Source organism: Pedococcus sp. 2YAF34 (assembly GCF_052114585.1).
Taxonomy (GTDB): Bacteria; Actinomycetota; Actinomycetes; order Actinomycetales; family Dermatophilaceae; genus Pedococcus.
Genome location: NZ_JBFRFA010000007.1, coordinates 55822 through 146348 on the forward strand (window position 1 = coordinate 55822; position 90527 = coordinate 146348).

At 72.1% G+C, this 90527-nt stretch carries 90 protein-coding genes, 2 tRNA genes, 1 pseudogene and 1 riboswitch (1 of these 94 running past the window's edge); of the genes and pseudogenes, 43 read left to right on the forward strand and 50 right to left on the reverse strand.

What is annotated here, in order from left to right:
• The 3 genes from AB4Z02_RS05835 to AB4Z02_RS05845 form a co-directional block, all read right to left on the reverse strand.
• Positions 1 to 282 carry the 5' portion of a MerR family transcriptional regulator gene (locus tag AB4Z02_RS05835; protein ID WP_441969987.1) on the reverse strand. Its footprint begins 117 nt before the window's first position, so 282 of the gene's 399 nt are visible here — the first part of the coding sequence; its start codon is at positions 280 to 282; its stop codon lies off the left edge, out of view.
• A gap of 306 nt (positions 283 to 588) precedes the next feature.
• On the reverse strand, positions 589 to 1377 hold the full coding sequence (locus AB4Z02_RS05840; RefSeq protein ID WP_441969988.1) for an ABC transporter permease subunit: 789 nt from the start codon (positions 1375 to 1377) through the stop codon (positions 589 to 591).
• Positions 1367 to 2302 carry an ABC transporter ATP-binding protein gene (locus AB4Z02_RS05845; RefSeq protein WP_441969989.1) on the reverse strand — a complete coding sequence of 312 codons (936 nt, stop codon included), beginning with the start codon at positions 2300 to 2302 and terminating at the stop codon, positions 1367 to 1369. Before AB4Z02_RS05845 ends, AB4Z02_RS05840 begins: the two co-directional genes overlap by 11 nt.
• A 215-nt stretch (positions 2303 to 2517) precedes the next feature.
• On the opposite strand from AB4Z02_RS05845, the gene AB4Z02_RS05850 reads away from it, so the two are divergent.
• Positions 2518 to 2766: a hypothetical protein gene (locus AB4Z02_RS05850; protein ID WP_441969990.1), complete on the forward strand. Its 249-nt coding sequence runs from the start codon at positions 2518 to 2520 to the stop codon at positions 2764 to 2766.
• Positions 2767 to 2853: 87 nt separating this feature from the next.
• On the opposite strand, the gene AB4Z02_RS05855 is transcribed toward AB4Z02_RS05850, so the two are convergent.
• From AB4Z02_RS05855 to AB4Z02_RS05870, 4 genes are all read right to left on the reverse strand, one after another.
• Entirely contained in the window at positions 2854 to 3333 is a 480-nt protein-coding gene (locus AB4Z02_RS05855) for a MarR family winged helix-turn-helix transcriptional regulator (protein WP_056881903.1), read from the reverse strand.
• An 89-nt stretch (positions 3334 to 3422) separates the two neighbouring features.
• Entirely contained in the window at positions 3423 to 4055 is a 633-nt protein-coding gene (locus tag AB4Z02_RS05860; RefSeq protein ID WP_441969991.1) for a GerMN domain-containing protein, read from the reverse strand.
• Positions 4052 to 5449 carry a sensor histidine kinase gene (locus AB4Z02_RS05865; protein WP_056881905.1) on the reverse strand — a complete coding sequence of 466 codons (1398 nt, stop codon included), beginning with the start codon at positions 5447 to 5449 and terminating at the stop codon, positions 4052 to 4054. Before AB4Z02_RS05865 ends, AB4Z02_RS05860 begins: the two co-directional genes overlap by 4 nt.
• Positions 5449 to 6153 (reverse strand): response regulator transcription factor, encoded by a 705-nt coding sequence (locus AB4Z02_RS05870; RefSeq protein WP_056882060.1) that lies wholly within the window; start codon positions 6151 to 6153, stop codon positions 5449 to 5451. The genes AB4Z02_RS05865 and AB4Z02_RS05870 overlap by 1 nt, the downstream gene beginning before the upstream one ends.
• A 140-nt stretch (positions 6154 to 6293) precedes the next feature.
• Between AB4Z02_RS05870 and AB4Z02_RS05875 the strand changes: the two genes are divergently transcribed.
• The 6 genes from AB4Z02_RS05875 to AB4Z02_RS05900 all read left to right on the forward strand — a co-directional run bounded on the left by AB4Z02_RS05875 (position 6294) and on the right by AB4Z02_RS05900 (position 11041).
• Positions 6294 to 6599, forward strand: a complete 306-nt coding sequence (locus AB4Z02_RS05875) for an STAS domain-containing protein (RefSeq protein WP_056881906.1) — start codon at positions 6294 to 6296, stop codon at positions 6597 to 6599.
• Positions 6596 to 7114 carry a hypothetical protein gene (locus AB4Z02_RS05880; RefSeq protein WP_441969992.1) on the forward strand — a complete coding sequence of 173 codons (519 nt, stop codon included), beginning with the start codon at positions 6596 to 6598 and terminating at the stop codon, positions 7112 to 7114. Before AB4Z02_RS05875 ends, AB4Z02_RS05880 begins: the two co-directional genes overlap by 4 nt.
• Positions 7111 to 7290 (forward strand): hypothetical protein, encoded by a 180-nt coding sequence (locus AB4Z02_RS05885; protein WP_056881908.1) that lies wholly within the window; start codon positions 7111 to 7113, stop codon positions 7288 to 7290. The genes AB4Z02_RS05880 and AB4Z02_RS05885 overlap by 4 nt, the downstream gene beginning before the upstream one ends.
• Before the next feature lie 171 nt (positions 7291 to 7461).
• Entirely contained in the window at positions 7462 to 9234 is a 1773-nt protein-coding gene (locus AB4Z02_RS05890; protein ID WP_441969993.1) for a chloride channel protein, read from the forward strand.
• A complete protein-coding gene (locus AB4Z02_RS05895) occupies positions 9231 to 10217 on the forward strand; it encodes a cytochrome c oxidase assembly protein (protein ID WP_441969994.1) in 987 nt (328 codons plus the stop codon). Before AB4Z02_RS05890 ends, AB4Z02_RS05895 begins: the two co-directional genes overlap by 4 nt.
• Complete coding sequence (locus tag AB4Z02_RS05900; protein ID WP_441969995.1) at positions 10214 to 11041, forward strand: SCO family protein; 828 nt, start codon at positions 10214 to 10216, stop codon at positions 11039 to 11041. Before AB4Z02_RS05895 ends, AB4Z02_RS05900 begins: the two co-directional genes overlap by 4 nt.
• Positions 11042 to 11936: 895 nt before the next feature.
• Here the strand turns inward: AB4Z02_RS05900 and AB4Z02_RS05905 are convergent.
• Entirely contained in the window at positions 11937 to 13040 is a 1104-nt protein-coding gene (locus AB4Z02_RS05905; RefSeq protein ID WP_441969996.1) for a YeiH family protein, read from the reverse strand.
• Between the two features lie 113 nt (positions 13041 to 13153).
• Here AB4Z02_RS05905 and AB4Z02_RS05910 point away from each other — a divergent pair, with 113 nt between their 5' ends.
• Positions 13154 to 14059: a LysR substrate-binding domain-containing protein gene (locus tag AB4Z02_RS05910; RefSeq protein WP_441969997.1), complete on the forward strand. Its 906-nt coding sequence runs from the start codon at positions 13154 to 13156 to the stop codon at positions 14057 to 14059.
• 680 nt (positions 14060 to 14739) lie between these two features.
• A complete protein-coding gene (locus tag AB4Z02_RS05915; protein ID WP_441969998.1) occupies positions 14740 to 15771 on the forward strand; it encodes a tyrosine-type recombinase/integrase in 1032 nt (343 codons plus the stop codon).
• A 61-nt stretch (positions 15772 to 15832) separates the two neighbouring features.
• On the opposite strand, the gene AB4Z02_RS05920 is transcribed toward AB4Z02_RS05915, so the two are convergent.
• From AB4Z02_RS05920 to AB4Z02_RS05930, 3 genes are all read right to left on the reverse strand, one after another.
• Positions 15833 to 15905: transfer RNA gene (locus AB4Z02_RS05920), tRNA-Ala, on the reverse strand.
• 78 nt (positions 15906 to 15983) lie between these two features.
• Positions 15984 to 16793 carry a zf-HC2 domain-containing protein gene (locus AB4Z02_RS05925; protein WP_441969999.1) on the reverse strand — a complete coding sequence of 270 codons (810 nt, stop codon included), beginning with the start codon at positions 16791 to 16793 and terminating at the stop codon, positions 15984 to 15986.
• A complete protein-coding gene (locus AB4Z02_RS05930; RefSeq protein WP_441970000.1) occupies positions 16790 to 17302 on the reverse strand; it encodes a sigma-70 family RNA polymerase sigma factor in 513 nt (170 codons plus the stop codon). The genes AB4Z02_RS05925 and AB4Z02_RS05930 overlap by 4 nt, the downstream gene beginning before the upstream one ends.
• A gap of 161 nt (positions 17303 to 17463) precedes the next feature.
• On the opposite strand from AB4Z02_RS05930, the gene AB4Z02_RS05935 reads away from it, so the two are divergent.
• A complete protein-coding gene (locus AB4Z02_RS05935) occupies positions 17464 to 18009 on the forward strand; it encodes a COG4315 family predicted lipoprotein (RefSeq protein WP_441970001.1) in 546 nt (181 codons plus the stop codon).
• Between the two features lie 9 nt (positions 18010 to 18018).
• On the forward strand, positions 18019 to 18456 hold the full coding sequence (locus AB4Z02_RS05940; protein ID WP_441970002.1) for a DUF2231 domain-containing protein: 438 nt from the start codon (positions 18019 to 18021) through the stop codon (positions 18454 to 18456).
• 46 nt (positions 18457 to 18502) lie between these two features.
• On the opposite strand, the gene AB4Z02_RS05945 is transcribed toward AB4Z02_RS05940, so the two are convergent.
• From AB4Z02_RS05945 to galU, 6 genes are all read right to left on the reverse strand, one after another.
• The gene (locus AB4Z02_RS05945; RefSeq protein ID WP_441970003.1) at positions 18503 to 19615 is read right to left on the reverse strand and encodes a hypothetical protein; all 1113 of its coding nucleotides are present in this window, start codon (positions 19613 to 19615) and stop codon (positions 18503 to 18505) included.
• A 10-nt stretch (positions 19616 to 19625) separates the two neighbouring features.
• Positions 19626 to 20288, reverse strand: a complete 663-nt coding sequence (locus tag AB4Z02_RS05950; RefSeq protein WP_441970004.1) for a GNAT family N-acetyltransferase — start codon at positions 20286 to 20288, stop codon at positions 19626 to 19628.
• Positions 20288 to 20764 (reverse strand): MogA/MoaB family molybdenum cofactor biosynthesis protein, encoded by a 477-nt coding sequence (locus tag AB4Z02_RS05955; RefSeq protein WP_441970005.1) that lies wholly within the window; start codon positions 20762 to 20764, stop codon positions 20288 to 20290. The genes AB4Z02_RS05950 and AB4Z02_RS05955 overlap by 1 nt, the downstream gene beginning before the upstream one ends.
• Entirely contained in the window at positions 20761 to 21192 is a 432-nt protein-coding gene (gene moaC / locus AB4Z02_RS05960) for a cyclic pyranopterin monophosphate synthase MoaC (RefSeq protein WP_441970054.1), read from the reverse strand. The genes AB4Z02_RS05955 and moaC overlap by 4 nt, the downstream gene beginning before the upstream one ends.
• Positions 21193 to 21260: 68 nt before the next feature.
• The gene (glp, locus tag AB4Z02_RS05965; protein ID WP_441970006.1) at positions 21261 to 22481 is read right to left on the reverse strand and encodes a molybdotransferase-like divisome protein Glp; all 1221 of its coding nucleotides are present in this window, start codon (positions 22479 to 22481) and stop codon (positions 21261 to 21263) included.
• The gene (gene galU, locus AB4Z02_RS05970) at positions 22478 to 23434 is read right to left on the reverse strand and encodes a UTP--glucose-1-phosphate uridylyltransferase GalU (protein ID WP_441970007.1); all 957 of its coding nucleotides are present in this window, start codon (positions 23432 to 23434) and stop codon (positions 22478 to 22480) included. The genes glp and galU overlap by 4 nt, the downstream gene beginning before the upstream one ends.
• Positions 23435 to 23497: 63 nt before the next feature.
• Here galU and AB4Z02_RS05975 point away from each other — a divergent pair, with 63 nt between their 5' ends.
• Positions 23498 to 24103, forward strand: coding sequence for a 5-formyltetrahydrofolate cyclo-ligase (locus AB4Z02_RS05975; RefSeq protein WP_441970008.1), 606 nt, complete (start codon positions 23498 to 23500; stop codon positions 24101 to 24103).
• Here AB4Z02_RS05975 and AB4Z02_RS05980 read toward each other — a convergent pair.
• The gene (locus AB4Z02_RS05980; protein ID WP_441970009.1) at positions 24072 to 26759 is read right to left on the reverse strand and encodes a penicillin acylase family protein; all 2688 of its coding nucleotides are present in this window, start codon (positions 26757 to 26759) and stop codon (positions 24072 to 24074) included. The two genes, AB4Z02_RS05975 and AB4Z02_RS05980, sit on opposite strands and share 32 nt — an antisense overlap.
• A 47-nt stretch (positions 26760 to 26806) precedes the next feature.
• Here AB4Z02_RS05980 and AB4Z02_RS05985 point away from each other — a divergent pair, with 47 nt between their 5' ends.
• The 5 genes from AB4Z02_RS05985 (at position 26807) to mscL (ending at position 31233) form a co-directional block, all read left to right on the forward strand.
• Entirely contained in the window at positions 26807 to 28543 is a 1737-nt protein-coding gene (locus AB4Z02_RS05985) for a potassium/proton antiporter (protein WP_441970010.1), read from the forward strand.
• Positions 28544 to 28670: 127 nt separating this feature from the next.
• Entirely contained in the window at positions 28671 to 29024 is a 354-nt protein-coding gene (locus AB4Z02_RS05990) for an FmdB family zinc ribbon protein (protein WP_056881926.1), read from the forward strand.
• 159 nt (positions 29025 to 29183) lie between these two features.
• Positions 29184 to 30020 carry an S-methyl-5'-thioadenosine phosphorylase gene (locus tag AB4Z02_RS05995; protein ID WP_056881927.1) on the forward strand — a complete coding sequence of 279 codons (837 nt, stop codon included), beginning with the start codon at positions 29184 to 29186 and terminating at the stop codon, positions 30018 to 30020.
• 35 nt (positions 30021 to 30055) lie between these two features.
• Complete coding sequence (locus tag AB4Z02_RS06000) at positions 30056 to 30763, forward strand: SAF domain-containing protein (RefSeq protein ID WP_441970011.1); 708 nt, start codon at positions 30056 to 30058, stop codon at positions 30761 to 30763.
• Between the two features lie 104 nt (positions 30764 to 30867).
• Entirely contained in the window at positions 30868 to 31233 is a 366-nt protein-coding gene (gene mscL / locus AB4Z02_RS06005; protein ID WP_056881929.1) for a large conductance mechanosensitive channel protein MscL, read from the forward strand.
• A gap of 79 nt (positions 31234 to 31312) precedes the next feature.
• Here mscL and AB4Z02_RS06010 read toward each other — a convergent pair whose 3' ends face one another.
• The 4 genes from AB4Z02_RS06010 to AB4Z02_RS06025 all read right to left on the reverse strand — a co-directional run bounded on the left by AB4Z02_RS06010 (position 31313) and on the right by AB4Z02_RS06025 (position 38849).
• A complete protein-coding gene (locus AB4Z02_RS06010) occupies positions 31313 to 35518 on the reverse strand; it encodes an AAA domain-containing protein (protein WP_441970012.1) in 4206 nt (1401 codons plus the stop codon).
• A 9-nt stretch (positions 35519 to 35527) separates the two neighbouring features.
• Positions 35528 to 36874 (reverse strand): MFS transporter, encoded by a 1347-nt coding sequence (locus tag AB4Z02_RS06015; RefSeq protein ID WP_441970013.1) that lies wholly within the window; start codon positions 36872 to 36874, stop codon positions 35528 to 35530.
• A 60-nt stretch (positions 36875 to 36934) separates the two neighbouring features.
• Positions 36935 to 37693: a matrixin family metalloprotease gene (locus AB4Z02_RS06020; protein WP_441970014.1), complete on the reverse strand. Its 759-nt coding sequence runs from the start codon at positions 37691 to 37693 to the stop codon at positions 36935 to 36937.
• 256 nt (positions 37694 to 37949) lie between these two features.
• Positions 37950 to 38849, reverse strand: a complete 900-nt coding sequence (locus AB4Z02_RS06025) for a universal stress protein (RefSeq protein ID WP_441970015.1) — start codon at positions 38847 to 38849, stop codon at positions 37950 to 37952.
• A gap of 328 nt (positions 38850 to 39177) precedes the next feature.
• On the opposite strand from AB4Z02_RS06025, the gene AB4Z02_RS06030 reads away from it, so the two are divergent.
• From AB4Z02_RS06030 to AB4Z02_RS06040, 3 genes are all read left to right on the forward strand, one after another.
• Positions 39178 to 41100, forward strand: coding sequence for a carbohydrate-binding protein (locus tag AB4Z02_RS06030; RefSeq protein ID WP_441970016.1), 1923 nt, complete (start codon positions 39178 to 39180; stop codon positions 41098 to 41100).
• The gene (locus AB4Z02_RS06035) at positions 41097 to 42296 is read left to right on the forward strand and encodes an ROK family protein (RefSeq protein ID WP_441970017.1); all 1200 of its coding nucleotides are present in this window, start codon (positions 41097 to 41099) and stop codon (positions 42294 to 42296) included. Before AB4Z02_RS06030 ends, AB4Z02_RS06035 begins: the two co-directional genes overlap by 4 nt.
• A gap of 192 nt (positions 42297 to 42488) precedes the next feature.
• Positions 42489 to 42564, forward strand: a tRNA-Arg gene (locus AB4Z02_RS06040).
• Positions 42565 to 42708: 144 nt separating this feature from the next.
• On the opposite strand, the gene AB4Z02_RS06045 is transcribed toward AB4Z02_RS06040, so the two are convergent.
• A complete protein-coding gene (locus AB4Z02_RS06045) occupies positions 42709 to 42858 on the reverse strand; it encodes a hypothetical protein (protein WP_441970018.1) in 150 nt (49 codons plus the stop codon).
• Positions 42859 to 42942: 84 nt separating this feature from the next.
• Here AB4Z02_RS06045 and AB4Z02_RS06050 point away from each other — a divergent pair, with 84 nt between their 5' ends.
• The 3 genes from AB4Z02_RS06050 (at position 42943) to AB4Z02_RS06060 (ending at position 45647) form a co-directional block, all read left to right on the forward strand.
• Positions 42943 to 43275, forward strand: a complete 333-nt coding sequence (locus AB4Z02_RS06050; RefSeq protein WP_441970019.1) for a DUF3140 domain-containing protein — start codon at positions 42943 to 42945, stop codon at positions 43273 to 43275.
• Between the two features lie 11 nt (positions 43276 to 43286).
• Entirely contained in the window at positions 43287 to 44120 is an 834-nt protein-coding gene (locus AB4Z02_RS06055) for a YdcF family protein (protein WP_441970020.1), read from the forward strand.
• A gap of 132 nt (positions 44121 to 44252) precedes the next feature.
• Positions 44253 to 45647 (forward strand): multicopper oxidase domain-containing protein, encoded by a 1395-nt coding sequence (locus AB4Z02_RS06060; protein WP_441970021.1) that lies wholly within the window; start codon positions 44253 to 44255, stop codon positions 45645 to 45647.
• A 6-nt stretch (positions 45648 to 45653) separates the two neighbouring features.
• Here AB4Z02_RS06060 and AB4Z02_RS06065 read toward each other — a convergent pair whose 3' ends face one another.
• Together AB4Z02_RS06065 and AB4Z02_RS06070 are read right to left on the reverse strand one after the other, a co-directional pair.
• Positions 45654 to 46289, reverse strand: coding sequence for a hypothetical protein (locus AB4Z02_RS06065; protein ID WP_441970022.1), 636 nt, complete (start codon positions 46287 to 46289; stop codon positions 45654 to 45656).
• Positions 46290 to 46337: 48 nt separating this feature from the next.
• The gene (locus AB4Z02_RS06070; RefSeq protein WP_056881942.1) at positions 46338 to 46538 is read right to left on the reverse strand and encodes a hypothetical protein; all 201 of its coding nucleotides are present in this window, start codon (positions 46536 to 46538) and stop codon (positions 46338 to 46340) included.
• Positions 46539 to 46611: 73 nt separating this feature from the next.
• On the opposite strand from AB4Z02_RS06070, the gene AB4Z02_RS06075 reads away from it, so the two are divergent.
• Positions 46612 to 47106, forward strand: coding sequence for a MarR family winged helix-turn-helix transcriptional regulator (locus AB4Z02_RS06075; RefSeq protein ID WP_056881943.1), 495 nt, complete (start codon positions 46612 to 46614; stop codon positions 47104 to 47106).
• Complete coding sequence (locus AB4Z02_RS06080) at positions 47103 to 47975, forward strand: alpha/beta fold hydrolase (RefSeq protein ID WP_441970023.1); 873 nt, start codon at positions 47103 to 47105, stop codon at positions 47973 to 47975. The genes AB4Z02_RS06075 and AB4Z02_RS06080 overlap by 4 nt, the downstream gene beginning before the upstream one ends.
• 6 nt (positions 47976 to 47981) lie before the next feature.
• Here AB4Z02_RS06080 and AB4Z02_RS06085 read toward each other — a convergent pair whose 3' ends face one another.
• Entirely contained in the window at positions 47982 to 48209 is a 228-nt protein-coding gene (locus AB4Z02_RS06085; protein WP_441970024.1) for a hypothetical protein, read from the reverse strand.
• Between the two features lie 80 nt (positions 48210 to 48289).
• Between AB4Z02_RS06085 and AB4Z02_RS06090 the strand changes: the two genes are divergently transcribed.
• The 3 genes from AB4Z02_RS06090 (at position 48290) to AB4Z02_RS06100 (ending at position 51795) form a co-directional block, all read left to right on the forward strand.
• The gene (locus tag AB4Z02_RS06090) at positions 48290 to 48832 is read left to right on the forward strand and encodes a hypothetical protein (RefSeq protein ID WP_441970025.1); all 543 of its coding nucleotides are present in this window, start codon (positions 48290 to 48292) and stop codon (positions 48830 to 48832) included.
• Positions 48833 to 49011: 179 nt separating this feature from the next.
• Complete coding sequence (locus AB4Z02_RS06095; RefSeq protein ID WP_441970026.1) at positions 49012 to 50064, forward strand: TolB family protein; 1053 nt, start codon at positions 49012 to 49014, stop codon at positions 50062 to 50064.
• Between the two features lie 15 nt (positions 50065 to 50079).
• Positions 50080 to 51795, forward strand: a complete 1716-nt coding sequence (locus tag AB4Z02_RS06100) for a glycoside hydrolase family 13 protein (RefSeq protein ID WP_441970027.1) — start codon at positions 50080 to 50082, stop codon at positions 51793 to 51795.
• 33 nt (positions 51796 to 51828) lie between these two features.
• Here the strand turns inward: AB4Z02_RS06100 and AB4Z02_RS06105 are convergent, their stop codons facing one another.
• The 10 genes from AB4Z02_RS06105 to AB4Z02_RS06150 are packed head-to-tail and all read right to left on the reverse strand — an operon-like array spanning position 51829 to position 62520.
• Complete coding sequence (locus AB4Z02_RS06105; RefSeq protein ID WP_441970028.1) at positions 51829 to 52941, reverse strand: GNAT family N-acetyltransferase; 1113 nt, start codon at positions 52939 to 52941, stop codon at positions 51829 to 51831.
• Complete coding sequence (locus tag AB4Z02_RS06110; RefSeq protein WP_441970029.1) at positions 52934 to 54004, reverse strand: sugar phosphate nucleotidyltransferase; 1071 nt, start codon at positions 54002 to 54004, stop codon at positions 52934 to 52936. The genes AB4Z02_RS06105 and AB4Z02_RS06110 overlap by 8 nt, the downstream gene beginning before the upstream one ends.
• The gene (locus tag AB4Z02_RS06115) at positions 54004 to 55434 is read right to left on the reverse strand and encodes an MFS transporter (protein WP_441970030.1); all 1431 of its coding nucleotides are present in this window, start codon (positions 55432 to 55434) and stop codon (positions 54004 to 54006) included. Before AB4Z02_RS06115 ends, AB4Z02_RS06110 begins: the two co-directional genes overlap by 1 nt.
• The gene (locus tag AB4Z02_RS06120) at positions 55431 to 57059 is read right to left on the reverse strand and encodes an AMP-binding protein (protein ID WP_441970031.1); all 1629 of its coding nucleotides are present in this window, start codon (positions 57057 to 57059) and stop codon (positions 55431 to 55433) included. Before AB4Z02_RS06120 ends, AB4Z02_RS06115 begins: the two co-directional genes overlap by 4 nt.
• A complete protein-coding gene (locus AB4Z02_RS06125; protein ID WP_441970032.1) occupies positions 57052 to 57288 on the reverse strand; it encodes a phosphopantetheine-binding protein in 237 nt (78 codons plus the stop codon). The genes AB4Z02_RS06120 and AB4Z02_RS06125 overlap by 8 nt, the downstream gene beginning before the upstream one ends.
• Complete coding sequence (locus tag AB4Z02_RS06130; RefSeq protein ID WP_441970033.1) at positions 57285 to 58721, reverse strand: ATP-grasp domain-containing protein; 1437 nt, start codon at positions 58719 to 58721, stop codon at positions 57285 to 57287. Before AB4Z02_RS06130 ends, AB4Z02_RS06125 begins: the two co-directional genes overlap by 4 nt.
• Positions 58718 to 59995, reverse strand: coding sequence for a condensation domain-containing protein (locus tag AB4Z02_RS06135; protein ID WP_441970034.1), 1278 nt, complete (start codon positions 59993 to 59995; stop codon positions 58718 to 58720). The genes AB4Z02_RS06130 and AB4Z02_RS06135 overlap by 4 nt, the downstream gene beginning before the upstream one ends.
• Positions 59988 to 60731, reverse strand: a complete 744-nt coding sequence (locus AB4Z02_RS06140) for an aldo/keto reductase (protein ID WP_441970035.1) — start codon at positions 60729 to 60731, stop codon at positions 59988 to 59990. The genes AB4Z02_RS06135 and AB4Z02_RS06140 overlap by 8 nt, the downstream gene beginning before the upstream one ends.
• On the reverse strand, positions 60728 to 61363 hold the full coding sequence (locus AB4Z02_RS06145; protein ID WP_441970036.1) for a hypothetical protein: 636 nt from the start codon (positions 61361 to 61363) through the stop codon (positions 60728 to 60730). The genes AB4Z02_RS06140 and AB4Z02_RS06145 overlap by 4 nt, the downstream gene beginning before the upstream one ends.
• Complete coding sequence (locus AB4Z02_RS06150; protein WP_441970037.1) at positions 61360 to 62520, reverse strand: NAD(P)/FAD-dependent oxidoreductase; 1161 nt, start codon at positions 62518 to 62520, stop codon at positions 61360 to 61362. Before AB4Z02_RS06150 ends, AB4Z02_RS06145 begins: the two co-directional genes overlap by 4 nt.
• A gap of 233 nt (positions 62521 to 62753) precedes the next feature.
• On the opposite strand from AB4Z02_RS06150, the gene AB4Z02_RS06155 reads away from it, so the two are divergent.
• Positions 62754 to 63200, forward strand: a complete 447-nt coding sequence (locus AB4Z02_RS06155) for a PLDc N-terminal domain-containing protein (protein WP_441970038.1) — start codon at positions 62754 to 62756, stop codon at positions 63198 to 63200.
• A 19-nt stretch (positions 63201 to 63219) separates the two neighbouring features.
• On the opposite strand, the gene AB4Z02_RS06160 is transcribed toward AB4Z02_RS06155, so the two are convergent.
• On the reverse strand, positions 63220 to 64044 hold the full coding sequence (locus AB4Z02_RS06160) for a DUF1028 domain-containing protein (RefSeq protein WP_441970039.1): 825 nt from the start codon (positions 64042 to 64044) through the stop codon (positions 63220 to 63222).
• A gap of 81 nt (positions 64045 to 64125) precedes the next feature.
• Between AB4Z02_RS06160 and AB4Z02_RS06165 the strand changes: the two genes are divergently transcribed.
• On the forward strand, positions 64126 to 65223 hold the full coding sequence (locus AB4Z02_RS06165; RefSeq protein WP_441970040.1) for a calcium:proton antiporter: 1098 nt from the start codon (positions 64126 to 64128) through the stop codon (positions 65221 to 65223).
• Positions 65224 to 65266: 43 nt separating this feature from the next.
• On the opposite strand, the gene AB4Z02_RS06170 is transcribed toward AB4Z02_RS06165, so the two are convergent.
• The 4 genes from AB4Z02_RS06170 to AB4Z02_RS06185 form a co-directional block, all read right to left on the reverse strand.
• Positions 65267 to 65959, reverse strand: coding sequence for a DsbA family oxidoreductase (locus AB4Z02_RS06170; protein ID WP_441970041.1), 693 nt, complete (start codon positions 65957 to 65959; stop codon positions 65267 to 65269).
• A 160-nt stretch (positions 65960 to 66119) separates the two neighbouring features.
• Complete coding sequence (locus tag AB4Z02_RS06175) at positions 66120 to 66818, reverse strand: C40 family peptidase (protein WP_441970042.1); 699 nt, start codon at positions 66816 to 66818, stop codon at positions 66120 to 66122.
• Positions 66819 to 66871: 53 nt separating this feature from the next.
• Positions 66872 to 67067, reverse strand: a riboswitch (cyclic di-AMP (ydaO/yuaA leader).
• Between the two features lie 199 nt (positions 67068 to 67266).
• Positions 67267 to 67965: a metal-dependent transcriptional regulator gene (locus AB4Z02_RS06180; protein ID WP_056881953.1), complete on the reverse strand. Its 699-nt coding sequence runs from the start codon at positions 67963 to 67965 to the stop codon at positions 67267 to 67269.
• A 25-nt stretch (positions 67966 to 67990) separates the two neighbouring features.
• Positions 67991 to 69283: an MFS transporter gene (locus tag AB4Z02_RS06185; protein ID WP_441970043.1), complete on the reverse strand. Its 1293-nt coding sequence runs from the start codon at positions 69281 to 69283 to the stop codon at positions 67991 to 67993.
• Here AB4Z02_RS06185 and AB4Z02_RS06190 point away from each other — a divergent pair.
• From AB4Z02_RS06190 to AB4Z02_RS06210, 5 genes and pseudogenes are all read left to right on the forward strand, one after another.
• Positions 69282 to 70022: a hypothetical protein gene (locus AB4Z02_RS06190; RefSeq protein WP_441970044.1), complete on the forward strand. Its 741-nt coding sequence runs from the start codon at positions 69282 to 69284 to the stop codon at positions 70020 to 70022. The two genes, AB4Z02_RS06185 and AB4Z02_RS06190, sit on opposite strands and share 2 nt — an antisense overlap.
• On the forward strand, positions 70019 to 70849 hold the full coding sequence (locus AB4Z02_RS06195) for an SDR family NAD(P)-dependent oxidoreductase (protein ID WP_441970045.1): 831 nt from the start codon (positions 70019 to 70021) through the stop codon (positions 70847 to 70849). Before AB4Z02_RS06190 ends, AB4Z02_RS06195 begins: the two co-directional genes overlap by 4 nt.
• Positions 70850 to 70951: 102 nt before the next feature.
• Positions 70952 to 71590 (forward strand): malonic semialdehyde reductase, encoded by a 639-nt coding sequence (locus tag AB4Z02_RS06200; RefSeq protein ID WP_441970046.1) that lies wholly within the window; start codon positions 70952 to 70954, stop codon positions 71588 to 71590.
• 356 nt (positions 71591 to 71946) lie between these two features.
• Entirely contained in the window at positions 71947 to 72639 is a 693-nt protein-coding gene (locus AB4Z02_RS06205; protein WP_441970047.1) for a DUF4232 domain-containing protein, read from the forward strand.
• Positions 72640 to 72826: 187 nt separating this feature from the next.
• A pseudogene (locus AB4Z02_RS06210) lies at positions 72827 to 73591 on the forward strand (IS481 family transposase); the annotation flags it as partial.
• Here AB4Z02_RS06210 and eda read toward each other — a convergent pair.
• The 3 genes from eda to pdxH all read right to left on the reverse strand — a co-directional run bounded on the left by eda (position 73544) and on the right by pdxH (position 76899).
• Positions 73544 to 74164, reverse strand: a complete 621-nt coding sequence (gene eda / locus AB4Z02_RS06215) for a bifunctional 4-hydroxy-2-oxoglutarate aldolase/2-dehydro-3-deoxy-phosphogluconate aldolase (protein ID WP_441970048.1) — start codon at positions 74162 to 74164, stop codon at positions 73544 to 73546. The pseudogene AB4Z02_RS06210 and the gene eda overlap by 48 nt on opposite strands.
• Complete coding sequence (gene edd, locus AB4Z02_RS06220) at positions 74161 to 76041, reverse strand: phosphogluconate dehydratase (protein ID WP_441970049.1); 1881 nt, start codon at positions 76039 to 76041, stop codon at positions 74161 to 74163. The genes eda and edd overlap by 4 nt, the downstream gene beginning before the upstream one ends.
• 177 nt (positions 76042 to 76218) lie before the next feature.
• Positions 76219 to 76899: a pyridoxamine 5'-phosphate oxidase gene (pdxH, locus tag AB4Z02_RS06225; RefSeq protein ID WP_441970050.1), complete on the reverse strand. Its 681-nt coding sequence runs from the start codon at positions 76897 to 76899 to the stop codon at positions 76219 to 76221.
• Between the two features lie 47 nt (positions 76900 to 76946).
• Here pdxH and AB4Z02_RS06230 point away from each other — a divergent pair, with 47 nt between their 5' ends.
• Positions 76947 to 77342, forward strand: coding sequence for a hypothetical protein (locus AB4Z02_RS06230; RefSeq protein ID WP_056881960.1), 396 nt, complete (start codon positions 76947 to 76949; stop codon positions 77340 to 77342).
• Between the two features lies 1 nt (position 77343).
• Positions 77344 to 78249: an oxygenase MpaB family protein gene (locus tag AB4Z02_RS06235; RefSeq protein WP_082589872.1), complete on the forward strand. Its 906-nt coding sequence runs from the start codon at positions 77344 to 77346 to the stop codon at positions 78247 to 78249.
• A 6-nt stretch (positions 78250 to 78255) separates the two neighbouring features.
• On the opposite strand, the gene AB4Z02_RS06240 is transcribed toward AB4Z02_RS06235, so the two are convergent.
• Entirely contained in the window at positions 78256 to 79533 is a 1278-nt protein-coding gene (locus tag AB4Z02_RS06240; RefSeq protein ID WP_235531279.1) for an MFS transporter, read from the reverse strand.
• 43 nt (positions 79534 to 79576) lie between these two features.
• Here AB4Z02_RS06240 and AB4Z02_RS06245 point away from each other — a divergent pair, with 43 nt between their 5' ends.
• A complete protein-coding gene (locus tag AB4Z02_RS06245) occupies positions 79577 to 80443 on the forward strand; it encodes an NYN domain-containing protein (protein WP_056881962.1) in 867 nt (288 codons plus the stop codon).
• Between the two features lie 6 nt (positions 80444 to 80449).
• On the opposite strand, the gene AB4Z02_RS06250 is transcribed toward AB4Z02_RS06245, so the two are convergent.
• Positions 80450 to 81031, reverse strand: coding sequence for a pentapeptide repeat-containing protein (locus tag AB4Z02_RS06250; RefSeq protein ID WP_200949157.1), 582 nt, complete (start codon positions 81029 to 81031; stop codon positions 80450 to 80452).
• A 117-nt stretch (positions 81032 to 81148) separates the two neighbouring features.
• Between AB4Z02_RS06250 and AB4Z02_RS06255 the strand changes: the two genes are divergently transcribed.
• The 4 genes from AB4Z02_RS06255 (at position 81149) to AB4Z02_RS06270 (ending at position 86175) form a co-directional block, all read left to right on the forward strand.
• Entirely contained in the window at positions 81149 to 82246 is a 1098-nt protein-coding gene (locus tag AB4Z02_RS06255; protein ID WP_441970051.1) for a citrate synthase 2, read from the forward strand.
• A gap of 193 nt (positions 82247 to 82439) precedes the next feature.
• Positions 82440 to 83432 (forward strand): type IV toxin-antitoxin system AbiEi family antitoxin domain-containing protein, encoded by a 993-nt coding sequence (locus tag AB4Z02_RS06260; protein WP_056881964.1) that lies wholly within the window; start codon positions 82440 to 82442, stop codon positions 83430 to 83432.
• Positions 83433 to 83675: 243 nt separating this feature from the next.
• Positions 83676 to 84797 (forward strand): phosphoserine transaminase, encoded by a 1122-nt coding sequence (gene serC / locus AB4Z02_RS06265; protein WP_056881965.1) that lies wholly within the window; start codon positions 83676 to 83678, stop codon positions 84795 to 84797.
• A 103-nt stretch (positions 84798 to 84900) separates the two neighbouring features.
• Positions 84901 to 86175, forward strand: coding sequence for a lytic transglycosylase domain-containing protein (locus AB4Z02_RS06270; protein ID WP_441970052.1), 1275 nt, complete (start codon positions 84901 to 84903; stop codon positions 86173 to 86175).
• Positions 86176 to 86230: 55 nt separating this feature from the next.
• Here AB4Z02_RS06270 and AB4Z02_RS06275 read toward each other — a convergent pair whose 3' ends face one another.
• From AB4Z02_RS06275 to AB4Z02_RS06290, 4 genes are all read right to left on the reverse strand, one after another.
• Entirely contained in the window at positions 86231 to 86476 is a 246-nt protein-coding gene (locus AB4Z02_RS06275) for a hypothetical protein (protein ID WP_056881967.1), read from the reverse strand.
• Positions 86477 to 86659: 183 nt separating this feature from the next.
• Entirely contained in the window at positions 86660 to 87955 is a 1296-nt protein-coding gene (locus AB4Z02_RS06280; RefSeq protein ID WP_056881968.1) for an MFS transporter, read from the reverse strand.
• On the reverse strand, positions 87952 to 88422 hold the full coding sequence (locus AB4Z02_RS06285) for a MarR family winged helix-turn-helix transcriptional regulator (protein ID WP_056881969.1): 471 nt from the start codon (positions 88420 to 88422) through the stop codon (positions 87952 to 87954). The genes AB4Z02_RS06280 and AB4Z02_RS06285 overlap by 4 nt, the downstream gene beginning before the upstream one ends.
• Positions 88423 to 88567: 145 nt before the next feature.
• A complete protein-coding gene (locus AB4Z02_RS06290; RefSeq protein WP_082589874.1) occupies positions 88568 to 90091 on the reverse strand; it encodes an NCS2 family permease in 1524 nt (507 codons plus the stop codon).
• Positions 90092 to 90145: 54 nt separating this feature from the next.
• Between AB4Z02_RS06290 and AB4Z02_RS06295 the strand changes: the two genes are divergently transcribed.
• A complete protein-coding gene (locus AB4Z02_RS06295; RefSeq protein ID WP_441970053.1) occupies positions 90146 to 90460 on the forward strand; it encodes a DUF2530 domain-containing protein in 315 nt (104 codons plus the stop codon).
• The last annotated feature ends 67 nt before the right edge of the window (positions 90461 to 90527 follow it).

Consider the following 90527-nt stretch of genomic DNA (forward strand, 5'->3'; position numbering starts at 1 on the left):
GGAAGCGCGGGTCCTGGCCGACAGCCTCGGACCGGCCAGGCGCTCCCTGACCTCGATCAGGTCGCGCATCTCCTCGAGGGTGAAGTCGAGCGGCTTCATCAGCTTGATGAGCAGCAGCCGCGCCACGGCGTCCTCGGAGTAGAGGCGGAAGCCTCCGGTGCTGCGCTCGGCCTCGGGCAGGAGGCCGACCTCCTCGTAGTGGCGGATCGTGCGCAGGCTGAGCCCGGTCCGGGCCGCGACGTCGCCGATCTGCAGGCGGTGCCCGGCGGGTGCGTGGGTCATCAATCTCTTTCGACGAGGGACTGCAGGAAGCGGGAGCAGGACCGTCGCGCACTCACCGGCGTAGGGCGCGACGAGGCCGTGCGCCGCTCAAGACTCTACCCTCACGTGAGGGTAGAGTCGAAATGATGTCCCTAGCGGCCTTGGACCGCGTCGGTCTGGGGTCCCTCGGGGAACGGGTAGGGCGTTGGGCTCCGGTGACAAGACCGTTTCACGCTTCGTCCACATCCTGTGCCCCTTGGGGTTGCCTTTGGACCAGGACGCCCCGTGGTGGCCGCGGCCACCGGCCGCGATGTGACCCGTCCGGGCCTAGCGCAGGTCGAGCCGGTCGAAGCTCCAGACAGCGACTCCGGCGATGACGGCGATGGTGAGGACGAGCGCCGCGAGGGACGTCAGCGACAGACCGTTCTCGACCTGGTTCTGGCCGACCGACCAGTACAGCGGTGAGAACAGGCGCAAGCGGTCCACCCAGGCGACGGTGCCGGCCAGGGAGCTGATGACATACGAGGCAGCTGCGGCCGCTGAGGCGACGCCGATGGCGGCCCCCCGGTTGTTGGTGAGGCACCCGATGGCAAGGGCCAGGCATCCGAAGAGAAAGGCGGTCAGTGCGACGCCGAGCGTGACCCCGGCAAGTCCCGGCCACGGAGGCTGGAGCTGGTAGAAGCGGCCGACGAGGTCGGCTGCAAGGGTCGTCAGGGCCACTGGCGTCGACAGCACGCCCAGGGCCAACAGCTTCTGGCCCAAGAGCGTGCGTCGGCTCAATGGCAGGGCGGCCAGCAGGCCGAGGCGTTCATCGTCGTTCTCCCCCGCCACGGCTGCCGCTCCATAGCCGATCGTGAGCAGCAGTGCAGACAGGGGGACGATGTTGGCGTAGAGGTTTGCGTTCAACCACCCGGCGGGAGAGGTCAAGGACCCGGAGACGCCGAAGAGGGCAGCAAGCGTGGGGTTGCCTCGCATCAGCTGGTCAAGTGACGTGTCATGCCTGAACGACGGGTAGAGCACGACGATCAGCAGGGCGTAGGCACCGGTTCCGAGCGCGTACGCCCACAGACCGCGCCTTCGCAGCCGCAGGTCCAACCGGGTCAGGTCAATTCGCATGGGTCATCCGTCCCATCGGCCCGTCCTCGTAGAACGAACGGAAGATGGCATCCAGTGAGACCGGTCGGGCGGTCAGGTCGACCACGCCGAGGGGCGCTGCTGCATGCAGGAGCGCGCCGAGCTGGCCGGTGACCTCGAGCCGCACCCTCGTGGCGGTCACGTCGAGGGCGCGAACACCCGGCACGGCCAGCACGGACGAGGGGTCCGTGGGTCCCGCGAAGTGCAGCTCGACCAGGCGTGGTGCTCGTGTGCGCAGGCTGTCCACCGTGTCGACGCCGACCAGCTCGCCCGCGCGGATGATCGCGACCCGGTCCACCACACGGTCCACCTCGTCCAGGTCGTGCGACGAGAGGAACACGGTCGCGCCCTCGCAGACCCGTTCATGGACCAGCTGCTCGAACTCGTCCTGGAGCAGCGGGTCCAGTCCGGAGCTGGGCTCGTCCAGGACCAGCAGGTCCGGCCGGTGCATGAAGGCCAGCACGAGACCGATCTTCTGCCGGTTCCCCTTGGAGAGAGAACGGATGGGACCGTCGAGCTCCACCTTCAACCGCCCCACCAGCCGGTCGATCTCCCGTGGTTCCACACCACCTCGGACGCGCGCCACGCGCCCGATGAGCTCCCGGCCACTGAGCGAGGGGAACAAGGCGAGCTCACCGGGCAGGTAGCCGATACGACGTCGCACCACCACATCCAGACGCGGGTCAGACCCGAACACCTCGACCACCCCCGCCGTGGGCAGCAGCAGTCCCATCAACAGCCGGATCGTCGTGGACTTACCTGCCCCGTTCGGACCCAGGAATCCCAGCACCTCCCCCGGCAGCACCCGCAGCGTCACGTCCCGGATGCCTCGTCGCCTGCCGTACCGCTTGGTCAGCCCGTGCAGGCCGACGGCCGCCTCGGAGTCCGACCCGGGGTGTACCCGCATAGCCAAACGCCCCCAACCATATCGTTGCCTTAATCAAGCATTGCACAACGCAACGGTTTTTCCCAGTAGCCAGAGCTAGCCAGATGACACATGAATGCAAAGTCTCCGACCGCCCGATCTTCATGAGGGGCGGCGAGGGTGGAGTCGAGGGCGGAGCCCACAGTCGTGCGTCCGCCCTCACCACTGTTCGTCGGAAACGACAGGAGGCTCATCGGATGTCGTACGGAAACATCGTCCAGCTGAAGCCCAACCACCGCCTCGCACCAGACACCGCGCACGCGGTTGTCGCCGCACAGCTCCGCGGCGAGTCGAGGGCTCGGGAGGACCGACCGGACGTCGAGGTGGCGGCCATCGCCCGTGAGATCGAGAGCCTCGGGCTGGTCCCGGACCAGGACGAGCTGCGACGTCGGTATGCCGCTCCTTCCGGGCTGCCGGAGGCACTCGCCACCCGGCTGACCGAGTGACCCAGAGGACCGACTGAACCCGGGGAACCAAGCGACCCGGCTCTGGGGACCGCAGGGGGTCCTCGGAGCCGGGTCATCCGGTGTGGGTCACCAGCCCCACACGGTTGCGGCGTCGAGGGCGGCTGCGGGCTCGTCCGCGGCGGCGGCGAACGCCGTCAGCGCCCTGACGAGCTGCCGCGCCTCGGCGCGGGGCATCGTCTCGGCGATCGCCCGGATCTCCGAGCGCCGTTGCGCGGTGACCTCGTCGACGACCTGGACCCCGCGGGCGGTCAGGTCGATGACCACCTCCCGCCGGTCCTGGTCGTTCTCGCGGCGGGTCACGAGGTCAGCGGCGATGAGGCGATCGACGGTCCGCAAGGCGGTGGAGGGGCTCACCCCCAACCGCTCCGCCAAGAGGTTGAGGCGAGTCTCACCGTGCCCACGCAGCACCACGAGCACCCGGAACTGCGTCACCGTCACGGACTCGTCGAGGTGGGCCAAGGACCGCGCGGAGACCCCCACCAGCACCCGGGACGCGGTGAGCAGCGCGGTGACGAGGTCGTCAACCTCTGATTCGTCGGCAAACACTCAACATTCTCCCCATGTGTTCGGCACCTCGTGGTCCCAGGCGGCCATCAAGCTGGTCATCCCGAATCTTTGCACGATGCAATCCACCGTCACTTCGGCGGCGGCTCGGACTCGGACGTCGCGGTGGGGGCGCCGCCTCTCGTCAGGGGCGTGTACGCACTGGCTCCCACGGGCGCACCGGTGAGGGCGCCCCCCGGGAGCGGCAGCTCGACGGGTTCGCCGTTCCGCGTGACCAGGACCTGGTCGACACCCGGCACGGACGTGACGGTGAGGACGACCTGGGCCACGGCCAGCGGGACGCGGGACGCGGAAGGGACCTGGTCGCCCGGGGCGAGGTCGATGGTGGCCACTCCTGCGGCGATCCCGCTGAGCCGGATGGACGTCCCTGGCCCCAGGGCGGTCGACAGACCGGCTGCACGTTCGCCTTCCGAGGGACCATCGGCCAGCTGCGCAAGGACGTCGGTCACCGCGACCGCGGGGTCCGTGGTCCGGTCGTTACGGGACTTCACCGGGACGAGGACCTGCTCCCGCACGAGGTACACGTAGGGCCGGGACGTGACGTGCGCATCCGTAGTGGCGGGCGCCTCCTCCGACGGGCTCGTCAGGTCATAGGGCACCTGCGTGATCGTGACGGGCACCGTGTGGTCAGGCGCTCCGCATCCCGTGAGCAGGAGGACCGCCGACACGGCCCCCAGGCGCAGCCATGAGGTCCTCGAGCTCACGACGCCTCCTCCTCACGATCGTCGACCCCACCCGGGGGGCCCTCCTCGGCGAGAGGCAGACGCATCACGAAGCGCGCCCCTCCCTGGGGCGACTCGGTACAGCTGACGTCGCCCCCGTGGGAGCGCAACGTCTCCGACACGAGGCTGAGCCCGAGGCCCGAGCCCGGCCTGGCGGCTCGTGAGCCGGTCCGTGCGAACCGTTCGAAGATGCGCAGCCGGTCCTCCTTGTGGACACCAGGGCCGGCGTCGTCGACCACCACGACAGCCCACGCGTCCTGCCGACCGACCTCGACGTTCACGACCCCGTCGCCATGGAGGTCGGCGTTGTCCAAGAGGTTGGTCACGGCCCGGAGCATCGCGGCCTTGTCCACATCCACGCGTGGGGGCACCGCCGCCCGTGCCCGCAGCAGCTCGACCGGGCGGTGGGTGTGGACCAAGGTGTTGCGCACCAGCTCGACGAGGTCGACACGTCCTCGCTGCCCCTCGCCGACCCCGGCCTCCAAGCGGCCCAGGGCGAGCAGCTGCTCCAGTGCACGGCCGAGGCGGTCGACCTCACGACGCAACAGGTGCACCGACTGCGTCCGGTGCTGCTCGTCCGGGGCACGCTCCAGCACGTCCACCGTCGTCGTCATCGCCGTGAGCGGCGACCGCAGCTCGTGCGCCACGTCCGCCGCGAACCTCGCGTCACGGTCCAGCCGTTCCTGCAGCGCCTCGACCATCGCGTTGAACGAACCCACGATGACGCTGAGGTCTGGGTCACGGGTGGGCTGGAGACGGGCGCGTGTGTCTCCACCCGCGATCCGGGCCGACGCGGTGGCGATCCCGTCGAGCGGGGCGACGACTCGGCGAGCCGCCTCACGCCCGATCGCGGCGCCCCCGACCGCGGTGAGCAGCGCGAAGCCCACCAGCGCCAGTCGGAGGGTGTCCAGAGTGGACGAGAGCTCCCTGGCGGTGGACACCTCGAACACCTCTGCCCCGACGGCCGTCAGCGGTGTCCCGACCGCGATGACGGGCTCGCCGTCGAGGCGGGACCACGCGCTGGAGGCCGCCCCGGACGCCACCACGTCCCGCAGCTGCGCCGGGACCACGTCTCGGTCGACGCCCAGGGAAGAGGAGTACCACTGTCCACCACGGTGCAGCACGAGCACCGCTCCGGCGGGTGGCGAGGTCGACGCGAGGACGTCGTCGACCTCGGCACCCGAGGTGAGCAGCCCTTCTCGGACGAAGGAGGCGTCGACGAATGCCTGTCGTGCCGCGGTGTGCGCGCGCTGGACCAGCAGGTAGTGGCGTGCGGTCAGGTAGGTGCCCAGCGCCAGGGTGGTGGAGACCGCCAGGGCGAGGGCAGCGAAGACGAGGGTGATCCGTGTTCGCAGTCCGAGGGGCTGTCGCGCCATCACGCACGCCGGTCGAACCGGTACCCGAGGCCGCGGACGGTCACCAGCAGCCGCGGACTGCCGGGCTCACGTTCGATCTTGGTCCGCAGCCTGCGGATGTGGACGTCCACGATCCGCTCGTCGCCGAAGTAGTCGCGCTCCCACACCCGGTCCAGCAGCACCTGACGGCTCAGCACCCGCCCAGAGGGCTGGTTCAGCTCGCAGAGCAGGCGGAACTCGGTGGTGGTCAGGTGGATCTCCTCCTCCCCCCGTCGCACGATGCCGGCGGACCACTCCAGGACCAGTGGTCCGTCCGTGCCGTCGAGCACGACGGACTCGGACTCGGCCGACCTCGTCATGGCCGGCGGGCGCCGGCGGAGGGCACGCAGCCGCGCGGAGACCTCCTTGACCTGGAACGGCTTGGTCACGTAGTCGTCGGCTCCCGACTCCAGGGCGGCGACGATGTCGTGGGTGTCGGCGCGGGCACTGACCACGATGATGGGCACGTCGCTGCGTTGCCGCACCTCGCGCACGAAGCTGAACCCGTCCATCTCGCCGAGCATGAGGTCGACGAGCATGAGGTCCACCGACAAGCGCGGCAGCTCCGCCAGGGCGTCCTCGGCCAGACCGAAGGGGATCGTCCGATACCCCTCTGCCTCCAGGGCCAGGCACAGTGAGCTGCGAATCCCCTCGTCGTCCTCGAGCACGAGCAGGGTGGTGGCCATCACCCGCATTCTGCCAGTGCGACCTCCCGCACGTCGGGTGCCCGTGCGCGCGAAGGGCATTCGTCATGCAACCGCAAAGTGGCGGCACCGGCGTCCGTCACATGGCTGGGCCACTCTCGAGTGATGCTCGAGGAGGTGCCATGACCGCGATCGACGAGTCCGCCACGTACGCCCGCTCCACCACGCTGAGGGAGGCTTCACTGACCCAGGACCTCCTGGGACTGCGCTCGACCGTCGCCGACGTGCTGCTGTCCCACGCAGGCCGGGTGGTCGTCGACGTCTCGGACCTCGACCGCCCTTCCTCGAGCGCTGTTGCGGCCCTGCTGTGGGCCAAGCGCAGCTGTGCCCGCGCCGGGGTGGAGTTCGAGGTGCGAGGAGCGCGGACCTCCAACCGAGATGTGCTGCGCCGGTGCGGCCTGCGACTGGGCGACGGTGGGCGGCAATGACGATCCACGTGGCCGGCCCGACCCTCGTGCGGTCGAGCTCCGGCACTGGCGACTGGACCGTGTGGGCCGTCGAGCAGCGGGCTGGGGTCGCCCGGGTGGAACGGCGACCGGACCTCATCGAGGTCGTCGTGGCCGACGCCCCGGCAGGCGACGGCAGTGAGGCCGGGTTCACCGCCGTCGCCTGCACCGCCGAGGGCGAAGCGATGGTGCTCAGGCAGGCGGCACCGCCTGCGCTCCTGGTCGGCGCCTCGAGCTGCCGGACTGCGCCAGCAGACCCTGGGGGTCGCGAGCTCGTCGCGATGGGGCCGGACGAGCTGCTGCTCCTGCTGTCCGCCTCAGCGCTCGAAGCACGACCCGCCGTGCTGTCACAGAACCTTCAGTCACCCGCGCACCTGCTCGACCTGGACCCTGCCCGACTCCTGGCGGAGCTGTTCACTGACGTGCCGTACGGCGCGGGCGCCGTGCTCCGCCGCTGCGCCCCCACCCCAACCGAACTCGAGGAGCCCACCCGATGAACGCATTCAGGTCCGCCTTGGCCAACGAGGTCTCGCAGGCGCGGGCATCCCTGCTCCGCGCACGCGAGCGCCACGACGAAGCTGCCATGACCGACGCCGTGGAGCGCCTCCACGACCTCGACGAGATCAGCGCCCGGGTCAGGGACGGCCTCACCCTGGTCACCGCGCCGGACTGACGGGGTCGGGCACGCAGGCCGACCTCCCTCCCACGCAGGGACCGCGGCCACGGTGCCGCGGTTTGTGTTGGAGCGGGCAAGTATTGCATCATGCAATTCATGCCTTGGAGTCCTGAGCCGTCCTCGCCCCTGCCCGCGACCAGGGTCGGCGCTCCTCGCAGGCTCGCGGGGATGACGGGGAGCCGCGTCGGTGCCGCGCTGCGTACGTCCAGTGCCGGCCTGCTCGCCCTGTCACTCGCCGTCGGAGCCGTGGCGGCAGGCTTCGCGGTCCTCTTTCGGTGGCTCATCCGCACGTTCACGCTCCTGTTCTCGGGGCACGCGGACTACGCCGGCGCTGCTGGCGCCGCCCACCCGGGGCTACCCGGGCTGGGGCGGTGGTTCGTGGTCGCTGCGCCGGTCGCCGCGGGCCTGCTGTACGGCCCCCTGGTGCACTTCTTCGCCCGCGAGGCACGGGGCCACGGCGTGCCCGAGGTGATGTACGCCGTGTCGCACCGCGGTGGTCGGATCGCCCCCCAGGTGGCCGGGGTCAAGGCGCTGGCGTCGGCCCTGTGCATCGGTGGTGGCGGCTCGGTGGGACGCGAGGGTCCGATCGTGCAGATCGGGTCCGCACTGGGTTCGACCGTCGGACGCGTCCTGCGCGTGCCCGAGGTCCGGCTGCGGGTCCTGGTGGCGTGCGGGGCAGCCGCCGGGATCGCCGCCACGTTCAACGCTCCGCTGGCCGGGGTCTTCTTCGCGATGGAGCTGATCCTCGCGGACTTCACCGCCCAGGCGTTCGGCATGGTCGTCCTCTCCTCGGTCGCCGCCAGCGTCATCGGCCGGGCCGTGCTCGGCGACACTCCCTTCCTGCAGCTCCCGGCCTTCACCGTGAAGCACCCCACGGAGTACCTCCTCTTCGCCCTGCTGGGCCTGGTCGCCGGGGGCGCCGGGGTCCTCTTCACCAAGGTGCTCTACGCCATCGAGGACCTGTGCGACAGGGTCTGGCGTGGCCCTGAGTGGCTGCGTCCGGCGGTCGGCGGGATCGTCCTCGGACTGCTCCTGCTGGTGCTGCCGCAGATGTACGGCGTCGGCTACCCAGTCCTGGGCGCCGCGGTCGGCGGCAGGTACACGGTCGCCTTCCTGCTCCTCCTCCTGCTGGGGAAGATGGTCGCCACCAGCCTGACCATCGGGATCGGCGGTTCCGGCGGGGTCTTCGCGCCCAGCCTGTTCATCGGGGCCATGCTCGGCGCCGGGTTCGGCGAGGCTGCCCACGTGCTCGCCCCGGGCATCGCCGGACCGGTCGGCGCCTACGGCCTCATCGGCATGGGAGCGGTCTTCGCCGGCGCGGCACGCGCGCCGATCACGGCCGTGATCATCATGTTCGAGCTGACCGGCGAGTACACCATCATCCTGCCTCTCATGGCCGCCATCGTGCTGGCCACGGGCGTCAGCCACCTCATCTCCCCCGACACCATCTACACCCTCAAGCTGCGGCGCCGCGGGGTGGCGCTCGGCCGTCCCGAGGCCATCGCCCCGAGCCAGCCCAGCCTGCAGGTGCGCGACGTGATGGACCCGGTACCGCAGCCGGTGTCGGAGGACGCAGCACTGGTCGACGTCACCACGGCGCTGGCCGCCAGCCGGTTCGGCGTCCTCCCCGTCCTGGCCCAGAACGGCGACTACCTGGGCGTGGTCACGGCCCGTGGCGTCTCGGACGCCCTGGCAGACGGCCGACACGACGCCGCGGCGGCCTCGCTGGCGACCGAGGTCCCCACCGTCATCCGTGACAGCGACACCTTGGCAGCCGCCGCGGACGCACTGTCCCGCGACGACACCAACGCGTTGCCGGTGGTCACCGCCGAGGGGGCCGTCGTGGGCTGGCTCGACTACCGTGCCCTGTTCAACGCGCGACGTGTCGCGGCACAGGATGGCTCCCGGGCACAGCCGTCGAGTGCCGTGCAGCGACCGTGACCGCGGGACAGGGCGGCTCCCTGATGTGGATGCCGATGCATCCGCCGGAGCTCGGCCGCCTCCTGGCCTGGCACCCGCAACCACTCCCCGTCATACCGCTGCTGTGCCTGCTCGCCTGGCTCCTCTACTCCGTGGGAGCAGCGCGCCTGCGACGACTCGGGCACGCGTGGCCCGTCGGACGGTGGCTCAGCTTCACCGTCGGGCTCCTGACGGTCGTCGCCGTCACGGCCACCGCCGTCAACGGTTATGCCATGCGGCTCTTCAGCGTGCACATGGTGCAGCACATGGTGCTCAGCATGCTGTCACCGCTCTTGCTGCTCATGGGAGCACCCGTCACGTTGTGCCTGCGGGCCCTGCCCGCCCAGGGCGCCGGGGCGCAGGTCCGGCGCGGCGTCGTCCGTTGCCTGCACAGTCGGGTCCTGTCCGTGGCGGCGAGGCCCGTGGTGACGCTGCCCCTGTTCATCGGCAGCCTCTACGGGCTCTACTTCACGCCGGTGTTCGACGCGGCCATGCGGACGTGGTGGGGCCACGACCTGATGCTGGGGCACTTCCTGGCCGTCGGCCTCCTGCTGTTCTGGCCGATCATGGCCATCGACCCCAGCCCGCGGGCAACGACCCCGGTGCTGCGGATGCTGGAGCTGTTCGTGGCCATGCCGTTCCATGCGTTCTTCGGTGTGATCGTCATGACGAGCACGACCCTCCTCGTGCGGACGTTCGCGACCAGCCCGGCACGTTGGGGCACGGCCCCGGTGACCGACCAGCAGCTCGGCGGCGGCATCGCGTGGGCGTTCAGCGAGATCCCCACCCTGCTCGTCGTGGCGGCACTGTTCGTGCAGTGGTCTCGCGCCAGCGACCGGGAGGCGCGCCGCGCGGACCGGGCCGCAGACCGCGACGACGCGGTCCTGACCGCATACAACGCCTGGCTGGCGCAGCTGGCCCGCGACCACACCACTCGTACACCGGGAGGGGGCACACCCCCATGACGACGAGCACGACCGCGGTGCGAGGCACCGCCCGCACCGCCGCACGCCGCGTGGCTCGCAGCCGGCGGCTCGCAGCGGCACTGACCCTGGCGGCCACCGTGCCGCTGCTCGCGTGCTGCTCCAGCGCCGACACGTCCCGGCCGAGCACGGACGCGGCTCCCCCCTCGGGCACGGTCGTGGACGAGCCGGTGCCCGACTCGATCGCGAACCTGCCCCTGGTCGACCAGCACGGCCACCGCTTCACCCTCGCCTCCCTGCGCGGCAAGACCGTGGTGCTGGGTGACTTCCTCACGCTCTGCCAGGAGGTCTGCCCGCTGACCAGCGTCAACCTCCGTGACGTCGCACGGGCCGTCAGGCGTCACGGGCTGTCCGGTGACGTCGAGGTCGTCGAGGCGACCGTCGACCCGGCGCGCGACACCGTGCCTCGGCTGGCGGCGTACGAGAAGCTGTTCGGCGCCGAGGAGGACTGGACCCTGGCCACCGGCGACCACCGCGCGCTCGACAGGCTCTGGGCGTTCCTCGGCGTCGACCAGCAGAAGGCGGCAGAGGACGTCTCGCCTGCCCCGACAGACTGGTGGACCGGCGCCCCGCTGACGTACGACGTGCACCACCAGGACGTCGTCTACGTCATCGACGCAGAGGGTCACGCGAGGTGGGTGGACGACGGCACCCCCGACACGATGGGCGAGCAGCCGTCGGAACCGATGCTGCGGTTCCTCAATGACGAGGGCAGGCACAACCTCGCGTCCCCGACCGAACCCACCTGGACGGTCGAGGACGTCGAGCGGGCGGTGGCCTACGTCTCCGGGAAGTCCCTGGACTGAACGCAGGCCATTACCGCTGCGCTGTGGCCGTCCCCCGAACCACCCGCACACGTCCACCAAACGAAGAAGGACCGGACACACTCTCGCGTCCGGTCCTTCGTCGTGCGGTGGAGCTGAGGGGATTCGAACCCCTGACCTTCTCATTGCGAAGGCATCCTTGGCCTTCGCGGTTGTTGTGGGCGTGCTCCGGCTGGCATCGGAATCACTGCATGGTCGGGCTCCTCTTCAAGGCCCGGGGCACGTGGGGGGCACACGCCTCGCGAGACTTGTCGGCCGACAGCGTGAGGTGGCCGCGCGGGTCTGTGCAGTGACTTCAAGCCTGTTTGGCTGGGAGGCGTCCGGCTGCGATGCCGGTACGGAAGCCGGCCGAACGGGTCTGAGGACTGGACTTGTGGTGGCGGTGAGGGCTGGGGCTTGCGGCAGCCAGGGACGCGCCGGCCCCTGCCGTCATCAGCGCAGTAGAGGGTGATGGTCGCCTGAGCTGAGAGCAGCGTCCTGGTACTGGTCCGGGGCGCTGCTCTTCTGCGTGTGGCGTGGGGTGCGGTGGGGTGCGCGAGGACGGCGCGCCAGCGCCGCCCGCAGCGCGGGGCCCCATCGCGGGGTCCCACGCCGCCGCGGCGGAGCCGCGGCCTTGAGCCAGTGAAGAAAGTTCTCACCGATGCCCCGGAGATCCGTCTGCAACGTCCTCTCATGCCGAATTGAGGACGTTCCAGCGCCTGTGTGGCGATGCCCGGTGGTGAATCGGCCTTGGCCGAAGGGCCCCTTCTGGATTTGCGGACCTGGGCCGCAGCAGATCTTCACCGGACGGGGCTTGCAGGATGCGGGATCCTACCCATCTGCTCAACGGGTAGTTCCACATGAGGGTAGCCGCCAAAAAGTGCCTGCAGCTGGCTACTCACGCTCCGAGGAGCCTCACGCCAGCGAATGCGACGGTGCCGACCAATAGCCATGAGAGCATGCCGAGCACCAGGGCTCGGCCCCCGGTGCGTCGCAGCATCGTGAGCTGGATTCCGGTGCCCAGTCCGAACAAGGCAGCCGCGAGCAGAATCTCCTGAACGAGCTTGGCCAGAACCAGGACCGATGCCGGTACGGCTCCGGTACTGGCCAGCCCGATCGCGCCGAGGAAGCCCAGCACGAAGAGCGGCAGTAGCGGCGGGCGTCGCCTGGTGGGTGCCCGCAGGCCGCCCTCCGCGGTGGAGCTCGCAGTGCGTCGTCGCTGCATCAAGGCGACGCCGGTGACCAGGGGCGCGAGCAGGATCACTCGACTGAGCTTTACGACGACCGCAGACGTCAGGGCGCCGGGGACTCTGCTCGCGGTGGCGACAGTCTGGCCAACGTCGTGGACGCTAGCGCCGACCCAGCTGCCGAACGCGACGGGGTCTAGGCCGAGGGGGACTCGCACGGCCGGCAGGAGCAGGATGGCCAGGCTCCCGCACAAGGTGACGAGCGCAACCGCGACCCCGGTGTCGTCCTCGTCTCCGCCAGCGACTTCCTCCATCGCGGCCACGGCCGATGCGCCGCAGATGGAGAAGCCCGTTGCGATGAGGAGGGCCCGCGCCGGCGGGACGCCCAGTATTCGACCGAGCAGCTGGGTCCCGCCGAACGTGACGGCGACCGTCACGGCCACGACTGCGGCGCCCTCGACGCCGAGGTGCAGTAGCTGCTGCACCCCGAGCTGCAGACCGAGCAGGACGACGGCGAGGCGGAGCAGGCGGTGGGAGGCGATGTGCGTGCCGACGTGCAACGCGGGTCGGTGCAGACCGGCGTTCACCACCAGCGTGCCGAGCACGACCGCGGCCGTCGAGGGGTTGACGGCCGGAAGCACGTGCGCGATCCCGAAGGAGATGGCTGTGGCGGCCGCGACGACCGCCAGGCCGGGCACCGGAGAGGTGCTGCCAGGTCGTGGGGTCGGCGGGCAGGTGGGCCGGCAGCGGCTGCGGCGTGTCAGGTGCCAGCGCGAGTGGGCGTGCTCGTGGGTCGGGTCGTGGATGGCGGTCATGGACACCTCCTGGGGTCACCAGCCACGGTCGATGCTCCGTCCGTCCACCGGTAGGCGTCTTGCTCCGATGGGCTCATCAGGTGGGCTGATGTCTGGCCATAGACTCAGTGATTGTGTTGAAACGCGTACCTGACCTCGACTCGCTCCAACTGCTGCTCAACGTTGCCGAGACAGGCAGCCTCGGGCGAGCTGCGCAGAGGCACGGGCTCAGCCAGCCGGCCGTCAGCGCGCGGGTGCAGACGATGGAACGCCTCGTCGGGTTCCCCCTGGTCAGCCGCAGCACGCGCGGCTCCACGCTGACCCCGGCGGGTGCCCTCCTTGCCGAATGGGGTCGGGGGGTGCTGGCGGCAGCGGAGTTCCTCGAGGCGGGTATCGGTTCGCTGCGGTCGGAGCGGGCACGGAGGATGCGGGTCGCGGCCAGCCTTACCGTCGCCGAACACCTTCTGCCTGGATGGTTGGTCCAGCTGGCTGCCACGCACCCGGGTACGGCAGTCAGCCTGACCGCGACGAACAGTGCGCAGGTCGCGGCGAGTGTGCTTGCAGGGACCGCCGATGTCGGTTTCATCGAGGGGCCTGACCTGCCCAGGGGCCTCCAGGAGCAGGTGGTGGCGCGAGACCGTTTGGTCCTGATCGTGCCGCCGGGGCATCCGTGGGCGCGACGTCGCTCGATGGTCGAGGCGGCAGACCTGGCGGCTACGCGCCTGGTGCAACGGGAGCCGACGTCGGGCACGAGGACCTTCCTGGAGCGGGCGCTGGCCGGGCATGCACCCCTAGCCACCCCACTCCTGGAGTTCTCGACCAGCACAGCCGTGCGCTCCGCCGTCGCCGCTGGCGCCGGGCCAGCGGTGCTGAGCGACCTCGCCGTCCGCGACGACGTCTCGACCGGTCGGCTCGTGCAGGTGGCCGTTCGTGGTGTCGACCTGCGACGGCGGCTTCGAGCGGTGTGGCCGGTCGGCACCCGACTGGCGCCCGCCGCCGCTGACCTCCTGAGCGTCGGCCAGCGGAAGGGCCCAGCGTAGAAGTTGGCCAAGCCGGCTCGGTTACCCCTGAGCACGATGCCTACCTCGTCCCCGTTTCCCGATCCACTACCCGGCACCGCGTAACCCGATCGACGACTGCCCGTGGCTGGGCCCCTGAGGTTGTGTGCGGGTCCTTCGACCGACCCCACCGCTGGCTATGGACTCCCCGCCCATCGCGATGAACACGGACTGATCCCAAACGTCCTCATCTGCCGCGAGCCGCGCGGCTGTCCTGGTTCGCCTTCCACCCGTTTCGCAGCTCCAAAGACCTGCCCGAAACGTAAAGGTCTGGTCAAAACCCTCCTTCGCCCCTTGCAATCGGTGGACTGCGCCGATTCGGGCGTGCAGCGTTGATGCTGTCGCACCTCGAGCGACAAGCCCTCGACCCGAGGGCGAGATGGGGACGGTAATGGAGGCGTGGAAATGCCGAATGTCATTGCCCTGGCTGGTGACTCCACGCCCGTTCCGCGTCTGCTGACCACAGCCGAGGTCGCAGACCTGCTCCATGTGAACGCCTCGACGTTGTGCCGGTGGCGCCAGCAAGGGATGGGGCCACGCGTGGCGTGGCTCTCACCGTCCATCCCTCGCTACCAGCTGGCGGACGTCACGGCGTGGATCGAACGGACTGCGTCGTGAGGATCCGCAAGGAGCCATCGGGGAGGTTCCGAGCAGTGCTGAAGGTGGGTCGTGATTACGTCGCGGGCCGGACCTTCGACACCAAGCGGGACGCCCAGGCGTGGCTGATGCGCGAACGGGCGGCCCTCGCTGGCGGCGTCGACCCGCGCGCGGGACGCGCCACCGTGAGATCCCTGCTCCGGGTCTGGCTCGAGGAGCGCACTCACTCGGTGTCGGCCAAGACCTACACGGCCGACGCCGCGCTCCTGCGGCTTGTGCCCCAATCGCTGGCCGCCCTCTCGATCAACGCGGTCACCGATCGCGAGGTCACCCGAGCGCTCATCACGCTCACGAGCGACGGTCTGGCGGAGTCATCGGTGCGCCGTTTCCGGGCATCGTTGTCGTCCTTCTTCGCGTGGGCCGTGCGGGAGCGACTGATCGTGCTCAACCCGGTGCTTCGGACTCGGGTGCCGAAGGCCAGCGGTCCCAGGACAGAGATGTTCCCCTTCGGCGAGGAGGACCTCGAACGCATCCACCTCAAGGCAGCGGCGATCGACCAACGCCTCGGTGACCTCCTGCTCGTCGCGGGGTGGACAGGGCTGCGGTGGTCGGAGCTGCGGGCCGTTCGGGTCCGGGACTTCGTCGAGGTGCCGATGCCCACGTTGGTGGTCCAGCGGGCCGAGCCGGAGGGCGTCGCCATCAAGACCACGAAGTCCGGTCGGTCGCGTCGGGTGCCGGTCGCGGATCGGGTCCTCCCGCTCGTGGTCGCGATGGCGGCGGGCAGGGAGGCCGACGCTCCACTGTTCGTGACGTCCTCGGGTCACCGGTTGCACGCCTCCGCGTTCAAACGGTCGCTCGGTTGGTCGACGCTTGCTGAAGGTCGCCGCATCCACGACCTGCGGCATACCGCTGCCTGCTTGTGGCTGGCCCGCGGCGTCGACCCGGGCACCGTCCAGGCGTGGATGGGGCACCAGTCGATCGCCACGACCAACCTCTACCTGCACCACCTCGGAACGCCCGCTGACCGGGCCGGACTGGCTCGCCTGAACGACCAGGGGCACGCCGGGGGCACACGAACCGAGTGGGTGGCGGAATGACAACGCAAGAACCCCGCCTGATGATCAGCATTCCTGCTGGTCAGACGGGGTTCTCTCGGGGTGGAGCTGAGGGGATTCGAACCCCTGACCTTCTCATTGCGAACGAGACGCGCTACCAACTGCGCCACAGCCCCTTGATGCGGACGAAACGATAACACCAGCAGCACCCCCCACGGAAAACGGTCCCCGGCGCGCCTTCCAGTGGTCGCCAGTCAGCCGAGGAGGGCGCGCATCACGGTGTCGCCGGTGTCGACCTGGCGGATCTCGACCGCAGCGATCCGGTCGACCGGCAGCTTCGTGACACCGGAGGGGTGCATGACCCGGCCCGAGCGGGCGGTCCAGTCCTTCACCTGCGCGTTGCTGCCGTCCCGGCCGACGACCCAGATCGCGTAGTGCACCCCGGCGTCGTCGCCATAGTCCTGCCCGGGACCCGTGGCCGAGCCCGTACCCGTGACGCTCCCGGACGCAACCGCACCGGCGGTCGCCCCGAGCTGGGCGTACTGGCACTCGACCCGCAGCTCGGTCCCCAGCGCAGTCGGCACGACGTCCACGACGGCCGTCATCGGCGAGGCCTGCACGGGCGCGAACGCCAACCTGCTGCCCGCGGCCGCCGTGGCCTGGGGACGGTCGGCCGGTGAGCTGCCCCGCGCCTCCGACACGGCATACCCGCCCGCGCCCCCGATGAGCAGCGCAGCCGCAGCGGCCGCCATGGGAGCCAGCCAGGTGCGGGGGCGAGAGGGGGTCAGCGGCAGCGGCAGCACGGGCATCAGCGAGGAGGGCGGCGGCACGTCGAGGTCGTCGACCTCACCGGGCAGGGGCGCGCGGGAGCCGGAGTCCACCGCCATCGCCTCAGCCGGGCTGAGCTGACCGAGCAGCCCGGGCATGCCGGCGAGCTCGGCCACCGCGCCGCGGCACCGGCCGCACCCCGCGAGGTGGTCCTCGTACTCCGCCCGCTCGGCACCCGTGAGGGCACCCAGCACGTAGGCAGCGTCCCAGTCCGCGTACACGTCGGCGTGGCTCATGCGCGCGTCACCCCCTTCTCCTGCAGGGCGAGCCGCAGGCTGCGCAGGCCGTAGTGGAGGCGGGACTTCACGGTCCCCTCCGGGATCCTCAGCTCGGCCGCGATCTCCGCCACGGTCCTCCCCTCGTAGTAGGCGGCGGCCACCACGCGGCGGTGGTCCGCGGACAGCGAGCCCAGGGCGTCGGCGATGAGCCAGCGGTCCAGCACCTCACCGGTCCGGTCGCCCGTCACCGGGTCAACCCAGTCGAGGCCGGCCACCTCGTGGCGGCTGGCCGCGCTGCGCCACCGGTCGACGACCAGGTTGCGCACCACCGTGAACAGCCACGCCCTCGCCTGGGCGTCGCTGCGGCCGCCGAGCTCGGGGTCGCGCCACGCGCGCAGCAGCGACTCCTGCACGATGTCCTCGGCCAGCTGCGGGTCACGGGTCAGTCGCACGGCGAACCGCCACAGCTCCGGGGCATGGCGGTCGTGCAGGCCCTGCAGGGCCGCCTGCCGCTGCGCTGCCTCCACCTCGCCACCTCCGCCGACCGGTGCCGACTCCTGATCCTCCCCGCCCGGGGCCGTCGGGGTAAAGGACGACACAGCCCGCCCAGACGTTCACCGGCGCCCTGACCTCGACCGCCGAACGAGAGCCCGGTGAACTCCCGGCGGGGCCATCTCGTCCAAGCGCCATGGACACCTTCCTCCCCCGGGCCGCCACGACAGCGGCGGCCCTCCTCGCGGTCGCGGCGCTGGCAGGCTGTGGCTCGTCGGGTGGTTCGGCCTCTGCCAGCTCGAGCTCGTCATCCGCCGGCTCCTCGAGCTCGTCGCCCGGCTCGACCTCGTCTTCCAGCTCGTCCTCCTCGGCAGCCGACCTCGGCGTGGCGAAGAGCAGCCTGGGCGAGATCGTCGTCAACGGCTCGAAGATGACGACCTACGTCTTCACCAAGGACAAGCCCGGCTCCGGCACCAGCAGCTGCACCGGCCAGTGCGCCGCGTTGTGGCCACCGGTGACGACCACCTCGGCCGCCCCGAAGGTCGACGGCGTCAAGGGGACCGTCGGCACCATCACCCTCCCCGACGGCACCAAGCAGGTCACCCTCGACGGCCGCCCGCTCTACCTCTTCGCCAAGGACACCAAGCCCGGCGACGTGGCCGGGCAGGGCGTGGGCAAGGTCTGGTATGCAGTGGGTCCAGACGGTTCGATGCTCACCGGCGGCACCCGCGGCGGGTACTGAGGAGGTCTCGTGCAGATCAACGGCCTGCCCGCCCACGCCCTGCTGGTCCACCTCGTCGTGGTGCTGCTGCCCCTCACCGCGCTCGCCGCCGTGGCGGTCAGCGTGTGGCCGGCGGCGCAGCGCAAGCTCACCTTCCTGGTGCCCCTGGGCGCCGTGGTGGGACTGGTGGCCGTGCCCGTGACGACGCGCGCAGGCAACGACCTCGCCGCCCACCTGGGCAACCCGGCGTTCATCAACCACCACCGGTCGCTCGGCTCGATGGTGCTGCCCTGGGCGGCGGCGCTCGCCGTCACCACCCTCGCGCAGTGGCTGCTGCTGCGGCGTGGCACCAGCCGGGCCGTGCGGACCACGGTGGCGGTACTGGTCGTGGGCAGCGCCGTCGGCACGGCCGTCATCGTCGCCCTGGCCGGCGACGCGGGCGCCCGGGCCGTGTGGGGCGGGCGCTAGCCCGTCACCGCGGCGGGGTCGTCCGCGCGCAGCGGCGGTGCGGGCGTCAGGCGCCGGCGACGCGGCGGGCAGGCTCCTGCTCGTACGCTGCGTACTCGGTGTCCGCGTCGCCCACCAGGTCGGCGGCGGTCGGGGCGGGACGGGTGGCGCGCGACTTCATCGTGTAGGTCGGGCGGGGCACGGGGACCGGGTCCCAGGTGAGCGGGATGTCGTCCTCGTCGACCAGGGGCCGGGCGGGGACGACCAGCTCGGCAGCGGGCTCGACGGCCGCAGCCGGCGTCGGCGTCGGCTGCGGCGCAGCGGGAGCAGCGGCCGGGGCGGCCAGTCCGCGCTCGACCTCCTGGAAGTCGTAGAGCGCGGAGGCAGCCGGCTGGGCCGGGGCCTCCGTCACCGCGTCGTCGGGCTGGGACTCGAGCGGGGTCGAGGCGCCGGTGGACGCGGCGGGGCGGGTCGCCTGCTCGCGCTCGACCGGGCGACGGGGCGCGGTGCGCACGGCCGCGGCACGGGGCGCCGGACGCTGCGCGACCGGGCGCTCGGCGGTGGGACGGCTGGCGCGGCGCGCGGCCTGCTCGGCAGCCACGGCCTGGCGAACCCAGGCCACGGAGCCGACGACGGCAGCGACCGGCACCAGGACGGCGACCCAGGGCAGCGCCCCGAACGCCGCCAGCGGCACGGCGAGCAGCACCGCGGCGAGCGAGGCGAGCAGCGTCAGGCCGCGGACCTTGCGGGCTGGACGGACTGCGGCGGGGGCGAGCTCGTGGCCGGTGTCGCGACCGGCCTTGCCCGGTGCGGGCGCCGGCTCCTCCCAGCCCCAGGCCTCGTCGCGACGTCCCTCGACGGCCTCGAGGCCGGCGGAGGGGGCCGGGCGGGTGGTCGCGCCGGGGGTGGCGGTCATCGTGAAGGTCGTGGTCTCGGCGCGCTTGACGAGCACCTGCGCGCGGACGGCTCGGGCCGGGCTCATGGCGTACGAGCGGGGTGAGGGCACCGAGAGGTCGGCGACGGGCAGGGCGGTGCGACGCTCGAGGACGCGCATCGACTCGGAGAACTGGTCGACGGACCGGGCGGTGGCGAGGTGTTCGCGGCGACGCACCCAGTACTGCACGAAATAGGCAGCCCAGACGGCGATGATGACGAGGAAGACGAGACTGCTGGGCTGCACGGACACGACGTTAGGTGGCCCGGCTCGGCCCCTCGGGGACGTGCGGCGGTGTGTCGCCAATGTGACTGGTGTGGTTGCTGTGCAGACGCTCAGCGAGGGTGTGCCCGCCGAGGTCCTCGGTGGTCAGCGCGAACGTCCGGTGGTCGCGCCACTGCCCGTCGATGTGCAGGTATGCAGCCCGCACGCCCTCGTCGCGGAAGGCCAGCTTGCGCACCACGGCGAGGCTGTTGGCGTTCTCGGGGCGGATGTTGACCTCGAGGCGGTGCAGCCCGAGCGCACCGAACGCGTGGTCACCGGCCAGCGCCAGGGCCGTCGGCACGACGCCTCGCCCTGCCACCTCCTGGTCGACCCAGTAGCCGGCCGCCGCGGACAGCAGCGATCCCCACGAGATGCCGAAGAGCACGACCTGCCCGACCAGCCTTCCGTCGGTGCGGATCGTGAAGGGCAGCATCCGGCCGGCCCGGGCCTCGCTGCGGTAGTGCCGGACGAGGCCGGCGAACGACACCGGCCGGGGGTCCTGCTCGGGGGCGGTGGCCTCCCACGGACCCAGCCAGTCGCGGTTGAGCGAGCGCACCCGCGTCCACTCGTGCCGGTCGCTGCGGCGCAGCGCGTCGAGGACCACCTCGTCCCCATGAGGGGTCGTGCCGTGGAGCTCAACCGGCCACACGACCATCAGTGGTCGCCGCCCCTGATCTGCGACAGCGCGTGCTGCACGACGGGCTCGAGGACCGCGAGGCCATCGCGCACGCCCCCGGTCGAGCCGGGGAGGTTGACGACGAGGGTCGGGCCCGCGGTGCCCGCGAGCCCTCGGGACAGCATCGCCGTGGGCACCCCGGCGGCGACGCCGGCCGACCGGATGGCCTCGGCGATTCCGCTGACCTCACGGTCGAGCACGGCCCGGGTCGCCTCCGGCGTGCCGTCGGTGGGCGAGAGGCCGGTGCCGCCGGTGGTGACGAGCAGGTCGGGCTCGGACGCGAGCGCCGCCTCCATCGCCTCCGCGACGGCCGGGCCGTCGGGGACCACGGTCGCGTCCTCGACCTCGAACCCCCACCCCCGCAGTGCCTCCACGACCAGTGGACCGCCGCGGTCGGGGTACACGCCGGTGGCTGCCCGGGTCGAGCAGGTGACGACGACCGCTCGGGGGCTCACGGCTGCTCCGCCCAGTCGCCGGATCGGCCGCCGGACTTCGCGGTGACCCGGACGTCGGTGATGCGGGCGTGCTTGTCGACGGCCTTGACCATGTCGATGAGCGCGAGGGCGGCCACGGCGACCGCAGTGAGGGCCTCCATCTCGATCCCGGTGCGGTCGGCGGTCCGGACGGTCGCCACGACCTCGACGCCGTCGTCGACCACCTCGAGGTCGACGGCCACGCCGTGCACGGCGATCGGGTGGGCGAGCGGGATCAGCTCGGGGGTGCGCTTGACCGCCTGGATGCCGGCGATGCGGGCCACCGCGAGGGCGTCACCCTTGGGGACGTTGCCCTCGCGCAGGGCTGCAACTGCGTTGGAGGACAACAGGACCCGACCGGCGGCACTGGCCTGGCGGGCCGTGACGTCCTTGGCCGAGACGTCGACCATGTGGGCCGAGCCGTCCGCCCGCACGTGGGTCAGCCCGGACCTCTGGGTCGCCTTTGTCGTCTCGTCGCTCACTGGCCCTCCCTCCCGAGCAGCGGCAGGCACTCGAGGGCGTCACCGACCTCGACCTGCGTCACCTCCGGTGGGATGACGGCGAGCGCGTCGGCCGCCGCGAGGGCCCCGAGCATGTGCGAGCCCTGCCCACCGGCGAGGCGCGCGCGGTCGTCGTCCAGGACGACCCGCAGGAACTCCATCTTCCCGGGCACCGAGCTGAACGCCTCCCCCGCGACGGCCGGCACGTAGCCGGGCGGGAAGGCGGGCTCCGGCCGCCCCGCCATGGCCCGCAGCGCCGGTGCGACGAACACGTGGAACGACACCAGCGCGCTCACCGGGTTGCCGGGCAGGGTGAAGACCGGGACCTGGTCGTCACCGAGCACGCCGAACCCCTGCGGCATCCCCGGGCGCATCGCGACCTTGTCGAACTGCACCGTCCCGACCCGCGACAGCACCTCCTTGACCGTGTCGAACGCGCCCATCGAGACGCCGCCGGTCGTGATGATGGCGTCGGCCCGCACGAGCTGGCCCTCGAGGGTGTCCAGCAGCGCCCGGGCGTCGTCGGGCACCCCGCCCACGCGGTACGGCGTGGCCCCCACCGAGGTGACGGCTGCGGTGAGCATGAGCGAGTTGGAGTCGACGATCTGGCCGAACCCCGGCGTGGTGCCCACGTCGACGAGTTCGTCGCCGGTGGAGAGCACGACCACGCGCGGACGCGGGACCACCTTCACCCGGGCGACGCCCGCGGCGGCGAGCAGCGCGATCTGGCCGGGGCCGAGCAGCGTGCCGCGACGCAGGATGGTGACGCCCTGCTCGACGTCCTCCCCCACCTCGCGGACGTGCTGGCCGACCACGGAGGGCACCCGGACCTGCACCCGGACCACCCCGCCGTCGGTGACCTCGACCGGGACGACGGCGTCGGCACCCCGGGGCATCGGGGCTCCGGTCATGATGCGCATCGTCTGGCCCTGGGCCAGTGACAGGGCGTTGGTGTTGCCGGCGGCGATGTCGTTGACCACCGGCAGGACGACGGGGCCGTCCTCGGTGGCACCCACGACGTCCTGGGCGTGCACGGCGTACCCGTCCATCGCCGAGTTGGTGAAGCCGGGCAGGGAGCCGCGGGCCGTGACGTCCTCGGCGAGGACGCAGCCCTGGGCGTCCAGGACGCCCTGCTCGAAGGGCCGGATGACCCTGACGGTGCCGAGGATCCGGTCGAGGTGCTGCTCGACCGAGATCACTTCGACGGAGCTCCCGCCGCCTCGCGGTCGGCGGCGCCGGGCCCGTCGGCACGCTCGGCGCGGTCGGCGGCGAACTCGTCAAGCCACTCGCCGAAGTCGGAGCCCAGCTCGGCATGGTCGAGGCCGAGGCGGACCACGGCCTTCAGGTAGTCGAGGCGGTCGCCTGTGTCGTAGCGGCGGCCCCCGAAGACGACGCCGTGCACGCCGCCGCCCGGCTCGGTGGAGGCGGCGAGGGTCTGCAGGGCGTCGGTCAGCTGGATCTCGCCGCCACGGCCGGGCGGGGTGTTCTCCAGGACGCCGAAGACGGACGGGTCGAGCACGTAGCGGCCGATGACGGCGAGGTTGCTGGGGGCGTCGGCGGGGTCGGGCTTCTCGACGAGGCCGGTGATGCGCACGACGTCGCCCTCCCGCTGGTCGACGGCGGCGCAGCCGTAGAGGTGGGCCGACTCGCGCGGCACCTCCATCAGGGCGATGACGCTGCCGCCCTTCTCCTCGCGCACCTTGAGCATCTCCTCGAGGAGGTGGTCGCGGGCGTCGATGAGGTCGTCGCCGAGCAGGACGGCGAACGGGTTGTCGCCGACGTGCTCCTTGGCGACGTGGACCGCGTGGCCGAGTCCCTTGGGCTGGCCCTGGCGCACGAAGTGCACCTTCATCGCGGCGGACTCGCGCACCCGCTCCAGCCGGAACTGGTCGCCCTTGGCCTCCAGCGCCTGCTCGAGCTCCCACTGGTGGTCGAAGTGGTCCTCCAGGGCCGCCTTGTTGCGGCCGGTGATGATGAGCACGTCCTCGAGCCCGGCGCGCACGGCCTCCTCGACGACGTACTGGATCGCCGGCTTGTCGACCACCGGCAGCATCTCCTTCGGAGTGGCCTTGGTGGCGGGCAGGAAGCGGGTCCCGAGGCCGGCGGCGGGGATCACGGCCTTGGTGACGGGTCGGGCGTTCTCGCTGCTCATGGACCCACCCTATTCGCGACACCCCGCTCGCGGCTCGGGTTCGCTGCGCTGCACCATGGACCCGTGTCCGTCCCGACCCCGCCCCCGGAGCCGTTCCCGCCCATCACCGGTGACAAGGCGGAGCTGCGTAGACGGCTTCGTACGCTGCGGCGCGAGCGGGTGCCTGCCCGCGACCGGGCTGCCGACGCCGAGTCCATCGCGCTGCTCGCCCTGGAGGTGGCCCACGAGGCGGGGGTGGGACGCGGCGGCTGGGTGGCGGCGTACGAGTCGACACCCACCGAGCCCCCGACGGTGGCGCTGGTCGCGGCGCTGCAGGGACGCGGCGTACGGGTGCTGCTCCCGGTGACGCTCCCCGACTGGGACCTCGACTGGCGCGAGGCCGGCTCCGACGTGCCGCTGGGCAGGGACGCGGTCGGGCGCGCTGCGGTGGTCTTCGTCCCTGCGCACGCCGTCGACGAGGCCGGGACGCGCATCGGCCAGGGGAAGGGCTGCTACGACCGGGCGCTCGCCCGCACCGACGGCGTGCGTGTGGCGGTCGTGCACCCGTGGGAGGTCGCCCGCGAGGCCCTGCCCCACGAGGAGCACGACCTCCCCGTGGACGCCGTCATCACCGCGGCCACGGGGCTCCGGCGCCTTCCTAGCTGGAGGACCCGCCCGGCACGAGCGTGAGCTCGTCGCCGCCCGCGTCCTTGACGGCGCCCGCGCTGTAGGGCCAGTCGAACAGCTCGTTCTTGGCCCATGCCTTGGACTGGTCGTTGTAGTGGTCGGCGAACGCGTGGCCGCTGTTGCCGGTCTGGTTGACCCAGCGCGACCTGTCGAAGTTCGAGAGGTCGACGACCATCCGCATCGAGGGCGCCCAGTTCACCTTGAACGCCTGCGACCGGCTCGCGTCGTCGAGCCCCTTGCTGGCGTCCCAGCCGTTGGCGTCGACGATGGCCGAGCCACCTGGCATCTCGATGGGCCCGCGGTTGAACAGCTGGCGCACGATGCCGGGGACGTCGTCGCCACCGAGCACCTGGTGGGTCAGCGTGAGGGTGTGCAGCTGGCCCCACTCCCAGTCCGAGGGGTCCTTGCCGAGCTCGCGGGTCAGGTCGAGGCGGGCGTCGACGAGGGCCTTGCGCAGGATCTCGGACTGCCCCTCGGTGACGCCGGCGGTGCGCTTGTCGTCCCACCATGCCGAGCGCGGCTTGGCCAGGAGCTGGCTCATCGCCTCCATCCACTGGTCGCCGCCGTTGGCGCGCAGGTCCTTGGGCAGCTCGTCGTCGAACGTCAGGTCGAGCAGGCTCGACCACACGGCGTTGTAGTAGGCGGCAGCAGCACCCGCGGGGCTCTTGCCCGCCGGGGTGGTGAAGTCCCAGTGCCGCAACAGGTCCTGCGCCTGCTCGGTGAAGTCGTCGTTGCCGAGGTCGACCTTGAGCAGGGCCTTGACCAGGGTGGGCGCGAACTGGCTTCGGGTGTCGCCCTGGATCTGCGACATGGCCGCGGGCGTGACCTTCGGGTCCTTCTCCAGCAGGTCGCGGATGCGCTGGCTGCGGAAGCCGTAGTCCCACTCCGTGGTGAGGAAGGGCGTGCTGCTCTCGGTGACCGCCTGGTTGGCGGCGACGATGAAGCCCTTCGGCGGGTTGTACGCGTACGGCATCTGGGCGAAGGGCACGTAGCCCTTCCAGTCCCACGAGGAGACCCAGCCGGGGCGGATCCAGTAACCGGGGGCGTTCTGCATGTAGCGGCTGCGGACCGGGATGACTCCGGGGGCCTGGTAGCCGATGTTGCCTGCCGTGTCGGCGTAGAGCAGGTTCTGCGCGGGGACCGCGAAGTCCTTGGCGGCGGCGCGGAACTCGGCGAAGTTGGTGGCCTTGTTGAGGCCGAAGATCGCGTCGGCCGTCTGCCCGACCTGGATCCCGGTCCACTGCAGGGCGACCTCGTAGTCGCCGGGGCTGGTCTTGCCGTTGACGGGCGGTCCCTCGCCCGCCTTCGCGACGCCGTCGATCGCGTCGGACAGGATCGGCCCGTGGGCCGTCGACCGCACCGTGATGGTCTCCTCCCCACCGCCACCGATCTTGATGGTCTCGGTGCGCATGGTCAGCGGCACCTGCTTGCCGTCGCGCAGGTAGGTGCTCCCCCGCACCTGCTCGAGGAAGAAGTCGCTCACGTCGGGGCCGAGGTTGGTGAACCCCCAGGCGATCGACTGGTTGTGCCCGATGACGATGCCCGGCAGCCCGGCGAAGGAGTAGCCCGCGGTGTCGAAGGGGCAGCTGCTGCCGACGGTGCGGCAGTGCAGGCCCACCTGGTACCAGATGCCGGGGATGCTCACGCCGAGGTGGGGGTCGTTGGCCAGCAACGGCTTCCCGGTGCTCGTGCGCGAGCCGGAGACCACCCACGAGTTGGAGCCGATGCCGTCGCCCCGCCCCATCGTGACCGGGACGCTGGCGAGCGCCTTGGACACGGCGGCATACGCGCGCTGCGCCCCCGGTCCCGTCTCGGCGGCGACGGCGGGGTCGGTGCCGGAGGCCTTGGTGGAAGCGGCCTTGGCCGGCGCCGAGGAGAAGGGGATCGCCGAGCCGGCGTCAGTGGGCGTCGTACCGGTCGCGGTCGTGGGCGCGCCCGTGGTGGGCGACCACTCGTCGCCGGAGAGGATCGGCTTGTTGGCCGTGTACGGGTAGGCGGGGAACAGCTCGTTGATCTGGCTGAGCGGCATCGAGCCGGCCAGGCGCGCGCGCATCAGCTCGGCGGAGTAGTCGCCGCGCAGGTCCCACGCCATGGCCTTGAGCCATGCGAGGGAGTCGGCCGGCGTCCAGTCCTCGACGCGGTAGTCGGGCACCTTCTGGGCGAGCACGACGTACTCAAGCGACATCTTCGACGGCGTGCCCTGCTGGTGGATGTAGGCATTGACGCCGTCGGCGTAGGCCTGCAGGTAGCGCCGCGTCTCGGGCTTGAGCGTCGGCAGCTCGGCCTCGGCCACGCGCCGCCAGCCGAGGGTGCGGATCACCCGGTCGGTCTCCAGGCCGCCCTTGCCGACGAGCTCGGAGAGCCGGCCGGAGGTGATGTGGCGGCGCAGGTCCATCTCGAAGAAGCGGTCCTGGGCGTGGACGAAACCCTCGGCGCGGAACAGGTCGTCGGCGGTGTCGGCGTAGATCTGCGGGATCCCGTGGTCGCCGCGGATGACCTGGACCTTGCCCTGCAGACCCGGCACGGTCAGCTCGCCCTCGGTGACGGGGAACGGACGCCGGACCCAGGTCACCGCCAGGACCGCGACGATTCCGAGGACGACGACGAGCAGGGCCGCCACCGCGATGGCGATGCGGCGGGCAAGGATGACGCGAGACACCCTGCGAGACTATCCGCACCACTGACGGGGAAAGGACGTGACGGGCCGTGGGCACAGGCTTCACCGAACCGCCCGTCACGGTCGCGTCCGCCCTCACCTCGGACGCCGGCTCGTCCGCGTCCTTCACGCTGCACGACCTCACCCCGGCGCTGCTGGTGGGCTCCCTCGTCCTGCTCGTCGCGGTCGCGGCCGTGCGGCTGTCGGTGAAGTCGGGGCTCCCCTCGCTGCTCATCTACCTCGGCATCGGGCTGGCCATCGGCGAGTCCGGTCCGTTCGGGATCGAGTTCGACTCCAACGAGCTCACCCAGGTGCTCGGGTACGCCGCGCTGATCCTCATCCTCGCCGAGGGCGGCCTGAGCACGAAGTGGGAGGGGATCCGGCGCTCGGTCGCCCCGGCCGCGGTGCTGTCGACGGTCGGCGTCATCGTGTCGGTGCTGGTCGTGGCGCTGTCGGCGCGGTTCGTGCTGCACCTCGACTGGAACACCGCGCTGCTCGTGGGCGCCATCCTGTCCTCCACCGACGCCGCGGCGGTGTTCTCGGTGCTGCGTCGCGTGCCGCTGCCCCGGCGCATCACCGGCATGCTCGAGGCGGAGTCGGGGTTCAACGACGCCCCCGTCGTCATCCTCGTGACCGCCCTCGCGGCACGCAGCGCCGACCCGGCAGAGGCCGAGGGCTGGCTCACGCTGGCACTCAAGGCGGTCGTCGAGCTCGGTGTCGGCGCCGCGATCGGGCTGGCCGTCGGCTGGCTCGGTGCGCAGTTCATGCGGAGGGCCGCCACCGGTTCCTCGGGCCTGTTCAGCATCGGGGTCGTCGCCCTCACGGTCCTCGCCTACGCCGCGGCGGCCACGGTCCACACCAGCGGCTTCATCGCCTGCTACCTCGCCGCCCTCGTCCTGGGCAACCTCCACCTGCCCCACCGCCCGGCCGTGCAGGGGCTGTCGACGGCCCTGGGCTGGGTGGCCCAGATCGGGCTCTTCGTCCTGCTCGGCCTGCTCGCCTCGCCCAGCAAGATGCTCGACCAGGTGCTGCCCGCGACCGTGATCGGCCTGGTGCTGCTGCTCATCGCACGGCCCCTGTCGGTCCTGGCGTCGGTGGCCCCTTTCCGCCTCGGCTGGCGCGACCAGGTGTTCCTGTCGTGGGCCGGGCTGCGCGGCGCCGTACCCGTCGTGCTCGCGACCGTGCCCCTCACCGTCGGGGCCCGCAACGTCGACTGGATCTTCGAGCTGGTCTTCGTCCTCGTCGTCATCTTCACCGTCGTGCAGGGGCCGACCCTGCCGTGGGTGGCCCAGCGCCTGGGGATCGTCGAGGACTACCGCACGCTCGACCTCGCCGTGGAGGCCACGCCGCTGGAGGAGCTCGACGCCGAGCTCATGCAGGTCACCGTCGGGCCGGCGTCCAGGCTCCACGGCGTCGAGATCTTCGAGCTGCGCCTCCCGCAGGGAGCCAACGTCACCCTCGTGGTCCGCGACGGCCACGGATTCGTCCCCGAGGTCAACACCGCGGTCCGGCGCGGCGACCAGCTGCTCATCGTCGCGACCGCCGGCGTCCGGGCCAAGGCTGAGAAGCGGGTGCGCGAGGTGAGCCAGGCCGGCCGGCTCGCCGGCTGGGCCACCCCGGTACGCAGCCGCGAGCCCAGGCCGGACCGGGGACCCGTGCGCGGACCCGCCGCTGTGGCGGACCGCGGCCCCGCCGGGGCCGAGCGGGTCTCGGGCACCGCTGTGGAGCGGGCGCTCGCTGCGGTGGCCGGCCGCAGGCACGGGCGGGCCGGCGACGGGAAGAAGTAGGGCGCTCCCGGCCTTATAGTTGGCAGTCGAGAGGTGGGAGTGCCAGTCCTCGACCGTGGTCGTGACCGCACCCCACCGCCCACCGTCCGTCCCGGCCAGACCCGGCCGCCAGACCCTTGGAGGAACCGTGCCGACGTACTCCTACGCCTGCACCGAGTGCCAGCACCGCTTTGACGCGGTCCAGTCGTTCACCGACGACTCGCTCACCGTCTGCCCCGAGTGCGACGGACGCCTGCGCAAGGTGTTCAGCGCGGTCGGCGTCGTGTTCAAGGGCGGCGGCTTCTACCGCACCGACTCGCGCAACGGTTCCTCCGCCTCGGTCTCCGCCGCCAAGAGCGAGGGCGGTTCGTCGTCGTCCTCCTCCTCGTCCGACAGCAGCTCGACCTCCGGGTCCACCTCGGGGACCGGTACGGCGTCGAAGTCCACCTCCTCGTCGGGCTCCGGCTCCTCCTCGAGCTCCTCGGCCGGTTCGGCCGCCTGACCCCGCAGGCGCCCGGCCCCGCGCCTACCTGGTCTCACTCGCCTGACCTCACCTGCCCGGCCGGGCCCCGCTCGTCCACAGGGGACGTCGCTCCCACCTGTTGTCCACAGCGCCCCTCACCGCCCGGCCCGCAGCGCGCTCGCTGCGTAGGCTGGCCGCATGACCTCAGGGCATCCGCGCGCAGACCTCGGCCTCATCGGCGGCTCGGGCTTCTACGAGTTCTTCGACCACGCCGAGCGGGTGCGGGTGACCACCCCGTTCGGTGACCCCAGCGACGACGTCGTCATCGGTGAGGTCGACGGCCGCCGGGTCGCCTTCATCGCCCGCCACGGCCAGGGCCACCGCTTCCCGCCGCACAAGGTCAACTACCGCGCCAACCTCTGGGCGCTGCGCTCGGTCGGAGTCCGGCAGGTCCTCGCCCCCTGCGCGGTCGGTTCGCTGCGGCCCGAGCTCGGCCCCGGTTCCGTGGTCGTGCCCGACCAGGTCGTCGACCGCACCTGGGGCCGCGAGCACACCGTGTACGACGCGGAGGGCTCGGTCGTCCACGTCGGGTTCGCCGACCCCTACTGCCCCCGCGGTCGAGAGGTGGCCACCAAGGCGGTCCACGACGCCGGGCTCGAGGTCGCCGACTCGGGCACCCTCGTGGTCATCAACGGTCCCCGCTTCTCCTCGACGGCCGAGTCGCTCTGGCACCAGCAGGCGGGCTGGTCGATCGTCGGGATGACCGCCATGCCGGAAGCGGCCATCGCCCGTGAGCTCGCGATGTGCTTCACCACCGTCGCCCTCGTCACCGACCACGACGCCGGCGTGCACGGCGGTGAGGCGGTCACCCACGAGGAGGTGCTGGCCGTCTTCGCCCGCAACGTCGACGCCCTGAAGTCCGTCCTCCGGTCGGCTCTGGGCGCGATGCCGGAGGCGGAAGCCGACGACAGCGCGACGTGCGCCTGTCGCCGGGCTCTCGACGGCATCACCCTTCCCTTCGAGCTGCCGGCCTGAGCCATGGGCTCCTCGCCGACACCCGGCCCGCGGCCGTGAGCCCCAGGCCGGCCAGCGGGGTGGAGCTGTCAGCAGCCTGGCGGTGGCTGCAGGGCCCGGGTCGGCGCCGGGCCTGGCGTCGACGGGTCCTGCGACGCGGTCTGGCCGCCCTGTGCGCGGGCGCTGCGGTGCTGGGACTGGTCGCGGTGGCTCGCTCCCCCGAGCGGAGCCGGCTGGTGGCCGTCGTCGTGGCGGCCCGCCCGCTGGCCGTCGGCGAGGTCGCCACCCCCGAGGCGGTCCGCACCGTGCTGTTCCCTGCCGACCTGGTCCCCCACGACGCCGCTCACCAGCTCGCCCAGGTCGTGGGCAAGCCGGTCACGGCAGCGCTCAGCGCCGGCGAGGCCGTCACCACGCGCCGGGTCCGGCCCGAGAGCGTGCTCGCCGGTCAGCCGATCGACCTGGTCGCCTTCCACGTGACCATCCCCGACGTCCGGGCCGTGTCCATGGTGCGTCCCGGCGACCGGGTCGACCTCGTGGGGCCGACCGGCATCGTCGCCCACAGCGCACCCGTCCTCAGCGTCGACCCAGTGGTGACGACCGACTTCGGCTCGGTGCTGCAGGGCCCGGGCTCCTCCAGCGGCTACGACCTCAAGGACGCCGGCGTCGTCGTGGCGGTCGACCAGCCCACCATCCTCGGCCTCGCCGCCGCCCAGCAGGACGCCCTCGGACGGCCCCAGCTGTCCCTCGTCCTGCGCCCTCGCTGACGCACCCCCGCCAGAAGGCCCGGCGCTCGGGACGTTCGCGCCGGCGGCCTGCGCCGCTACCGTGAGTCTGGTCAACCTCATTCCAGGAAAGGGCCGGGATTTCCATGAAGGGTTTCAAGGACTTCATCATGCGGGGCAACCTCGTCGAGCTTGCCGTCGCCTTCATCATCGGCTCTGCGTTCGCCGCAGTGGTCACCACGTTCACCAAGATCATCATCGAGCTGGTGGGCAAGGCCGGGGGTGCCAAGAACTTCGACGACTTCAAGCCGGGCGGCCTCCTGTCGGTAGGCCCGTTCCTCACCGCGCTGTTCGCGTTCCTGCTCATGGCCTTCGTCGTCTACTTCTTCGTGGTCAAGCCGTACGAGGCGGCCAAGGCACGGTTCACCCGGGCGCCGGAGGTCGACGAGGCACCGGACGAGAGCGTCGTCCTGCTGCGCGAGATCCGCGACGCCCTGAACCGGCCGGTCTGAGCCACCCAGCAAAGCCGAAGGCGCCGGGACCCCGACGGGTCTCGGCGCCTTCGGCGTCCAGCGGCACCTGCGTAGGACGTCAGTCCCTGCCCCAGTGCGGGGGCCGTTGCTCGAACAGCCACCGGTCGTGGGCCGAGAGGTCCTCGCGCTCGCCCCAGCCGGCGTCGGTGTCGTCCTTGGTCTGCTCGGGCTTGGAGGTCGCCCGGCGTCCGCGGACCCGGCGCTTGCGGGCGCCGGCGTCGGGTGCCGGGGTGAACTCGTCGGGTTCAGCCTCGAGGCCGTCGAAGGTGAGCTGGGCCTCCTCCGGCGCCTCTGGCGGAGCGGGCTGCTGCTCGACCACGACCGGCGGCTGGAGCTCGAGTCGGGTCGCGGCAGCCGTGGCTCGCCGGGGTCGAGCGGCCTCCTCGACGGCGCGGCGCGCCGCAGCCCGCTGCACCGCGGCATGCACCCGCGACACGTCCCGCGCGGGGTCGCGGAACAGGTCGGTCGTCCAGACGCGCAGGTGCTCCCACCCGAGGCGCTCGAGCTGCTCACCCCGCAGCCGGTCACGGTCACGGGTGCTGTGCATCGCTGCGTACTCCAGGCCGTCGGTCTCCACGGCGACCAGCACCTGACCGGGACGCTCCGGGTCCTCGACCGCGAGGTCGATGGGGTGGCCCGCCCCGCCGAACGCCTCGTGCACCACGAGGCCGGACTGGCGCAGTCGCCGGGCGAACTCGGCGCGGACCGGTCCCCCGGTCACCACCGGCAGCGCCTCCGCTGCGACGGTCTCGGGGACCGGTGCCGTGCGGTCCTCGTCGGGCGCGTCGATGAGCTCCGCGGGGGCGTCCGCGACCTCCGCGGGCGCCATGGCCTCACCGGTCTCTGCCGGGTCAGCGACGGACCCAGCGTCGGTGTGGGCGCCGGGGAGCGAGCCGTCAGCGGCGTACGCGAGGTAGTCCCGCAGCATGACCGCTCCCCGGGCCTTGAGCCGGGTCGGGTCGAGGTCGGAGGCGAGCAGCGACGAGACAACCGTCATCCGCCGACGGGCGCGGGTGATGGCGACGTTGAGCCGCCGCTCACCGCCCTCGAGGTTGAGCGGGCCGAACCGGTGCAGCACCCGGCCGTGCGGCGTCTTGCCGTAGCCGACGGACAGGATGATGGCGTCGCGCTCGTCGCCCTGCACGCGTTCGAGGTTCTTGACGAAGAAGCGCTCGGGGCGGTCCTCGTCGAAGAAGTCGCCGACGCCGTCGGCCTCGAGCAGCGCCCGGCGGAGTGCGTCGTCGAGGCGGGTGGCGTGCTTGATGCCGAGGGCGATGACGCCGAGCGACTCCTGCGGCCGGGTGCGCGCGTGCTCCAGCACCAGCTCGACGACCCGGCTCACCTCGGCCTCCGTCGACTCGATGGCCTCCTCGCCCGGCTGGACGACCCCGGAGCCGTCGACGGGCTCGAGCCGGACGACCGGGTCGGTGCCCCTGCCGGGGAAGGTGACCAGGGAGCCGTCGTACATCTCCCGGTTGGCGAACGCGATGAGCCGCTCGTCGAGCGAGCGGTAGTGCCAGGACAGGCGGCGCGTCGGCAGCGCGGCGGTGAGCACGTCGAGGACCGACTCGAACCCCTCGGTGAGGGTGTCGTTGTCGGTGGCGAGCTCCTCGTCGACCGCGGAGGTGAAGAAGCTCGTGGGCGGCAGCTGACGCTCGTCGCCGGCGACCACGACCTGGTGGGCGCGCGAGATGGCAGACACGGCCTGGGCAGGCGGGATCTGGGACGCCTCGTCGAAGATCACGACGTCGAACCAGCGTCCCGGCGGCAGCACCGACGCCACGACCAGCGGCGACATCGCCCAGGCCGGCTTGGCAGCCGTGAGGGTCTCCCCCGCCCGGGGCAGCAGGTCGCGCAGCGGGCGGTGCCGACGGGACTTGCCCGCCTCGGCGCGCACAAGCGCCTCCTGCTCGGGGTGGTCGGCGAGCACCTCGCGCAGCCGTCGACCGGCACCGGCGCGGACGCGCTCGGCGCTGGCCTGCAGGTGGGCGTGGTCGGCGGCGACGTACTCGCGGGCCACCCGCTGCAGCTGTGCACCGTCGTGGGCGCCGTAGCGGGGGTCGCGCACGACGAGGTCCTCGGACAGCGAGGTCCACCAGACGAAGTCCATCTCGGCGGCGACGTCGTCGGGCTCGACGCCGCGGCGGGCCAGGTCGTCGACGAGGGCACCGAGCCCGGAGGCGCGAAGGTCGTCAAGGACGCCGAGGACCCGCGGCACCACGGTGAGCCGGTCGGGCCGGGCGTCGAGCTCGGCCATGCGCATCCTGAGCTCGGGCAGCGGCGCTCCCATGAGGTCGCCCCCGGCGGGCGTGGTGGCCAGCCGCTCACCGAGCCAGGTGAGGTCGTCGGCGACAGCGCGGTATGCCGTGCGGGCACGGTCGAGGTCCACCGGGATCTCGGGGCGCCCACCGGCGCCGGCCATCGCCTGCCAGGAGGTGCGCTGCTGCTGGGCGTCGAGCAGGGCTGCGTGCAGGTCGGCCGGCGGGGGGCCCGGGCGCAGCAGCGAACGGGCCTGGCGGCGAAGGCGCCAACGGGCGTAGGCACCGAGCGCGACGCCGTTGGCCTCGCGGTAGGCCTTGGACCCGGTGGCGGCGACGAGGTCGCCCAGCGGGATGTCGAAGACCTCGGGGCGGAACACCTCGAGGGTGTCGCGGACACGGCCCACCGACTCCAGGACCGCACCCCAGTCGCTGACGCGCTCGGCCTGCGGGAGGCTCACCTCGGAGAAGACCTCGACCATGGTCTGCTCGACGTCCTGCAGCTCGCCCTGGCTGAGCCGGCTCGTGATGTCGCGGGCACGGAGGGCCTCCTCGGAGGTGGCGATGCGTGCACCGAACCACGGGTCGGTGTCGGCGCCGGTCGACCAGGCGCCGAGCGAGGCGGCCTCGGTGAGCTCGCGCCCCAGCTCCTGCACCCGGCGCCGGTCGAGCCCGGCGAGCTGCTCACCACGCAGCCGCACCCGGGACGTGGGCGGGTGCGCGGTGTCGCTGAGGGTGGCGATGGCCTCCTGCGCCTGGTGCGCGGAGACGCCCCACGGCTGGCGGACCTCGTGGAGCGCGGCGGCGTGGTCGACGAGGGTGGCACGGCGCTCGACGAGGGTGCGCTCGATCTCGGTGGTGTCGGGCTCCCGGGTGGCGGTGCCCCGCTCCAGCGCTGCGCCGAACTGCTGGGCCAGGCGTCGCTTGTTGCTGGCCCCGTCGTAGGCGTCGAGGACCAGGTCACCCAGGCCGACACCCTCGAGTCGGCTGAGCACGGCGTCGATGGCGGCGCGCTTCTCGGCGACGAAGAGCACCCGCTTGCCCTCACCGGCGAGGCTGGCGACGAGGTTGGCGATGGTCTGCGACTTGCCGGTGCCGGGCGGGCCCTTGATGACGAGGTGGGCGCCCGAGCGGACGGCGTCGATGGCGGCCTGCTGGGTGGAGTCGGCGTCGAGGATGAGCAGCTCGTGCGACGGGTCGGCGTCCGCGGGCGACTCGGGCACCTGGGTGCGCACCGCGCGCAGGGCCCCCGGGTCGCCGGCGAGCGCGGCGACGACGTCGTGGTCGGCGAGCGCGCTGCCCTGCGCCGCGAGGTCCGCAACCATGGGCAGCTTGGCGTAGGAGAAGGTGCCCACGACCAGCCGCGGGGTGACGTGGAAGTCCGGGACGGCGGAGCACAGCTTGGTCAGCTGCTCGTAGACCGGGTAGGGGTCGAAGTTGGCGCCCGTGGTGGCCAGGTCCTCGAGGGCCTCGCTGTCGAACTCGAGGCCCTGCTCGGACCGCAGGTAGTGCTCGAGCACAGGGTTGAGCTCGACGTCGTTGCCGAGGTCGAGGTCGAAGTCCTCGCGGGCGGCACCGGTGGGCCTGAGCACGCAGGAGCGCAGCAGGACGGGGGCGGCCGGGGGCCGGGAGGCGCCACGGACGGTCCACGTCGCCATACCGATCGCGATGAACCCGGCCGCGATGCCGCGCTCCTCGGACAGCTCGAGGGTCTTGGAGCGGATGGTGCGGGCGCGGCGCCGCGCCTCGTCGAGGGCCGCGGGCTCGCGGACCAGGTCGGAGAGGCGGGTCGGGCGGCCGGCGAGGAGCATGGCGAGGCCGCCGGGGTGTGCGGTGGTGAGGTCGAGGGTGCCGCTGGGCAGGTCGCGGTACCAGAGCAGGGTGTTGCGACCGCCGAGGTCGACCAGGTGGCGCTGCCAGGTCTTCACCGCGGCGGCGACGCGCTCACCACGGGGGTCGCTGTCGGCAGCCGGGGCGGTGGGGGTCTCGTCGGTCGGCTGGTTCACCTGTGCAGGCTAACGAACGTGGCTGTCGACCGGGTCCAGTGTCGGCGGCGTGTGGCCGGCGTGCGCACCGCCGTCTCGCGGGCCGGGACCGGCATCGCGCAGGAACGCCGCGGTGAGCCCGATCGTGGCCGCCACCACCGCTGCGCCGAGGCCCAGCACGGAGTACCCCGCCGTGCCCACCACCAGCCCCGCGAGGGCACCTCCGCCGCCGGCGGCCAGCCCCATCACCAGGTCGGACGCGCCCTGGGCGCCGGCGCGGTCGGCGACCGGCACGGCGCCGGCGATGAGGGTGGAGCCGCTGACGAGGGTGCACGACCAGCCGGCGCCGAGGAGGAACAGCCCGATGGCGAGGCCGGGCGACCACCCGGTCGGCGCCTGGGCCGCGAGCAGGGTGGCCACCACGAGCACGACGGAGCCCACCATCGCCACGGGACGGCCGCCGAACCGGTCGACCGCGGTCCCGACGAGCGGGGAGAGGGCGTACATGCCGAGGATGTGGATGCTGATGACGAGGCCGATCAGGCGCAGGGTCGAGCCACCGTGGTGCATGTGCAGCGGGGTCATGACCATGACGCTGACCATCGTCATGTGGCCGAGCGCGACGGCGACCAGCCCGAGCAGGGCAGCCGGGCGCTGGCGGACGACGCGGAACCCGCGCACCACCGAGCCGTGCGGCGCCTCGACCTCGTCGTCCGAGCCGGCGTCAGCCGCGGCGGCGCGGGCGCGTTCGCGGGACAGCAAAAGCGGGTCGGGGCGCAGGCGCAGCGTGATGAGCACGGCCGCGAGCACGAACCCGGCGAGGGAGAAGACGAACGCCCCGGTCAGCGCCGGCAGGTGCAGGGCGTCGGCGACGGTGCCGGCGAGCCCGACGAGGTTGGGCCCGAGGACGGCGCCGATGGTGGTCGCCCAGACCACGACGCTGAGGTCGCGCCCGCGGTGGCGGTCCTCGGCGAGGTCGGCCGCGGCGTACCGCGCCTGGCTGTTGGACGTGGTGGCGCCGCCGAACAGCACGCTGCCGAGCAGCAGGAGCGGGAAGTTGCGCACGACCCCCGCGGTGATGAGCACCACGGCCCCGACGATGCCGAGCAGGTAGCCGAGCCCGAGCCCCGGGCGGCGGCCACGACGGGCCATGAGCCGGGCCATCGGTACCGCGATGAGCGCGCCGCCGAGCACCTGGAACGTGCCGCCGAGGCCCGCGAGGTCGGCGGAGCCGCTGACGTCCTCGGCGAGCAGCGACCCGACGGCCACGCCGCTGGCGACGCCGACGCCGCCGAGCACCTGCGACCCGACGAGGGTGGCGATGGTGCGGCGCTGGACGGCGGGGTCGTGCACGGCGTGGTGGCGGGCAGGGCTCACCCGGCGAACGTTAGCCCGCCGGGTGAGCCGGTCGCGCCCGGGAGGGGGTGCCCCGGTGCGTCAGCTGAGGTCCGCCAGCGGCATGTAGGCGGTGTTGATGCAGCCCGCGGCCCGGCCCGACTTGTAGAGGCCGTAGCGGTCGCCGGAGGCGAGGCCGCTGGGCGAACGGCTGGTGAGCGTGGGGTACATCTGCTGGGTCGTCGTCGACACGTGCTGCAGGCCGAACGCGTGGCCGAGCTCGTGCAGCAGCAGGTTGGTGCGGCGGGCGCCCGCGCCGAAGCCGGCGGAGGTCTGCGCCAGCATCTGCGGGGTGTCGATGACGACGAACCCGCGCAGCGCAGCGGTCGTGTAGGTCGTCCGTCCGCCCGAGGTGCGGGAGACCCAGGCGCCGTAGAGGCCGCCCTGGCCGAGGATCGAGCCGGAGAGGTCGTACCTCGTCCTCGTGGGGCTCGTGTAGGCCACGACCAGCTCGGCCGACTGCTTGGTCATCGAGCCCGGCGTCGGCACCTCGGTCGTGTATCCCTTGTAGGAGAAGGTGAACCCGGTGTAGCTGGCGATGCGGGCCACGGCGGTCTTGGTCTCGGAGAGGACCGCGGTGCGCTGCGCCAGCGGCACGGCGGCGAGGTTCGCCTTCCACGTGACGGCCCTCTGGCAACCGTTCCAGCGCAACGGGACCGACGTGCCGTTGGGCAGCTTCATCGTCGTGAGCTTGTAGGTCGCGGTGGCGCCGGCCGCGGCCTGCGGCACCGCCGTGGCGATCGCCGAGGCGAGACCGAGCGGGGCCAGGGCAGCGGTGATGAGCGCGAGAGACTTTCGCATTGGGGGACGTCCTCCGGGAGTGAGCAGATATGGGGGTCACTGCTCCTGCGTTCACCACGCTAAGGCCGCCCGACGGGTGCTCCGCGCCTCAGACGGCTGGTTCAGCCCATTCGGATGAGCACGTCTCCGCCAAGTGCATGAGTTACACGGATGTCATCGTCGGTGGTCGGCACCGGTGTGAACGCACGTGGTCGGCAGCGACGTGAGCGCTTGGCTCGGCGCCTCTGGTCCGGCGCCTCTGGTCCGGCGCCTTCGCTCAGCGCACGACCATGACGGGGCAGCCGGCTTCGTGGATCACGGTGTGGCTGACCGAGCCCAGCATGAGGCCGGCGAAGCCGCCGCGGCCGCGGCTGCCCACCACGAGCAGCCCTGCGCGGGCACCGTACGGCGCGAGCACGTGCCCCGGTTCGCCGAAGAGGACCTCGGTCTCGACCTCGACCTCGGGGTGCGTGGCGAGGACGCGGTCGCGCGCCCGGGTGAGGACGGTCTGCGCCCGCTCGCGGACGGCGTGCGAGTGCTCGGTGCCGGCGGCGTGGTCCTCGACGTAGGCCCACCCCTCCGGCGAGCGCAGCCGCCTGACGTGGACGATGCGCAGCGGCGCACCGGCGGCTGCAGCCATCTCGGCGGCGCGCGCCACGGCCCGGTGCGAGGCGTCGCTGTCGTCGACGCCGACGACCACCGGGTGGCCGGTGTCGGGGTGGACGACGGTCTCGCCGCGGACGACCACGACGGGGCTGAAGGCGTGCGCCGCAACGGCATACGACACGGAGCCGAGAAGCCCGGCGGCCAGGCGACCTCTACCGCGGGAGCCGATGACGACGAGCTCGGCATCCTTGGACGCGAGCACCACCTCGGCCGCGGTCGTGCCGACGACGACGACGCCGTCGACGTCCGGCGGCTTGGCGAAGTTCTTGGCCCGCTCGACGCCGCGGTCGAGCGTCGCCTGGGCGCCCTCACGGATCTCGCGGGGCAGGTCGTCGGGTGAGTAGACCGGGTCGAGCGGCACCGCCGCCATGTCGACGCAGAAGACGACGGTCAGCGGCTTGGCCTGGCGCCGCGCGGCGGCGGCCGCCCAGTCGAGCGCGACCTCGGACCCGGGTGACCCGTCGAAGGCCACGACGATGCCCCGACCGGTGGTGCCACTGCCTGCGTCCATGACGCCCTCCTGTCCGTCGCGTCCCCGGGCCCTTGCGCTCAACCCGACGATCGAAAAGGGGGTCGCAACGCGCGGAGCGGGGTCAGAGGAGCCGGTGAGCGACGACGCGCAGGGAGCGCCGCGCCCACCGGCCCGACTCCATGATGTGGCTGCCGGACGGTGCAGGTCAGGGCCGTTGGTCCCGTCCGACCTGCAATTTAGTGCTTGACGCATCTAATTCAGAGGAGGATGGTCGAGGTGACGCAAAAGCCGCATATATCGCCAACCCGGCGACGTCGCGGCCCCTCTCGGACAGTCCCCCGACCTCGCACCCCAAGGAGCACGATCAATGGCGATCACCCGACGCGCCCTGCTGGCCTCCAGCGGACTCATCTCCCTGGCCACCGCCCTCGAGCTGGCCGACCCGGCCTACGCCGCAACCCGCGACACCGCGCCCTCCACCACAGGCGCCACGACGGCCCGCGGGTCGCTCCCGGCCGCTCCCCTGACCCGGGCGAGCCGCAACAGCCCGTGGACCCGCAAGGGCGCCGGCCCGCTGTACTGGAACATCTACGGCTGGTCCTTCCCCCACAACGCGCCCATCCCCGAGGACGAGTGGAAGGCCAACATCGACTGGCTGGCCAGCGACTTCGCGCCCAGCGGCTACGACATGGCCTGCACCGACGGGTGGATCGAGGGCTCCTCGCGCACCACGGAGCACGGCTACATCACGAGCTACAACGACGCGTGGACCCACGACTGGGACTACTGGGCCGCCTACCTCGCCCAGCGCAAGATGACGCTCGGCGTCTACTACAACCCGCTCTGGGTGCACCGGGCCGCCGTGGAGGACCCCACCAAGACCGTCGTCGGTCGACCCGACGTCAAGATCGCCGACATCGTCGCCGAGAACGACTTCTTCGCGCGTGACATCGGCGGCAACAGCCTGTACTGGGTGGACGTCACCAAGCCGGGCGCGCGCGAGTACGTCCAGGGCTACGTCGACTACTTAAAGAAGATCGGCGTCCCGTTCCTGCGCATCGACTTCCTGTCCTGGTACGAGGACGGCATGGACGCCAACATCGGGCGGGTCAACGCGGCACACGGCCGCGACAACTACGTCAAGGCGCTGCACTGGATCAACGAGGCGGCGGGCGACTCGATGGAGGTGTCGCTGGTCATGCCGCACCTGTTCGACAACGCGGCGGCGGAGCTCGCCAACGGCGACATGGTGCGCATCAACGCCGACGCCGACAAGGGCGGCTGGGAGCGGCTGAGCGGCGGACGCCAGGACTGGCAGAACGCCTGGCCCAACTGGTTCAACCCGTTCTGCGGGTTCACCGGCTGGTCGCACCGCAACGGTCGCGGGCAGCTGATCCTCGACGGCGACTTCCTCCGGGCGCACACCTTCGCCTCGGACGAGGAGCGCAAGACCGCGGTCACCCTGATGACGATCGCCGGGTCGCCCATCGCGATCGCCGACCTCTACTCCGACATCGGCTCCAGCGGCTGGGTCTTCACGCAGCCCGAGGTGCTGCGCCTGCACGAGCAGGGCCTGGTGGGCAAGCCGTACTACTACAACGGCACGCCCTACTCGCAGAACCCGACGTCACGCGACACCGAGCGGTGGGCCGGCCAGCTGCCCGACGGGTCGTGGGTGGTCGCCCTCTTCAACCGGGGCGACAGCGAAACCGTCGAGAAGTCCCTGCACTTCAGCCGCGACCTCGGCATCGCCGGCTCGGCGAAGGTCCGGGACGTCTGGGCCCGGCGTGACCTCGGCCTGCGCACCGAGGCGCGGGCGAGCCTGGCACCGCACGCGAGCGCCCTCTTCCACATCACCCCGCAGCGCGGAGTGACGCGCTTCCACGCCGCGTGGGCCACCTGGGGCGGCGGCGCGAACTTCAACAACAACCACGCGGGGTACGACGGGTCCGGCTTCGCCGACAAGCTCGAGGCCGGCGGAGAGCCGGGCGATGCCCTGGTCACCTTCGCCGTCGAGGCGCCGCGCGCCGGCACGTACTCCGTGCGCTGGCGCTATGCGAACGGCCTGGCCTCCTCGAGCACCATGACCGTCTCGAGCGAGCGCGCCGACCGCACCGTGGTGGACGGACCGCAGAAGGTGACCTTCCCGTCGACGACGAGCTGGGACCAGTGGGACAACCAGAGCACCAAGCTGCGGCTGCAGGCGGGCCTCAACCTGGTGACCATCGGGCGGGGCGCCAGCGACGTCGGCGCCATCAACCTCAACTGGATGGAGCTCCGGCTCGGATGAGGACAGCGAGTGGACGTGGGGCCGGCCGCGCGACTGGTCGCGCGGCCGGGCTCGCCGAGCCGCGCCGGGCCGAGCTGTTCTCGCTGGCCCTGAGGTTCGGGCCGGTGACCAGAGGGCAGCTGGCGGGGTGGACAGGACTGGACGCGTCCACGGTCACCAGGTCGTTGCGGCCGCTGATCGACGACGACTACCTTCGCGAGTCCAGTCCTCCCCCTGCCGGCCGGAGCATGGCCGGCAGGGGTCGTCCGGTGCAGGCGCTTTCGGTGAACCCCGGCCGGCACGTGGCGATCGGGGTCAAGCTGGGGCCGTCGACCGTCAGCGCAGTGCTCACCGACCTCAGTGGCACCGTGCTGGCCCGTCACGCGGCGCCACTGGCTTCGGCCGAACCGGCGACGGCTCTGGCCACCATCGGCGCGGTGGTCGACGAGCTGCTGGCCACGTTCGGGTCTGCCCGTCAGGACGTGCTCGGCGTCGGCGTCGGGCTGAGCGGGCACGTCGACCCCGAGTCGGGGAGCTGCCGGCTGTCCGCGATCCTCGGCTGGCGCGACGTCCCCGTCCGGGAGCCCTTGGCCGACCTGCTCGACCTGCCGGTCGTCGTCCAGAACGACGCCAACACCCTGGCCCTGGCGGAGCACTGGTTCGGTCGGGGGCGCGGCGCCAGCACCCTGGCCGTGGTCACCCTCGGGATCGGTATCGGGTGCGGCCTGGTCCTCGGCGACCGGCTCCACACCGGCGAGCGTGGCATCGCCGGCGAGCTGGGTCACCTGCCGCTCGACCCACAGGGGCGGGTCTGCACCTGTGGGGCCAGAGGCTGCCTGGAGGCACTGGCCGGCGACGCGGCCATCTGCGAACTCAGCGGCTGCGCTTCTGTTGCCGAGGCAATGTCCGCGGCCTCGGAGCGTGGCGCTTCTGCGTCGTCGACCCGTGCTCGTGAGGCGTTCCGCCAAGCCGGTGACGCGCTGGGGCGGGGTCTTGCTGGGCTGTGCAACCTCGTCGACCCGGAGCTGGTCATCATCGCGGGGGAGAGCGCTGCCGCCTTCGGGCTCATGGAGCCCGCGGTGCGTGAGTCGCTTGCGGTGCACGGGTTCTCGGGCATCTCGTCGGAGGTGCGCATCGAGGTGGACGCGGGTCAGGAGGACCTGTGGACCCGCGGCGCCGCGAGCCTCGCCATCCGTGCAGGGGTCGGTCAGCTGTAGGCGGTCACCGCTTGTCAGTCTGCGGCGCCGTTGCCGCTTTGCGGCTTGTCGCCCGCGACCCTCGCGGCCAGGGCGCGAGGGTCGCGGTCAAGGCCCGGGGCGCTGCGCCCCGGTCGTCCGATCGTCGGTTAGTCTTCTCGCGCACGGCCAGCGGCTCTCTGCGTTCTGCGCGGGAGTCGCCGGTCAGGCCCCGCCCTCGTAGCTCAGGGGATAGAGCACCGCTCTCCTAAAGCGGGTGTCGGCAGTTCGAATCTGCCCGAGGGCACCACCACGAAATCACAGGTCAGAGGATCATCCGGTCCAGATCGGCAGGCTCAACTCCTCCTCCCAACTCGCGATCGGGTTGCAAGGGGCGCGGACGGCAACCTCAGGTGAGCGCGAACGACCGGCGATATCGATCCCCTGACCAGACCTAGCCACCGCCCCACCGCCACGCGGCCAGGTAGGTGAGTCCCACGACGACCAGCCATCCGGTCACGACGAGGACCTTGACCCGCTGCGGCACATCCTCGAAGGGGCCCGATCGGCCGACCAGGTCCTGCGGCGACCGGCTTGTGCGCATGCGCCACGATCGCATCTCCGCCGTCACTCAGGCGTCCACCCCGCTCGGCGAGCCCGTTCCTCTTCGCCGACCTAGGGTGAGGAGATGAGCCAGGACGAGCAGCAGCAGGTGCGCAAGAACTTCGACGAGGCCATCAACATGTCGCCTTCAGACCTCGAGAAGTGGCTGGGCACGGACGGGTCCAGGTCGGTCGGGCAGAAGGACGGAGGCGGTGAGAGCACCGGCCACGCCTCGGGCCGGCGGATCATCGAGATCAAGCGCAAGAACAAGGACGATCTCACCGAGTCCGACTACGCCCACATGGAGAAGGCCGCCGGATACGTGAAGCGGCACCTCGCCCAGCGTCCCGACGGCGACATCAGCGAGACCCCTTGGCGCTACTCGTTGATGAACTGGGGCCACGACCCCCAGAGCTGACAGGCATCACCATGGACCCGGCCTGCCCGGAGAAGCAGAACGACGGACCCCACCTCGGCGACGACCTGGAGTGCATCGGACACTTCCTGGCCCGCCGTGACGTGGAGTCACTCGACCCGGACCGCGTGGGGCGGAGGTTCGACGTCCTGGTCCTCTGCGGCAGCGCGGTCCTCGCCTGCCTCGATGGGGCTGCCCGAGCGTTCCACGACGGCCTCGTCGACCGCCTCCTCGTAACCGGCGGGATCGGGCACTCCACCAGCTACCTCGAGGCAGCGGTACGTCAGCACCCGGCCTACTCGAATGTCCGGACGGCAGGAAGGCCCGAGGCAGCGGTCTTCGCCGACCTCTTGCAGCGCCACCTCGACGTGCCAGCCGACGCCGTGGTCACCGAGACGGAGTCCACGAACTGCGGGGAGAACGCCGAGCTCTCGCTGATGGAGCTGCGGTCCTGGTCGCCACCGGTGTCCAGCGTCCTGCTGATCCAGGACCCCACGATGCAGCGCCGCACCCACGCGGCCTTCGACCACCAGCAGCGCGAGGCCGCGGACCCCATCAAGATCGTCAGCTACGCACCATTCATCCCAGTGGTGACTCCTGGTGGCGTGGGCGGGAACGCCATGACTGACAGCGCTTTTGGCGCTGAACCCGACAAGTCAGGCGCGGCCTGGACGCTGGACCGCTTCACCTCACTGGCCCTGGGCGAGATCCGCCGGCTGAACGACGACGAGCACGGGTACGGTCCGCGCGGCGCCAACTTCATCGGGCACGTCACCATCCCGGACGACGTCCTGACCGCCTACCGCCGCCTCCGCAGCACCGCCCAGCCGGAGCTGCGCGACCGCTGAACTCAGCCACCGGTCAGACGAAGCACAACCGTTGGGGGACAAGGCATACGGCGAGCGGTGGATCCTTCCTGAGCGCTCGCTGAATACCGTGGTCCGGGCAGCACATTGCCATGGCGTTGTCTGGAGGGGCTCATGGTTCTTGTCTTCGCCACCGCCGTCGTCCTCGTCGCGATCCTGGGGATCGCGACCCTCGCGCGGCGACACCGACGCCACCGGCGCAGTGAGGTCGCAGGAGGGGCACGACACCGCGCCCTGTTGACGGCGGGCGCCGTCGCCGCACCCGTCCTGGCGCTGGCGCTGGGGGTGACCTGGACGCAGGCGCCATTGTCCGGCGGCGCGGCGGCCAACGCTGTCGCAAACCCGCACGGGTCGGCCCACCTGCACGCGGCCAGCGGATCCGCCGCACCCGCCGGGACAGCGGCAGGCGCCAAGGCCGCCGCCCCGGACGCCGCCGGCGACGACGCCTACTGGGGCCAGGTCGCCGGGCAGGCGTTCCACCCGACGGGCGTGACGCGGACCTACTACATCGCCGCCGAGCAGGTGGAGTGGAACTACGCCCCCAACGGCCGCAACGGTGTGACCGGCAAGCGCTTCGACGACGTCGCGGACACCTGGACCAAGCAGGACAAGTCCCGCATCGGCTCCACCTACGTGAAGTGCCTCTACCGCGGCTACACCGATTCGACGTTCTCGACGGCGCAGTCGCGTCCCCCGGCCGACGCCTACCTCGGCTTCACCGGCCCGGTGATCCGCGCCGAGGTCGGCGACACGATCAAGGTGGTCTTCCTCAACCGCTGCTCCATCAGCGCCAGCGTCCACCCCCACGGCGTCTTCTACCAAAAGGCCTCGGAGGGAGCGCCCTACGCAGACAACACGACCGGCAAGGACACCCTCGACGACGCCGTCCCCCAGGGCGGCCGCCACACCTACACCTGGCTCGTGCCCGACCGCGCAGGTCCGGGGCCCCACGACGGCTCCTCGGTGATGTGGATGTACCACTCGCACACCGACGAGGTCGGCGACACGTACGCCGGGCTGCAGGGCTTCATGGTCGTCACCGCACGCGGGAAGGCCCGCCCGGACGGGACCCCGGCCGACGTGGACCGCGAGGTCTTCGAGCTCTTCGCCGTGATGAACGAGGGCATCAGCCCCTACCTCGGCGAGAACGTCGACAAGTTCACCAAGGTCCCGCCGGCTCCTGACGACGAGGGTTTCGAGGAGGCCAACCTCAAGCACTCCATCAACGGCTACCTCTTCGGCAACCAGCCGGTGGTCACGCTGCGCAAGGGTGAACGCGTCCGGTGGTACGTCATGTCGATGGGTACCGAGGTCGACCTCCACACCCCCCACTGGCACGGCAACACCGTCGTCGTCATGGGCACGCGGATGGACGTCATCAGCCTGCTGCCGGCGTCGATGGTGGTCGCCGACATGGTGCCGGACGACGTGGGCACCTGGCTCTTCCACTGCCACGTGAACGACCACCTCACCGCCGGCATGACGACGAGGTACCGCGTCACCGGTTGAGCCCCCTCAGAGGCAGTTGGCCCCGACGCGCAGCTCGACGACCTCCGCCCCCGGCGGTACCGGGGCGACGTGCGCGCCCACCGGCCCCCATGTGGCCGGCGGCTTCCACGCCGAGACGTGGAAGTCCCCCTTGCACCAGGCCGGACCGTGCGCCAGACCCCGCGGCTGCCAGCCCTCAGTACGGAGCCGCGCATCGACGGCGCTCACCGCGCCGGCCGCGTCGTCGACGGCGTAGTAGCGCACCACGGTCGGGCAGCCGTCGCCGAAGCACCAGTCGTTGCCCTCCGACGTCTGGCCGAGGAACGTCGCGCCCGGTGGCGCGCCCCACTCGTCGGCGAAGGCCTCGACGCGCCCGAAGCCCGGCGTCGCCTGGGCCGGCACGCCCCATACCAGCAGCCAGATCACCAGCGCGATCCCGACCGCGACCGGCCTGCGATGGCGCAGCCGCCGGACCAGTCCCCAAGTCGGCAGCGCGAGGGGGACGTAGGCCACCGCCGACCAGCGCCACGCCCCCGCCTCACCGGCCACGCCGGACAACACGAGCCAGGCCGTCGCGACGACGACCCACACGGCCCAGAGCGCCACCAGCCCCACCACCCGGGCCACGCGCCCGCCCCTCGTCAACGGCAGCGGCTCACCCATGGGCGGATTGTCATCGCCGCGCGGCGGTCAGGGCATCGGTCCCCGTACTCAGCCGTGCGCCTGCTGCTCGCGGCGGAGCCTGGCCGCGCGGGCAGCCTCGACCTTCGCCGCACGCTCGCGCTTCATCTTCATGTGCGGGTCGTCCTCGGCCGTCAGCTGGGCCGGCCCGAAGAGGTGCCAGCCGAAGTACCGGATCCCGTACAGCAGCCGGTAGCCCAGCGAGAGCCCCTCGTTACTGCCCTTGGCCATGCCTACCGCCTCGATAGTTAGTACACGTATGATTCGTGCGCTAACTATACGCCACGCCTCCTAGGATGACCTCGTGCCTCCCGCCACCCCCGCCGCGCAGGACGCGCCTGTCGACCTCCTCGCCCTCGACCGCCAGGTCTGCTTCGCCCTGGCCGTGGCGTCGCGCAACGTCATCGCGCTCTACCGCCCCCTGCTCGAGCCCATGGGCCTGACCCACCCGCAGTACCTCGTGATGCTCGCCCTCTGGGAGGAGGAGCCGCTGCGGGTCTCCGAGCTCGCCCGCCGAATCAGCCTCGAGCCGGCCACCCTGTCGCCGCTGCTCAAGCGTCTCGAGGCGAGCGGCATGGTCACCCGCACCCGCGACCCCCTCGACGACCGCGCCCTGGCCATCTCCCTGACCACGCAGGGCCGCCGCGCGAGGTCGCGTGCCGAGAAGATCCCACCGGCGATCATGGCGCGCCTGGGCATGGACCTTGCCGAGCTCGAGGGCCTGCGCGACGGCCTCACCCGTCTCATCGACGCCGCCCGCGATGACTTCCCTCCGCGAGAGAGGTCTTCACGAGCATGACCACCACGCACTCCCTGCAGACCCCCGACGGCACCCTGGCCTACGACGTGCACGGCCCGCTCCCGACCGCGGACGGCCGCCCGCCGCTCTTCATGGTCGGCGCCCCGATGGGTGCCGACGGCTTCTCGGCCCTGGTCGCCCTGGTGCCGGACCGCACCGTCGTCACCTACGACGTGCGTGGCCTCGGCCGCAGCGTGCGCACCGACGGCAGCGACCGGCACACACCTGAGCAGAACGCCGACGACCAGCACCGCATCATCGAGGCGCTGGGCGCCGGCCCGGTCGAGGTGTTCGCGAGCAGCGGTGGCGCGGTCAGCGCCCTGGCGCTCGTCGCCGCCCACCCTGCCGACGTGACGGTGCTCGTCGCCCACGAACCGCCCTGTCTCGCAGTGCTGCCCGACGCCGAGGCCGCCTTCGCGGCCGAGCGGGCGGTGCACGCCACCTATGCCTCGCGGGGGTGGGCGGCGGGTATGGCGCACTTCATCGCCATGACGTCGGTGCAGGGCGAGCTCACCGACGAGTTCGCGACGGCCCCGGCTCCCGACCCGGCGATGTTCGGCATGCCCACGCAGGACGACGGCACCCGCAGCGACCCGCTCCTGTCCGGGGTCTCCGACGCCATCACCGCCTTCCGTCCCGACGTCGACGCGCTGCAGTCGGCTCCGGCCCGCATCGTGCTCGCGGCCGGGATCGAGTCCAAGGGCACCCTCACGTGGCGCACCACCGAGGCCGTCGCGGCGCTGCTCGGCACCGGGGTCGAGGTCTTCCCCAGCCACCACGGTGGGTTCGTCGGCGGCGAGGGCGGGTATGCCGGCCAGCCGGGGGCGTTCGCCGCGAGGCTGCGCGAGGTGCTCGACGCCGACCGCTGACGGGCCTCAGCCAGCGGCGTTGAACAGCAGGGTGGCGTTGAAGAGGCTGATGAGGAAGCCGACGACGAGGATCGCGTCCAGCACCCCGTAGGACATGAGGTGGAAGTTGGCGAGCTTCCACCGCAGGGGCGCGTCGGCATACCCGCGGGGCTTCCAGCGGCGCACCCGCTGGACGAACCAGACCACCAGCGCGATGCCGTAGCAGATCGCACTGAACTGCCACGCACTCCGCATGGAGACAGTGTGCCGCGCGGCAGTAGCGTCGAGGTCCCGGCCCACCCGCCGCGGACCCTGCGAAGCCTGCGAGGACCCCCATGACCCAGCTCGGCGCCCTGCTCGGCGCAGTCGCGACCGCAGCTCAGGCGGACGGCACGTGCTACGAGTCGAGCGCACCGGCGCAGTGGCTCGACTGGGGCCTCGTCGCCGGCACGACCACGGTAGCCACCGCGATGCTGGCGATGACCCTGTTCGTGCAGCCGTCGCGCCGCCGGGTGACGACCAGGCGGCCGACTGCCTTCCGCCGGTGGTGGGCGCGCCTGCCGCAGCTGCTCGCGGTGGTGCTGGTGGTGGCGCTCATCGCGATCGGGGCGGGGACGGTGACGCCCGGCCTCCGCGCCGGGTACGCCGTGCAGTCCTTGCTCCTCGTCCTCGCCCTCGTGCCGCTGGTGGTCGTCTCCATCCGGCGCGCGGCGACCCTGCGCCGCGGCGAGCCGCTCGCCTACCGGCAGCACGTCGTCGTCGCCTGCGCCCAGGTCCTGACGCTGACCGCGGCTGCCGCAGCCCTCGTCGTCACGGTGGCGGTCATCGTGGCCTACGCGCAGGCCACGGTGCCCGTCGACTGCTCGCTGGTGCGCTGAGACGGGACCACCTACGGCGAAAGGGCTCCGCCGAAATGCGGTGTCGCATGGTCCGACCGGGTCATTGCCGGGCGGTGGCACCGGGAGCATCGTTCGACGGAGGACGCCGTCGGCGTGCAGGGGAAGACCGCGGGACCCGCACTGTCCAGCGCAACCACCGCCCACCCCAGGAGGGCCAGATGTCTCCCACTTTCCCCACGCTCCGACCCCGCACAGCCGCAGCCGCCGTGGCCGTCATGGCCGTGGTGCTTGGCGCCCTCGTGGCAGCACCCGCCTCGGCCACCACCCCCGGCACCAACGGACGCATCGCCTACAAGCAGTACCTGGACGCCGACCGGACGACCGGAGCCATCTTCACCATCCGGCCGGACGGGACGGGCACCCGCCAGCTCACCCGACCCGCGGCAGGCGTGGTCGACGACCAGCCCGACTGGTCGCCCGACGGGTCGCTGGTGGCCTTCCGGCGATGCGTCCCCGACACCGTGTGCGCCATCTACACCGTGCACCCCGACGGCAGCCACCTGCGACGCCTCAGCCCGGAGTGCAACGCCACGGCTCCCGACATCGAGACCAAGTGCCCCGACGAGTCCGAGGTGGCGTTCATGCCGGACGGCAGGCACGTCATCTACACCCGCTCCACGGGACTCGTGCGCGAGTTCCCCGATGGAGAAGGCTTCATCGAGCACTCCGACGTCGTCATCCGGGACCTGTCGGGTGAGCACTCCCGCGTCATCCTGCGCTCCCGCCCCTTCGCCGGGGACAACAACGAGATGGTCGTCTCCCCCGACGGGCGGCAGGTCGCCTTCCGGCGCGAGAACTCCCCGCTGACCGAACCCGCCGGGGGGATCGCGCTGTTCGTGATGCGCAGCGACGGCAGCCACGTGCGGCGCATCACGCCGTGGTCGCTGCACGCCGGCGACCACCCCGACTGGTCACCCGACGGACGGTGGATCCTGTTCCGCTCCAACGAGGACGGCGGCTTCCTCGACTCCCAGCTCTACGTCGTGCACCCTGACGGCACCGGACGTCGCCAGGTGACCCACGTGAGCGCGGACACGATGCTGCTGTCGGCCTCGTTCTCACCCTCCGGCACCAAGGTCGTCTACGCACGCTCCGGTGACGGCGGACAGCCGGACCTCTTCACTGCGCGGCTGGACGGCAGCCACGAGCAGCCCGTCACGCACACGGCGCTCTGGGACAGCGCGCCGGACTGGGGCCCCGCTCGAAGGTAGGCCAGACTGCTGCGCATGACCGAAGCCCAGTGGTTCCGTGAAGCCGTCGTCTACCAGATCTACCCGCGCAGCTTCCAGGACAGCAACGGCGACGGCATCGGCGACGTGCCCGGCATCATCGCCCGGCTCGACTACCTCAAGACCCTCGGCGTCGACGTGGTGTGGCTCTCCCCGATCTACACGAGCCCGCAGGACGACAACGGCTACGACATCGCCGACTACGAGGACATCGACCCGACGTTCGGAACCCTGGCCGACGTCGACGAGCTCATCGCCCAGGCGCACGAGCGCGGCATCCGCATCGTCATGGACCTCGTGGTCAACCACACCTCCGACGAGCACCCGTGGTTCGTCGAGTCCCGCTCCAGCAAGGACAACCCCAAGCGCGACTGGTACTGGTGGCGCCCCGCCCGCGAGGGCCACGAGACGGGCGCGCCCGGCGCCGAGCCGACCAACTGGGAGTCCTTCTTCAGCGGACCCGCCTGGGAGCTCGACGAGGCCACCGGCGAGTACTACCTGCACCTGTTCAGCCGCAAGCAGCCCGACCTCAACTGGGAGAACCCTGAGGTCCGCGAGGCCGTCTACGCGATGATGCGCTGGTGGCTCGACCGCGGCATCGACGGGTTCCGCATGGACGTCATCAACATGATCTCCAAGGTCACCGCGCTGCGCGACGGCCAGCCGATCCCCGGCAACCCCCACCTCGGTGACGGCACGCCCCACTTCCTCAACGGCCCGCGCATCCACGAGTACCTCCACGAGATGCACGCCGCGGTCTTCGAGGGCCGCGCCGAGAAGCTGCTCACCGTCGGCGAGATGCCCGGCGTCACCGTCGAGGACGCCGTCCTCTACACCGACCCCGAGCGCCGTGAGGTCGACATGGTGTTCCAGTTCGAGCACGTGGGCCTCGACCACGGCGACCACAAGTGGGACCGCCGCACCCTCGACCTGCGCGACCTCAAGCGCTCGCTCGGCCGCTGGCAGGACGCCCTCGCCGACGTCGGGTGGAACTCGCTCTACTGGAACAACCACGACCAGCCACGCGCCGTCTCCCGGTTCGGGTCCGACGCCCCCGAGCACCGGGTCGCCTCGGCCAAGCTGCTCGGCACGGTCCTGCACCTGCACCGCGGCACGCCGTACGTCTACCAGGGCGAGGAGCTCGGCATGACCAACGTGCCGTTCGCCGCCCACGACGACTTCCTCGACATCGAGTCGGTCAACTACTACCGGATGGCCGTCGCGTCGGGCTCGGACGCCGAGGAGGTGCTGAGCGCCCTGCGCCTCGGCAGCCGCGACAACGCCCGCTCCCCCATGCAGTGGGACGCGAGCGACAACGCGGGCTTCACCACCGGCAGCCCGTGGTCGCGAGTCAACCCCAACCACACGGAGATCAACGCCGAGGCCGCCCTCGCCGACGAGGACTCGGTGTTCCACCACTACCGCCGCGTCATCGAGCTGCGCCACACCGAGCCGGCCGTGGCGCACGGCGACTTCCACATGCTCGCCGCCGACCACCCCAGGCTCTACGCGTTCACCCGCGCCCACGAGGGCACCGAGCTCCTCGTGCTCGCCAACTTCTCCGGCGACGAGCTGCCGCTCGACGATGTCGACGGGCTCGACCTCGACCTCGACGGGTGGAAGGGCGCCACGCTCCTGCTCGGCAACCTCGGCGACCCGGCGGCGCCCACCGCCCCGCTGCGCCCCTGGGAGGCCCGCGTACTACGCCGCTGACCCGCGAACCCAGGCGGCGGCGCCGGCCCCCTGTCAGGTGGACTCGGTCACCGCCCACACGGGACTGAGGACTGCGCCGCGCGACCGCTTCGCGGCCGCAGCCTCCATACCCAGCTCGAGGCGGCTGCGGCCGAGCCGCACCGCCTCGCGCAGGGGTGCGTAGTAGCACGTCTCGAGGTAGCCCGGCAGCCGCGTGGAGGGGTCGTCGGCGAGCCCCACCTCGTAGACCTCGAGGCTCTCGCCGGCGTCGGACACGAAGCTCGCCGCAACCAGGAGCCCGGTCGAGTCGCGGACCATCACCGCGCGGCAACGGCCCACGCCGGCCGCGATCCACGCTTCCAGGCGCAGCCGCGCGAACCGCGGGTGGTCGGGGATGCCGTGGACTGCCTTGACGAGCGTGACGAGCGGCGCCGCCTCCTCGAGGGCGTCCTGCGCGTCGACCCACTCGCTGCTGAGGCCGAGCTCCTGGAAGGCGCGCCAGTCGCGGCGGATCTTGTTTCGACGCCCGGACGGCAGGGTGAGCAGGTAGTGGTCGAGGTCCGGGTGGTCGGTCGCCAGCACCGCCAGCTCACCGAGTGGCACAAGGCGGGGGTTCTCGAAGGCCTCGACCACCGCCTCCCTCTGCGCCTCCGGGAGGTACAGGAATGCTGGACGGCGGCCCTGGCCAGCGGCCTCGTCGAGCGCCCTGCGGGTGAGGGCGGTGACGACGGCGGCGCGGTCGCTGTCCGGCACCCAGCCCGTCACCGCCACCCCACCGGCGAGGTCACGTCCGCCACCGAGGACGAGCCAGTCACGTTCGTCCGCGGATCCCGCTGCGAGCAGGGCGTGGCAGCTGTAGGACTCGTCCGGGGCCTTGGCGACCCGCAAGCCTCCCACCGGGAGGACGCCGGCCAACCCACCGTCCAGGCGCGCCACCACGAAGCGGACGTCCCAGCGCGCGTCGGCCGCCCACTGCACGGCCCTGCCCGGACGGGACGCGACGGCAGGCGACCACCACTCCTGCGCCAACCACCCCTCGGGGAGGTCGTCCAGCGTCGCGACCTCGGTCTTCATGGCCCGGCCCGTCGCGAGGTCGCTCTGCACGGTACCGGGGTCGGGCTGTCCGGTCGCTGGGGCAGCCTGCTGGAGCTGGGCAGCCTCAGGCACCGACGCCAACCGGAGCGGACTGCCAGTAGTACTCGCGGACGAGGTCGGGTGTCCGCATGCTGCCGACGAGCGAGTGCAGGACGACCGCCCCGTCGGCGACCGCGCCGCCGGGCAGGACCACGCTGTCGCGAACGACGGCTCCGGCGCCGACGCGCGCGGCCGGCCCGATGACGCACGGGCCGACGAGCTTCGCGCCGTCGCCGATGACGGCGTCCCGCTCCACGAGCACGGCGCCCTCGAGCTCGACGCCATCACCCACGACGGCCGAGGAGGCCAAGTGCTGGCCGCGGCCGTTGGCGGGCGTGATCGGCGCGATGCCCATGTCGCCCTCGAGGGCGAGCAGCGAGCCCTCGATGTAGCCCTCGGCCAGGCCGAAGTCATCGAAGAGGTGCTTGCTCACGTAGGCGTGCAACCCGAGGTCGGGGTGGTCCACCACGCGGGGTAGCAGGTCGCGGTTGAGGTCCACACCGTCGCGGTCGGCGAAGGCGGGGTCCGGGGGCTGCAGGTGCGGCTGCACGCGGGGGTTGAGCACCCAGGCGCCGGTTCCGGCCAGGCGGCTCTTCGCCTTCTCCTTGGGCTTGAGCTGGTACTCCACCGCGCGTGTGCCCTCGCCGAGCACAACCACGTCCCCGTGGAACTCCTCCAGCGGCCAGGGGTGCTCGATGCAGGCCACCGTGGCGGCCTGGTCGTGGCTGCGGTGGAACTCGAGCAGGTCGCTGATGCTCAAGGTAGAAACCATGTCGGCGACCGAGACGACCAGGTCGTCGCCCTCCCAGAACTCCTTGGCGTGGTGGAGGATCCCGGCCGTGCCGAGCTGGAACGGCTCCTGCACGTAGGTGAGCTCGACGCCCCAGGCCGAGCCGTCGCCGAGGCATGCCTGCAGGTCGCTCATCGTGGTGAGCGAGTTGACCATGATCTGCGTGATCCCCGCGTCGCGGAACCGCTCGATCGTGTAGGTCAGCAGCGGCCGGTCGAGCAGCGGCATGAGCGACTTGGGGAAGCTGTCGGTGTAGGGCCACAGGCGTCGCCCGTGTCCTCCACACAGCAGGAGGCCTCGTGCCATCAGTGTCCTTCCTCGGCGAGGGCCCGAAGGTCCTCGGTGGGGCGCCCCGTCATGGCGACGGAGACGTCGGGAGCGCCAGCGGTGGTCGTGCCGGGAGCGCCAGCGGTGGTCGTGCCGGGAGCGCCAGCGGTGGTCGTGCCGGGAGCATCAGCGGGGTCGGTACCGACGGCGGCCTCGGCACCGTCCGCGGCTCCAGCGGTCGGCCCGACCCGGAGCACGAACAGCCACAGGGCGACCCCGGCGAGGAGGACCACTGCACCGCTCACCAGCCAGCCTGCACCTCCGGGCCGGATGGTCACCGCGGTGGCGAGCAGCGGGGCCAGCAGCATCCCGCCCGAGGCGGCGCTGCCGAAGGCCGACTGGTACTCGCCGTGCCGGTCCTCGGGGCTCAGGGCGTAGGACACACCCCACGACCCGGCAGCCTGGGACATCTCGCCGAAGACGTAGACCACCGTCGCCGCGACGAGGAGTGCGACCGCCCCGACGGAACCGGAGTGGGTGGCCGAGGCGAACAGCAGCGTCGAGACGAGCACGAGGGCGGCACCGGCCAGCGAAGAGCGCGCGCCTCCCCGGGCCGACTCCGAACCGCGGCTCATGCGCACCTGGAACAGCACGACCAGTGCCGTGTTGACGATGAACAGCACGCCGACGAGGGCGCGGGGGGCGTCGGTCTCCCTGACGACCCACAAGGGCATGGCGACCTCGAAGAGGCCGTAGTGCAGGCACAGCACGGCGTTGAGGGCAGCCGCTCCCACGAAACGGCGGTCGCGGTGGACCACCAGCCGCGACCGGCGACCGGTGGAGCCGGCATGCTTGCCAGCGCCGGCCTGGTCGAGCGGGGGAAGTCCTTGGGCCAACCAGGCGGAGACGACGAACGCGAGCGCGTTGACACCGATCACGGCGCGGTAGGCACCGGGAGTGTTTGCGTGCAGGGCCAGCGCCCCCACGGCACCCCCGAGGGAGACGCCGATGTTCTGACCTGCCCGCAGCCGGGCCCGTGACGCCACCCGTTCGCCCGTGAAGATGCGCGCCATCAGTGCGCCGCGTGCGCCGTACGCCACCCGGTCCGCGAGCCCGACCGCGATGACGACCACGGCGTACGCCCACAGGCTTCGGACCGTCAGCAGGACGGCGACACCGACGGCCTGGGCGCACAGCCCCGCGACCAGCATGCGCCGGGCCCCGAAGCCGTCGGCCAGCGCCCCCAGGGGTACGCCGAGCGCCAGCGAGCACAGCCCGCTGGCGGTCATCACCGCCCCGACCTGAACCGCCGGGAGCCCGACCACGGTCGTGAAGTAGATGATGCTGACGGTGAGCAGCGCCCCGAAGCCGGTGGACTCGGCGACCGTGGCCAGCAGCAACCGTCGCGCAGGGCCGGGAGGACCCACGACGCGCTCGAGCAGCGGCGCGGTTGCGGTGTCGTCCGTCATGCCGGCACCGTGGTGGGCACCGGTGGGACCAGCTCTGCCCGCAGCGCCTTGTGGTCGGTCTTGCCGCGGTCGTTGCGCGGCAGGTCCGTCCGGTGCTCGAACCGCTCGGGCACCATGTACGGCGGCAGCAGCTGCGCCACCCGCGCACGCATCTCGCGCGCAGGCTGCTCAGCGCCGGAGTAGAAGACGGCCAGGTAGTCGCCCAGGCGGCCGTGCGCAGTGACCGCGGCGACGTCGACGACGCCCTCCACCCGCCGCACCGCCTGCTCGACCTCGCCCAGCTCGAGCCGGTAGCCGCGCACCTTGACCTGGCGGTCGAGCCGCCCCAGGTGCAGCAGAGTGCCGCCGTCGCGTCGGACCCGGTCGCCGGTGCGGTACCAGAGGTGGGGCCCGGGCCGCCCGGCCGGCGGCTCGACGGCCCGCCCGTCCTCGACGAGCAGGAAGCGCCCGACGTTGTCGGCCTCGTCGAGGTAGCCGGTGAGCCGCTGCGGACCACGCACGCACAGCTCGCCCTCCTCCACGCAGACGACCCCGTCCTCGACGAGGCACCACTCCAGGCCCGGGTACACGGCGCCGATCGGCACCGTTCCGTTGGACGTGGCAGGCCACGAGTCGAGCTCGTCGGGGAGGACGTACTCGGTGCAGCTCACCGTGAGCTCGGTGGGCCCGTAGACGTTCTCGACGACGGAGAAGGGGGCGGCCTCGGCCCAGCCCTTGGCGGTCTCGAGGGTGAGGGGCTCGCCGATGAACGAGCTGCGCACCAGGTCGGGGAGCGCACCCGGCTGCAGGGTGCGCATCTGCCGGGCCACCGTCACGACTGACGGGACGGAGTACCAGTGCGTGAGGCGCCGCTCGGCGGCGTAGGACACGGGCATCATCGCCTCCCGGCCGGCGGGCACGACCAGCGTGGCGCCGCTGGTCAGGCAGGCGACCACGTCGAACATCGACGGGTCGAAGGTGAGGTCGAAGTTGTTGCTGAGCCGCGCACCCGGGCCCAGCTCGCTGCGCTGCACGACGTGCGACGTGTAGGCAGCCAGCGCGCTGTGGGCGATGCACACGCCCTTGGGGACACCGGTGGAGCCGGACGTGAAGAGCACGTACGCCTCGTCCTCGGCACGCGGACCCCAGCTCACCGAACCCTCGGTCGCGGCGCCCTCGGCAGCAGCACCCCCGCCTGCCGGGGGTGCTGCTGGCGCGCCGTCGAGCAGGTCACCCAGGGACAGCTCCACGACCTCCAGCCCCGCCTGACGCAGGGCGTCACGACGGGTCGCGTCCACCGACACGTCCACGAGCACGGTGTCGAGCTGGGCCAGGCCCGCGATGGTCAGCAGGCGCGCACACGGTGCCGAAGGGGACAAGGGCACGGCACTGCGCCCGGAGGCAAGGACACCGAGGAAGCCCAAAGGCCCCTCCAGGGACCGGCCGACGCACAGGCCGACCCTCGGGCCGCAGGCACCCACGCGAGCGGCGACCGCAACGACGGCACGCCAACAGTCGCCGTAGGTCACGGCCCCACCACCCTGCTCGAGGGCAGGCAGCTCGGGCGCCAACTGCGCCGTGCGCATGAAGTGCTGCACCACGCCCTCCTCCGCGGGGATCGTCGACACGGGCGAGCGCTCAGGCACGATCCGCCACACGACCCTCGCACTCCTGCACCACGTCACCGATGCGGCCACTGGAGAACAGGGTCTGCAACGGGAACTCGATGCCGAGCTCCGCCTCGACCCGCTCCATGAGCTCGACGGCGGAGAGCGAGTCTCCGCCGAGGGCGAAGAAGTTGTCGTCGGCCTCGATGTCCGGGACGGCAAGGATCTCACCGAGTGCGGAGGTGATCGCCTGCTGCGTGGTCGTCATGAGTGGGAGAGCTCCTTGGTCGTGGCCGCGTCGGCCGTCGTGGTGCCCGGGACGGGCGTACTGGAAGTGGGGGGCTGGGAAGGCGGTGCGGGAGCAGCGGCTCGCGCCCGCTCGGGAGCCGGCGTGGCCCCGGGCGCGGCCGTGGCCAGCTCACCTGCCGACAGCGAGACCGACCCGCCGCCGGGGGTGCCGAACTCGTAGACGAGCTCGCGCTCGAGGGTCCGCACCGCCTGGAGCAGCCCGTCGAGGTCGTCGGCCTCCCCGGCCACGAGGTCGAGGGTCGTGGTGGCCACGCCCCCGGCCAGGACCGCGCCACGGCGGACGTGCGGCAGGTAGCGGCTGAACCCGGGGCGGCGCAGCAGCTCGCGCGCCCCCCGGACACCGCCGAAGGTGACCTCGAACGGTGGCGCGACGCTGGTGTACTGGAAGTGGACGCGGTCCACCTCGACGGGCCGGACACCGTGCGGGCGGCCGAGCGCGACGTCTGCCGCGGCGCGAACCAGGTCGACCCCGGCTGCGCGCTGCGAGAGCTCACCGACGAGCCCGCCGAGCCGGCCGTTGACCTCGATGATGCGCGGGCCGTATGCGGTGAGCTTGACCTCGGTGTGGGCGAGTCCGTGCCGCAGCCCGAGTGCCTGGAGGGCCGCCCCGGACAGCCGTCGCACCTCGTCCGCGAGCTCGTCGGCCAAGGGTGCGGGCCAGAACTGTGCCACCTCGCGGAAGGGGGGCACCAGCGGCAGCTTGCCCGTGACGGCGACGTGGGTGACGGCTCCGTCCTGGACCAGCGACTCGACGGACACGTAGTCACCGAACGGGAGCGTGTCAGCGCCCACAAGCAGCTCCTCGAAGACGAACTCCTCGCTGCCTGCCTCGACCAGCTCGGCGCCGCGACGGACGTCCGCCACCGTCCGCACCAGGTGGGTCGCCCTGCTGGCCACACCGTGGCGCGGCTTGAGCACCCCGGGCAGCCCGACCTCGTCGACCGCGGACTCCCACCCGACCGGGCTGGAGACGAGGACGCTGTGCACCGAGTCGACGCCGGCCCCGGCCAGCCGCCGGCGCTGGGCGAGCTTGTCGCGCAGGAGGGCCGCGGTCTCCGGTGTCGTGCCGGGGGTGCCGAGGGCCGCCGCGATGGTGGCGGTGCGCGCCAGCGCGAGCTCGGAGTAGGTCACGACCCCCGAGAGCCCCAACCCCTCGACCGCTTCACGGTCCGCTGCCTCATTCCGACCTCCTGCCGAATCCCCCTGCGGCAGGTCGACCACCTCGCCGAGGCGACAGAGCCCCGGGCGGGCGGCGTCGGCGTGGGCGGACCCCGGCAGGAGGTAGACCGGCTCGATCCGCGAGCCAGGCGCCGCCAGGCTCGCGTGGACCTCACCGTACGAGGCCGCCCCTTCGTCGTAGACGACGCCGAGACGCAGGTCGCCGCCAGTCATCGTGCAGTCGGCAGCAGGCTCGCCGACGCCGGGTCGGCAGCAGGGGCCAGGGACTCGTCGACGAGGGCGGCGGTCACGGCCAGGCAGCCCTCGAGGACCGAGCGCACCCACCACTCGTCGACCACGTCGGCGCGGTAGCGCGCTGACAGCCTGACTCCCTCGGCGTCGAACGTGCCGGAGATGTCGGCCACGCGCCGGGCAGACCCCCCGGGTCCGGACGGCGGGTCCCAGCGTGTGGTCGTGATGCCCGACAAGCGGATGTCCGGGCGCGCCATGGCCGCCCGCTCGAAGGCGAACTTCACCGGGTAGAGGTCACGCCCATGGTGCAGGTCGAGGACCCGCTCCCACTGCACCCGGGGGGAGACCTGCCACCGGGGCAGCAGGCTGCTCACCTCGCGCAGCACCTGGGCGGGCGAGCCCCCGGCGGTGCCCATGAAGATGGTGTTGGAGAAGTAGCCGAGGGCCCGGACAGCCTCCCCTCGCGATCGGCCGGTCGAGGCCGAGCCCACGATCGCCTCGTGGTCACCCGTCGCCTCCGCCAGCGCGCACAACAGGCCGGTGACCGCCAGCGCGTACGGCGTCGTGCGCAGAGCCCCGCACGCCTGCCGGAGCCTCGCGGCGAGCTCGGCGCCGGCGACCACGGTGAGGTGGCCGGCCGGCCCGAGGGGGGTGGTCGCGCGGGCCTGCAGCTCGCGGACACCTCGGTACGGCCGGGCGAAGAGCTCCGATGGCACGTCGAGCTCCTCGGGGCCGGCTGCCTGCACCGCCTGGTGGTACTGGCTCGGCTCGGGGAGCGCGTCGGGGTCGTCGTAAGCCTTCTCGAGCTCGGCGTACAGGTTCTTCAGCGACCACCCGTCGAAGACCAGGTGGTGCCCGCAGACCCAGAGGGCAGCCCGGTCCCCCGGTACGGAGCCCACCCAGATCCGCAGGGGCAGCTCTCGCACGAGGTCCATCGGCCGCTCGACCTCGACCTGCCCGGCGGCGAAGGCGTGGTCGACGTCCGAGAACCCATCGGCGACACGCAGGACCTCGTCGACCAGCTGCTCGGTCCAGGGGTGAACTCGGTAGCCGCCGGTGAGGCCGACGACGGTGGAGCGCGCCACCTCGTGCCGGCGCAGGACCGTGGCGACGGCATCGCGCAACCGCCCGTGGTCGAGCGGGCCCTCCAGGACGAAGGACTCCACCATGAGGTAGTAGTCGTCGACGGTGTCGCCCAGGAAGTCGAGCATGGTCTGCTGCTGCTCGCTGAACGGTCGCACGGTGGTGTCAGCCACGGGTCGCCTCCTCGAAGGAACGGACGGTCTCGGCCAGGTGGTCCGGGTTGGTGGTGCCGGTGAGCACCACGCCGTCGCCGACGTGCTCGACCGCGTACGACAGCAGCTCGGTGCGGCTCCGCCCCCCGAGGAGGCGGCCGCTGCCGTACGGCCTGTTGCCCAGGACGGTCACCTCGTGGGCGTGGGACCTCGCCCAGGCAGCCAGCTCCGGAACCCCCGGGTTGACGGGGAGCTGCACGTGGTCGAAGACGCCGGTGGCGAGCGCCTCGTCGGCGGACTCCACGTCCTTGACGCTGGCGCCGAGGTGGTCGATGCCGTGCTCGTCGGCCAGCGAGCGGAGCAGCCGAACGAATGCCGGGTCGCGCAGCACCTCGACGGTGGCCTTGTGCACCTGGAGGAGGTCGATGCGCCCGAGCAGGCGCGCCGACCGGCGCACGGACTCCTCGGTGTCGCGCAGCCCGTGGCTCGTACGGCCGCCTTCGCTGGGGGACCAGTACTCACCCACCTTGGTCGCGACGAACAGCTCCTGCCGCTCCTGCTGCGGGAGGGCGGCCAGGAACGCGCCGAGGCGCTGCTCGCTCTCGCCGTAGGCCGGCGCGGTGTCGAGGACCTGCACGCCCTGGTCGAGGGCGGCGCGGAGCAGGCCGGCGCTGGCCCCGAACGTCGCCACGGACACGTCGTCGCTGGGCCACGGCCTGCCGATGCCGATCAGGCCGAGCCCGAGGCGCGCGCTCATCGCGGGGTCCCGGACGGCTTGGGGTGGTAGGCGCTCTGGCGCTCGACCGGCACGCCGTCGAACGAGGGGGTGAGGTTGACGACGTCACCACGCTGCAGCCGCAGGCCCCTCGCCAGGCCGGCACCCTTGAGGACCGCCCCGCGCTCGTCGGGCTCCACGTGGCTGTGGCCACCGAGACCACCTCCGAGCTCCACCGACTGGGCCGCGATGGTGCCGATCACCTGGGCGCCGTCACCGAGGCGGCAGCGGCCGACGAGCTCGCACCCGTTGAGCAGGCGCACCCCAGTCCCGAGCTCGATGGAGGCACCGGGCTGGTTGGCCTTGACCTGGACACCACCGGGTCCGAGCTCGCAACGGGCACCCACACGGATGCTCCCGCCGGCCGTGGCCAGCAGGAACGTGCCGGGGTAGAGCACGGTGTCCTCGCCCACCTGCACGACGCCGTCGCGGTCGCGCTGCACGACGACACCCGGGTAGAGGACGGTGCCACGACCCAGGACCACACCGGAGGAGACCAGGGTCGACCACGGGTCGAGCACCCGCACCCCGTCTGCGCCGAGGGCGAGGGTCTCGTCGACCGTCAGCAGCCCCAGCGCCCTGCGGTGGTCGTCGAGGGTGGGAGTGACCGTCATACCAGGGCCGCCTGCCCGCGCAGGTCGTCGACGTGCGCCTCGAGCGGTCGCCTCGTCACGACGTCGGTGTGGAGACGGGCGAAGACCTGGTGGCTGACGTAGTCGGCGGCGAAGGGCGCCTCGGTCATCTTGCCGGGGAGCACGCACAGCGTGGTGTCGTCCAGCCACTCCACCTGGATGTTGAGGGATCGGGCATCGTCGCCCTGTTGGCGGACATCGACCTTGACGCACGAGGTCACCTTGGCCTGCTCCGGGGCGCTGCGCCGGAACCGCTCCGCGATGGCGCGCAGCAGGTTGTCGGTGCCGTCGGCGCGCGGCACGAAGGTCGGCTCCGGCACGAGGTAGGCGTCCTCGTTGAGCCCGACGACGCTCCAGTCGCCGTGGTTGGCCATCGCTGCCTCGCGCGGGGCCACGCTGAAGACCGACATCGGCGACAGCCGCGGCATGATCGCCAGGTGGCTCTGCCACAGCCGGATCTCGGGCCCCGCGAGCCCGAGCTCGCGGCAGACAGCCCCCGTCGCGAAGCCCGTGGCCAGGACGAGCAGGCGGTGGCGGACCGTCAGACCGTGGGTCCCGTCCAGGACGATCGCCCCGTCCTCGCCCCGGCGGGGTCGGGCACCCAGCAGCAGCGTGGCGCCGGCGCGGAGCAGTTCGTTGACCAGGCGGGCCCCGAGGATCCGCACGTTGACCGACCGGTCGCGGACCTCGAACACGCGCTCCGAGTCGGTGGTCACCACGTCCTCGTCGAACTCACGCCGCAGGCTCGGGTCCAGCTCGCGGTGCCCGACCCCTGCAGCGCCCCAGCGCTGGAGCGCGCGCTCGGCCTGGTCCTCGCGGACGATCGCCAGCGTGGGCCGCGCCTCGGGCTCGATGCACTCGGGGAAGTCGCGGTGCAGCTGCTCCCACCCGTAGATGCACCGCTTGGCGACGACGGCGGCCTGGACCGGGTCGCCGATGGACATCGAGTGGTAGGTGCCTGCATGCAGCCAGCCCTCGTTGCGGCTGCTCGCCCCGGACATCACCTGCTCAGCAGGGTCCACGACCACCACGCGGTAGCCCATGCCGACAAGGCGTCGTGCGCTCAGCAACCCGGCGATCCCGGCCCCGAGCACCACCACGTCACAGTCCAGCTGCCCTCGCTGTGCGTCCCCACCCATGTCAGATTCCCCCCGACGTCATGCAGCTGCCTGCACTGGATCCCCCCGACACCGATGTCGGCGGACAAACGACGTGGACCATAGCAGAACGGACGAGAAGCGCGTTTTACCCGTGTTTGCCGTCCGTTGGTTCGCCGTCATCACCGGCGGGCACCCATCGCCTCGGCGGTGCCTGCGGCCGCGACCTCGCCAAGTACGGGACAGGTGTGGCACGCACCTGCCACCATCGGCCTGTGCTGATTCGTGGGGGCGTGGGGCTCGGGGTGATCCTGACGGCGGTGTGGATCTACTGCCTGCTGGACGTGATCATGGCCGACGAGCACCGCATCAGGAACCTGTCCAAGTCGACCTGGGTCGTCATCGTGCTGTTCACCTTCGAGGTGGGCGCGGTGGCGTGGCTCGTGGCGGGACGACCGCAGGGGCCGGCGCGCAGCCTGCCCTACAAGGGCAACGCCGGGTACCCCGAGTACGACCGACCCGGCCGGTTCGTCGCCACCAACCCCGACGACGACGCCGAGTTCCTGCGGAAGGTACGCGAGCGCGCCGAGGCCCAGCGGCAGGAGGCGAAGCGGCAGCGCGCCGAGCGCGAGGCCGCCGAGGAGCGCGCGCTCGAGCAGGAGCGCAAGCGTCGGCTGGGGCACGAGCGCCCCGACGAGACCACCGACCCGCATCCGGGCTGATACCCAGTCGGGCTGGACCTCAGGCGGTGGCTTCGCGCAACGCCGCCAGCACCTTGGCGTCGATGCCGTCGGGGCTCATCCGCATCTCGTAGTTCGCCTCGCCCGCCCACCGCTCCAGCGCCTCCGTGACGTCGTCACCCCGATGGCCCAGCTGCGCCAGCCGAGCCGACACCTCGTCGGCGAGGTCGCCCGTCAGCGGCTGCACGTCCTCGGGCCGACCGAAGAGCAGGTCGTTGGTGCGCAGCAGCCGGGCGAGCTCGCGCGGTGCGTCCGGGTCGTCGTCGACGCGCACGTCCGCGAGCACCCCGCACGCGTCGTACCCCGCTCCCGGCGCGACCGCGTACAGGGCCGCGCCCTGGCGCCCGCGGGAGTCGCCGCCGGCCTCGTCCCCCGCGAGCAGCGCGGCGATGAGGCGGTCGGTGAGCGAGCCGCCGGCGGACCCCAGCCACGCGCGCTCCATGGCCTCGACGACCTCGGGACCGGTGAGGATGTTGCCCTGGATGGCGTAGCCGCCGGTGGCCTCGCGGCCACAGGCGCCACCGGCCCAGTCCATGCACTCGCCCCCGGTGTACGTCGCCTGCGAGTCGACCCCGACGACACCGAGCTGCCGGTGCTCACGCGCGTCGTCCGGGGTGGTGCAGGCCTCGACGGCAGCAGCCGCGTCGTGGCCGTCGGAAAGGGCGGCGAGTGCTGTGCCGCGGTAGGACACCCGGGCCATGGCCTGCGTGGCGACGGCACCGACGCCGAGCCGCACCTCAGGCACCACGGCCCCGACGAAGGGGAACTTGCTCGCCACGGCGACGCCGAACGCGTCACCGACCTGGCCCACGATGGAGAACGTCATGGCCCGAACCTAGACGCCCGCACCGGCGGGCGCCGCCCGGACCGATTGCGTGGGTTCGCCCCGGGTCTGGGAGACTTCCCCATGGCCGCGCGAACGACCAATCCCCTGCTCACCTGGACCACCCTCGCCCCACCACTGGCACTCGTCGCCCTGGTCCTGGCGTGGGGGCGGGACCTCGGCGCCGTACCGGTGGTCATCGTGGCCGCTGCCCTCGCAGCCGCCGTGCTCGCCGCGGTGCACCACGCCGAGGTCGTCGCCCACCGGGTCGGCGAACCCTTCGGCTCCCTCGTCCTGGCCGTCGCGGTCACCATCATCGAGGTGGCCCTCATCGTCACGCTCATGATCTCTGGCGGCAAGGACTCGACCAGCCTCGCGCGCGACACCGTCTTCGCGGCCGTGATGATCACCTGCAACGGCATCGTCGGGCTGTCGCTGTTCGTGGGGGCGCGCCGCTACAAGCTCATCTCGTTCAACGCCGAGGGCACCGGTGCCGCGCTCGCGACGGTGACCACCCTCGCCGCGATGACCCTCGTCGTCCCGACCTTCACCACCGGGCAGGTCGGGCCCGAGTTCACCCCGAGCCAGCTGGCGTTCGCCGCGGTGATCTCGCTGATCCTCTACGGCATGTTCGTGTCCACGCAGACCGTCAGGCACCGCGACTTCTTCCTGCCCGTCGGCAAGGAGGGCGAGCCCCTGTCCGACGAGCACGCCAACCCGCCCGGCGACCGCGAGACCTGGGCCTCCCTGGGCCTGCTGCTGGTCTCGCTCCTGGCCGTCGTCGGCCTGGCCAAGGTCGAGTCACCCGCGATCGAGTCGGCCGTCGCCGCGGCCGGGTTCCCGCAGTCGTTCGTCGGGGTCGTCATCGCCCTGCTCGTGCTGCTCCCCGAGACGCTTGCCGCGGTGCGAGCTGCCCAGCGCAACCGCATCCAGATCAGCCTCAACCTCGCGCTCGGCTCGGCGATGGCGAGCATCGGCCTGACCATCCCTGCCATCGCCATCGCGATGGTCTGGCTCGAGGGGCCACTGCTGCTCGGGCTCGGCTCCACGCAGATGGTCCTGCTCGGGCTCACCGTGCTCGTCAGCGTGCTGACCGTGGTGCCCGGCCGCGCCACCCGGCTGCAGGGCGGCGTGCACCTGGTGCTGCTCGCGGCGTTCGTGTTCCTCGCCGTCAACCCCTGAGGCGTAGGGCTCCGACCCCAAGGGCGTACGGCGTGTGGCCGGCTCAGGCGCGCGGAGCGGCCTGGGCTTCCTCGGCGTGCAGCGGGTGGTCGGCGGCGGCGCTCTCGATGAGCCGGCCCAGCACCTCGACGGTGTGCACGCCGGACAGCCCCACCTTGCGGTTGCCGATGAAGAAGGGCACCCCGGTGATCCCGATGTCGCGGGCGGCCTCCTCGTCGGCGCGGACCTCCACGGAGTACTCCTCGCCGGCCAGCACCGCGGACACCCGGCGGCCGTCGAGCCCCGCCTCGGCGCCGAGGCGCTGCAGGGTCTCGATGTCGTCGATGGCCCTGCCCTCGCTGAAGTGGGCGCTGAACATCCGCTCGAGCACCGCGGCCTGCAGGGCGTGGCCTCCCTGCGCGAGGCCGAGCGCCACGAGGCGGTGTGCGTCGAACGAGCTGGCCCGCAGCTGGGCGTCGACGTCGATCTCGATGCCGTCGGGCCTGCCCATGATCGCCGGGCGCTCGGCCATCTCACGCGCGCCCTCGAGGTCCACGCCGTACCGCTGCGCGAGCCACGGCAGGACGCGCTCCCCGCTGCCCCGCGGGGCCGAGGGGTCGAGCTCGAAGGCGTGGTAGGTGACGGTGACCTCGGCCGGGTGTGCGCTCTCCGCGATCGCGAGCTCCAGCCGGCGCTTGCCCAGGTAGCACCACGGGCAGACCACGTCGGCCCAGACGTCGATCTCCACAGCGTTCATGTCCCCCATACTCACACGACCCCACCGAGCGCGGTACGGGTCGGGGTGCCCCTCCGACGGCGACCCGCACGCCGGCGGACACGGACGAGGCCCCCCACCTCAGTGCGGTGGGGGGCCTCGTCAGGGGCGCCGAAGGTGGGGCCAGGTGGTGCGGGGTTGGTCAGGGACGACCGTAGGTCACGGCGCTGGACCAGATGGAGCGCAGCGCCACGGCCTTGCCGGTGCGCGGGCTGTCCCACATCATGCCGTTCCCGGCGTAGATGCCCACGTGGTAGGCGGGCGAGCCGAAGAACACGAGGTCACCGGGCTGCGGGTTGGAGACCGGGGTGGTCGCCTGGCGCTGCGCCTCGGCCGTGCGCGGCAGGCTGATGCCCGCCTGGCGGAAGACGTACTGCGTGTAGCCGGAGCAGTCGAACCCCGCCGGCGTCGTGCCGCCGTAGACGTACATGATGCCGGCGTACTGGGCCGCGATGCCCAGGATGCCGCCGACAGCGGGCTTGGAGACGACCGGCGCGGTGCGCTGGGTCGACCGGCTCGCGACCGGGGCCGTGCGCTGGGGCACAGCCACCACGACGGGCTTCGGCTTGGGCTTCGGCTTCGGCTTCGGCTTCGGCTTGGCCGTCGCCTTGAAGCCGATGACGCCGAACGCGTCGGCGGCCTGCGGGGCAGCGGTCTTCGGGGCCTGCACGGCCACGGGGGCGACCGCAGCCGGCGCACCCTTGGTCGAGGGGTGGCTCGCCGGGGCCGCCGAGGCGGGGAGGGCGAACGAGGCCACGAGGCCACCGGACGCCGCGATGACGGCAGTCGTCTTGACGGCCGGCTGGGCGGACTTCGCCGCGATGCCAGCCAGCTCGGACACGGGGTTGAAACGACCTGGCGCGCGGTGGCGACCAGCAGCGTGAGATGACACGGTCAGAGAACCTCCGACGCCTACGAGGTGAGCTGTCGGGTTCGGGTGGAGGTAGGTCACCCGGCCCTCACGGTTGCCTCCCGACCTTGCGGGCGCTCTGGTGAGGACTTCACCCCGAGGACCGTCCGGAGACGGACCAAAAGTGGGTCCCCCGCTCCTGCCAAGCGGTCTTGCTGGTGACCCGGGCGTGGTGACAGGACTAGGCGATCCACATCGGGCCAACCACCTCTAGGGGGTGAGGAGGTCTGGGACACCGTACACAAGCGCGGCGCCCAATGTCACGTTCGGGTCACGGTGGGTCAACAAAAGTCCATGAAAGCGCCCACAAATGGCAACGAAGACACGCTTCGCACCGGCGGTTCGTGCTCAGCGACCGCCGCCGGCTACCACAGGTCGGTCAGACCAGCGCGCCGAAGACGTGCTGCGCGACGTCGTCCGGCAGCGACACCGCCGTGGACTCCGGCGCACCCTCGCGCAGGGCCACGACGCGACCGTCGGCCCGGTGCACCCGCACCCGCTCGCCCGGAAGGAGCCGCGCGACGGTGAGCAGGCTCAGCGCCTCGTGGTCGACCTGGACGGGCTCCCCGATGCGGCGCACGAGGACGGTCTCGGGCGCCTCCTTCGCGAGCTCGGTGAGGGTGTGGAGCCCGAACCGGAAGTCCTCGCTCGGCTCCTCCTCGCCCAGCTCGTCGAGGCCGGGGATGGGGTTGCCGTAGGGCGAGTCGTGGTGGTCACGCAGCAGGGCGAGGATCTTGCGCTCCACCCGCTCGGACATCACGTGCTCCCAGCGGCAGGCCTCGTCGTGGACGTACTCCCACTCCAGGCCGATGACGTCGACGAGCAGCCGCTCGGCCAGCCGGTGCTTGCGCATGACACGGGTCGCGAGGAGCCGGCCCTCGTCCGAGAGCTCGAGGTGACGGTCGCCGCCGAGGCTGAGCAGGCCGTCTCGCTCCATACGGGCGACGGTCTGCGACACGGTGGGGCCCGAGTGCCCGAGACGCTCGGCGATGCGGGCGCGGAGGGGGACGATGCCCTCCTCCTCGAGCTCGAAGATCGTCTTGAGGTACATCTCGGTGGTGTCGATCAGGTCCGTCACAGGGCCAAGCCTCTCATCCGGGACCTCACCCCGTGACCTCCCGACGCCGCAGCGGGTCGTAGCGCGGCACCCAGTAGCCGAGCCAGCCCGTGCCGACCAGCGCCAGGGCGCCGAGCCCCACACAGGCGACCGCAAGGCTCGACCAGGCGGTCACGGCGCTGATGAGCAGGGGCGCACCGCTGCCGCCGACCACCGAGACGAACCGCCAGCCGCCGAGGAACTGCGAGCGCCCGACGGGCGGGGCGTTGTCGGCCCCCAGCGTCATGACGATGCCGGAGCCCAGGCCGTTGCCGACCGCGGCGAGCGAGGAGGCCGCGAGCACCGCCCACGCGGTGGTGGTGAGCGGCAGGAGCAGGAGGCCGACCCCGAGCAGGACCACGCAGGGTACGGCGACCCACACCCGGCCGAACCGGTCCATGACCGACCCCGCCGGGTAGAACAGGAGCATCTCGACCCCGCCGGTGACGCCGAAGATCACCGCCGTCGCGCTCGCCGAAAGGCCGACGTGGGCCGCCCACAGCGGCACGAGGACCAGCCGGGAGGAGCGTGCGGCGCCGATGACCATGATCCCGAGGCCGAGGGTGAGGTAGGTGCGCCGGTGGTCCCAGATCACCCGCGCCGTCGACGACGAGGCCTGCGCGCGCTGCACCTCCTCGTGGGCGGCGGTGAGGTCGGGAGCGCGCCAGACGAGCACCGCGGCGCAGATCCCGGCTGCCGCCGCGACGCCGAACCCGGCCTGTGGCCCGAACGCGTGGATGAGCGGCGCCCCCACGAAGGGCCCGACGAACAGGCCGATGCGGTTGACCCCGCCCAGCGTCGACAGGGCACGGGCCCGGAGCGCAAAGGGCACGGCGTCGATGAGGTAGGCCTGCCGCGCCACGAGGAACATCGAGGAGGTGAACCCCATCGCGAACACCGCGACCATGAGCACGACGACCGAGGGGGCGAGCAGCGCCGCCAGCGACGCGACGGCGTCGACCCCGCTCGCCCAGAGCAGCGCGCGGCGCTCGCCGATCCGGTGGACCATCGCCCCCGCCGGCACGGCGAAGAACAGCTCGGCCACCAGGGTCAGGCCCGCGGTGAGCGCGGCCACGGACGGCGACGCCCCGAGGGCGAGGGCGCTCAGCGCCACCACGGGAAGCATCGCGCCGGCGCCGACCGCTGCGACCACGGTCGGTCCGTAGGCCGACACCGCGATGCTGCGCAGGCGGAAGTCGGTGTCCGGGCCGGACGTCGGGGCGGTCGGTTGAGGCATCGTCGTCCATTCTGTCCCCTCCGCCGCGAGGACCTCGGCGCGGACGGGTACGTTGCCCGTCATGGAGCTCGTCGTCCCTGCCCGGTTCTGCGGCCCGCCCGAGTCCGGCAACGGCGGCTGGACCAGCGGCCACCTCGCCCGCCAGGTGCGCACCACCCCGGAGCTGACGGCCGTGACCGTGCGGCTGCGGACGCCCCCACCGCTCGACCGGCCCATGACCGTGCGGGAGGTGCCGGGCGAGGGAGTGGTCGACGGCGCTGTCGAGCTCGTCGACGGCGACCACCTCGTCGCGCAGGCGTGGCCGGACCGCGGTCCGGGTCGCGACGCAGTACCCGGACCGGTCCCCTTCGAGGTGGCGGTGGCGGCCGGCGAGCGCTTCGAGGGGCTGGACGACCACCCGTTCCCCACCTGCTTCTCCTGCGGCACCGGCCGCGTGGCCGGCGACGGCCTGCGGCTGCGTCCCGGCCGGCTCGAGGAGGACGAGGCGTATGCCTGCGCGTGGGTGCCTGACGCCGGTGTGGACGTCGAGACGGTCTGGGCCGCCCTGGACTGCCCTGGGGGCTGGGCCTCCGGGATCGCCGGCCGGGCGATGGTCCTCGGCACCATGACCGCACAGGTCGACGACCTTCCCGTCGCCGGAGCGCCCCACGTCGTCATGGCGTGGCAGCGCGGGTCGGAGGGGCGCAAGCACCTGAGCGGCACGGCCCTGTATGCCGCCGACGGCCGCCTGCTCGCGCAGGCCGAGGCCACCTGGATCGCCGTCGACCCCACCACCGTCCGACCTGCAGGAGCGACCCGATGACCAACCCGACCTCCCCCGCCACTCCCGGGTCCGCTGCCCTTCCGGGGTCCGATTCCGCTACCGCGCGCACCTCCCCCGGCGCAGCCGGCCGCCCCCTGGCCGTCGTCACCGGCGCCAGCAGCGGGATCGGGGCAGCCACGGCCCGCCAGCTCGCCGCCGTGGGGTACGAGGTGGTCTGCGCCGCCCGCCGCTCCGACCGGGTCGAGGCGCTCGCCGCCGAGATCGGCGGACGAGCGGTCACCTGCGACGTCTCCGACGCCGCCGACGTCGCCCGCCTCGCCGACGTCGTCGGTGACCGGCTCGACGTGCTCGTCAACAACGCCGGCGGCGCCCTCGGGCTGGCCCCGGCCACGCAGACGGACGTCGCCGACTGGCGTGGCATGTTCGAGTCCAACGTCGTCGGCACGCTCCAGGTGACCCAGGCCCTGCTGCCCGCCCTCGTGGCCTCCGGCGCCGGCACCATCGTCAACGTCGGCTCGATCGCCGGCCGCACCGTGTACGAGGGCGGCTCCGGCTACACCGCGGCCAAGCACGCGGTCGCCGTGCTCACCGAGACCCTGCGGCTCGAGCTCGTCGACCAGCCCGTGCGGGTCACGGAGGTCGCGCCCGGGATGGTGCGCACCGAGGAGTTCTCGCTGACCCGGTTCGGCGGCGACCAGGAGCGGGCCGACAAGGTCTACGAGGGCGTCAAGGAGCCTTTGGTGGCCGAGGACGTCGCCGAGGCGGTCGTGTGGATGGTGCAGCGCCCGGCCCACGTCAACATCGACCTGCTCGTCATCAAGCCGCGCGCCCAGGCCGCTGCCCACAAGGTGCACCGCGAGTCCTGAGGTCGACCGGAGCGCAGCGTCGCCGCACCCTCCCGGGACGGGCCATGACCTGCGGTGACGTGGTTGGGGAATGCAACCATGAAGTTGACGGTTCAACTTCACATGACCCAGACGCATGACGACCTGACCGAGCTCGAGGCCCAGTTCTCCGACCACCTCGAGCTCTCTCCCGAGGCTGCAGACCTGCTCTTCCGCGAGGCCCGGACCGCGAACACCTTCGGCGACGAGCCTGTCACCGACGAGCAGGTGCGCGCGATCTACGAGCTGGTGAAGTGGGCCCCCACCTCCATGAACAACCAGCCGCTGCGCATCGTCCTGGTCCGCTCGCCCGAGGCCCGCGCCCGCCTCGTCGAGCACATGGGCGGCAACAACAAGCCCAAGACCTCGACGGCCCCGCTCGTGGCGATCCTCGCCGCCGACGACGACTTCCACGACGAGCTGCCCAAGGTCTTCCCGATCTTCCCCGGTGCCCGTGACGCGTTCGCCGACGACGAGATGCGCCGCACCTCGGCCACCATGAACGCCACCCTGCAGATGGCTTACTTCATCCTCGGCGTGCGCGCTGCCGGCCTGGCCGCGGGCCCGATGACCGGGTTCGACGCCGCCGCCGTCACCAAGGAGTTCTTCCCCGACGGCAAGCACCGCGCCCTGGCCGTGGTCAACATCGGTCGCCCCGGCGACGGCGCGTGGTTCGACCGCCTGCCGCGACTCGACTACGACGAGGTCGTGACCACCGTCTGACGACTGTCCTCACCCTCCGGGCCACGATCCGGACATGTCCGGTTATCCCGTTGCGCACGGCGCCCGCGCGACTTAGCGTCGGAGTACACGGAAGGGAGGTGGTCCAGGAATTGATTTCATATTGGACGCGTGAGGTGACTGCGCGCTAGGTGCGCAACGTCGACTGCTTCGACGGCGCGACCCGCGCAATCCCAGCAGTTCACCGCAGCCCGCGGGCCGTGCAGGTCGTCCCCTGCACATGCTGAGCCGCTCGATTCGGCGAGGCGAGGCCCGCGGGCTGTTCCATGCCCCGGCCGGCCAACCCCGAGGTCGTCCCGGTCGTCCCAAGGGTGACGGCAATCGACAGGAGGCACGTCATGGGAACCACGAGGCACTCCGCACGACGTCAGGTCTCGGGTCTAGCCCTCGTCGCGACGACGGGGCTGGCCCTGGCGGCCTGCGCCGGCAGCGGCGGCTCGGGCACGCCCGGCACGACGACCAGCAGCTCGGGATCGTCGTCGACCTCGACGACCTCGCCCTCGTCGTCGACCTCACCGAGCGCGGGGTCGTCCACCTCCGCGAGCAGCAGATCGTCGGGCACCAGTTCCGGCGGCACGTCCAGCTCGACCAGCGGCGGAGCCACGGCGGCGCACCGCTGCACCGCTTCCACAACCACGACCAAGGCCGTCACGCAGCCGGGCAGCGGCGCGGCGGGCAGCTTCGTCGTGGAGCTCGTCACGAGGAACACCGGGCGCAGCGCCTGCGACCTGCAGGGGTACCCCGGAGTCTCCCTCACGGCACCGGACACGGGGGCGCAGATCGGTGCCGCGGCCACCCGGGACCTCGGCCAGTCCCCGTCCCGCGTGCGGCTCGCGCCGGGCGCCTCCGCCACGGCGCTGCTACGGGTCGCCCAGGCGGCCAACTACGGACCTCGCTGCCACGGGGCCAGGGCTGCGGGCTTCCGCGTCTACCTGCCCGGGGAGACCGCCGCCCAGTTCGCGCCATTCGCCGTCGACGCGTGCAGCAACACGGCAACACCCCTGCTGTCCGTGCGCCCCTTCCACCGCTGACCGCTGCGGGGATTCCTCTGGTGCGGCGCGGGCGCCCTAGATGTACTTGGCCATGACGTTGGTGACGTGGTCTTGATGTGAGGAGGACCTCCGGGCTTAGTGGTGATGTTCGAAGTCGCCACGTCCCGGAGGTCCTCGTGTCCCACGCTAACGCTCGTTTGACCCCGCGTGGCCGGCTGCTGCTGGCCCGACACGTACTGCGCACGACCTGGAGGCCGCGGTGCTGCTGGCTCGCCGGCGGTTGCGTTGTGGACCGGCCGGGATCGCGGCTGCGACCGGGGTGCCGGCGCGGACCGTGTCCCGGATCCTGAGCCGCCATCAGGTCCCACCGCTGGCCGGGTGCGACCCGCTGACCGGAACCCCCATCCGGGCCAGCCGGGCCAGCGCCGTCCGGTACGAGAAGGACCACCCCGGCCAGCTGGTCCACGTCGACGTCAAGAAGCTGGGCCGCATCCCCGACGGGGGTGGGTGGCGTGCCCATGGCCGGTCCGAGAAGGTCCGCGGACGCGGGATCGGGTACGACTATGTGCACGTATGCGTCGACGACCACACCCGAGTCGGATACGTCGAGGTCCTACCCGATGAGAAAGGCGCCACCGCCGCCGCGTTCCTGGCCCGCGCCGCCGCCCACTTCGCCACCTTGGGCATCGACACCATCCATGCCGTCATGACCGACAACGCATTCGCCTACCGGCACTCCAACGACTTCAAGGCCGTCGTCGCCGCCCTGGGCGCCAAGCAGGTCTTCATCCGACCCCACTGCCCCTGGACCAACGGCAAAGCAGAACGGTTCAACCGCACCCTGCAAACCGAATGGGCCTACCGGCAGGTCTTCACCAGCAACACTGCCCGCCAGCAAGCCCTTGCCCCATGGCTGCAGTACTACAACCATGAACGACACCATTCAGCCCTCGGAGGCCACCCCCCGATCAGCCGCGTGACACCAACCTGATGGCTCGGTACAGCCGACGTTGGGCAGGGCCAGCCAGTCGGCCGCCGTCTCGCGCGTGATCCCGCCGGTGGGGCAGAACCGCAGCTGCGGGCACGGGCCGGAGACCGCCGACAGGTAGGGGCGCCCGCCGCTGGCCTCGGCGGGGAAGAACTTCATCGCCTCCAGCCCGGCCTCGGCCAGCGTCAGCATCTCGGTGAGCGTGCCCGCGCCGGCGAGCAGCGGCAGCCCGGATGCGAGCGCCGCCTCGAGCAGCCGCGGCGGCGACCCCGGCGTGACGATGAACTGGGCGCCGGCGTCCTGCACCTGCCGCACCTGCTCGGGCGTGACCACGGTGCCGGCGCCGACGACCATGCCCTCGACCTCGGAGGCCACGGCCTCGATGGCGCCGAGCCCTGCCGCGCTGCGCAGGGTCAGCTCGATGACGGGTATGCCGCCGGCGAGCAGGGCCCGCGCCAGCGGCACCGCCTGCTCGACGGAGTCGACGACCACGACGGGGACGACCGGGGCGAGGTCGAGCAGGTCGGCCTCGCTCGAGATCACGGGCTTGGCGACAGGGGCGGTCGCGGGGGTCATCGGGTCTCCTCGGCGGTGACGGCGGCGGTGGTGTGGTCGTACTGGCGCCCCAGGCCGGCGAAGACGTGGGCGCCCTCGTCGGCGCGGCCCACGGCGGCGCGCATCGGCGCGAACAGCTCACGCCCGGTACCCACGCACTCGTCGCTCACGCGCTGGGCGGGCAGCCGGGCGGCGAACTCGGCGTCGTCGACGAGGACGTCGAGCCGGCCGGTGCGGGCGTCGACGCGGATGACGTCGCCGTCGTGGATCTTCGAGATCGGGCCGGCGTGGACCGACTCGGGGGTCACGTGGATCGCGGCCGGGATGGCCCCGGACGCCCCGCTCATGCGGCCGTCGGTGACCAGGGCGACGGCGTGGCCGCGCTTCTGCAGGACGCCGAGGGAGGGCGTGAGCGCGTGGAGCTCGGGCATGCCGTTGGCGCTCGGTCCCTGCTCGCGGATGACGACGACGACGTCGCGGTCGAGCTCGCGGCGGGAGAACGCCTGGAGGAAACCAACCTGGTCGGTGAAGACGCGCGCGGGCGCCTCGACGACCTTGTGCTCGTCGGCGACGGCCGAGACCTTGATGACGGCGTGGCCGAGGGTGCCACGCAGGACCCGCAGGCCGCCGTCGGCGGCGAACGGGTCGGTCGCCGGACGAAGGACCGACGGGTCGAGCGACTCGGCCGGGGCCTCGACGAACTCGAGCCCCCCGTCGACCAGCTCGGGCTTGCGCGTGTAGAGGCGCAGGCCGGGCCCGGCGAGCGTGAGGACGTCCTCGTGCAGCAGCCCCGCGTCGAGCATGGTGCGCACGAGGAACGGTGTGCCACCGGCCTGGTGGAAGTGGTTCACGTCGGCGGTGCCGTTGGGGTAGATCCGCGCGACCGACGGGACGGCGGCCGACAGGTCGTCGAAGTCCTCCCACGTCAGGTCGATGCCCGCGGCGGCCGCCATCGAGATCAGGTGCATCGTGTGGTTGGTCGAGCCGCCGGTCGCGAGGAGGGCGACGACGCCGTTGACGACGCACTTCTCGTCGACGACCTGCCCGATGCCGTAGGGCTGCTCCGACGCGGCGATCTCGGCGACACGGCGGGTGGTCGCGTCGGTCAGGGCGTCGCGCACCGGGTCGTCGGGGTGCACGAAGGCGGCCCCGGGCAGGTGCAGGCCCATGACGTCCATGAGCATCTGGTTGGAGTTGGCGGTGCCGTAGAACGTGCACGTGCCGGGCGAGTGGTAGGACGCCACCTCGCTCGCAAGCAGCTCGTCGCGGCCGGCCTCACCGGCGGCGAACGCCTTGCGGGTCTCGGCCTTCTCGGCGTTGGAGCGACCGCTGGCCATGGGGCCGGCCGGCACGAGCGCCGTCGGCAGGTGCCCGAACGAGAGCGCACCCGCGACGAGGCCGGGGACGATCTTGTCGCAGACGCCGAGCATGAGGACGCCGTCGAACACGTCGTGCGACAGCGCGATCGCCGTCGACATCGCGATGACGTCGCGGCTGAACAGGCTGAGTTCCATACCCGCCCGCCCCTGGGTGATGCCGTCGCACATGGCTGGCACACCGCCGGCCACGCGCGCCACGGCGCCGACCTCGCGAGCCGTCTGCTTCATGGCCTGCGGGTAGTGCTCGAACGGCGCGTGCGCGGACAGCATGTCGTTGTAGGACGTGACGATCCCGAGGCTGACACCCGTGTCGGCGGCCATCGTGGTGCGGTCGCTGCCGCCGCAGGCCGCGACGGCGTGGGCGAGGTTGGAGCAGCCGAGGTCGGTGCGTGCCGGGCGCAGGCTGAGCTCCGAGGCGGCGTGCGACAGGCGCTGGAGGTATGCCGTGCGGCTGGCTCGGCTGCGCTCGGTCAGGCGTGCGGTGACCTCGGCGACGACGGGGTGCAGGGCGGGGGCCATGGGGCTCCTGGGGTTCGGCGGTCAGGTGATGGACCGCGCGAACGACGTCCTTGGCGTGCGCGTGTGATCTCCTTCACAAGTGTGGCGGCGCCTGCCGGCCCTCCACCACGGCGTTCCGCCATGCGGACGACGGGGTTCAGGGTCGTCTCAGCCCGTGGTTCGCCGTGCTCGTGCCCGTCAGGGCTGGCGGCGCGACAGGGTCCAGCTGGCTGCGTCGTCCAGCGTTCCCCTGCCGGTCCGGGTGAACACGAGCCGGTCGTGCAGGCGGTTGCGGCGCCCGCCCCAGAACTCGACCTCGTCGCAGGCCACCCGCCAGCCGCCCCAGAAGTCGGGGACGGGCACGTCGTCGGGGTGCCCGTGGTCGGGGTACTGCACGGCATACCGGTCGTAGGCGGCCTCGAGCTCAGCCCGTCCCTCGACGGGCTGGGACTGTTGCGACGCCCAGGCAGAGATGCGCGAGGCCCACGGGCGGGAGGAGAAGTAGCCCTGCACCTCCTCGCGGGTCAGGGCCTGCGCCTGCCCGCGGAAGCGGATGGCCCGGAACATCGACGGCCAGGTGAGGGCGGCGGCGATCCCACCGGTGGCCGCGATCTCCTGGCCCTTGGCGGAGGTGGTCGCGGTGACGAACCCCGGTCCGCGGTCGTCGAAGAAGCGCATGAGGACGGTGCGGACGTTGGGCATCCCGGCCGCGTCGACCGTGGCCACGGAGATGGCGGTGGGCTCGGGGACGTCACCCTGCGCCTCCTGGCGCGCGATGGCCTCCTCCACCCAGAGCCGCGCCTGCTGCCAAGGGGTCGGCGCCACCTGCTCCTCGGAGAGACCCTCGCCGGTGTAGTCCACGCGCCGCGCACTTGTCATGCCCCGAGATTAGGGTGAGGGAAAGACAGCAGCGACAGGAGTCACCCATGCCAGGCACCGGCAAGGCCGTCGGCAAGGTCGTCCGCTGGGGCGTGAAGTACGGCCCCCACGCCATCGTGCTCGCGCAGCAGGCCAGGGAGCCCGCCATGGCCGCGGCGCAGAAGGCGATCGACCGGCAGAAGGCCAAGCGGCGGGCCATCGAGCACGCCAGCACGGTGCGCGAGGGGTCGGTCCTGAAGACGTTCGACCCGCGGGCCGACCACGGCGAGGCCGTCTGGGTGGTGTTCGCCGGCGACGACCCGATCGCGACGCACCCGAGCACCGCCACCCCCATCCCCGAGCTCATCGCCAACAGCGACCTGTCGACGCGCGTGCGTCCCGCCGACCTGCCCTCCCCGGCCGAGCGCCTCAAGCAGATCCCGCGGCGACGCGGCGCGCACTGAGGTGTCCGTCCTCGACCCGGTGACCAACGGCGCCCGCCGCCAGCTCGCCCATGCCCTGCGCTCCAAGGTCGCCGGCGACGACGCCCGCACCAAGGCCGAGCGCATCTGGGGCGCGGAGGGCCCGCGCTGGTTCACCCCCGCCGACCCGATCTGGCGCGTCCACGCCGACGCCTCGATGTTCCCCGCCGGCATCAGGGCCCTGCTCCTGCAGTCGCTGCACCCGCTGGCGATGGCGGGGGTCGCGGGCCACTCCGGGTACAAGGGCGACCCGTGGGGACGGCTCCAGCGCACCAGCGAGTTCCTCGCGACGACCACCTTCGGCACCATCGAGGACGCCGAGGCCCTCATCGCACGCATCCGCGGCATCCACGAGCGCGTGCGCGGCAAGGCTCCCGACGGGCGCCCCTACGCCGCGAGCGACCCGCACCTGCTCAAGTGGGTGCACGTCACCGAGGCCGACAGCTTCCTCACCGCCTACCAGCGCTACGCCGTCGAGCCGCTGACCGACGCCGAGGCCGACCGGTACGTCGACCAGAGCTGCGTCGTCGCCCAGGCACTCGGTGTGGTCGACCCGCCGAGGACGGTCGCGGCGCTGCGCCAGGTCATCGAGGACTACCGCCCCGAGCTCGAGTCCACGCCCGCGGCACGGGAGGCGGCGCGCTTCCTGCTCGTGCACCCGCCCCTGCCCCTCGCGGCGCGGGCGGGGTACTCGGCCCTGGCCGCGGGCGCGGTGTCGATGCTCCCGTGGTGGGCCCGCCGCCCGCTCCGGCTCCCCTATCTCCCCGTCACCGAACGCGTGCTCGGCCGTCCCCTGGGTGGGGTCGCCACGGCGACGGTCCGGTGGGCCATGCACGACCCGGACGACGTTCGCCGCCGAGCGCTGGAGCAGCGCGACGCCGCGAGCTGAGCGCGGTTACGGCGTGGGGTGGCGGGCGTCGTAGCGCAGGAAGCCCGGTTGCACCCGCGCCAGGACACCGATCGCAACGACACAGGCGAGCCCGCCGATCACCGCGGTCCACGCCTCCCCCACCCCGGTCGACAGGAACCCGCCCGCGAGCTCCCCGAGCCGCGGGCCGCCGGCGACCACCACGATGAACACGCCCTGCAACCGGCCCCGCAGGTGGTCCGGCGTGGCTGACTGCAGGATCGTCGTCCGGAACACCGCACTGACGGAGTCGGAGCCGCCGGCGACGGCCATGGCGACCAGGCCCAGCCAGAGCGCCGTACCCCGGCTCACGACCCCACCGGCGGCGAGCATCGCGGCCCCGAACCCGGCGATCGCGAAGCCCCAGCCGACGACGGCGACGAGGATCGCCAGGCCCTGCCGGCGGACGTGGCCGAGCCGACCCGAGAAGAACATCGCCCCGATGCCACCGACCGCCGCCGCCGCCGACAGCGCTCCGACCGTCTTGGCTCCACCGCCGAAGATCACCGCGCCGGCAGCCGGGAACAGCACCCGCGGCTGGGCCAGCAGCATGGCGGCGATGTCGGCGACGAACGTCATGCGCACGTTGGGCCGGGTGCCGAGGAACGCGAACCCGTCGAGCACCGACCGCAGCCCGGGCCGGGTGGGTGCGGCGCCGTCGGCGGGCGGCTCGGGCGGCAGGGACGGGAGGGTGGCCAGGCCCCAGAGGGCAGCCGTGGTGATGACCGCGTCGGTCGTGTACGCCGCCTTGAACCCTCCCCAGTCGACGAGGACACCGGCCAGCAGCGGGCCCACCGTCATCGATGCGTTCATCGCGAAGACCGACAGGGCGTTGGCCGCGGGCAGCTGCTCGCGACGCAGGATGCGCGGGTAGATCGAGCTGCGCGCCGGGGACGCGACGGCGAACGCACCGTTCCACAGGGCGACCAGCAGGTAGAGGACCCAGACCTGCGTGTTGCCGAGCCACGCCTGCAGGGCGCACAGGATGCTCGTGGCGAACGCGACGCCCTGGGCCACCATCCCGACGACCCTGCGGTCGAAGTGGTCGACGAGGGTGCCGCCGTACAGGCCCATGACGACCAACGGCACGAGCGCGCAGAGCCCGACGATGCCGACCGCGGCGGTCGACCGGGTCAGGTCGTAGACCTGCAGGCCGATGGCGACCACCGCCAGCTGCGAACCGACGTTGGAGAGCGTGAACCCTGCATACAAACGCCGGTACGGCGCGTTCTCCCGCAGCGGGGCGAGGTCGAGCAGAAGCGGCACGACACGGACCCTACGTCGCGCTCCGTGCCGTAGCGTCGCCGCCATGGAAGCCCGTGCGCGCATCGCGCTGCTCATCGACGCGGACAACTCGTCGGCCAAGAAGCTCGACGTCATCCTCAGCGAGCTGTCCAAGTACGGCGAGACCAGCATCCGCCGCGCCTACGGCAACTGGACCAAGGCCAGCCTCCGGCCGTGGACCGAGGTCCTGCACCCCAACGCGATCCTGCCGATGCTGCAGTTCGACTACAGCCGCGGCAAGAACGCCAGCGACATGGCGATGGTCGTCGACGCGATGGCCCTGCTCTACACCGACCACCCCGACGCGTTCGGCATCGTGTCGTCCGACGCCGACTTCACGCCGCTCGTGATGCACCTGCGGGCCAAGGGCGCCCAGGTCTACGGCTTCGGCGACACCAAGACGCCCGAGGCGTTCCAGTCGGCCTGCACGAAGTTCCTGCTGCTCGACCAGATGACCGAGCAGGACGAGGACGGCTCGAACGGCGACGCGACCGAGCCGTCCCCCACGACCGGCAAGGGGAAGGCCAAGGCCGCCGTGGAGGCGCCGTTGAAGGGCGCTGCTCCCGCGGCCGGCAGGTCGACCGCCGCCTCGAGCAAGTCGTCCACGAAGAAGGCCGCCGCCGTCCCGGCCCGCAAGTCCATGGCCGAGCTGAAAGGAGACGCGAAGCTCGTGCGCCTGATGCGCAACGCGGTGGAGGCCGCGGCCGACGACGAGGGCTGGGCATCGGTCAGCACCGTCGGCAACCGCATCGCGAACCAGTCGTCGTTCGACTCCCGCAACCTGGGCTACGCCTCGCTGTCCAAGCTGCTCAAGGCCATCGACCTCTTCGAGTTCAGCGGAGAGGGCACCAGCAACTTCGCAGTACGCGACCGTCGGCGCGCCAAGGGGTAGGCGGTGTCAGTCGACCACGGTGAGGTCGAGCTCGGCGGCGAACACCTCGGCCAGGTCGATGAGCTGCAGGCGCGAGATCTTCGCCCCGGCCAGCCCGGAGACGCCGCGAGGAGCCGTCACCGCCGCCGTGCTGAGGTCGACGTCCTTGAGCTTGGCGCGCCCGAAGTCGGCCGTCAGCAGCCGGCCACCGTCGAACCGGACCCGCGTCAGCGTCGCCTCGGCGAAATCGGGCTCCACGAGCTGGCAGTCGACGAACTCGACGTCCGTCAGCCTGGCACCTCGCGCGTTGAGGAACTCGACCTTGCACCCCTCGAAGCGCACCCGGCGCAGCTCCGCGCCGTACAGCTGGACGGCGCCGAGCCGCGCCCCCCGGACGGTGCAGTCCTGCCAGGCCGTCTCGGCGAGGTCGACGCCTGCCCCGTGCACGCCCTCGAGGACGCAGTCGCTCCACCGCGCCCGCGGCGCGGTGAGGCCGGTCAGCGCGCAGCCCTCGAAGGTGCACTCGAGGAACCGCGCGTTCGCCGCCCTGGCCTCGGAGAGGTCGCCGTCGAAGGTGTCGCCGTCGTAGTCGCCGTCCGGAGTGAGCATGACGACATGGTGGCCCATGGGGCCGACGGTGCAGAATGACCGCACCGGGCCGGTGCGCGACACTCAGGCACACCGCCCGCACCCCTCGCCGACGACGCCGACCAGATAGGGGACCCCGTGTCCGACAGTGACTTCAAGCCCGGGCTCGAGGGCGTCATCGCCTTCGAGTCGCAGATCGCCGAACCGGACAAGGAGGGCGGCTCGCTGCGCTATCGCGGCGTCGACATCGAGGACCTCGTCGGGCGCATGTCGTTCGGCCGCGTCTGGGGCCTGCTCGTCGACAACGCGTTCGACCCCGGTCTGCCGCCCGCCGAGCCGTTCCCGCTTCCCGTGCACTCGGGTGACGTGCGCGTCGACGTGCAGTCGGCCCTGGCCCAGCTCGCGCCGCTCTGGGGGTTCAAGCCGCTGCTCGACATCGAGCCCGAGGAGGCCCGCGACAACCTGGCCCGCGCCTCGGTCATGGCGCTGTCGTTCGTCGCGCAGTCCGCCCGCGGCCAAGGCCGGCCGATGGTCCCGCAGCGTGAGGTCGACAAGGGCCACACCATCACCGAGCGGTTCATGATCCGCTGGCGCGGCGAGCCCGACCCGGCCCACGTCGAGGCCGTCGACGCCTACTGGGTGTCCGCAGCCGAGCACGGCATGAACGCCTCCACCTTCACCGCCCGCGTCATCGCCTCCACCGGCGCCGACGTCGCCGCCTGCCTGTCCGGGGCGGTCGGCGCCATGTCCGGGCCGCTGCACGGAGGCGCCCCCTCGCGGGTGCTGCACATGATCGAGGCCGTCGAGGAGTCCGGCGACGCCCGCGCCTACGTCAAGGGAGTCCTCGACCGCGGCGAGCGCCTGATGGGCTTCGGCCACCGCGTGTACCGCGCCGAGGACCCCCGCGCCCGCGTGCTCCGCGCCACCTGCCAGCGGCTCAACGCCCCCCGCTACGAGGTCGCCGCGGCCCTCGAGCAGGCGGCCCTCACCGAGCTGCGCGAACGCCGACCCGACCGGGTCCTCGAGACCAACGTGGAGTTCTGGGCCGCGGTGGTCCTCGACTTCGCCCAGGTCCCGGCCTCGATGTTCACGCCGATGTTCAGCTGCGCCCGCTCAGCCGGCTGGTCGGCCCACATCCTCGAGCAGAAGCTCACCGGCCGCCTCATCCGCCCCAGCTCCCGCTACATCGGCGAGGCTCCCCGCGGCGTCGAGGCAATCACCGGCTACCGCGACTGACCCACGCCCCGGCACCAACTGGGCGCCCGTTCACGGCAGCAACCTCTGCTAGCAGGGGTTGCTGCCGTGAGCTCAGGTTGCTGCATACCCGCGCGGCAGCAACCTGTCCTGAGTCACTGGCGAGGGCGCGAGGCAGCTCGAGTTGTCCACAGGGCTCCAGCGCCGGACCCGCTGACTGCGGCAGGCTGCCGCGATGGAGCTGTACCAGCTGGCGCGCGACGACGTCGTCTCAGCGTCGGATGCCGCCCTGGTGGGGATCGGCCCGTCCGAGCTGCGCCGCCTGCGTAGGACCGGTCAGGTCCGCCGCCTCATCCGGGGCTGGTATGCCGTGCGCTCACCGACCTCGGACCACCCTCCGTGGGAGGGCAGGGACCGGTTCGACACCGAACGGCGGCAGCACCGCCTGCTGGCCATCGCCCTGTTGCGCTCCTTCGAAGGGCGAGTGGTGGCCAGTCACCAATCGGCCTTGGTGCTTCACGACCTACCCGTCTGGAAGTCGGACCTGCGCACCGCCCACCTCTCCCGGGCAGCAGATGACCACACCCGACAGCGGCCCTCGGCCGTCCTCCACCCTGCCTGCGGTGCAGCACCAGTTCACGCGTCTGGCGGCCACCCCACCGTCCCGGTGGCGCACGCAGTCCTCCAGGTGGGGATGGTGCCGACGGGGCCGGGACGGCGGCCCTTCCCGCTGGAGAGCCTCGTCGCCGCGGACGCTGCCCTCCATCAGCGGCTCATCTCCACGGCCGAGCTGGACGAGACGCTCGGGTCCTATGCCGGCCATCCAGGGATCACCGGAGTGCGCGCACTCCTCCAGCATGCGGACGGACGGCACGAGTCCGTGGGTGAGACCCGGTTGGCTCATGCGCTGCGGCTGCTGGGCTACCGGTTCACGCCGCAGGTGGAGGTTGAAGCAGAAGGAAGGCGGTGGCGTACCGACTTCGAGCTCGACGACGAACCGGTGGTGATCGAGTTCGACGGGCTGGCGAAGTACTCCGGCGACGTCGTCCACCCGACCGCAGAGCAGCTGCGCAGGGCGCTCGCGGTCGAGAAGTGGCGCGAGGACCGGCTGAGGGACACCGGTCGCGAGGTCGTCCGGTTCGGCTGGGGGGAGCTGGATGACCTCCGGCTCATCCGATCTCGGGTCGACGCCGCGGTTCAGCGGTCGCGAAGGCGCGTTCGGGCGTAGACCCGGCCTTGGTGCCACCCAGCAGAGCCTCCTGCCCGGGACCCAGGTTCCTGGCTGCCCGGGTGGCAGCAACCTCTGCTAGCAGAGGTTGCTGCTCATCGCGGGGCGCGGTTGGGGGCGGGACGCGGTTCGTGGGAAGGGCGCGGGTTCGGCCGGCGACACGGGGGAGCCGGGGCCGGGCCGGACGGTCCGGGTGGTGGACCTGACGTCCCACGCCTCGGGACGTGGTGTCAGACTGTCGGCGTGACCCAGACTGCCGCCCAGACGATTCCCGCCGACCTGCTCCCCAAGGACGGGCGCTTCGGCTCCGGTCCCTCGAAGGTGCGCCCCGAGCAGGTGGAGTACCTCGCGAGCCTCGGCACCACCCTGCTCGGCACCTCCCACCGCCAGGCCCCGGTGAAGAACCTGGTCGGCGCGGTCCGTGAGGGCCTGTCGGAGCTGTTCAGCCTCCCCGAGGGCTACGAGGTCATCCTCGGCAACGGCGGGTCGACCGCGTTCTGGGACATCGCCGCCTTCGGCCTGGTCCGTGAGCGGGCGCAGCACCTCGCGTTCGGCGAGTTCTCGTCCAAGTTCGCCAGCGTCACCAACAACGCACCCTTCCTCGGCGAGTCGACCGTCATCAAGGCCGGGCCCGGCACCCTCGCCAGCCCCGTCGCCGAGCCGGGCGTCGACGTCTACGCGTGGCCGCACAACGAGACCTCCACCGGCGTGATGGCTCCGGTCAAACGGGTCGAGGGCGCCGACGAGGACGCCTTGGTGCTCATCGACGCCACCTCGGGCGCGGGCGGCCTGCCGGTCGACGTCGCCGAGACCGACGTCTACTACTTCGGCCCGCAGAAGTGCTTCGCCTCCGACGGCGGCCTGTGGCTGGCTGCGTTCTCGCCGGCCGCCCTGGCCCGCGTCGAGGAGATCGCCGCGACCGGCCGCTGGGTCCCCGACTTCTTCAGCCTGCCGACCGCGATCGACAACTCGCGCAAGAACCAGACCTACAACACCCCGGCCCTGGCGACCCTCGCGCTGCTGCACTCGCAGATCGACTGGATCAACGGCAACGGCGGCCTCGACTGGGCCGTCGCCCGCACCGCCGACTCCAGCGGCCGCCTCTACGACTGGGCCGAGCGCACGAGCTACACCACGCCGTACGTCGCCGACCCGGCCGCACGCTCGCAGGTGGTGGCGACCATCGACTTCGACGACGCAGTCGACGCCTCTGCCATCGCCAAGACGCTGCGCGCGCACGGCGTCGTCGACGTCGAGCCCTACCGCAAGCTGGGCCGCAACCAGCTGCGCGTCGCGACGTTCCCGGCGACCGAGCCGGACGACGTCTCTGCCCTGATTGCGTGCATTGAGCACGTCGTGGGGTAGTTCGCGCGCGGTGATCTCTCACCCCGCGTAACCTCGGCCTCCACCACTCGTTGTCCCGGGTGACCACCCTGCGGTGGGGCGACGAAGCCGAGGAGCCGAAGACATGACCCGCGTGACGCGACTGCACTGGCGCAGAGCCGCCGCCGCCCTGCCTGCCGTGGCCCTCATCGGCTCCGGTATCGCGCTCGCGTCCACCGGGGGAACGCCCAGCACCGACGTGGTCGCCGACTCCAGCCCGCTCATCACCGTGCCCAAGCTCCCGGTCACGCAGCCGGAGGCCCCTTCGCTGCCGTCCCTCCCGGAGCTCCCGGCCCCGGCTGAGGCCTCGCCCACCCCGGTGCTCGAAGCGGCCGGGCTGCCCGCTGCCTCCTCCGCCGGCAGCCCCAACGGCATCCCGGCAGCGGCGCTCGCTGCCTACCGGCGGGGAGCCCAGCTGGTCGACACGGCCGACGCCGAGTGCAACATCGACTGGGCCCTCGTCGCAGCCATCGGCAAGGTGGAGTCCGACCACGGCCGCTACGGCGGCAACGGCATCGACGCCAGCACCGGCGCGGTGCGCCCCGGCATCTTCGGCATCCCGCTCAACGGCACCAACGACACCGCGGCGATCCGCGACACCGACCGCGGCGTCTTCGACCGCGACACCACGTGGGACCGTGCGGTCGGCCCGATGCAGTTCATTCCCGGGACCTGGCGCTCGGTCGGGGTCGACGCCAACGGTGACGGCCAGAAGGACCCCCAGAACATCACCGACGCCGCGACCGCGACCGCCGTGTACCTCTGCTCCGGCCCCGGTGACCTCGGCACCGAGACGGGCGCCCGGTCGGCCGTCCTGCGCTACAACCAGAGCGACGCGTATGCCGACCAGGTCCTCGCGATCGCGCGCGCCTACCGCGGCGGGTTCACGGTCGTCCCGGACTTCGCGCTCACCGACGGCCAGCGCACCGGCGCGCCCTTCCTCCCCTCGAACGTGGCCCGGCCGGCCGGCGCCCAGGCGGCTGCCTCGAGCAAGCCGTCCAGCAAGCCCGCAGCGGCCAAGCCGTCCGCCAAGCCCTCCGCCAGCGGCGGGAAGGGAGGTCCCGGTGGCAGTGGGGTGGGTGGCTCGGGTGGCACGTCGGGCGGGGGCTCGACGCCGGCACCGTCCACCACCGCGAGCGGCGGGGTCGTCGGCACCGTCACCGACGTCGTGGGTGGCGTCGTCGGTGGGCTGACCGGGCAGACGCCTACGCCGAAGCCCTCCACCACGACTCCTACGCCCACCACGACGACCACGCCCGCACTACCGCTCACGGTGCCGCTCCTGGGCAACGGGACGTGCCCGGACGGTTACGAGGTCGTGCTGCAGCTCGGCATCCCGGTCCTCTGCACCCGTTCCTGACCGGCCGACGTTGACGTGTCGCCGTTGAACCTTTCGCCATTGACCGGCTGACGGCTCAGGTCGGCGGCCGGGGCACGGGTCTGCCCACACCCCGGCGGTCGGCAGCGGCCAGGCTGCCCGGGCCCACCTCGGAGTCCTCGAGCTCCGCGCCCGAGTCGTCGAGCACGGCGACATGGCCACCCCCGCAGTCGGACAGGTGCAGGCTCGCCCAGCGACGGGCACCCTCCAACGTGGCGAACCGGCGCACGACGCCGGGTCCCGAGACCTGCCAGGCCCCGGGTCCGAGCGGCCGGATCCTCATGCAGGCCGGCGACGGTTCGCCTCCCACCCGCACAGGATCCCGCGGTGCCGGGCCAGCCGCCTCAACCAGATGGCGGATGCGGCCCGGCTGCGAGCGCCCGTCAGCGCACGAGGCTGGCGACCACCGCAACCGCCACGACGATCACGAGGACCGCGATGGTGACCCGGCGGCGGAAGACCGGCGTCACCGTACGGCCTCGGGCATCGGCTCGGACACGGGAGCGGGCACGGTGCGGATGCGCAGGCGCGGGCGGCGCTGGGACTCGTACGTCACCTGCACATTCTCGTGCCTCACGAGCCACCCCGACACCGCCACGGTGACCAGCCCGACGGCGATGGTGCCGATGCCGATCGTCCAGCGGGGTCCCCAGACGTCGCCGATCCAGCCGATGACCGGGGCACCGAGCGGCGTGCCGCCCATGAAGATCGCCATGTAGAGGGCCATCACCCGGCCGCGCATGGCCGAGTCGACGCTGAGCTGGACCATGGCGTTGGCGGTGGTCAACGCGGTCAGGGCCGACAGCCCGACCGGCACGAGCGCCAGGGCGAACAGGGCGTAGGTCGGTGCGAGTGCGGCGAGGCCGCTGGAGATGGTGAACCCGGCGAACGCCACGAGCAGGATGCGCAGGCGCGGACGGGCACGGCGGGCCGACAACAGGGCCGCCGTGAGCGAGCCGATGGCCATGATCGACCCCAGCAGGCCGTACTCCTCGGGCCCCTTGCCGAACTCGCGCGTGGCCATCAGGGCCGTGGTGATCTGGAAGTTCATCCCGAAGGTGCCGAGCACGAACACCAAGGCCATCACCAGCATGATGTCGGGGCGGCTGCGGACGTAGGTGACGCCCTCCCGGATGGCCCCCTTGCGGCGGTTGAGCATCGGGGCGGGCCGCAGCTCTGTACGCACCATCGACGCGAGGGCGATGAGCACCGCCACGAAGGTCAGGGTGTTGAGCATGAGGGTCCAGCCCGTGCCGAAGGCTGCGATGGTGAGGCCGGCGGCGCCAGGGCCGATGAGACGGCCGGCGTTGAACGAGGCGCTGTTGAGCGAGACGGCGTTGGCGAGCCGGTCGCGCGGGACCATCTCGGAGACGAACGTCTGGCGCGCCGGGTTGTCGACCGCGGTCGCGACACCCGTGAACAGGGCGATGGCGTAGACCATCCACAGCTGGGCGGTGCCGGTGAGGACGAGCACGCCGAGCACGAGGGCCGACATCGCCAGCGCCGACTGGGTGATCGCGAGGATGACCCGCTTGGGGTAGCGGTCGGCGATCATCCCGGCCCACGGGGCCAGGAGGAGGAACGGCAGGAACTGCAGTCCCGTCACGATGCCGAGGGCGGTCGAGGAGTGGTTGGTCAGCTCGGTGAGCACCAGCCAGTCCTGGGCGACGCGGCCCATCCAGGTGCCGACGTTGGAGATGAACGCGCCGGTGGCGTAGATCCGGTAGTTGCGGACGCTGAGGGAGGAGAAGGTGGGGCTCACTCGTTCGCCACCCTGGTCAGGATGACGGCGGCCTGCTGCAGGATGTCCTGCTCGGCGGGCGTCAGGTGACCGACGCGGACGGACATCCAGGCGTCGCGCTTGCGGCGGATGTCCTTGAGCAGCGTGGTCGCCGCCGGCGTGAGCGACAGGATCACCTGTCGCCGGTCGGAGGGGTCGTCGGTGCGCTCGACGAGTCCGAGCTCGACGAGGCGGGCGACGGTACGGGTCATGCTCGGGGCGCTCACCCGCTCGATCTCGGCCAGCTCACCGGGCGTGCAGGGCGTGTGCTCGAGACGGTTCAGGACCGAGAACTGGTGCGGCGCAACCGCGTCCGTGCTCTCGAACCGAACCCGCCGGGAGATGCGCATGCACGCCAGGCGGAGCTCGCCGGCGAGACGCGACACGGCCGCGGGGGTGAGACCGGCCTCAGCGGTGCGGCGCGGGGCGCGCGCAGGCGGTGGGGTCATGGCGTCTCCTAGGTCAGGTACTTAGCATAACTCATTACCTGTGCTAAGTATTTCCCCGCGGGTCACAGGCCCCTCGGACGACGTATGCCGCGTGGCCCCCGGACGGGGCCACGCGGCATACGGACGCGCTGGTGGTGCTGCGGGATCAGGCGCCGAAGAGCTCCTTGATGGGAGTGATGGCGAAGTACAGGACGAACAGCGCGGACACGGTCCACAGCAGCGGGTGGATCTGGCTGCTCTTGCCACGGACCGCCTTGATGACGGTGTAGACGACGAAGCCCGCACCGATGCCGGCCGTGATCGAGTAGGTGAACGGCATGAGCACGATGGTGAGGAACGCCGGGATCGCGATCTCCAGGTCCTCCCAGTCGATGCCGCGCACCTGCTGCATCATCAGGAAGCCCACGACGACCAGCGCCGGGGTGGCTGCCTCGTAGGGCACCACCTTGACCAGCGGGGCCAGGAACGTCGCGAAGAGGAACATCACGCCCGTGACGACGGAGGCCAGACCCGTGCGCGCGCCCTCGCCGACACCGGCCGCGGACTCGATGTAGGAGGTGTTGGACGACACCGACCCGGCGCCACCGGCGATGGCCGCGACCGAGTCGACGAGCAGGATCTTGTCGGAGTTCGGGGGGTTGCCGTTCTTGTCGAGCAGCCCGCCCTCGGCGCCGACGGCGACCATCGTGCCCATGGTGTCGAAGAAGTCGGCCAGCAGCAGGGTGAAGACGAGCAGCACCGCGGAGACGACGCCGATCTTGGTGAACGAGCCCAGCAGGTTGAAGTGGCCGAGGAGGGAGAAGTCGGGGACGTCGACGATCTGCTTGGGCAGCGTCGGGACGTTGAGTCCCCAGCCCGCGGCGTTGACGAACTTGCCGGTGGCGTCGACCTGCGGGCCGACGTCGGCGATCGCCTCGACGATGATCGCGAGGACCGTGCCGCCGAGGATGCCGTAGAGGATCGCGCCCTTCACGTGCAGCACCAGCATGATGATGATGGCGAGGACACCGACGACGAAGACGAAGGTGGGCCAGCCGTTGAGGGCGCCGCCGATGCCGAGCTCGACCGGGACGGGACCGGTGCCGGTGCGGCGGACGAAGCCGGCGTCGACCAGGCCGATGATGGTGATGAACAGGCCGATGCCGACCGAGATCGCGGTCTTGAGCTCGGCCGGGATGGCGCGGAACACCGCCTGCCTGAACCCGGTGAGCACCAGCACGAGGATGATCACGCCCTCGATGACGATGAGGCCCATGGCGTCCGCCCACGTCATGTCGGGCAGCTTGGCGATGCCGAACGTGACGAACGCGTTGAGCCCCAGTCCTGTCGCGAGCGCCAGCGGGTAGTTGGCGACGACGCCCATGAGGATCGTCATCACACCGGCGACGAGCGCCGTGCCCGCAGCCACGAGGGTCTGCGCCTTGACGATGTCGCCGCCGCCGAGGAAGTGGCCCGAGCCGTCCTGCTGCGTGCCGATGATCAACGGGTTGAGGACGACGATGTAGGCCATCGTGAAGAACGTGACGAGGCCACCGCGGATCTCCCGCCCCGTCGTCGAACCGCGTTCGCTGATGCGGAAGAACCCGTCGAGACCGCCGGCTCGAGGTGCCGGTGCCGGGGTGTGAGCCTTGGGTGATGGCCGGGGGGACGTGGGTGAGGGCTTCGCCATGGGCAGCAGAGTAGGGCCTGCGTGTTGCCCGGGTGTGAAAGATAGGCTGCCCCGGTGATCGAGTCGTCGAGCGAGCTGTCGGGCGGGTCGTCGAGCGAGCTGGCCGGCCGGTCGTCGGGCGAGCCGTCGGCCGAGTCGTCGGCCGAGTCTTCGGGCGAGCTGCAGCCGCTGGCCGTGAGCAGCGCGACGGTGACCCTCTGGGGTCTCGCCTGCTGGGTGGTCGCCCTCGTCGCGACCCTGGTCGTGCCGTCGCTGCACGAGGGCGAGCGGCACTGGTGGCCCTGGACCTGCGTGGCCGCCATCGTCATCGGCTCGCTGGGCTACACCTACGTACGCCGCGGCCGCGGCAACGCCGCCAGCGCCACCTGACCACACCCCGTACCCCGCGCCGGCGGCCGCCGTCCGCACGCCCGCCGCCGTCCGCGCGCCCTACCCG

Bases quoted from the DNA above. Each gene is read 5' to 3' on its own strand.
- AB4Z02_RS06270 (WP_441970052.1), top strand. From the start codon at position 84,901: ATGACCCGCGTGACGCGACTGCACTGGCGCAGAGCCGCCGCCGCCCTG.
- AB4Z02_RS06230 (WP_056881960.1), top strand. From the start codon at position 76,947: ATGCCAGGCACCGGCAAGGCCGTCGGCAAGGTCGTCCGCTGGGGCGTG.
- AB4Z02_RS06095 (WP_441970026.1), top strand. From the start codon at position 49,012: ATGTCTCCCACTTTCCCCACGCTCCGACCCCGCACAGCCGCAGCCGCC.
- AB4Z02_RS06245 (WP_056881962.1), top strand. From the start codon at position 79,577: ATGGAAGCCCGTGCGCGCATCGCGCTGCTCATCGACGCGGACAACTCG.
- AB4Z02_RS05885 (WP_056881908.1), top strand. From the start codon at position 7,111: ATGAACGCATTCAGGTCCGCCTTGGCCAACGAGGTCTCGCAGGCGCGG.
- AB4Z02_RS05905 (WP_441969996.1), bottom strand. From the start codon at position 13,040: ATGACCGCCATCCACGACCCGACCCACGAGCACGCCCACTCGCGCTGG.
- eda (WP_441970048.1), bottom strand. From the start codon at position 74,164: ATGACCCCCGCGACCGCCCCTGTCGCCAAGCCCGTGATCTCGAGCGAG.
- AB4Z02_RS06160 (WP_441970039.1), bottom strand. From the start codon at position 64,044: ATGACGTTCTCCATCGTGGGCCAGGTCGGTGACGCGTTCGGCGTCGCC.
- AB4Z02_RS06260 (WP_056881964.1), top strand. From the start codon at position 82,440: ATGGAGCTGTACCAGCTGGCGCGCGACGACGTCGTCTCAGCGTCGGAT.
- AB4Z02_RS05880 (WP_441969992.1), top strand. From the start codon at position 6,596: ATGACGATCCACGTGGCCGGCCCGACCCTCGTGCGGTCGAGCTCCGGC.
- AB4Z02_RS05870 (WP_056882060.1), bottom strand. From the start codon at position 6,153: ATGGCCACCACCCTGCTCGTGCTCGAGGACGACGAGGGGATTCGCAGC.
- AB4Z02_RS06110 (WP_441970029.1), bottom strand. From the start codon at position 54,004: ATGGCACGAGGCCTCCTGCTGTGTGGAGGACACGGGCGACGCCTGTGG.
- AB4Z02_RS06170 (WP_441970041.1), bottom strand. From the start codon at position 65,959: ATGAACGCTGTGGAGATCGACGTCTGGGCCGACGTGGTCTGCCCGTGG.
- AB4Z02_RS06185 (WP_441970043.1), bottom strand. From the start codon at position 69,283: ATGACGGGCAACGTACCCGTCCGCGCCGAGGTCCTCGCGGCGGAGGGG.
- AB4Z02_RS05925 (WP_441969999.1), bottom strand. From the start codon at position 16,793: ATGAGCCACGCCGACGTGTACGCGGACTGGGACGCTGCCTACGTGCTG.
- AB4Z02_RS05890 (WP_441969993.1), top strand. From the start codon at position 7,462: ATGACGGGGAGCCGCGTCGGTGCCGCGCTGCGTACGTCCAGTGCCGGC.
- pdxH (WP_441970050.1), bottom strand. From the start codon at position 76,899: ATGACAAGTGCGCGGCGCGTGGACTACACCGGCGAGGGTCTCTCCGAG.
- AB4Z02_RS06275 (WP_056881967.1), bottom strand. From the start codon at position 86,476: ATGAGGATCCGGCCGCTCGGACCCGGGGCCTGGCAGGTCTCGGGACCC.
- AB4Z02_RS06025 (WP_441970015.1), bottom strand. From the start codon at position 38,849: ATGGACGCAGGCAGTGGCACCACCGGTCGGGGCATCGTCGTGGCCTTC.
- AB4Z02_RS06200 (WP_441970046.1), top strand. From the start codon at position 70,952: ATGACCCAGACGCATGACGACCTGACCGAGCTCGAGGCCCAGTTCTCC.
- AB4Z02_RS05845 (WP_441969989.1), bottom strand. From the start codon at position 2,302: ATGCGGGTACACCCCGGGTCGGACTCCGAGGCGGCCGTCGGCCTGCAC.
- AB4Z02_RS06090 (WP_441970025.1), top strand. From the start codon at position 48,290: ATGACCCAGCTCGGCGCCCTGCTCGGCGCAGTCGCGACCGCAGCTCAG.
- AB4Z02_RS06085 (WP_441970024.1), bottom strand. From the start codon at position 48,209: ATGCGGAGTGCGTGGCAGTTCAGTGCGATCTGCTACGGCATCGCGCTG.
- AB4Z02_RS06165 (WP_441970040.1), top strand. From the start codon at position 64,126: ATGGCCGCGCGAACGACCAATCCCCTGCTCACCTGGACCACCCTCGCC.
- moaC (WP_441970054.1), bottom strand. From the start codon at position 21,192: ATGGTCGACGTCTCGGCCAAGGACGTCACGGCCCGCCAGGCCAGTGCC.
- AB4Z02_RS06045 (WP_441970018.1), bottom strand. From the start codon at position 42,858: ATGCGCACAAGCCGGTCGCCGCAGGACCTGGTCGGCCGATCGGGCCCC.
- AB4Z02_RS06080 (WP_441970023.1), top strand. From the start codon at position 47,103: ATGACCACCACGCACTCCCTGCAGACCCCCGACGGCACCCTGGCCTAC.
- AB4Z02_RS06195 (WP_441970045.1), top strand. From the start codon at position 70,019: ATGACCAACCCGACCTCCCCCGCCACTCCCGGGTCCGCTGCCCTTCCG.
- AB4Z02_RS06070 (WP_056881942.1), bottom strand. From the start codon at position 46,538: ATGGCCAAGGGCAGTAACGAGGGGCTCTCGCTGGGCTACCGGCTGCTG.
- mscL (WP_056881929.1), top strand. From the start codon at position 30,868: ATGAAGGGTTTCAAGGACTTCATCATGCGGGGCAACCTCGTCGAGCTT.
- AB4Z02_RS05950 (WP_441970004.1), bottom strand. From the start codon at position 20,288: ATGGTCGTGTGGCCGGTTGAGCTCCACGGCACGACCCCTCATGGGGAC.
- AB4Z02_RS06020 (WP_441970014.1), bottom strand. From the start codon at position 37,693: ATGCGAAAGTCTCTCGCGCTCATCACCGCTGCCCTGGCCCCGCTCGGT.
- AB4Z02_RS05935 (WP_441970001.1), top strand. From the start codon at position 17,464: ATGGACACCTTCCTCCCCCGGGCCGCCACGACAGCGGCGGCCCTCCTC.
- AB4Z02_RS06125 (WP_441970032.1), bottom strand. From the start codon at position 57,288: ATGACGACCACGCAGCAGGCGATCACCTCCGCACTCGGTGAGATCCTT.
- AB4Z02_RS06030 (WP_441970016.1), top strand. From the start codon at position 39,178: ATGGCGATCACCCGACGCGCCCTGCTGGCCTCCAGCGGACTCATCTCC.
- AB4Z02_RS05850 (WP_441969990.1), top strand. From the start codon at position 2,518: ATGTCGTACGGAAACATCGTCCAGCTGAAGCCCAACCACCGCCTCGCA.
- AB4Z02_RS06130 (WP_441970033.1), bottom strand. From the start codon at position 58,721: ATGACTGGCGGCGACCTGCGTCTCGGCGTCGTCTACGACGAAGGGGCG.
- AB4Z02_RS06285 (WP_056881969.1), bottom strand. From the start codon at position 88,422: ATGACCCCACCGCCTGCGCGCGCCCCGCGCCGCACCGCTGAGGCCGGT.
- galU (WP_441970007.1), bottom strand. From the start codon at position 23,434: ATGAGCAGCGAGAACGCCCGACCCGTCACCAAGGCCGTGATCCCCGCC.
- AB4Z02_RS06050 (WP_441970019.1), top strand. From the start codon at position 42,943: ATGAGCCAGGACGAGCAGCAGCAGGTGCGCAAGAACTTCGACGAGGCC.
- AB4Z02_RS06035 (WP_441970017.1), top strand. From the start codon at position 41,097: ATGAGGACAGCGAGTGGACGTGGGGCCGGCCGCGCGACTGGTCGCGCG.
- AB4Z02_RS06290 (WP_082589874.1), bottom strand. From the start codon at position 90,091: ATGGCGAAGCCCTCACCCACGTCCCCCCGGCCATCACCCAAGGCTCAC.
- AB4Z02_RS06100 (WP_441970027.1), top strand. From the start codon at position 50,080: ATGACCGAAGCCCAGTGGTTCCGTGAAGCCGTCGTCTACCAGATCTAC.
- AB4Z02_RS06055 (WP_441970020.1), top strand. From the start codon at position 43,287: ATGGACCCGGCCTGCCCGGAGAAGCAGAACGACGGACCCCACCTCGGC.
- AB4Z02_RS06190 (WP_441970044.1), top strand. From the start codon at position 69,282: ATGGAGCTCGTCGTCCCTGCCCGGTTCTGCGGCCCGCCCGAGTCCGGC.
- AB4Z02_RS06065 (WP_441970022.1), bottom strand. From the start codon at position 46,289: ATGGGTGAGCCGCTGCCGTTGACGAGGGGCGGGCGCGTGGCCCGGGTG.
- AB4Z02_RS06150 (WP_441970037.1), bottom strand. From the start codon at position 62,520: ATGGGTGGGGACGCACAGCGAGGGCAGCTGGACTGTGACGTGGTGGTG.
- AB4Z02_RS06250 (WP_200949157.1), bottom strand. From the start codon at position 81,031: ATGCTCACTCCGGACGGCGACTACGACGGCGACACCTTCGACGGCGAC.
- AB4Z02_RS06145 (WP_441970036.1), bottom strand. From the start codon at position 61,363: ATGACGGTCACTCCCACCCTCGACGACCACCGCAGGGCGCTGGGGCTG.
- AB4Z02_RS05900 (WP_441969995.1), top strand. From the start codon at position 10,214: ATGACGACGAGCACGACCGCGGTGCGAGGCACCGCCCGCACCGCCGCA.
- AB4Z02_RS06140 (WP_441970035.1), bottom strand. From the start codon at position 60,731: ATGAGCGCGCGCCTCGGGCTCGGCCTGATCGGCATCGGCAGGCCGTGG.
- AB4Z02_RS05875 (WP_056881906.1), top strand. From the start codon at position 6,294: ATGACCGCGATCGACGAGTCCGCCACGTACGCCCGCTCCACCACGCTG.
- AB4Z02_RS06060 (WP_441970021.1), top strand. From the start codon at position 44,253: ATGGTTCTTGTCTTCGCCACCGCCGTCGTCCTCGTCGCGATCCTGGGG.
- AB4Z02_RS05995 (WP_056881927.1), top strand. From the start codon at position 29,184: ATGACCTCAGGGCATCCGCGCGCAGACCTCGGCCTCATCGGCGGCTCG.
- AB4Z02_RS06205 (WP_441970047.1), top strand. From the start codon at position 71,947: ATGGGAACCACGAGGCACTCCGCACGACGTCAGGTCTCGGGTCTAGCC.
- AB4Z02_RS05865 (WP_056881905.1), bottom strand. From the start codon at position 5,449: ATGGCGCGACAGCCCCTCGGACTGCGAACACGGATCACCCTCGTCTTC.
- AB4Z02_RS06115 (WP_441970030.1), bottom strand. From the start codon at position 55,434: ATGACGGACGACACCGCAACCGCGCCGCTGCTCGAGCGCGTCGTGGGT.
- edd (WP_441970049.1), bottom strand. From the start codon at position 76,041: ATGGCCCCCGCCCTGCACCCCGTCGTCGCCGAGGTCACCGCACGCCTG.
- AB4Z02_RS05840 (WP_441969988.1), bottom strand. From the start codon at position 1,377: ATGCGAATTGACCTGACCCGGTTGGACCTGCGGCTGCGAAGGCGCGGT.